This window comes from Variovorax paradoxus, assembly GCF_030811855.1.
GTDB classification, from domain to species: Bacteria; Pseudomonadota; Gammaproteobacteria; order Burkholderiales; family Burkholderiaceae_C; genus Variovorax; species Variovorax paradoxus_L.
In genome coordinates, this window is record NZ_JAUSRN010000017.1 from 1 (window position 1) to 112,541 (window position 112,541).

Here is a 112,541-nt window from a genome sequence, read left to right on the forward strand (position 1 = left end):
TACCGTTCCATGTCCTGCGGCATGTGCTCGACGTCTGAGCGCCGTCGACTCCGTCAACAAGTCGACGTCAAGAGGGCCTTGAGGCCGCGCTTACGTTTCTGGGCTTCGCTCGCGGTCAAGGAAAAGAAGATTGCCGCAACCCGCGCTTTTGCGATTTGGCGGCGGCCTCTCCACCTCACCTGCCCAGCCGGCCTCATGAGGGGGGCGTGGCAATTGGTCGATCTCAGCTCCCAAATTGATGCCGGCGCGATCAGGGGTCGATCGACGTGCAGAGGGTTGAACGGTCCGCCGCGAAGCGCGGCTTGACAACGCTCGGCGAGTTGTTCCTCTTCCAACGCGGAAGGCACTCGCGTACCGCACCAGATTCAGTTTGATTTCTGATAGGGCGCTTCTCCGTGATGCCTGGGCTGATTGACTGCCATGTGCTTGTGGTGGCCCCAACTTCAACCTCGGCGCATCTGCCAAGATGCCTAACGTCCTTGCGCCGCGCCGCAGGATGTGCGGCACATCGTGCTCACGCATCTGGACTTCGACCATGCAGGCGGGCTCGACGATATTCCGCAGGTCCAGGTGCACATGATGCAGCGCGAGCGTGAGGCCGCCGAGCCACAACGCACCTGGCTGGACCGGCAGCGCTTTCGCCCGCAGCAGTGGTCGAGCGGTCGAGCCACCCGCGTTGGCAGGTCTATGCGTCGCGCAAGGGCGGTGCCCCCTGGTAAGGTTTCGAGTGCGTGCGCGGCATGCGCGGACTCCCGCCCGAGATCCTCATGGTGCCGCTGCCGGGTCATACCTTCGGCCATGCAGGCGTGGCGCGCGGCGACAGCACCCAGACGGCGAGCGACTGCGACGCCGTCACGAGCCTGAACAGTGTCCCTGTCGACCGTAAAAGTCGTCTACAAAATGAATAGTTCGGCGAATGCAGCGTGATCAAACCGAGCATCCGGTGGCTACTTGACCATAGCCGGTAGCTGGCGCTTTCCTTGCTTATCGAGCCAACCAGGCTGGATCTGGGTCAGGCAACGGGATAGCTCCAATTAGAGCCTTTGTGTAGTCGTGCGAAGGCTGGGCAAAGATGTCGTCGGCGGGCGCAGATTCGACGACTTCGCCTGACCGCAGGATGAGCAGATCATCGCAAAGACTTCGCACCAAGGAGAGGTCGTGACTGATGAAGATCAAAGACAAGCCCGTCTCTTTACGCAGCGCCTCGAGAAGGCCAACTATCCTGGCTTGAGCGGACACGTCGAGCCCGGACGTTACTTCATCTGCGATCAGCACTTCTGGCTCAAGTGCAAGTGCGCGTGCGATGTTCACGCGTTGTCTTTGGCCACCCGACAATTCGTGCGGGTATCGACTTGAGAAGCTTGCAGGAAGACCCACTCGCTCAAGCAGGGCAGCGGCAACGCTCTCGGGGGTACGTTTGTTGAGCCGACCGAGGGCTTGCAGCGGTCGTGCGATGCTGACGCCTACGCGTTTGCGGGGATTGAGGGAGGACATCGGATCTTGGAAGACCAGTTGGACGCGTGACCGGTAAGCTGTCAAGGCCGGCCCGGTCAGCCGAGTAACTTCTTGGCCGTCAAAGATTATCCGTCCCTCTTGTGGAGGCATAAGTAACGTGAGAGCGCGTGCAAGCGTGCTTTTCCCGCTTCCCGACTCACCGATCACGCCCAACGAGCCGCCTCGTCCCAAGTTGAAGCCGACGTTGTTAAGAATGGTTCTTGGTGCAACCTTCGGCTTTCCGCGGCTGGTTGCCGGTACATCCAAGCGCAGGCCTTCAACTTGAAGTAGGGAGGTGTTCATCGCATGGCCTCCAGACGGTCAAGGTGTTCCGCTTCTGCCATCAGCTTCGCAATAAGCTCATCTGCCACAGGCTTCAGGGTATGTCCTGGACGGTCGAAACGAGGTGTCGCTGAAAGCAGAGCTCTTGTGTAGTCATGTTGAGGGTTTTTGTAAACGTTTTCAACGGTCCCCTCTTCAAGGATGCGGCCCGTATGGATAACGCTCATGCTGTGCGCCAGCTTGGCGACGACACCAAGATCATGAGTGACCAGCAGCACGCCTTGGCCTTCGCTCCCGAGTTCACGGATCAACTTGAGCACTTCCTTTTGGACGGTCACGTCCAGCGCGGTGGTGGGTTCGTCACACAGGATGAGCTGGGGCTTACATGCCCAGGCTATGGCGATTACCACTCTTTGGCGCATTCCTCCTGAGAGCTCATGAGGGTACTGATTGAGCACGCGTTCCGGGTCCCGCATGTGTACTCGCTCTAGCAGCGATAGCATCTCTCGCTTCAGTGCTTCTCCGCTCAGGCCGCTATGTCGTCGAAGCACGTCTGCGATTTGAGACTCAATGCGGCGCACGGGGTTCAATGCCGTGAGCGGGTCCTGAAGGACCATGCTGACAACCGTTCCACGCACGCTTCTCCATTGCCGCTCGCTCCAGTGCGTCACGTCTTGACCCGCCAACCGGATCCGACCCTTGACAATGCGAGCGCTTCGCGGGAGCAGGCCAGTCGCCGCCCGTGTCACCATGGACTTGCCTCCACCCGACTCACCCACGAGTGCGTGCACACTGCCTGATTCGACGGAGAGATTCACTCCGCGAAGCACACGGCTTGATTGGCCCGCGGTGCGAATCTCCACGTGCAGATCTTCGATTTCCAGAACCGCGCTCATGCGCGCACCACCGGGTCAAGTTCCTGACGCAGGCCGTCGCCGAGCGCATTGAGTCCAAGCACTACAAGCATTGTTGCCAAAACTGGAAGCAACATCAAAGACGGAGCCTGGTTAACGTACAGACGCCCTTCGCCCAACATTCCGCCCCAAGTTGACGCGCCAGAGGCAACAGATAGCCCAACAAAGCTGAGAATCGCCTCAACGACTACGGCGATCCCCATCTCCAAGGTGACCACGGTGATAAGCAATGGCGTGACATTGGGGAGTACCTCGGAAACCAGTATGCGAAGCGGAGACATACCGAGCATGCGCGCAGAAGTCACGTAGTCCAGGGCACGCTGCCCCTGGGTTTCGGCTCGAACAACACGAGCGAACCTGGTCCAATCCACAACCGCGATTGCAATCACCACTGACGTCAGCCCCGTGCCCAGTAGAGCGACTAGAACTACCGCCAACAAGACGGGGGGGAACGCCATCCAGACATCAACCAAGCGAGAGACGATGGCATCGATTCGCCCCCCAAAGTAGCCGGCTGCGGCACCCAGGGCGGTGCCAGCGAGCGCGGCCAGGAGCGTGGCCGCAAAGGAGACTATGAGCGCGGTGCGAGCACCCCAGATCAACCGCGACAGTACGTCCCGCCCGAGGTTATCGGTGCCAAGCCAGTACGGCGTCTTGCCGGCTTCGGCCGGCGGCGCGGCTTCTGACCAAACTGGAGGTTGCAGTTGCGCGAGGAAGTCCTGGTCTAAGGGATCGTGCGGGGATAGCCAAGGAGCAAACAGTGCGCACAAAAGCAGCAATGCCATGACGATCCCACCGATAACAACTCGGGGATTGCGTACGAGGCGAGCTGTCAGAGGAACGGTCGCGCGGCTCATCGTGGGGCTCCTCGAAGTCTGGGGTTGAGTGCGAGGGTGAGTGCATCCACGAATAGATTGATAGCGACAAATAACACGGCGAAGGTTAGTACCAAGCCTTGAATCAAGGGTAGATCTCGAGCAATGACCGCATTGATTGCCAAGCTACCAATACCTGGGTAGCTGAAGAGGCGTTCGATGAGGACAGTTCCACCAAGCAGGAAGGCGAACTGAACTCCAGTGATCTGAAGCGCAGGCGTGACGGCATTCGGAAGGGCTTCGGTCAACAGAACGCGGGACAAGGAGAGCCCTTTTAATCGTGCCAGCAGCACGTAGTCGGACGACAAGGCTTCGCGCATGGACGCCTTTAGCACTCGCGCGATGATGGCCGCTACAGGCAAGGCGAGCGCTAGTGAAGGGGCGATTGAATGCTGAAAAACCGAGGCCGTGACGTCCAGGCGCCCGCGAAGTAGGCTTTCAATAAAAATGAAGCCGGACCGAGAGTCAAACTGCAGTAGGGGGTCGACACGACCGGAAATTGGCAACCACATCCAGACTACACCGAAGAGCAATATGAATACGAGGCCCCACAGAAAGTCTGGGACCGCTTGAACCAAGGCCGCGACCCCATCGATGGCCGAAGAAAGCCAGCTGCCGTGAGTCGCAGCCGATACGACGCCGGCCAAGCCTCCAGCGACCACCGCAAAAAACAATGCGGTAAAGCCCAACTCCAGCGTGGTTGGAAGTCGCGAGCCGATCAGATAGAGGACGCCTTGTCGCTGACTTATGGAGGTCCCGAACTCTCCTTGAAGAGCCTGTACGATCCATAAACCATACTGCTCTGGGATAGAGCGGTCCAGCCCGTAGAAGGCTCTGAGTCGCTGAATGTCCTCAGGGCCTGCTCCTGGAGGGATCATCATTGCAACTGGGTCCCCAGGGACCACGCGCATCAGCACGAAAACAACGAGGCTTACACCCAGGAGCGTAAGCAGGATGTGGACAAAACGGCGCAATCCGATCCCCTATGCTGTCAGCGACGTGGCGCCCAGAGCTTAACCTTCGAGTTCTTCTCATAGGCCATGCCCTTGGGGTAACTTATCAGCTCGAGTTGCATCCCCCAGGGGGTGAAGATGTAGGTGATAGCTTGGCCAGCTGTCGGGCCCTCATTTATTGCAAATGGACCAAGAAGAGTCTTGACGCCTTGAGCGCGGGCCCTGTCGACAGCGGCCTTCAGATCAGTGACATAGAACGCAACGTGGTAGCCCGCATGATCGCTGTTTCTTGGGCGCTCGCTCTTCTGGTCAGGCGCGCTGTACTGGAAGAGTTCAATGTTCGAGCCCTCGCCGCAACGCATCAAGACGATCTCCTTGATCTCGGCACGGGGATGAACGTCGAGAAGGTCCTGCATCAAGTTGCCTTGTGGGTCAGCGATCGGCCCGAAGCTCGTGGCCTTTTGGCAACCCAGAACATCTTGGAAGAAGTTAACCGCTTGGACGATGTCTGGAACCGTGAAGCCGACGTGATCGAGTCCCCGAACACCTGGCAGTTTGTTCTGACTGGCTTGAACGGTGCCAGAAAGAAATGCAGTGGCTATTACAAGAGCGCCCACTAGGGTCTGAGTATTCATGGCAAATTCTCCTAGTTTCAGACGCGGCCGATGGTCTGTGGAAGCACGAAGCCGGCGCCGTGCGGCGCGAACTTCAAGCCCTTGCGGAAAACAACAGTCTGGCTGTACTGGAAGAGTGGGATGACCAAGGCTTGCTCTGCGATGTACTTGTCCACTGCCTTGTATCCCGCGAGACGCTTGGCTTCGTCCTTTTCTCCCCAGAGCGGTGCGATCTTTCCGTCCAAAGTCTTCGGGTCCTTCCAGGCTGAATGTGGCGAGTGACTGAACATGGCAAAGCCAGTGGAAGTCGACGGGTCACCAATCGAATTGCCCCAGTTGTAGAAAGCAGCTGGCGCGAGTTTGTGCTGAGCTCGCAACTCAAAGTGTTTGGCGACCTCGTACACCTCGAGCTCAACCTCGGCACCGATGGCCTTCCACATGCCTGCGATGGCTTGCATCACTTCAAAGTCCTTTGGCTTGAAGCCTCGCGTGGTTTGCACCTTGAACTTGAGCGGCTTGTCGCGGGTGTATCCAGCCTCAGCCATCAACGCCGCGGCTCGTTTGGGATCAAACGGCGCCTTGATGCTTGCGTCGTAGGCCGCATAGCTCTGGGCTTGCAAGGTGTCGATTGGCACGACATGCCCTTTCAGAAGGCGCTCTGCCAAAGCCTTTTTGTCGATGGCCAAAGCCAGAGCCTGACGAACTTTGTCGTTCGTCATGGGTTCGACGTTGGTAAGGAAAATCATTCCGATATCCGAGACGGGTGCAATGCTGGCAGTGAAGCCCTTGGCACGCAGACGTTCAGCTTCCTCATACGGAACCTCGAGGGTGAGGTCTGAACGCCCCGATTCCAGTTCGGCAACTCGTGCCGAAGGGTCAGTAGCGAACTTGATCACGACCGTCTCGAAGGAAGGCTTCGGACCGAAGTAGTCTTTGAAAGCGCGAAGGCGCATGTGAGAGCCTTGTACGAACTCCTCGACCTGGTATGGGCCGCAGCCAACCGGCTTTTTCTCGAAGCCTGACGCCCCGACCTTTTCGTAGTACGCACGCGGCAGCACGTAGCCTGTCAGGAATGCCATCCACTTAAAGAACGCCGGTTCAAACTCCTTCACATCGGCGATCACCTTGTCGCCTTGTACGCGGATGTTTCCAACCTTGCTCCAAACAAACTGGATAGGGTTGCCAGTTTTGGTATCGCCCGCACGACGCAATGACCACGCGACATCCTCGGGGGTCACGGCGCTACCGTCATGCCATTTGGCGCCACTTCTCACCGTCAGACTGATTTGCGTCTTGTCTGCATTCCAGCCCCACTCTGACAGCAGGTCCGGTTTGAGAGTGAGATCGGGGTTCTGGTCAATGAACTGCGAGAAGACTGCTTTGTAAAGCGACTGAATAGTCGGATTTACCGCGGAAGGCCCCACCGTTGGATCCCAGGAGGGGAGATCGACGTTGTAGGCAATCGTCAGCGAGCTCTGAGCTTGAGCGAGTACTTGCAGGGGCCCAGTGCTGCCAAGCGCAACCAGACTGACGCTGCCGTAACGCAGGAAGTTTCTACGGTCGATTCCAGACTCTACGAACATGCTCATCTCCAAGTGAAGAGGGATTGAATCAACAGACATTCGGCCTACCGTCTTTTATTCCGTAGACGGCGGCGCACCTAGGGGGCCAAGTGAGTAATTCCCACCTGGCAGCGAAACTGAAGAATTTGCTCAGTCGGCAGTGATGCCGCGGGCTTTCACGATCTCGGTGAACAACTTGGTTTCGGTTTGGACCATGGACTTGTAGTCTGCTCGTGAGACGGGAACTGCTTGAGCGCCGAGTTCGATGAAGCGTGCCTGGACAGCAGGGAGGGACAGGATCTTGTTGATCTCGCGGTTCATCCTCTCCACCGTAGCCGCGGGCATGCCTGCAGGTGCGTAGATTCCAAAGTAGGTATCTGCATAAACGCCATTGATGCCGAGCTCAGAAAAGGTCGGAACATCCGGAGCGCTGACGGTGCGTTTGCGGCTGGCCACGGCCAGAACTTTGAGCTTGCCCGCCTTGACGGTGGGGAACACGGTGCCCGGTGCAAACCCAAAATCAATCTGGCCAGCCATGACGTCTTGAATAACCGGCGCTGCACCTCGATAGGGCAGGTGGGTCGCGGTAATGCCGGCGCTCTGCTTGAGCAGTTCTCCCGCCAAATGAGGAGTGGTTCCATTGCCTGCAGAGCCGTAGCTCATCGTGTCCGGATGGGCCTTGGCGTAAGCCACAAAGTCTTTGAGATTGTTCGGTTGCAATGTGGTTCTGGTGATCAGAAACAACTGACTATTGGCAAGAAGAGCCACCGGCTGGAGATCTTTCTGCGGATCGAAAGGCATCCGTGCAAACATCATTGGATTGACCGACTCGGTGGTAGACACCGTGATCAGAAAGGTGTGGCCATCGTTGCCATTTCGCACCACTTCGGTGCCGGCAACGTTGCCGCCCGCACCTCCGCGGTTGTCGATAACTACCGGTTGACCGAGTGCTTCAGTCAGCTGAGGCTGGATGACTCGCGCCATAACATCTGCCAAGCCGCCGGCGGCGAAGGCGACCACGAGTCGCACTGGACGTGTGGGCCAACTGTTCGACTGCGCACTTGCACCGGACGCCGCGACCACGCTGCACAGTCCAAAGAGGGCCGCAAGGGCCGGGCGGTAAAGGGAAGAAGGAGTTCGGATCATGGGGAGGCTTCCAGGGCGGGGACGAGGATGAGCAGATCAACTTTTACGAGCCGTCATCGACGACGGCAGTCACTTCAATCTCCACGAGCGCCTCGTCGTGCATCAGGGATGCAACTCCGACCGCTGTCATAGGGGGAAATTGGCGACCAATTTTTTTGCAATATGTCATTGCGATGGCCGGCAGCTGCCGTTGGTATTCGCGTTTGTCTGTCACGAACCACGTCATGCGCGTGATGTGTTCTGGACCCGCATCAGAGTGAGAGAGAAGAGCAAGGATGTTGTCGAGCGCCTGACCTACCTGGTCAACTAAGGCATCCGATACGAAGTTGCCTTGCTCGTCCCAACCTACTTGGCCTGCCAGGAAGATGTGCCGCCCACGTGCGGTGATTCCACCAACGTGGCCGATTGGCCTGACCCAGCCGGGGACTTCGATCAGACGCTCGCGCTTCATGCGGTCAAACCCATTTTTTGGAGCTGTGTGCTAAGAGCAAGTCCCTCGGCATCACTAAGCGCTGCCTCTCGCAAGTGACTGAGCGCTTGTCCTGCATCGGGGCGACCAAAGAGTTCCCGTGACGCCCGCAGAAGACGGTCAAAGCGGCCAGATCCGCGGGCGTGCGTGTCGCTGTAGCCTTTAATAAGACGTCTGCAGCGAAGTAGTTCCAGTGCTAACGCTGGGTCTTGAGTTAGCACGCGATGTACCTCTGCAAGCCACATCTCCAGATGAGCTTTCTCCTCGGCATGACGGCGGCTTCCACGGCGCCACCGACGCAAGTTGGCCACAAATCGCAACTGGAGATGGCCGCGCAGAGTGTGCGTGTGGATTCGGCGACCATTGTCTAGCAGGTGGGCAAAATTCTTCTGAATCATCGATGATCCATCGATCCAATTCGCAATCCCACTGGGCAATAGGCCCATGATTTCTTCGAGCCTGGGGTGGAAATACTCTTCACTGCCGACGACATCGCCTTCCTTCGCACCGACCTCGCGACGCAGGCGCGCGGTACGTTCGCCCCGAGTCTTCAGATCTGCAACGCGGATCACGTCGTCGTAACTCATGGCTACTGCAATCCAGCGGGCCGCCTCGGTTGCCAAATCCTTGTCGGCTGGACCTTTGCAAGTTGCCAACACATGAGCCACGCGATCCAGATACTCATCTCCATACGCCACGTCCTGATAGTCAACGACGCGTGCTATCCCTTCGCCCAACCAGTTCCATATGACCTGTGGAAAATCACGACGTGCGCGGTCTAGTAAAGGTTGAAGTTTCGCGCTCGTAGCTCGCTCAGGAAGAGGCCGTGCCGCTGTGAGCATGGCGTCAGCCGGGGGAGGGGGCGGTTCGCTGCGTTGTGCGACGCCGACCGCAGCGCGAAGCGCGGCGATGCTTGGCTTCACACCCACGCCGCTGCGCTCAACCACCGCCTCGAAATCACTGACTGAGAAGGGAAGTGCGCTGCTGCCAGCTAGCGCACCGAATAGGCTGGCCGAGATCACACTTCCTTGACTCACGGCCAAGGCCTGCATGTCGTCGATAACAAGCTTGCGCGCTTGCTTTCTGACGATGTCGAGCACGGCTTCGCTGTTGGCGACACCATTGCCCGGCACCATTTTCTCTTCCACAGAGAAGGTGCGGTGGCTGCTGGTGATGACGGTAGTGCGATCCGGCGTGACGAAGCCTCTTTGTACCGCGCGACCTGCTTCCATGAGCTCTGCCGCGATTAGTATGTCGACGTCGCCCGGCACCGCCATCTGTGCAAGGACAGGCCGTAGGCCTGGCGTGGGTTCGACTATTTCTATGTAGTAGATGGTGGCGCCTGTGCGCTGCGCGACGCCGGCCACCGAGGTGGACTGCGCGGTCCAACCAGCGTGTTCTGCCAGGTCCACAATCCAGTCCACCAGGACACCGCCTCCTTGACCGCCGAGTGCCAGGATTGCAAGGTGGATAGTGCGAGGTTTTAGAGGGCTCAGTCGGGTCACTTCAAAGCCTCCATTGGGAAGAGGGCGCGCTCGGCGCGCGAACGCCATTGGCGACCCTGCAGCCAACCCACGGTGGCTTGACGCAGGCGGTCGCGCAAGCGCTCAACGCGTCCCGGGTTGTTGACTTTTGTGGCCTTGTAAAAGGAAGGGCAGAGCACAGCGGCATCTGCCACTTCACCGCAGTGACCGCATGCCACACAGTGTTCATCGACGCTCGCGACAGGATCCGGCTTGAGAGCATCTCCACTCGGTGCAAGCGTGAGACTTGGGCAGCCAGAAACGCGCATGCATGCGTGGTCGCCTGAGCACACGGCAGCGTCGACGCCGAATCGTTCCTTCAGAACACGCTCGCCGGCTTTGATTGCTTTGGCCTTTGCCGGCTTCTCTCGCCGCTGACGGTTGAGCATGCATTCGCTCTGCGCAATGATCACTTTTGGGCCCGGCGTGCCGGCGCTCAAGGCTTCTTTGAGAGCCGCACGCATCCCGTTTACATCGTAGGTATTTGTGAGGGTTCGCACCCAGTCCACACCCACACCGCGAACAGCGCGCTCAATGGCGTGCATGGTGCTGCGGTTGGGATTGATCGTGCGTGAGGACGGAATATCCTGCCCCCCCGTAGCCGCCGAGTAGTTGTTATCGACGATTACGAAAACGTTGCCCTGCTTGTTGAAGACGGCGTTTGCGATGCCTGATGTCAAGCCGTTGTGCCAGAAGCCTCCATCGCCCATGAAGGCGATCGCGCGCTTGGACGCCCCTAACTGAGCCCCTGCGGCAAATGCAGAGGCGCTGGAGCCACCAAGGCCGTAGCCCATCGTGGTTGCTCCCAAGTTGAAGGGCGGCATGATTGAGAACAGGTGGCAGCCGATGTCAGCCGAAACATGGTGCATTCCCATCTCGCGTTCGACCAACTTCAGCGATGAGAAAATTGGTCTTTCCGGGCAACCCACGCAGAGGCCTGGCGGGCGAGGCGGCAAGAGGGGCGTGAGAGCCAATGCTGCAGAAACTGGAGCGGCGACCGGCGCTTGGTCAGCCCCATCGAGCACGGTCGCTTTACGGCTCGACACCGTTGGCATGGCCATCGTCACTGGCTTGGCAAAGGCTGCGCGATGGTGTTGTTCCAAGAATCCGCGAATTCCCGTTTGCAGAGCTGTCACGGTGTAGTCGCCGCCCTGAGGAAGCAGATCCTTGCCATGCACTGCGGTGTTCGAACCGTGACGGCGCAGTATGGTATTGAGATTCTGTTCAAGGTAGTCGGGCTGACCTTCCTCAATCATCAAGACCGCGCGCTTGCCTTCACAGAAACGAATAACCTCTTCCTCCACTAGTGGGTAGGCCACGTTAAGGATGTATATCGGCACCCGAGTGTTTCCAAACAGGTCGGCCTGGTCCAAGTGTTTGAGTGCTCGCAACACGTTGTTGGTCAGGCCACCGAGCGAAATGATGCCGATGTGGTCGAGGTCCCCCTCGACAAATTCATTGAGCTGGCGCTCTTGGATGAACTTCACCGCCGCGGGCCAGCGCTGCTCGAGTTTCTCCTTCTCATGAAGGAAGGAGGCAGGCGGTAGTACGATTCTGTTGACGTCTCGGGTTGGATTCTCAAGGGCATCTTTGAGGGTAAAACCCGGGCGCTTGTTGTCTCTCGTAACGAAGCTACCGTGCAGATGGCAGGAGCGGATTCGCAATTCCAGCATCACTGGAGTGTTAGTGGCTTCAGACAGCGCGAATCCGTCGTGGACGGCTTGGACGATTGCGGGCAGGTTCGGTTTGGGATCGAGCAGCCACATCTGCGATTTCATTGCGAAGGCGTGGGTACGCTCTTGCATGATGGATGAGCCTTCGCCATAGTCCTCTCCCACAATGATGAGAGCCCCGCCCGTCACGCCCCCCGAGGCCAAGTTGGCCAGGGCGTCCGAGGCGACGTTGGTGCCAACGGTGGACTTCCATGTGACAGCGCCTCGCACGGGGTAGTTCACAGACGCCGAGAGTGCGGCTGCAGCCGCGGCTTCGCTGGCCGCAGGCTCAAAGTAGACGCCGAGTTCGCTGAGGATAGGCTGAGCTTCTGCCAGCACATCCATAAGGTGCGAAATTGGCGAGCCCTGGTAGCCAGTGACGTAACTTACTCCCGACTCGAGCAAGGCCTTTGTAACGGCGAGAATGCCCTCGCCACGAAATTCGGTGCCTGCGGGAACGAGCAGTTGCTGCACTTCCCTGGCAAATGAGCGTTCGGCCATGTGATGCTTGAAAGATCGCTCGGAAAGCCGCTTACTTGACCAGTGCCAGCACGCGCAGCGGACTACCCGATCCGCCCTTAATCTTGAGGGGTGCGGCCAGGATCAGTGCGCCAGTGGGCGGCAATTGGTCAAGGTTTTGAAGGCACTGCAGGCCATACTTGTTAGCGCCGTGCATGAAGGTGTGGCAGGGATAGGGCACTGACCAGGCATAGGACTGGCCGGCGTCGGTATTAATGGTCTCGACGCCGAAACCTCTCACGTCGCGCTCGTTGATGAGCCACTCCACGGCTTCCTGAGTCGGACCAGGCGTATGGGCGCCGTCTTCGCGCATATTCACGAACGTCTCTGGCTTGCTGATACGTTTCGCCCAGCCGGTACGAAACAGCAACCACGCGCCCGCAGGAATTCGGCCGTGCTTGTCCTCCCAAGCCTTAATAAAGTCCAAAGTGAGCAGCCAGTCGTCGTTCTTCGCCACCTCGTCACTTGCATCCACCACCACGGCGGGCCCGATGAACTGGCGTGGGTCGATCGTGTCGACCGCGTTCTGCGCGTGGTCCTTGCCGGTGATCCAGTGGGCAGGCGCGTCGAAGTGCGTGCCCGTGTGTTCGCCGCAAGAGAAGTTGTTCCAGTACCACCCGGGACCCGCGTCGTCGTACTGCGAAATGCGCTCACACTTGAACGCCCACACTTGGCCAAACTGCGGGGGCAGTTGAAGTGCAGGGAACTCATCCGAGAGGGTGTGTGTGAGGTCGATGACTCGCAGAGCGCCGGTGGCGATGTCTTGTGCGAATTGTTCAAGGGAAGCGGCCATGGAATTCTCCTGCGGTTTCGTGGGGGGAAAGTTGGAATGTTGGGTGAGAAATGCTTAGACGGCGCCCAACGCCTTGGCCAGCAGGAAGCCCGATCCGCCACTCAGCCCTGGGCCAGGGTGGGTAGACGCGCCGATGTGCCAGAGATGGCCGACATGCGTTGCGTGGTTCCGTGCGGCGCGCATGGGGCGCCAGAGAAATGACTGGTCCAGGCTGCAATCGCCACCGTAACCCTCGCCGCCAACCAAATTCATGTTCAAGGCCTCGATGTCTGCCGGCGAAAGAACCGCGCGCGCCAGAAGGCTGCTTTTGAGATTCGGAATTTGGCGAGAAAGTTGCTCGATGACGCGATCCGCATATGCCTCACGCAGGGCTGGAGTCCAACGTTTGCCGGGCGGCACTGCGATCACGCCCGCAGCATCGCCCACAGGCTCTCGTGGGCACTCGAGTAGCTGAATCCAGAGAATGTGCCGCCCCGGTGGCGCGCGGCTGGGATCCAGCGCGGTCGGCTGGGCCACGCAGATAGTCGGTTCGGCTGGAAGCAGGCTTCGGTCGGCTTCGTTGACTGCTTTAGAAATCGCGTTGACGCCGCTGGTAAGGTGCAAACAGCCAACCTCGCTCAAGGCCGAGTCAGGCCATTGCGGTGCTTCGGACAGAGCCAAATGGATCTGCATAATGCCTCTCCCATATCGCCATTGACGCGCCTGTTTTGCGATCTCTGCGGGAAGTAGCATCGGGTCAAGCAGGCGTTGATAGAGCTGCGTAGGAGTGACGTTGCAGACCACTTCCTTAGCCCGAAACTCTCGGCCGTCGACAAGACGAACGCCTACGGCCTTGCCGCTTTGTACGATCACGCGCGCCACGTCAGTGCTCGTATGAAGCTCACCCCCGGCCCGGCGAATCAGGCGCTCGAAGGCTCGGACGGTGTTGGCGTTTCCTCCCTTCACTATCGGCGCACCAACCGTCTCCAAAGAGAACGTAACGACCTTTGCCATCAAGGCAGAAAGTGGGGCGTCTGGGCCTAGCCCACAGTGCAATACCCAAGGTGCAAGCAGAGCGCCTGAGAGGTCAGACTGGAAGTTGCTTTCAAGCCATGCCCGTGCGGGTGTCAAGGACTGTCCAAAGAAGCCCGAAAGCGCAAATGGCCCTTGTTTCAAGGCTTCAGAGGCCAGAGTCTTGGCGGTCCCCAATCGCCAAAGCTCTTTGCCGAGCAGCGAAAAGATCAAGGGCGCTTGGGTCGCCACTTCGTCAAGAGCCGCGGCGTACGCCGCGCCATCGCCAGTATGTTCCGCTTCGAAGCGCTGGATGTTCGCGTCACGGGACCTGGCGAGAATCAAACTCCTGCCATCCGGTGTGAGAACGCCGGTAGGTGAGTCGGTGTTGCAGTACTGCAGTCCCTCCTCATGAAGGGCCTTGCCGAGGGCGGCATAGGCGGGGCCCATCAGAAACAGCGAATGAGTTGTAGAGAGGGTGTCGTGAAAGAACCCAGGTAGGGTGAGTTCGTCGGTGCGCATGCACCCGCCAAGGACGGCCTCTCGTTCAAGCACGCAAACCTTGCGTCCGTCCCGCGCAAGCAGTGCAGCACAGACCAAAGAGTTGATACCGCTGCCAACAAGCAGAACGTCATAGGGGCGTGACCCAGAGCTTTTCATGGCTCGGATCTTGCGGCTTTTGCCTTTATCGGGCTATCCGATTTCCGCTCAGCACAGTCCGAATCCCGAGAGAACGCAATACAGGGAAAGCCCTAGTCGGCATTTAAATACTTTAGCCCTAAATTAATGATAATGCATGGGTCAACGCGATGAAAACAGCCGGACATCCTCAACTGCTTGACACTTTCCCACTTGTGCGATCGCACAACTTGGAGGAGGCCAGCGACCGGATCGGTCGCGTCTTCTCGCCGCACCGGTTGGAACTGAAAGACCGTGGCGGCAAACTGGACGTAAGCCACAACCAGGTGCGTTTGCGCGATGTATCGCTCAACGTGCTCCACTATGGAGCGGGTGTATTGATCGATCCGGGGGAGCGTGGAGACTTTTACATGGTGCAACTGCCGCTGAGCGGTGGCGCGCAACTTTCCTGCGGCAAGGAAGAGGTATTTACTGACTCGAGCGTGCTGAGCGTCCTGCAGCCGCAAAGCAAAAGCCGAATGGTCTGGTCGGGCGACTGCAGCATGATCCTCGTCCAGGTCCCGCGCAAGGTTGTTCACGATCGGGCCGTGACGTGGGGGCTGAGCAAAACGCCAACGTTTGCTCTTGCGCGGTCCCGCCAGTCACCGGAGGTGGCAGCTTGGTGGCAGGCCGTTGTTGACCTCACCAAGAACATAGACTGCTTCGGCCAACAGTGGCTTCGACATCCGGCGGCATTTTCGGCCATGGAGGAATTTCTTCTGTCCGCCTTCACGGCACTTCTTTGTGAGCCAGCGGAAGAGCCACGCTTTTCGGATAGAGGTGGGGATCGTTGCCTTCGCCGCGCTAAGGAATATATCCATGCCAACTTGGAGCGGTCGTTGACTTCCGCTGAGATTGCTGCACACACCTGCGTGTCGCCCCGCACGCTTGAATCCGTGTTCAAGCGCTTCGGCGAGATCTCTCCTCTTGCATTTTCTCGACGGTGCCGTCTGCAGGCCGTGCACGAAACTCTGCGTGTGGCTCGTGTTGAGTGCAGGGCGATCAACGTGACAGAGGTTGCGCTTTCCTACGGCTTTATTCACATGGGCCGTTTTGCGGCGCAGTACCGAGAAGTGTACGGTTGCTGCCCCTCGAGCACGGCACGGCCACATTAACGTACTGATGACACACGACGCAATAGTTGTAGGCGCAGGCCATAACGGCTTGGCCTGTGCAGTTCACATGGCCACCAAAGGCTGGAAGGTTCTGGTTCTGGAGCAAGCGGGCACTCCTGGGGGCGCGGTTAAGACCGCTGAGGTCACCCTTCCTGGCTACAGGCACGATCTGTACGCCATGAATCTGAGCGCGTTTGCTGGTTCGCCCTTCCATGCTCAGCACGGCGCGCTTCTAGCCAAGCATGGGCTCGAATTCGTTGGCGCACCAAAGCCTTTTGCTTCTGTGTTTGCCCCAAACAGCAAGCCAGAATGGCTTGGCGTGGAGCAGGGGCTGGATGCAACCTTGGCGCACATTTCACGCGCGAGCACTCGAGATGTGGAGGCTTGGCGTTCCCTGAACCAACGCTTTGAGCGAGAGGCCCCCCATATTTTCTCCTTGCTAGGGTCGCCTGTGCCTTCTTGGGAGATGGTGAGGGTGATGTGGACCATGTGGAGAAAGCTCGGCACTCCAGGAGTGGCTGAAACTGCTCGACTCCTGCTGAGTTCCTCACGTGCTTGGCTTGAAGGTCAGTTCGAGAGTGACGCCGTGCGCTGCCTTCTCGCCACTTGGGGTTTGCACTTGGACTTCGGACCAGATGTCGCCGGCGGAGCTCTTTTTCCATATTTGGAGTCGATGCTCGGACAGCGATTCGGAATGATGCTAGGGCGCGGTGGCGCCGATACGATCGTACGCTCCATGGTTTCCGCGTTGCAAGGGGCCGGAGGGGAAGTTCGAACTGGGGCGCGCGTGAGACGCATCCAAGTATCAGCTGGTAAAGCGAACGGCGTGGAGCTAGAAGGAGGGGAGCGAATAACAGCGCGGCGCGCGGTAATTGCCAACGTTCATCCTCGAGCGTTGTATGGGGCCTTGCTCGGAAATGACGCGCCGGCGAACAGCGAAAGTGCGAGAGCCCTTCGACGTGGTCCCGCAACCATGATGATTCACTTGGCTCTGGACGCCCTGCCGGCATGGCGCGCGGGGCTTGAGTTGCAGTCTTTTGCCTATGTGCACTTGGCGCCGTCTATGGAGTACATGTCCAGGGCCTACGCCCAAGCCCTCGCTGGAGCGTTACCGGAAGAGCCTGTGTTGGTGGTTGGTCAACCCACAGTATTCGATCCTTCCCGTGCGCCAGCAGGCAAGCATGTCCTTTGGGTGCAGGTTCGGGTGTTGCCATCTCAGCCAAAATCTGACGCAGCCGGAAAACTGACCGTCGGGCCTTGGAGCAGCATAAAAGACGCCTATGCGGATCGTGTGCTGGACATTCTGGAGAGGTATGCGCCGGGTTTGCGCCAGTCAGTTTTGGGGCGCTGTGTGTTGTCGCCTGAAGACCTCGAGCGGGACAACCCGAATCTCGTGGGAGGCGACAGCCTATCTGGCAGCCATCATCTGGACCAGTTTTTTGCCTTTAGGCCATCCTTCGGGAGATCTCGATGGCGAACCGGCGTTGATGGCCTCTTCCACATTGGCGCTAGCACATGGCCCGGTGCGGGGACAGGTGCGGGCTCGGGATACATGCTCGCACGTGATCTGACATAGCTTTTCCTCCTTGCTATTTATTTGTTGACAAGTAAACTTTTGACAAAGAAGATAAGTGACGCGTGGTCGCTCTGGCCGACTACTTCGAGATCACACCTCAAGCGCTGTTTTACATGACACGGCCGAAGCTTGTAACTGGCAATTGAGGCAATTCAACGGGGCGACTCACGGGAGTCGCGCAACTCAGGCGCTGGCCCTGGTGGCGTGCGGTGCAAAGCGATCAGTTCAAGTAGAACCTTTTTAAGTTCTTTCGAACGATTGGCACCAAATGGCTCCAAGACTGAAGCTTCGTGAGCATGCGCTTTGCGGATCAGGCCGGCAATCATCTTGTCCCCTGATCGCGTCATGCGCACCAAGGTAAGGCGGCGATCTTTGACGGCGGGCAATCTTTCAACAAGGCCTTGCGCCTCCATGCGGTCTAGCAGACGAGTCACCGTAGGCTGCTTGCTGACACTTTTCTGAGCCAATTGCCCAATGGTGACCGGGCCGCTGTCCGCGAGCGTGGCTAGCACACGCCACTCGAGAACTGAGAGCCCGTTGGCTTGGACGATCTCATGGAATTCGGCCGAAATCAGTTGAGAGGCCTGCGCCAGGAGCGCGGGCAAGTAGGTATCTACAAAAGGCTGATTGTTGGACATGGTGTTCGCCACCATTGAGAATCAGGCAGCTGTGAGGGCAAGGGCGCATTGTAGTTTTAGCCTTACTTAAGCACCAGAAACTGTCCACCGTGACGGGGTAGGTGGACAGTCTCCTTTAGTTGAATTTTCCGGAGAGAAGTGATCCGAAGCCTGGGACGTTGGTGGAGAGGCCCAGTCGTTTGAGCATGAAGTAGGTGGTGGCGACGGAGGAGGAGAGGACGGGGATGCGCAGGCGGTCCTCGATGGGCTGAAGGGAGGGCAGAGAGGGCATCTGGACGCATGCGGAGGCGACGATGGCGTCGACGCCAGAGGTGTTGAGCTTGCGAGTGATCTCGATGGGAGCGCGGGGGTCCTGACGGCCCACTTCGAGGTTGTCTGGGATTTCCAGGGAGATGCTGTCGACGACCTCGATGCCCTCGTTCTCGATGTAGTCGATGACGAGTTGCGTCAGGGCTTCATGTAGGGGGTGAGGATGGAGACCTTCTTGGCCCCGATCGTGTGCAAGCCATCGACCAATGCACCAGCGCTGGTCACGACGGGGGCGGGGCCTGCGTTGTCGACGGTGAGTTGGTGCAGACGTTTCTCGGATTGGCGGTGGTAGCCCAGGCCCATGGCCATGATGGCGACGAGGCAGGCGTAGCCGAGCACGTCGACGCGGGCGTCGGAGAGCTCGAGCGCGCAGCGGTCGCTATCTTTGTCCATGGATGCCAGCTCGTCTTTTGTGACGTGCTTCATGCGCATGCGGCTGGAGTGGAAGGTGAACCGCTCGGGGTGGAGCGCTTCACGGGCGCGCAGGGCGGGGACCTCCGTCTCCATGGTGGTGTTGGAGGAGGGCACGATCTGGCCAATGCGGTAGCTGCGGGCAGCGCTCATGGCTGGGCTTCCTGGTTGGGTTCCGGGGAGGGTTCGAGGGCGATGGGTCCGAAGTCGCCCATGCGGACGCCTACGCCCATCCGCCACCGAGCAATGCCAAGTTCTGATATCTGGTCTCGTACTGGTGTTTTCCCGGGCAAAACAAAAGTGGTTTACTGGTAAAGTAAATTTTCAACCCGGTAGACGCTGAGGCGATGGGTTTGGCGTGAATCTTGCTCGACACGAAGCGAGCTCACGTTGCCTGATTGGGTGAAACAGTGAGGGCACTTTCGGTCACTGCTTCTCTCTGGGGGTGAATCGACATGCGCGCTCTACTCGTATTCAGTGTTCGCGAGACCTTGTAGGCCTTTTTTTGGGAATGTTTCATCGATCAAGCGGACCTGTTTGGTGACAGAGAGCTCCCGCAATGCTGGTAAACGAAGCATTGAATTTGGGAGCATTGCGTGTCGCCCGCTGTTCGTGCTTGCCCCTTTAGCCGAGGCGCGCACATCCTTCATGAATTTTGTCCTCCCGATCTTTAGCAATCGGAACGCTCCTAGGGTGACGTGCCCTCGCAAAAGCCTCGCACGTCATACGTCTACATCCAGCGCACGGGAACTTACTAATGGCCAGTCTTGTTCAGCCGCCTCCAAATGAAAACACAGTTCCCTGTCGTCCAGGGGACTTCGAGACGGTCAGTTCGGCTCATTTCCTAAATCAGGCTCCCTGGCAGGTGCCATATGAGTACGGGACGGTTTGCTACCGTGCCGCTGAAAGAGCAGAGGAGCGATTGCTGCTGGACCAGAACATCCTTGGTGTCGAGCTGACACCAGGGATCGTACGAGTTCAAGTCGATTCCGGGCGCAAATCAAGTAACACAGTGCTCGCGGGCGCGCTCTATTTTGTTCGTGCCGGGTCTGTGCTTCATGTCCAGAAAGAACAGCCGATCGACTTTGTATTCGCGACGATCGACACCGAGAATCTAAATCGGATCTGGGACGAGCTTGGAGGCAGTGGTTCAGTTCCCCATCTGGAGTTCAATATTGAGGACTCCTTGATCCAGGAACTGGCGTGGAAACTCAGAAAAGCATTTTGCTCGGACGTCGTTGACGTGGGGTTGGTGGCATCAGATTTTGTCCGGCAGGCAATCACCAGGCTCGTGCAGAAAGAGGATGGAGGACATCGCCGATTCAGGTACAAGTTGGCACCGTATCAGCTGCGATCGGCGCTTGAATTCATCAACGAGAACCTTGCTTCCTCGCTGAAGGTCGAGATGCTCGCCAACGACCTTGCCCGCTGCAGCGGCTTCTACTTCGCACATGCCTTCACGGAGATGTTGGGTTGTTCACCTCACCAGTACATACTGGATCGGAGACTGTGCTCCGCCCACGAGCTGATTCGGCTTTCTAAGTGCTCCTTGGCCGAAATCGCCTACACCGTCGGATTCTCTAGTCAAGCTCACATGACAACGACGTTCTGCAAGAGGTTCGGCGTTACGCCGGGCCGCCTGCGCCAGTCCGTGAGAACCACCACTCACTTGCACAAAGTCCGCGGTGTTCAACAAATCGTTTTCGACGCAGATGAGGACGATTTTTCTGGTGCTCTGACGATCTCCAGCCAGTCGAGTCGTGTAAGCATTCAGTAGTCGTGACTAGGGGTCAAACTGCCTGCCTCGCGTTTGAAGAAAAATCGAGACAACAGGGGACCTGGTGAACTGGGACTCGGACAGCTCGAGCGAAGAACCAGCACGGTTCAAATCAGATTGGTGCGATTTGGGTTGCCCATTTCAGACTTGATTGGCGGTCGCATGCGGAGAGTCAACGCGTGATACGAACTCTCAGTTGGATAGGTACGACGGCCCGGTCTTACGAGGGCTCAAATTCAACGTCGCGTTGTTCATGAATCGAAGTTTGGGCCGGGAGTGCCATTGTTTCGGCCCCTGTCGCTGGCGTACAGTCCCGGCAGCCCCTCCGGGCCACGTCGGCCAAGTTAGTCCGAAATCACGATAACCCTTCGTGCCCGACGTTTTCCAAAGCCCTGCGCGCATGCTGAAGGTTCATTGTCTTCCGAGAGCAGGAACTTGTCGGATGCCATGCGCCTCACCCAACCCGGCGCTCGGAACTGAGCCGTCATTCACAGTTGAAATCTCACCAGGTGCCTTTTTGGCTTCTGCTTTCAACGTAGGGCGAAGCAGGAAGTGAGCGAGTGCTGGCAACAGAATGAGCGCGCCCAGCATGTTCCACAGGAACATGAATGCGAGCAGGAGTCCCATATCCGCTTGAAACTTGATCGGGCTCGCAACCCAAGTGATAACCCCTGTGGCCAACGTTGCACCCGTGAGCATGACAACCTTGCCCGTAAAGAGAAGTGCACTGTGATAAGCCTCAGACAAAGTTGCACCCTGGCGCAGGCGGGTCAAGGTTACGGAGAGAATATACAAGGCGTAGTCGACGCCAATGCCGACCCCCAGGGCAATTACTGGCAGAGTCGCAACCTTGACGCCGATGCCCAGGGCCACCATGAGCGCCTCAGCTAGCATTGAAGTCAGCATCAGGGGGAGTACCGCTACCACCACCGCTCTCCATGAACGGAAGGTGATGAAGCACAGGGTCACCACTGCGGCATACACCACGAACAACATGAGCCACCAGGCATTTTTCACGACAATGTTTGTCGCGACCTCAATGCCGGCCGAGCCGGCCGCGAGCAAAAACTGAACGTCAGCACTGTCGTTGTTGCGAGCGAACTGCTCCACGTGAGAGACCACTCGTTCCAAAGTGGCGGCCTTGTGATCGCGAAGGTAGACATTGAGAGTTAACAGGCCGCAGCTTTCGCTATATAGCTCGCGCGGCGCGCCAGCGGCGATCGTGTTGATCATGTCCTGGTTGTGAAGAAACTCATACCACTTCGGATTTCCCTCATTCAAACCGGTGAGAACGCGCCGGCTCAGCAGTGCGAGGGAACTCGTGCTTTCGACACCATCCAGCTGGCGCAGCTCCCATTCCAAAGTGTCCACCTTATTCAGTGTCTCGTACCTGGAGCACTGGCCGTCGGGCGTCTTGACCATGACTGCTAGTACATCGCTCGATGCGCCGTACGCAGAGTTGATGAAGTTCACATCTCGGTTGTAGCGACTATCGGGACGAAGCTCTGGAGCGCCCGGGTCCAGGTCCCCGACCTTGAGCTGGGTGCTTGCTGCAATGCCGATAGCGGCCAGAATGGCAGAAAGCAATATCGCCCGGGAGGCCCACTTTCGTTGCGTGAAAAGATCAAGGAAGCGCCAGATAGGCTTGGTAGAGGTGTTCTGTTCTGCGCGAAGACTTCGCGCTGCAGCCTTGGCGCTCACCCCTGTGTAGCTCAGCAGAATCGGGAGCAAAATCAGATTGGTAAAAATTAGAACTGCCACACCAATTGAGGCTGCAATCGCTAGTTCTCGGATGACCTGGATGTCAATTACTAGCAAGACGGCAAAGCCCACAGCATCGGCCAGCAGGGCCGTGAGCCCGGCCACGAACAGGCGGCGGAAGGTGAACCTCGCCGCAACCAGCCTGTGGGTGCCGCGGCCTACATCCTGCATGATCCCGTTCATCTTCTGTGCTCCATGGCTCATCCCGATTGCGAACACGAGAAATGGCACGAGGATCGAGTAAGGGTCGATGGAGTAACCCAACGCAGGCAGTAACCCCAACTGCCAAATGACGGCGATTAAGGAAGCCAAAACCACGAGTGCCGTGGATCTTGCGCATCGTGTGTACCAGAAGACGGCAGCTGCAGCGACCAAAACTGCCACTCCGAAGAAAAGCAGAACGGCACGCACGCCATCCATCAGATCGCCAACAATTTTGGCGAATCCGGTGATGTGAATCGTGACTCCCTGGGCCTCATACTTGGCACGAAGTGCCTCAAGCTTCTTTGAAAGAACCGCATAGTCCAGTGTGTCGCCCTGTGCGTCTCTCGCCATCAGCGGTATGTAGATGACGCTCGACCTGCCGTCCAGGGCAACCAGTTGGCCAATCTCTCCTGAGCGAGCAATGTTGGCGCTCAACTCCCGCAGACTTTGATCGCTACCGTCGTATCCCTCCGGGATGACCGGGCCGCCATCAAGGCCTTCTTCAGTGACACCGACCCACCGAGTGCTTGGTGTCCACAAGGACTTCATCTGAACTCGGTTTACGCCTGGTGTGAGGAAGATTTCGTCGCTCAATTGCCGAAGCACTTCCAGATACTTGGCGTCGTAAATGCTTCCCGACGGGTTCGCCACTGCGACTCGTACGGCATTGCCTAGTCCGGTCAGGTCGTTCTGATAACGCAGGAAATTCTCGATGTAGGGATGATGGGTCGGGATCGTCTTTTCGAAGCTGGCATTCACATGCAGTCGTGTCGTCTGCCAGCCGAGCAAAATAGTCACCAAAAAGCAAAGCAGAACGACGATGCCGCGATGATTGAAGAGCGCCCGTTCGATTGCTGAGCCGGTGGTCGTGTCGAAGTCTTCCAGTCTGCGAGGAGGGGCATCTTGGTCGAGAAGGGAAGGAGTCATTTTTTGTTTTCCGAGTTGACCATTACTGCCCCGTGTCCACCGAGAAGTAGCACTTGCTCAGGGCTCACTGACAAGATGGAAAACAGGGGCGGGAGGCCAGCGCGCTCTACGGTCAAGATGTTTGGTGAACCAGTGGGAGCCGTGGTCAGGAGTTCACCGCCCATGGTCGCGAGCAGAACTTGCCCACTGCTGCGGACCGCTGAGGCAGTGACAGAAGAGGTCTGCGGAGCTACCAGTTGGCTCCAGTTGATACCGCCGTCGACAGAACGCCATACGTTGCCGCGCATGCCGCCAAGGAGGATGTCCTGAGTAGTTGCCAATTCCGCCGTAAAAAAACTGCCGTGATAGGGGGTGCTGATGCGTCTGAAGGTGGCACCTGAGTCATCGGAACGCAGTGCAAGACCCTGTTCTCCCGCCAGAAGAATTGTGCTGCCCTTGGCACGAACTGCATACCAATGCAGGGCCTTGGGGTTCGGAAGCCTTGTCATCCATGAACGCCATGTCTTGCCTCCATCCTCGGTGTAGAAGGCAAGGTTGTAGGCGCCCACGATCAGCACGCGCTGTGCGTCGAAAACGTGTAGATCAAGAAACGGCTTATCTGCACCGTCATTCACCAATCTTTGGGCTTCACGTAGCGCATTGGAGTCCTCGCTGGCTTCTGCCTCTTGGAGGACGAGGCGGGCCGCCTTCTTTCCGTCAAATCGGGGGAGCCAGCTATTGCCTCCGTCCTGGGTCGCGAGGACGACGCCCGAATGGCCCACCGCATAGCCATGATTCGCGTCCGCGAAGCGAACGGCGGTCAAGGTCACTGCCACAGGAGACTGCGCTTGCCGCCATGTCGCGCCGCGGTCATCTGAGAGAACAATGATGCCGCGTTCTCCAACTGCTACCAGGCGGTCGCCGGCCTTGGCTGCACTGAGAAGGGCCGACCGAGATGCATGCGGAGACGAGAGAGCTGGACGGTCAATCGCATCCACCGCAGGCGACGAAAAGGCGGGAGCCGCCAGTGCCCCAGCGAGAACCACCATCAGTCGGTGCCATCTCATATCAGCGGACGCCCTCACCTGCCATAGCGTCAGGCGTGAAGACGCTGTCGGCTAGCCTCTTCTGGATTTCGTACTGCGTGCCTTTTGCGTTCTGGAAGTTGGCGAAGTAGCCAACGCCAGATAGAAGATCGTAGTAGCCATAGCCCGCGGTCACCAGTCCTGGCAATTCGGGCGCCACGAAGTTGTTAACCCAAATGGCCTTCCAGAGCTGACCTTTTCCATCCCAGCGATCGACCAGCGCACACTGCCACGTGTCCTCGTCGCAGTAGTACCGGCTTTTCGTCGCTTGGTGGCGCTGGCCGGCCTTCAGAGTTGCGTCCACCACCCAAACTCGATGCAGTTCCCACCGCACATGATCTGGATTCACGAAGTTCGCTTTGAGCATTTCTTCATTGCTCTTCGGCTGCATCATCTTGTTGTTGTTGTAAGGAACATAAAGTTCCTTCTTGCCGACCAGCTTCCAGTCGAAGCGATGCAGGCTTCCGTACCAGCCGAAGACCTCGTCAAAACTCATCAAACCCGAGCTTGTGGGCGTGGGGGTATCACAGCATGGATTTGGCAGTTTTCGAACACGCCGTTGACCTGTCAGGTAGACCCAGCTCTGGTCTTTGCTGCTGTCGAGGCTGTTGCGGGCTACGATTGCCTCACCTGCGCGAATAGGCGGTCCGGAATTTTGAATCCGGATGGTGAAGAAGTCGCCCGTCTTGGCAAATTCTTCCGGCGAGCCATCCTCGAAGTAGTAGGGCATTTGCTGTTCAGCCGCGCTGTCCAAGCTCATTACGCTGCGCCCGTCAGCAGTGAACTGGTAGTGCGTGCCGGAGAACCTCCAGGTTTGGCCCTGCCACCGCAGCGTGTGGTTCCACATGACCTCTTCGCCATTCTTGGGAATTGGGAAGGGAATCCCCCCATAAACTCCTACTGGGATGCCATTGGCGTAGCTCCCTCGTGTCGCATTCTTGTAGGTGTTCTCGTAGACCCAGGCAGGCGCGGCCGCTGTGCGGTGAGTTGGGTACACATCGATGCGGTAAGTGTCGGGGTACCGCTGAAGCATCGCTAGGGTTCCGTCAGCCAGCTTCTCGGCGTACTGCTGGGCATTTTTCGCGGTGATCGAGAACAGCGGTTTTTCGTCTTTGAAAGGGTCGCCGCGTTTGCCGTTGGGCTTGTCACCCGGAATCGGTTTGGTGTACCCACCGGTCCAGGCCGGAATTGTGCCGTCCTTGCTGCCTGCTTTCTCGCCTCCAAAGGGCGTCAGGTCAGACTTCAGTTTCGAGGCTTCTTCGGAAGTGACGCCTGCGTAATTTTGAGTTGCGATTAATAGTGTGGCCAGTGCAATGGCCAACTTGCGGGGGATGGGGTGCATGTAGACTTCCTCGAAGGATGAATGGTTTAGAACGTGCGTCGCACCGAAAGCGAGACATATTTGCGATCGGCAAGAGAGTTGCCCCAGCCATAGTTGGGATTGGTGCCGACGGCCGGTGAGTAGTCGATGTACGGGACTGACTTACCGATGTAGTGCGTGTAGTTCAGAGATACCTGCCAAACGTTGAGGTACATGGCATCAATTCCGATAGTGGCACTACCAGTCCCCTTTGCGTCCCAGCTGGTGACGGAAGAACGTCCCGCGAGGATGTAGCGCAAGCCGATAGGTATGCTGATGTCGAGCCCTGGCATAACCTGTCGATATGTAGGCGTGTAGACAAGCTGAATTGCCGCCGCGTCGCGGGTTCGACCCGAGTCAATGGTGTGGTCCGGATCTTTCATGGAAAGCACCCGGTTCCACGCAATCTCCCCAATCAGTCCAGACTCATTGGCAATGAAGTTCGGGCCGAAGTTTGCAAGCCACGACAGGTTTACATGCGCGGTTCTACCGATGGGGCGACGCAGCTCTTCTTGCCCGGGGAAGAACCCATAGAGGTTCTGGCCGCCTCGCAGCGGCATGTTGTCGCGCACAGAGGCCTCAAGAGAGACATTGGTGTCGCCAAACGAGCGCGAAACGCTCGCTCCAACGACCTTTACGTCCTCTCCAAAACGGTAGTACCAATTTCCAGGGAGATATCCGTTGGCATTTGGCGCGCCAAGGGGATTTAGCTGGCCATAGAGCTGACCCCCCTTGTCGTGGTACTGGGCGTAGTAGAAACCGAGGTCGGTCTCATTGACGCGCCATTTAAGTTGAAGCCCGAACTGTCCGGAGTCCTTGGGCTTTCGGTCGGCGCCTGCCGCCAAGTCATAGCTGCCACCAGGACCCAAGTTCAAGAGCTGCGGATAGGGCGAGCCGCCCCAGACTAGATTGGACGAAGAGAAGTAGCTACCAGCCGGCGGAAGACGGTCCTCTTTCCAGCGGAATTGATAGTAGGCGCCGACCGAAACGTCGGACGACAGCTGCAGCTGGGCTGAGATCTGGGGAACCGGGCGGATGATTTCCTTGAACTGAGCGTTTGGCGAAGCAAGCAACTTGTAGATGTCGATAGGCCCCTGTGCGCGTGAGATGGCGTTGTCACCAAAGAAGAGGCTTTCACCCCATTGGAGAGAGTGCTGCCCAAGGCGAGCTGTCAGCCTTTTTCCATCCCCAAAGTCCCAGCCTCCGAAGACGAAGGCGTCAAGAACTTCTGCCTTGCGGCCTGCTCCGCGTTTGGTGTAATCGGTAAATACGTTGTATGGCGACTGTCCATTCATGGGGTCGGTGGCATCGCTGCGCCCTCGAACTGAGTGGTCATACCATGCCGCGAGACCGACTCTCACGCCAAAGTTTCGCTTGTATACAGCGTCGAGCTCAGTCAAGAGGTCTACGCGTTGCGAGACGAACCCTTTCTTGCGAAAGTTGTCGTCGCCCGCATTGAAGGAAAGGCCGGTGGGAGCACCACCCGAGAAGGAGTCCGCCAAGCCAGGATCGGCGTTGCGGAGGCGATAGATGGTCCCGATCTTGACTGTGTTGTCGAAGCGGACCGACAAATCAGGATCGCCTGTATCGAGTTCTATCGCTTGGGCGATAGTCGAACTCAGCAGACAGCAGGCCATCACAACTCCAGGCGGGGCTCGCATTCTTTGTTTCTTCATTTCGGCTTCTCTCCTAAATTTGACAAATCTTTCGGGTCATCATCCTGATACGCAGACCATTTCAACCCGGAGATGAGATGGTCTCGTTCATGGCTATCGCTCTGCAGGCCATCGCTGGCGTCGAAGCAGAAGTTTGTGGCGAAGAGCCAAAAGTTCTCTTTCAGGAAGCTGCTAAATCATGCGAGCGATGTCTCGGTGTCAAAGAGAGCCGGCCCGCGATGCACGTTCAACGCCATCGCGCCGCGGCGAATCTCAAGGTGGATGTCGCTCGCGACGGCGAGGTCAGGAGCCAGCGTGAGCGAGACGAACTCCGCCAGCTGATTGCCGCTCTTCGGGTCGACGCCTCTCCCGTCGACCGAACGGCGCTACTTGTGAACCAGGTTGTTATTCAAGCCGTGAGATTCCGCGCATGCTCCCAGCACTTGCCGCTTCGGTTCATCCGCGTGGCGGCGCCGGCTCAGGCGCTTGGAGTCTTCCATAGGTGTCCACCTAAATCCTTGGGGACACCATCGTCGTAGTCACTCGGGTCAAGCTCAAGACGGGATCACCGCGCGCTGGCCGAGCTCCGCGTTCCTGCGCAATGGGTGGTAGAGGCCGCCCTATGTAGACGAGCACGTGGGACCTGGCTTCTTGCCTTGTTCGGTAGACCTTGCGCTGGGCTGTTCGGTCTTCATGCCTAAGAAGAAGCTCTCTATTGCAGCGCTGCTTCCAACCGGCGCGAATGAATCTAGGGGACGGTCCTCTGTCGACTGAAGGCTTCGGATGCGCCCATGTCGATCGGAACGAGGGGACAGCAGGTTCTTGAAATATTTGCCCCAAGCTGATGGGTAACCTTCGCACGTCGGTAAATCTCCGATCTAAAGAGTGTGAAGGGCTTGCGGCTTCGGCTGAAAAGAGGATCCATGACAACAACCATATCTACCAACAACCCCATGCTGACGAGCGCGAACAAGCTCAAGCTCGCGGTCTTCGGCTTCAATGGTGGCGCCGCCTTTACGAACCACCCGGATCGCTATGTCCCGACATGGGAGAGCAACGTGCGCATCGCCCAGATGGCTGACCGACTTGGCATCGAGGGTGCGATCTCAGCTTCGCGTTGGAAGGCGTTCGGCCGTGATGGTCACTATTCCGGCGATCTTTTCGAGACGTTCACTTGGGCAGCCGGAATCGCGGCTTCGACGAAACGCCTTTGTGTGATGAGTACCGTCCACCTCTCGGTGATCCATCCCATCATTGCGGCCCGAGCATCCGCCACGGTCGACCTCATTTCCAAAGGCCGCCATGGCCTGAACCTGGTTTGTGGCTGGTACCCGGATGAGATGGGGATGTTCGGGTCTGAAATGGGCGATCACGAAGACCGATATGCATTGGCGGAGGAGTGGGTGCCGCTGTTCGATCGACTGTGGAAAGAGGAGCAGAGCTTTGACTTCTCGGGAAAGTTCTACAACCTGAAGAAGGCAATCATCCAGCCGAAGTCTCCCTTCCCTCGCCCGGTTCTGATGAACGCGGGTGGGTCGGAGCGCGGGCGAGAGTTCGCTGCAAACAACGTGGACGTCGCATTTATCGTTCCGCAGGATCCGAGGCCGGAGGCGCTCAAAAAGCAGGTGGACTTTTACCGGACCTTCGCTCGCGAGAAGTACGGCAAGGAGATCAAGGTCTGGATGTCCTGCTACGTCGTACAGCGCAACAGCGTTCAGGAGGCGCGTGACTACGTGCAAGACTATGTTGTCAATCATGGCGATGAAGAGGGCCTTGACTCCTTCATCTCCAACAACATTGGCAACGCCAAGAACGTGCCTGAGGGTGCGATGCAGCAAATGCGATTCGCAATCGCTGCGGGCTATGGCGGCTATCCGTTGCTGGGAACCGCCGAGGACATTTCTTCAACGCTCTCGTCCATTTCCGACGCCGGCGTGGAGGGGGTCTTGCTGACTTGGCTTGACTATGAAGGTGGTCTCAAGAATTTCGGCGACACCGTGCTTCCATTGCTTGAGCAGGCCGGTCTTCGTGTGCCTGCTGAACCGTTACCGGTGTGACCTGGCGATATGGGTCGGATCCGAGCTTTTAGATCGTGACCACGAGGCGATGGCGGGATATCCGACGCGGTGCCCGCATATCGCCTTTTCAGCACTGGGTGTGATTTTTATTTCAAGCACGGTAGCGTTGAGAGCAAGGCGCCGCCACCGAAAGGCATGAGTATGAGCAACGGTGAAAAGACGCAAGTTGACCTCCTTGTCACTGCGGGATGCATCGTGACCGTGGACCGCGATCGTCGCATTTTGCGAGACGGCGCAATCGCCATCAATGGGAGTGACATCGTCGCGGTTGGGCCACGAGATGTGCTGGTAAACCAGTATGTAGGACGCAGGAGAATAGACGCTCCTCAGGGACTCGTTACCCCTGGATTGATAGATGCCCACAACCACCCCGTCGATTACTTGATCAAGGGTGCCGTAGACGACACACCACAGATGGTTCGGTTGCGGGACCGCGTTGTTCCCTACGAGGATCAACTTTCCGAGGATGAAGCCTATGCCTCCAGTGCGGCGACGTTCATAGAGATGATTCGCCAGGGGACGACCTGCTTCGCCGATGGTGCTGGCCCACACCCTGGCGCGGTGGCCCGGGCCGCATTGGACCTAGGGATCCGTGGCATCGTGGCACGCAAGCTGGCCGATGTGGCTGGTCCTTTCGGGGGGCGGCTGCAGGACACCGATGAAGCTATTGCACTGGCCAACGACACAGTGGACAGGTTCCACGGCGCTGGCAATGGCCGGCTGCGGGCGTGGTACGACATCGATGCTCCCTCGGTCGTCAGCGCGCGGCTGGCAGAGATGGTGCGTGATGAGTCTCGCAGACGCGGCGTTGGCGTTATCTCACATCTGGTTGGTCGCCGTGCAGCGCCTGGGCAGCCCGAGGTGACCGCCAATGCGGAGATCGACCACCTAGAGCGCGCCGGTCTTCTCGGGCCGAGCACTCTCTTGGCGCATATTGGATGGATTCCTCCGGGAGACGTGGAGCGGTTGCTTCGAACAAAGACTTCCATAGTGCACTGTCCCGGTTCGAGTCTGGTGGGTGGCAATGGATGGGTCGCCCATGGCGTGATACCAGAGTTGATGGCGGGCGGCGCCACTATGGCGCTTGGCACCGACGCCTCCATCATCAGCCGCTATCTCGACATGGTTCGAATCATGTATGTGACGGCGGGAGCCCACAAGGATGCGCGCCGGGACCCGCTGCTGATGAACCCATACCGTGTTTTCGAGATGGCAACTCTTGAGGGGGCGAGGGCTATTTGCTGGGACGAGCGCATAGGGTCGCTTGAGGTGGGTAAAGCCGCGGACCTGGTTGTTTTTGATACCAGCTCGCCGCACTGGTGGCCCGAACCATTCGCGAACCCCGTGCCCGACCTCGTTTACGGTGGAAGCGGTCGAGATGCACGCACTGTTGTGATCGACGGCAAGATCGTGATGGAGGATGGAGAGCTTCTCGGAATCGATGTCAACGCAATTGGCGAATCTGTGCGTAAGGCTTCGCATGCGTGCTTTGACCGGCTCGGGACCAGGCCTTCAGGCAGATGGCCGGGATGAATCAAGCCTATTGCTTGTCGTCCACGGCACCTGCGCCAAGTGCACAGAATCAACTTCCCGAATCGTTCAGGAAAAGCGTCATGGAACTAGAAACTCTGAACAACGAATTCAAGCTGGCCATGCGAAGGCTCGCTTCGACGGTTGCAATCGTGACGTCAGGAGGTGAGGAGGGCTGGACGGGAATGGTTGCCACCGCCGTCACTTCGGTCGCGGTGAATCCGCCGACGGTCCTCGTGGTGGTCAACCGCAACGCTAGCCTGTCACCCGTCCTGATGCGAGAGGGTCGATTTTGCGTGAACTTACTTTCACAGCGACATGCGCGAATCGTTGGTGCATTCAGCGGACAGAAGAAAGGCCGTGAAAGGTTCGAGGAGGGGCCTTGGACTTCCTCAGAGGGGGGGATTCCAGTTCTGACTGACGCCGTCGCCAGTCTCATCTGCAAAACCGTCAACACCCTGGAAATGGCAACTCATACGATCTTCGTCGGCGAGGTGACTGACGTTCACTGCCACGATCAGATTGACCCCCTGATCTGGGTAGATGGTCACTTGGCACGAGCGGAATCGGTCGCTGCCTGAGAGCTGGGGCCCCAGAAAATCCCGTACACAGCAGTTCCTACTATGAAGGGCGATCAACCTCACTGGGTGGGAATTCAGTTTGTTTGACCATACATTTTATGAAAAACCGAGTTGCAAATCACCCTGTCCTGCCTTTGATTCTGGAGCGCTGGTCGACGCGAGCCTTCGATCCGAGCAGGCCTGTAGAGCGCGCGGAGCTTGGGGTCATCTTTGAAGCGGCCCGCTGGGCACCCTCTGCTTTCAATGTGCAACCCTGGCGATTTGTCTTCGCTCTTCGCGGGGAAACGGGATGGGATGCCATGAAAGACGTTCTGATCCCATTCAACCAGTCATGGGCAGGATCGGCGGGGGCACTAATTTGCGTGGTGTCGCAGGCCGACGCTCCTGGAAATAGTCCAGGGGAGCGCTTTCCTTCTTACAGCCACAGCTTCGATGCTGGTGCAGCTTGGGCGCTGTTAGCCCTTCAAGCTCACAGTCTCGGCCTCAGCACACATGCTATGACTGGATTCGATGTGGAGCGCTGCAAAACAGTTCTGAAATTGCCAATCAACATGCGGCCAGAGGCTATCGTGGCGGTCGGCCGTGCTGGGTCAGCCGATCATCTCCCAGAGGGTTTGCGCGAACGGGACGCGCCTAGTGGCAGACAGGCGATCGAGGAACTTGTCTACGAAGGAACGTTTGGTGCTCCTATCGATGCCAGCAGTCCCCGCAGAGGAGACGTAAATGGCGTTTGATCGCATTGAAGACGCGTTGCGCGCCATGGCCCAAGGCCATATGGTCATCGTGGTGGATGATGAAGACCGAGAGAATGAGGGCGACCTTATCCTCGCCGCGGAATTTGCGACGCCTGAGGCGATTGCTTTCATGGTTCGGCATACCAGCGGAATGCTGTGTGTCGGGTTGCCAGGTGAGCGGCTTGATGCGCTAGACCTCCCGTTGATGGTCGAACGCAACACCGACTCCATGAAGACGGCTTACACAGTCACGGTCGATTACCGCCATGGAACGAGCACCGGAATTTCTGCAGAAGACCGCGCTGCAACCATTCGGGCGCTAGTGAATCCAGAGGCTATGGCGTCAGATTTCAATCGTCCCGGCCACGTCTTTCCCTTACGCGCGGCACCAGGTGGAGTACTCAGACGTGTTGGTCACACTGAAGCCGCAGTAGACCTGACTCGCTTGGCCGGTCTTTGTGCAGGAGGCGTACTGGCCGAGATTGTAAACGAGGACGGTTCTATGGCTCGACGTCCGCAACTAGAGTCCTTTGCCGAAGTACATGGGCTGGCAATGATCACGATCGCAGATCTTGTTGCGTACAGACGTAAGCACGCACAAGTGCGCCGCGAATCTGAGGCGCGCCTGCCGACACGCCATGGGGTATTTACTGCTTGTGTCTACAAGTCTCCTGACGCTTCGCACGAGCACCTCGCAATGGTCATGGGAGATCTGGTGGGCGCTGAGAACGTGATTGTTCGCGTCCATTCGGAGTGCCTGACGGGGGACACCTTCGGCTCCCTGCGCTGTGACTGCCGCTCACAGTTGGAGGACTCGCTTGCAGCGGTGGGGCGAGCGGGGCGTGGTGTGGTGCTCTATCTTCGCGGACACGAAGGCCGGGGCATTGGGTTGACACACAAGCTGCGTGCTTACGCGCTCCAGGACGCGGGTCTGGACACCGTCGATGCCAACCTGGAGTTGGGACTGTCGGTTGATTCCCGCGACTACACCGTGGGCGCAAAAATTCTTCAGGACTTGGGCATTACCAGCATGCGTCTGCTTACAAACAACCCGGCCAAGTATCGCGGCATCGCAGAGTACGGGTTGAAGATCACAGAGCGAGTGCCGCTCTGCACCTCACCGACGCCGGAGAACGTGGCCTATTTGACGACCAAGCAGAGGCGCTTAGGGCATGAATTGGGTGTTCCCTCGAATGGATAATCTTCCAAGGCTGATCATCAACAGAGGCAGAGCTTGAGCGGCGTGCTTGCGAACTTGGCGATCGAGGATGGGCCACCCATTCGGCATGCGTTGATAACGGGTGGCGGACGTGGCATAGGTGCAGCAGTTGCGCAATTGCTTGTGAACCGCGGACTACACGTAACTGTGCTGGGGCGCCGGCTCGAAGTGGTGCAAGCCTTCACTGCTCAAGTTCCTGACCGGCTGCATGCCGTCTCTGCCGATGTCACTATTGCTCGGCAGGTGTCCGCGGCGTTAGCCGATGCGAAGGCGCGCTTCGGCCGGGTGGACGTTCTTGTCAACAACGCAGGCCAGGCCGAAAGTGCGCCGTTCCTGAAAATGGACTTGACTTTGTGGCAGCGCATGCTGGAGGTCAACCTAACTGGAACGATGATTTGCACTCAGGCGGTGCTGCCCGGCATGCTGGAGTCCGGTTGGGGCCGCATCATCAATGTGGCCAGCACCGCTGGACAAGTAGGCTATGCATATGCGTCAGCCTACTGCGCGGCTAAACACGGCGTTTTGGGCTTAACGCGCTCGTTGGCGCTCGAACTGGCCACCAAGGGAGTCACTGTCAACGCTGTCTGTCCCGGCTACACAGACACCGAACTAATGCGCGAGAGCATTGAACGGGTTGTAACCAAGACCGGGCGAAGCGCGGAGGCAGCACGTGCTGAGTTCGTAAAAGCCAATCCGCAAGGCCGATTGGTGCAGCCGGAGGAGGTCGCCGATGCGGTGGCTTGGCTATGTGGCGAAGGGTCCGGGGCCATAACTGGGCAGGCGATTTCGGTCTCGGGCGGGGAAGTTCCGTAAACCCGCGGGAGCTTGGCAGATGACGCGCAATATCAGAAGAGAACTTGCCTTGTTTCAGTCCCGGGGCGGACGATGGTCGCGGTGCGGTTCGCAACGGACGCTTCCGCCTGAGCTCTGGCGATGGGTGCAGAGGCAAAAAGGAAACAACCGGTGGCAAACAGAGCCATGCGGCGACGCGATGTGCCAGGACGAACAGAAGTTTCCAGGGCCGTGCGGTGCGGCATGGCTGGCCCTTTGCAGTACATGGATCTCTCCTGACCGCTAAAAGTGAGGGGACTTCAGGCGGAGAGGTATCGCGCTGGCACTTCGCCATCTCGGCGAAGCTGTTCGGAACTCCCGGTCCAGGCTGGAGTGCCCTTCTCGACGATGCACAAGGCATCCGCGAGGCGCAGCAGGGGGCCCAGGTTCTTGTCGACGACCAGCAGGGCCATGCCCTCCGACTTGATGTGACCGAGTGCCGCCCAGATGTCCTGCCGCACGAGGGGCGACAGGCCTTCTGTCGCCTCATCGAGGATCAACAGTTCCGGGTTGGTCATGAGCGCGCGTCCGATCGCCAGCATCTGCTGTTCGCCTCCGGACAGCTGGTTGCCCAGGTTGCGGCTGCGTTCCGCAAGACGTGGGAACAGCCGGTGGACGCGGTCGATCGTCCACGGCGAGGACCGGCTGCGCGACGCGGCAGTCGCCACCAGGTTCTCCCGGACTGACAGGTTCGGGAAGATCTGCCGCCCTTCCGGCACCAGCCCGATTCCCAGCCGAGCCACCGCGTGCGGAGGCAGCCCTGTGACCGCCTTGCCCTTCCAACGCACCTGCCCGCCACCGGAGGCCAGCAGCCCCATGATGCACTTGATGGTCGTCGTCTTGCCCATGCCATTGCGTCCCAGCAAGCCGACGCATTCGCCCGCGCCCACGTTCAGGGACATGCCGAACAGCACTTGGCTGCTGGCGTAACCGGCGTCAAGCTGCTCCACGGCGAGGAGCGGTAGGGCAAGACTCACTACAGGATCTCCTCGTCGCCCAGGTAGGCCTCGCGCACCTCCGGGCTGCGTCGCACCTCCTGCGGGTCGCCCTGGAAAATGGTCTTGCCATAGACCAGGACACTGCAGGTGGTGGCCAGCGCAAACACTGCGTCCATGTCATGTTCCACCAAAAGGACACCGTACTGGGGCGCTACCTTGCCGAGCAGCCGAACCATGTCGCTGGTCTCTGTTCGACCGAGGCCGGCCATGGGCTCGTCGAGCAACAGTACTTGTGGCCCGGTTGCCAGCGTCATGGCGAGTTCCAGCTGGCGTTGCTGGCCATAGGACAGCGTCCCCGCACGCTGGCCGGAGCATCCGATCAAGCCGATCTGCTCCAAGCCCTCGGAAGCCGCCTCGATCAGCTTTCGATTGCGGGTGACTGGCTGCCAGAACCTGAAGTTGTGGCCCTCGCCGGCCTGCAGCGCCAGCAGCATGTTCTCGAGGACGCTGAACTCCGGAACCACCGAAGTGATCTGGTAGGAGCGTCCGAGCCCGAGGTTGGCGCGGGCGTGTACCGGCCAGTCCGTGACGTCCTGGCCCATGAGTTCGATGCGGCCGGCGTCGCTCGAAACGTCGCCAGCGACTTGGTTGATCAGGGTCGTCTTGCCCGCCCCGTTCGGTCCGATCACGGCGTGGACTTCTCCCTTGGCGATCGTGAGATTCACGTGGTCGGTCACAAGCAGGCCGCCATACCGCTTCACCAATCCCTTGACCGACAGCAGCGGTGTGATCGTTTGCGGGCTCATCGGGCGTCACCGCCTTCGCGGCCGGCCACCAGGCCCCACAGGCCCCGTCGCAGCAACAGCGCCATCAACACGATCAGCGGCCCGAGGATGACCAGCCAGTGTTCCGTGAGAGCCTTGAGGCCTTCTTCCACCAGCAGGAATGAGAGCGCCCCCACAAGCGGGCCCATGACTGTGCCCAGGCCGCCAAGAACCACCATCACGATCAACTCGCCGGACACCGTCCAGGCCAGGGACGCAGGCGAAACGAACCCGGTGAGGTTGGCCAGGAAAAAGCCTGCGATCGCGCAGACCAGGGCCGACAACACGTAGGCAAGCAACTGGTAGGGTAGTGGATTGGTGCCCAGCGCTCCCACCCGGCGTTCGTTGATCCTCGCTGCCTGCAGCACCAGTCCGAAGCGTGACCGCTTCAACCTGTCAGAGGCGGCGATCACGACGATCAGCGTGGCCAGCAAAGCGTAGTACAGGCCTGTCTTGCCACTGCCCTGGACGCCGAAGTCACTGAGTTGCTGGAGTGAGATTCCCTCGTCGCCCCCATAGCGCTTGAAGCTGACGCACAGGAAGAAGAACATCTGGGCGAAGGCCAGCGTGATCATGATGAAGGCGATGCCGCGCGTCCGCAGCGAGATCGCCCCCACCACGCCGGCGATCGGCCCCACCGCCAGCACCAGCAGGAGCAGTTGCAACCAGCCGTTCGTAACGCCCAGGTCGGCTGCCACCGGGACGATGTAGGCGCCGAGCCCGAGGTACATCGCGTGGCCCATGCTGATCATGCCGCCGAAGCCGAGGCAGAGATTGAGGCCGACAGCGGCAAGCGCATAGACCAGGATCCGGCTCATGATGGCCACGAGGTAGCTGTCACCGGTCATGCCTGCGTACAAGGGGACGGATACTCCCGCAATCACCAGTGCTGTGACCAGGTAAGGCGCGGCATGCCAGCGCCGCAGAGCAGGCAGCGCACCGCCCGAGGTCGGCAGCGCGCTCATGTGTACCGCACCGGAAAGAGACCGTCTGGCTTGAACGCAAGCACGGCCGCCATGAGCACGTACACGCCGGCTGAGGCAAGCGCGGGACCGACGGCTCCGGCGATCGACGGATCCAGCAGCGCATTGAGGATGGTGGGCATCACGCCGCGGCCGAGGGTGTCGATGACGCCGACCGTGAGGGCGCCGAAGAACGCCCCGCGCACCGAGCCGATGCCGCCGATGACGATCACCACCAAGGTGAGGATCAGTACCGGCTCACCCATGCCCGCCTGCACCGACAGGATCGGGCCGGCGATGGCGCCGGCCAGTCCCGCCAGTGCAGCGCCCAGCGCGAAGATGAAGCTATTGAGCCAGCCGATGTTCACGCCGAGCGCGGACACCATCTTCCGGTTGCTGGCGCCGGCCCGGATCAACATGCCAGCCCGGGTCCGATCGATCAGCAGGTGCAACGCGAGCGCCACCAGCAAACCCGCCGCGATGATCATGAGCCGGTAGGCAGAGTAGTTAAAGCCAAGAATGCTGACGGGTTGTGACAGGGCTGCCGGCGCATCCAGGTAGACCGGCGCATTGCCGAACACCATCCGGACGGCTTCGTTGGCGAAGATCACCACGCCGAAAGTGGCCAGGACCTGCTGCAGGTGGTCGCGCTGCTGGAGCGCGGCGAAGGCCAGTCGATCCAGGACCAGTGCGAGCACAAAGAGACCCGCGACGCTGGCTACCACTGCGAGCGAGAAAGACTCCGTGTGAACGTACGTCGTCGCAGCGACGTACGCACCCACCATGTACAGCGAACCGTGCGCCAGGTTGATGAAGCTCATGATGCCGAAAACCAGCGTGAGGCCCGCGGCCATCAGGAACAGCAGCAGCCCGAACTGTATTCCGTTCAGGAGCTGGGTGAGCAGGAAGTCAGGGCTCATGGCGTTTCCTGCGGGCGCGAGGTGTCTGGAGGTCTTTCATGGGGCACTGCTTTGCGCATCCAGCATGCGTTGAAGTGCCCGTCGCATCTGCATGCGGGCTGAGTCGGACGCGATGTTGACGAGGTCGCTGGTGCCGGTTTCCTGCATGATCTCCTGCTGCGCTTCCACGATGCCCTTGTCCTCCGAGAAGGCGGTGTCGATTTCCTTGAAAAGGTCCGTGGTGGCAGTCGGGTCGTCCTGGCGGTAGCCGTTCGCCGCAGACCAGAAGTAAAAGGAAGTGCTCTCTGTCTCCGGGGTGAGGCAGTGCAGGATCCGCAGCGAGAAGCCGCCAGACTGGTTGCGGTTCTCCATGGCGTTGCGCCCGACCGGAAGTCCGCCGGTCCATTGAACGACCACGCCCGGCGCCGTGTATTCGAACTCCATCCAACGGTCGATCGGCCCGTGCAGGCCGGCGGCCTTCTGGTAGGAGGGCGGCGGCATGGATCCGGGGAGCCAGCGGATGAAGTGCAGCCCCTGGTCCTTCGGCGTCACGGTCATCTTCGCCTCCACGTGCGCCTTCGGGTTGCCGCCGATGGTGCTCTTGTGGACGTAGGCCAGGTGGGTGAGATCCATGAGGTTCTCCACCAGCAGCATGTAGTTGGCCTTGACGTGGTAATGCTGTGTCTTGTGCGGCCAGTTCTTTGTGTCGTCGTGAAACGGGTAGTCGAGGATCTTGGCGCTGTCGGCCCTGGCCGGGTCACCGGGCCAGACCCAGAGGATGCCGTCCTTCTCGACCAGCGGATATGCGCGGACCATGGCCTTGGGCGGCACCCTCTCCTGGCCCGGAACATGCACGCAACGTCCAGTGCAGTCGAACACCAGCCCGTGGTAGCCGCACTGCAGCCCTTGGTCGACCACCGTGCCGAAGCGCAGCGGAGCGGCCCGGTGGCAGCAACGGTCTTCCAGGGCCGCGACCGTGCCGTCCCGGCTGCGAAAGAAGACCATTGGCAGGCCGCAGATCCTTCGTGCGAACGGGACGTCGACCACTTCGTGGTGCCACGCCGCCATGTACCACGCGTCCATCAGGAACGACATTTCACTCTCCTTAGAAGTTCTTTTGCAAGCTAGCGCAGCGGGCACTCGGCCACGTAGGCGTCCGCATGGGCCTTGAGCGGTGAGGCGATGGTCTTCAGGGAGGTCCGGCCCTTGTCGTCCTTTGCCACCTGGAAGACGTACATGTCCTGAACGGGAAACCCGTTCTTGCTGAAGCTGAAAGGCCCCCGGACCGACTCGAACTTGGCCTGCCGCAGCGCATCTCGCAGCGCGGCCTTGTTGGCCGCCGAACCGCCCGTCTTGCTCAATGCACTGTCGATCAACATGGCGGCGTCGAAGCTCTGGGCTGCGTACTGCGACGGGATGCGCTTGTACTTGGCTTCGAACGCGGCCACGAAAGCCTTGTTGGCGGGATTCGTGAAGTCCGGTCCCCAGTGGGCACCCATCAACACGCCCTCGGCCGATTCCTTCAGGGCCGGCAACGTCGTCCCGTCTGCCGCTGCGACGGTGAGCAGAGGGATCTTGCTCAGCAGCCCTGCCTGTTTCATCTGCTTGATGAAGTTGATCCCCATGCCTCCTGGGAAGAATGCGTAGACTGCATCCGGCGCCAGTGCCTCAACCTGGGCGAGTTCCGCTGCGTAGTCCGGTTGGTTCAACTGGGTGTAGATCTCGCCGACTACTGTTCCCTTGAAATAGCGTTTGAAGCCGGTGATGGAGTCTTTGCCGGCTTGGTAGTTGGGGGCGAGCATCACCACCTTCCTGTAGCCCTTCTCGTTGGCGTATTTGCCGAGTACTTCGGCCAGGGCGTCGTTTTGCCAGGACGTGAAGAAGAAGTTGGCGTTGCACTGGGAGCCGGCGAGTGCGGCGGGCCCCGCATTCGAGCCGACGAAGATCTGGTTCCCTGCGGCCAGTGGTTTGGCGGTGGCCATCATCACGTTTGAAAATGTGATGCCGGTGATCAAGTCGACCTTTTCCTTTTCGACCAGCTTCTGCACCAACTGGACGCCGAGCTCGGGCTTGAGCTGGTCGTCTTCCTTGATGACATTGACCGGGCTGCCTCCGAGCTTGCCGCCCTTTTGCTCAACCGCCAGCATGAAGCCATCGAACTGGTCCTGTCCCAAAGCTGCTCCCGGACCGGAGAAGGTCCCGATGAACCCGACCCGTGTCTGCGCGGCCGCCGCACACCCGAGGAGGGTGAAGGTGCAGAGTGCCGCAATTCGTATCATTGTCCTGGTCATGTCTGTCTCCGCTAAGTGTTGGGACTGCGTAGGAAAGGACGGGTGCCTTGGCTCGGTTCGGGGCTAGCAAGAGCGAAGCCAAGGGCCCGCTTCATCCGATGCATTGAGGGGAGCTGCAGCTTCAACGGCGCAAGCGTTGGACAGCTCCTGCTCGAAGCGGGCGAAGAACTGCCCGGTGATTTTCTGGCTGGCAGCATCGATGAGGCGCGAGCCCAGTTGGGCGATCTTGCCGCCGATCTGGGCCTCCGCCACATAGGCCAGTTTGGTCGTCCCATCTGCGTTTTCGGCCAGCTGCACCTCGGCGGTGCCCTTGCTGAAGCCGGCGATCCCACCATTTCCCTCAAAGACCATGCGGTAGCCTTTGAGCGGTTGGATGTCCTCGAACCGCACCGTGCCGTTGAAGCGCGCCTTGACCGGGCCGATTGCCAGCACGACCACAGCCTTCAGCACATCGGGTTCCGCCCGCTGCAAGGACTCGCAGCCGGGGATGCAACGATGCAGGATGGCGTCGTCGTTGAGCGCCGCCCAGGCGGTGGTTACGCTGACGGGCAGTTCGCGTTCGTTCTGGAATTTCATCGCGCATCCTTTGCGTCCGTGGGCAGCGCCACCTCGGGGTGCTGCGCCGCAAGCGTGGCATGCCACCGCTGCCAGTCGCGGCCCGGATGGATCGCCCCGCAATTCGAACAGGTACGTTCCGCTTCGCTGGTCTCGTAGAACTGCTGGAACACCTTCGGGAGGTCGGACACGATGCTCTGGAGCTGGATTTCCTTGCGAAGCACCAGGTGTCCGCAGACGGCGCAAGACCATTCGAACGCATCCTTGACTCCATCGGGGCGTGAGCGTTCGATCACCGTGCACAGACTGCCCGCTTGCGGTCGCTGGGGTGAGTGCCGCACATGAGCCGGCAGCAAGAAAGTGTCACCTTCGTTGAGGGTGACGCGCTCATATTGGCCACGGTCCCACAGGAGCACGTAGGCTGTGCCTCGAAACTGGTGAAAATACTCTTCGAACGGATCGTCGTGGAAGTCAGAGCGCTGATTGGGGCCGCCCACCACCGTGCAGACCAGGTCCGAGTCGGCCCAGATCTGCTTGTTGCCAACGGGCGGCGCGAAGCTGGTGGAATTCGTCGCCAGCCACTGGTCGAAGTTGAGGGGGTATCCGTACTTGAGCATCGAACTCTCCTGAATCAATGAAAGAACACTCTTCCAACAGCGCGGGCGAACCCCCGTCGGCTGCGGTGCCGGCGCGTGCTGACACGCGCAACATCTCGCTGAAGCAGATGCGCGCTTTCGTGGCGGTGGCGCGAGCCGGAAGCTTCACGCGCGCAGCAGCGCAGCTGTTCATTACCCAGTCGGCGCTGTCGTCCCTGATACGCAACCTCGAGGGCGAGTTGGAATTGCGGCTTCTCGACCGCACGACGCGTCGCCTGGAACTCACCGAAGGAGGCCGGGAACTGCTGGTGTCCCTGGAGCAACTCCTGGCGGACCTGGATCGAATCACGTCGGACCTGCGGGAGGTCAAAGAAATCCGCAGGGGGCGCGTCCGGATCGGTGCAACGCCGCTGCTGGCCGCGAGCGTTCTGCCGGTGGCGATCCAGGCTTTCGGCCTGCGCTATCCCGGAATCACGGTGCGGGCCCTGGACGCGTCGGCCCCCGAGCTGATCGAGTCCCTGCGCGCTGGCGAGCTCGACCTCATGCTTGCGACGCTGGATGGCGAGCATCCGGAATTGCGGGCACAGGTGCTGCTCAGCGACACCATGGTGCTCGTCTGTCCCTGCAGCCACCGCTTCGCGCAACAGCCGGAAGTCGCCTGGTCCGAGGCGCTCGCGGAGCCCATGATTGCCATGCGCAAGGGCAGTGGCCTGCGCGCCATCGTCGATCACGCACTGGTCGACCTGGGCGGGACAGCCCGGCCCGTCCAGGAGGTGAATCACGTCGCCACCGCGATCGCGATGGTGGGCGCGGGCCTGGGGGTCGCCATCCTGCCCGCTTACGCGGTCCGCTTCAACACCGTCGGCGAAGTATGCGGCGTTCCGCTTGCCGCGCCCACCTTGTCGCGCCATGTCTCCCTCGCAACGCTGCGCCAGCGAACGCCGGCGGCTGCCGCCCTGGCCATGCAGGAGCATTTGATGGAGTTCGTCAAGGGCCTGCATTCGATGTGACTCAGCAAAGGCCTTGGCCCAGTCGGGCCGCCACCACCTCGAGCAGGCTGAACGCTGTGATCCGCGAAGTTTTTGGGTTGCCCGCCATCGGCTCGTTCCGCACGCCCAAGTGAATGCTGCCTGCAGCGCCTTCGGCTTGCACTTCATGGCTGTTGTGCGTTGCGCGGGGATCCGCCACCAACTCCACCGACACGCTTTTCGGATCGTCCACCGCCAGGGCCAGCGCGGCGACCACGTTCGCGTTCTGAGGAAACAGGGTGGCCGCTTCGGTGGCTGCGCCGCGGAAGAACGTCGCGGCCTCTGTGACCTTGTCCAGATCGACCATGCCTTCGGCAGCCGTTCCCCTCCATGCTTTGACCGGCTTGCGCCCGACATAGCTCACGTTGACCGGACCGAGCCGACGCGCAGCGCGCAGGTAGTCCAGACCTCCGAGCGCACCCGAGGGCACCACCAGCCGACTGCGGCCCTGTCGCGCCGCCTCCAGGAGCCTGTGGCGCAGGGGCTCATCCATCAGGGCGCCTACCGAGGCGACCACCAGGTCGTGGCCCGCCAGGAGACAGCGGGTCGCATGAATGGACAAGGCGGCGTGGCCTGCCGCCTCGATCACAAGGTCAGGTTCGCTGTCGAGCAGTTCGTCCATCGTCTCCCAGGCGCACGCGAGTCCTTCATGGGCGTGCCCCGGCAGAACCAGGGCGCCCGCAAGGACGACCCCCGCAAGCCTGTCAGCGGAAAGTTCGGCCGCTATCGCCTGCCCGAGGGCGCCGAACCCGATCAGGGCTACCCGGCGGGGACTGTCCGGAATCTGCTGCTTCAAGGTGCGTCTCCTTCGTTCATCTTGCAGACGACCCGCTTGCACAGCACGGTGGCCAGGTGAGCGCGATAGTCGGCGCCCGCGTGAATGTCGGTCGGCATGAGGTCAGCCGGCAGCGCGGCATTTGCAAGGGCTTCGGCGTCGAAGCGGGTCTGCAACGCTTGCTCGAACTGTGGAACGCGCACCGCACCCTCGAAGGTCCCGTTGACGGCAACCCGGACGTGATCGCCGAAGTCGGCCACCGCAACGCCAACCATCGCGAACCGGGATGCAGACTGTTCGTGTTTCAGGTACGCGAAGCGCCGGGGCCGACGGAAGCGGACCTTGGTCAACACCTCGTCGGGCTCGAGGGCGGTGCCGAACAGGCCGGTGAAGAAGTCGTCGATGTGCAGCGTCCGGCGTGACGTCGTTATCTCGGCGTCGAGCGCCAGCGCGCCGGCAGCCCAGCACGCGGATGGATCGGCATTGGCAAGCGAGCCGCCGATCGTGCCCATGTTGCGGACCTGGCTGTCGGCAATGTCGCCGGCCAGAGCTGCCAGTCCCGGCGAGAACTCGCGTACCGCGCCATCCGTGGCAATTGCGCCATGGGTCCGCATGGCGCCGAGCTCCAGGGAGGCGCCGGGTAGAAGCTGGCAGCTGTGGAGCTCCGCCACGTCCTGCAGGTCCACCAGCATCTCGGTGGTCAGCAGCCCCATCCGCATCGAAGCCAGCAGGCTCTGCCCGCCTGCGAGCAGCTTGGCCGAAGGATGCTCGCGCAGGAGGGCGCTTGCATCGCTGGCCGTGCGCACCCGGCAGTATTCAAAGGCCTGCACAAACATCCCCTTGTTTTTGCATCTCGCGCATGCCATCGGCGATCGCCAGTACGATGCCCTCGTACCCGGTGCAGCGACAGAGGTTGCCGCAGAGGCCGCTACGGATTCGTTCCGGGTCCGGCGGGGTGCCTTCGCAAGCCATCGAGATTCCGCGCATGACCATGCCGGGTGTGCAGAACCCGCATTGCAGGGCGTGCCGTGCAGAGAAGGCCTGCTGCATGGGATGGAGCGTCTCGCCGTCGGCCACGCCTTCGATCGTGCGCACCCGCTTTCCGTCGACCTGCACCACCAGCACATTGCAGGACTTGATCGCCTTGCCATCTACCAGGACCGTGCAGGCACCGCACTGCGCGGTGTCACAGCCCACGTGCGTGCCCGTCAGCCCCATCTGCTCGCGCAGGAAGTTCACCAGCGTGACCGAGTTGTCGGCGATCGTGTGCATGACGCGGGCGCCGTTGACCTCGAGCGCGATTTGACGCATGGAATGTTCCACTTTTCAGGGCAGGCGCAGGCCGCTTTCCGCGAAAGCCTTGCGCGCGTGCGCCTTCTCCGCCTCGGTCAGGCCCAGCAGCGGCCGGCGCACCGGCCCGCCAGCTTGGCCCAGCAACTCGAGCCAGTACTTGGTGTGCGCCTGTGGTGTTCCGCTGGGTCGGCTGTTGCGGAACGCCTGCCTGGCCGGGTTCAGGCTGTCGCGTACGGCGCGCGCCTCTTCATGGCGGCCCTGGAAGGCGAGTTGCGTGTAGTCGTGGATGCGGGTGTCGCTCGCCGTTTGCAGCAGCAGGGGCGGGGTCGAACAAAGGTACAGGCGCCAACCGAGCTCGATGATGTTGTCCAGCCACTCCTCCTCGGATGCGGTGCTCACCTGGATCTTGTCCCCCACCAGGCGGGTCAACTCCGCATACTGTTCGCGCGGCACGCTGTACTTGATGGCGACGATGTTGGGTAGCGCGGCGATGCGGGCGCACAGCTGCGGCGACATGATGTAACCGCAGTCGGGGTGGTTCCACATGGCGATGCCGATGTCCAGCACTTCGCACAGGTGGCGGTAGTACTCATACACCGTTTCCTCCGGGTCGTTGCAGAAGTGAAGCACGGGGCTGTGCACGATCACCCAGTCGGCTCCCACGGCCTGGGCGTGGCGGGCAAGATCCAACACGGTGTCGAGCTGGGTGTCGGAGCAGGACATCACGGTACGGGCGCGACCCTCGCAAACCTGCGCCGCGATCTCGAAGCTGCGCTTGCGTTCCTCGAGCGTCATGGAAAACGCCTCGCCCTGCTTGCCGGTCACGAAAAGCCCGGCCACCTTCAGCGGCCCGATCCAATGAGCGATGTTGCTGCGGAAGCCCTCTTCGTCGAACGATCCGTCCGGCCTGAAAGGCGTGACCGAAGCGGCCCAGACGCCGGTGAAGTGCTGCTTGGCGTACTGTTGCGCGTTGGCTTTCGTGTATTTCATGGTTGGTTCAGTCAAAGTTCAGTTCTGTGCCTGGATGGCGCGCCAGAGGCGCTCGGGCGTGAGGGGGAACTGCAGGTCCCGGCCTGGTACGTTGCCCAGCGCGTCGTGGGCGGCGTTGAGCAGCGCCGCAGGGACGCCGATGCAGCCGGCCTCGCCCACGCCCTTGGCGCCCAGCGGATTCGCGCTACTGCGCGTAGGGCGGCTTTCCAGATGGATCGCGCGGGGCATGTCGTCGGCACGCGGCATCGCATAGTCCATGAAGGACCCTGTCAGTAGCTGGCCGTTTTCGTCGTACACCACCCGTTCGAGGAGCGCCTGCCCGATACCCTGGGCCATGCCGCCCAGCATCTGCCCGCGAACCAGGACCGGGTCGATCACCTGGCCCGCATCGTCGACCCAGGTCAGGTGTTCGATCGTGAGCGTGCCGGTGTCCCGATCGACGGCCACCTGGCAGATGACGCAGCCGGAGGCCCATGTCTCGCTCGCGGCGTGATGAACCTCTTCCACGACATGGGGCAGCGCTGCACCCGCTTCGAGTTCGTTCTTCAGCCGCGTCGCCGCAACCAGCACCGCCGATCCTCCGATTGGGGTGCTGCGGCTGGCCAGTGCGCCAATGCCGGGGGGGCAGCTGGCCGTGTCTCCGTGCAGAACCGTCACCTTGGACGGATCGCAGCCAAGCGCAGCGGCGGCGATGGCGCTGAAGGCAGTCTCGCGCCCCTGACCTTGCGCGGTCGTTCCAGTCGCCACGGTGTAGTGGCCGGGTGCGGTACAAGTCACGCGTGCGCTTTCCCAGCCCTGGCCGCAGGGCTCGACATAGAGGCCGATGCCGATGCCGACAAGTTCGCCGGCTCTTTGTCGCTGCGCCTGTTCCTGGCGCCGGCCGTTGTAGTCGAAGGCCTCGGAGGCCTGCCGCAAGAGGCCCGCCAGGTCGCTCTTGTCGAGCGTTTCTCCATTGGGAAGGCTGACGGGCAGTTCCTCGGCGGGCCACACCGAACGCAGCCTTAGTTCCAGCGGTTCGATCCCCGCGGCGCAGGCCGCAGCGTCCACCAGCCGCTCCATCAGCACTGCCGCTTCCGGGCGTCCGGCGCCGCGGTAGATGTTCACGGCCGCCGTATTCGAGAGCCTTGCCGTGGCGCGCGACTGCTGACCAGCCATGCGATAGGGCCCGGGGAAGATCCGCTGCGCATTGCGCATCGGGGCCAGCGCGCTGTAGGGCAGCCAATGCCCCAGCGAGAATTCGAACGAAGCCTGCGCCGCAACGATAGAGCCGGCGGTATCGAGCCAGATTGCGCCGCATGAATGCGAGCCGCGCCCGTGGGTGGCGTACTGAAGGTCTTCCGACCGGGTGGACTGCCATCGAACGGGGCATGCGAGGAGGCGGGCCGCGAAGGCGACCATCAGGTCCTCGGGAAAAATCGAAGCCTTGCCACCGAATGCGCCGCCGACGTCCGGGGCAATCACCCGCACGGAAGCCAGAGGAATGCCAAGGCACCCGGCGATGTCTGCACGTGCGCGGCTCGGCGTCTGTGTGGACAGCCAGGCAGTCATGGTGCCGGCGGTCGCGTCCCATGCCGCCAGGCAGGCTCGCGGCTCCAGTGGGGCAGGGGACACCCGCGGCATCTCCACTGAAACGGTGGCGGTCGGCGCCTCGTCGCGCAAGGCCCCCGACGCGAACGCAATCTCGGCGACGAGTGGGTCCCCGGATCCGCCCCAGGTAGTCCCGGGTTCGGCAAACGGCAGAACGGGTGCGAGCTCTTCGTACTCGATGTCCACCATGCCGACGGCTGCTTCAGCTTGCGCAATGCTCTGCGCGACAACCAGGGCAACCGGCTCTCCGATCGAACGGACATGGGTGACGGCCAGCAAGTCGCCCTCCGGAGCGCGCATCCCGGGCAGCAATGCGTTGATCTCGGCACGCGGAACACCGGCGAGGTCGGCGGCGGTCAGGACGGCGGCGACGCCGTCGCACGCTGCCGCGGCGTGCGTCGCGACCTTCAGCACGCGTGCGTGCGCGTAAGGGCTGCGGATGAACAGCGCGTGGAGCATGCCCGGCAGCGAGATGTCTCCGACGTAGCGGCCGGCGCCGCGCAGCAGCGCCGCGTCTTCTCGCCGGCTCGGGCGGGAGATGGCGTGCTCTGGCGATGGAATGAATGCTGCGGTCACGAGCAGCATTACAGGACCAAGCCCGCGCTGCAACAATCGGCAAATATTTGTCGATTCAGAAGCCCGCTTACTGAATTCCTCCCATTCGGTCGCAGCATCCCCTGCTGGGGTGGATACCCCGCGGCACGGCGGCTGCGCAGGAACCGCACAGCTTTGGAACCTGCAGCGCGTGCGGCCACAGCGCGCAGATCCGGTCCGCGAAGTTGCCGACGGGTGACCAGCGCACAAGCACCCGCGACAAATTTCTGAGCGCAGCAGGGAATGGGCGGAAGCTTCGGAACCGAGCGCGATGGCGAACCTCCGGCGGCGGCATCGTGTACCTCGCTTTGGATGCGTCGGCGGGTCTGAGATCAGCGGCGAGCCAGTTGCACCAATGCGGCCGCCCTATCGGAAGGAGAGCTTGGGGCCGGTCCCGGTCAGTGCGCGCGTGTTCGCCTTCAAGGCCGCAGTAGCCCGCGGCATCGAAGTCGGATGGCGGGCATCAAGAAGCCGATGCATAGCAATGCATTCCGGTCCGCGGCCATGAATGGCGTGAATCCATGCGATTGCCGCCGGGCATTGACGCGCCGGCACTGACACGTAGAGTCGGCGTCCTGTGCTCGGCGCGCTCTGGCCGGCGTCCCAGCCGCGTGTCATGCACGCGATCACGCCAAGGCTCCATATGACTGTGGGTTCAGCTCCCACGCACTTTGCCGTTGCCACCTGCCGCCGGCTAGCAGGCACCAAAGAGCCGTGTCACACCCTTGGTGTAACGGCGCTACACAGCAAGCTGCGTATCTTCCTACTTGGCTCAAGTTGCGGGTAGCGGGCGCGTACTCTGCTCAGTCGAATTTTCCGGAGAGGAGTGATCCGAAGCCTGGGACGTTGGTGGAGAGGCCCAGTCGTTTGAGCATGAAGTAGGTGGTGGCGACGGAGGAGGAGAGGACGGGGATGCGCAGGCGGTCCTCGATGGGCTGAAGGGAGGGCAGAGAGGGCATCTGGACGCATGCGGAGGCGACGATGGCGTCGACGCCAGAGGTGTTGAGCTTGCGAGTGATCTCGATGGGAGCGCGGGGGTCCTGACGGCCCACTTCGAGGTTGTCTGGGATTTCCAGGGAGATGCTGTCGACGACCTCGATGCCCTCGTTCTCGATGTAGTCGATGACGAGTTGCGTCAGGGGCTTCATGTAGGGGGTGAGGATGGAGACCTTCTTGGCGCCGATCGTGTGCAAGCCATCGACCAATGCACCAGCACTGGTCACGACGGGGGCGGGGCCTGCGTTGTCGACGGTGAGTTGGTGCAGACGTTTCTCGGATTGGCGGTGGTAGCCCAGGCCCATGGCCATGATGGCGACGAGGCAGGCGTAGCCGAGCACGTCGACGCGGGCGTCGGAGAGTTCGAGCGCGCAGCGGTCGCTATCTTTGTCCATGGATGCCAGCTCGTCTTTTGTGACGTGCTTCATGCGCATGCGGCTGGAGTGGAAGGTGAACCGCTCGGGGTGGAGCGCTTCACGGGCGCGCAGGATGGCTGGGATCTCCGTCTCCATGGTGGTGTTGGAGGAGGGCACGATCTGGCCAATGCGGTAGCTGCGGGCGGCGCTCATGGCTGGGCTTCCTGGGTGGGTTCCGGGGAGGGTTCGAGGGCGATGGGTTCGAAGTCGTCGTCAAAGCGGGCGGCCTGCAGGGGCCGGCGGTTGACGCGCAGGTCGAAGACGTCAAAGCGGTTGTAGTGGCCGGTGATGTCGTGCATTTGGCGCGGCTGGATGCAGCGCGAGAGGTCGATATCGGCGTAGTAGATGCCTTCCTCGTCGATGAGGGGTTGGCCGATGACGCGGCCATCTGGGCCGATGGCGCCGGAGAATGCGCTGTTGCGGCGCGTGAGCAGCTTGCGGGCCTGAGGGAAGTCGGCTTCCAGGCAGGAGATGATCTCTTCGGAGACGGTCGAGCAGGAGACGATGGTAAAGAGCTTGCCCTCGAAGCTGTGCGCGGCAGCGCGCACTTTGATGGCCTCGGCCATGTCGTAGTCCGGCGGGGCCACGGGCAGGGAGATATAGCTGGCCACGTGCACGAGTTCGCCCTGGGCGAGCAGTGCAAAGCGTGCGAGCGTATTGGTGTTCTCTCCGCAGGCCAGAGAGCCGAGAGGCCCGATGCTGGTCTGGTGCACGCGCAGGGCGGAGGCGTCACCCGGAGTCCAGGTAAGTTTTTCGGCCCATGTGGGCACGAGCTTGCGATGGCGTCCGAGGATGCGGCCGTCTTCGCCGATGGTGACCAGCGTGTTGTAGATGGTGCCGATGCCGTAGCGGCTGCGCTCGTTGACGCCGATGATGACGTTGATTTTGCGGCGCGCGGCGGCCTGTGCGATCTTGGTGATTTCGGGGCCTGGGATCTCGATGGCTGAGCGTGCGAGCTTTTCGAACCAGGGGCTGCCCTCGATGGGGTTGCCGATCCAGCTCCAGTAGGGGTAGCCGCAGACGAAGACTTCGGGGAAGGCGACGAGCTGGGCGCCGTTGTCGGCGGCTTCGTTGATGAGGCGCACGACCTTCTCGACGGTGGCATCGGTGTCGAGGAAGACTGGTGCCGTCTGCACCGCGGCCGCCTTGAAGTGAGGCAAGTTCAGCATGTAGTTGTCCTATGGTCTCAGGAGTTAAGCGGTTTCCGGTTGTTTGCGAGGGTGGTTGCCGACGGCGACGATGGGGTTGCGCAGGGTGCCGATGTTCTGGACGGTGGCTTCAACGACGTCGCCGGGCCACATCCATTCCTGAGGGGACCGACCGGCGCCCACGCCCTCTGGGGTGCCTGTGGCGATGATGTCGCCGGGCTCCAGGGTGATGCCGCAGCTGATGTCGGAGATGAGGTGATTGATGTTGAAGAGCAGATGACGGGTATTGGAGTTCTGCTTCACAACGCCGTTGACTGTGAGGCTGAGGTTGAGGTTGTGTGGATCGGGGATTTCGTCAGCGGTGACGATGACAGGGCCGAAAGGGGCGTAGGTGTCCTGGCCTTTGGAGTAGATCCACTGGCCGGCGCGGCGGTTGTCGCGAGCGCTGATGTCGTTGAGCACGGAGTAGCCGAAGACGTGGTCGAGTGCGTTGGCTTGGTCCACGCCCTTGGCGCGTTGGCCGATGATCACGGCAAGCTCGACCTCCCAGTCCATCTGCTGGGTGATGGACGCGTTGTGTTCGATGGCATCGCCCGGGCCGATGACGGTGGTGGGGGGTTTGGAGAAGATCACGGGCTGCTTGGGCAGCTCCTTGGAGGTGTCGAGCGTGCGGCTGGACTCGGCCACGTGCTCCACGTAGTTCAGGCCGATGCCGAAGATGTTCTTGCGAGGGCGCGGGATGGGAGCGAGCAGCTTGACGTTGGCCAGAGGCAAGGTGACGCCCAGAGGCCACTGGTCTTGGTACTTCTTCAGAAGTGCAGTGGTGGTGACCACGGCATGCGGGCCGAGCTCGATGAAGGCCAGCATGTCATCGGGGATGGCTTGAGCGGCGTGAGCGCCCAGGCGCTGCAGGTCGATCACAAGGTCATCGACGATGGCGCCCAGGCGGGCGGCGGCGTTCACGTTGGCACGGTAGGTGACGAGGCGCATGTTTTTACTCCGGGGGGTACGTCAGAAGGCGGTGAGGGGTTGACAGGTGCAGAGGTGTCAGGTGGACGCAGGCAGCACGGGCTGGTGGCCGCTGTTGTCGGCGAGGGCTTCCTCGCGATAAAGGGCCAGCTTCTCCATGACGGGGAGGTCGTGGAAGCTGAAGAGGCAGGCATCGTCAGTTTGGGAGGCGTTGACGTGCTCGTGCCAGGCCCAGGAGGGCACGCAGAAGATGTCGCGCTCTTGCCAGTCAAAGCGCTGGCCATTGATGATGGAGTAGCCCTTGCCCTTGGCCACCTGGTAAAGGAAGCTGCCGGTGTGGCGGTGAGCCTTGCCAACGAAGCCGGGGCGCAGCAGCTGCATGCTCGCGCCGATGGTGGCCATGACGTGGCCGCCGGTGACGGGATTGGTGTAGTGCATGAGGGCACCGTCGAAAGGGTTGTCCTCGCGCGAAGCAGCGTAGCGGCTCAGGGCTTCGTAGGTGGGGGCCCACTGGTACTTGAACAGCGGTGAGTAGGGCTTGGTCCAACCCAGGTTCTGCGGGCGCAGGCCGGCTGCGCCCCAGAGGTGCACCGAGTCATCGACGGGATGCCCCACGGCTTGGTGCAGGTCGGGGTGCACGACATAAAAGCCAGCTTCCATGGCGTTGACCAGCGGGATGTCCAGGCCGTCCTGCCAGATGCAAGTCAGGCCATCGGCCTCCACGCCATGCTCGTGCCAGGTGCCGTTGGGGGTGAGCACGAAGTCGTTGGCTTCGAGCGTCATCTTGTGGCCGTCAACAATGGTGTAGGCGCCGCGGCCTTCCATGATGAAGCGCAGCGCGGAGGGGGAGTGTGCGTGGGCCGAGGCTGACTCGCCTGGGCGCATGACCTGCAGGCCGGAGTAGAGCCAGCCCACGGCGGCGGCGACTTCGCGGCGCCCCGGGTTGTCCAGGTAGATCACGCGTCGGCCGGCCTTCTCGGGGGTGACGAGCTCGACCGAGCGCAGCACATGCTCGCGCAGATCGCGGTAGCGCCAGATGACGGGTAAGGACTCTGACTTGGGCTGCCAGGGCTCGATCTTGTTGGCCACCGTCCACAGGGCGGCGGTGTTCAGGCGTTCGAGCTCTCTGTAGTACGCCACCAGCTCTGGCGTGTCCTCTACGTCGGCTCTCCCAGCTACAGATTCACGGTGTGTGTCGAAACTCTGGTTCATGGCGGGACCTCGTGACAGGATCAAAGTTTGGGTTGTGAACGGGTAAAGTTGCGATCGAGAAGCTCTTTGCCATGGCTGTAGGCTTCTGGCCAGGCGATGTCTTGATACCCCAATTTGGCTGTCTCTCGGAGCAGCCAAGATGCATCGGCAAGCAGTGGGCGGGCCAGGGCGCAAAGGTCAGCACGTCCTGAGGCAATGATTCCGTTGATTTGGTCGGCCTCGGTGATCGTCCCGACGGCAATAGTGGGCACGTTAGCTTCGTTGCGAATGCGGTCTGCCATGGGTGTCTGATACATACGCCCATACACCGGGGTCTGCTCCGGCGTCACTTCCCCGGACGAGCAGTCCATGAGGTCAGCACCAGCATCCCGGAAGTGACGGGCAATCTCCACAGCCTCGTCCACGGTGGTTCCACCCGACGCCCAATCCGTGGCCGAGATGCGAACCGACATGGGGAGCGATGCTGGCCAAGCCCCGCGCATGGCAGTGAAAACCTCGAGCGGAAAGCGCAGTCGGTTCTCCAAGGAGCCACCGTATTCATCGTCGCGCTGATTGGTGAGAGGTGAGATGAAACAAGACAGCAAGAAGCCATGACCCGCTTGCAGTTGAACCCAATCGAAGCCAGCTGAGGAGGCGCGACGAGTGGCTGCAACGAAGTCGTCACGAACGCGTTCCATGTCTTCACGCCTCATCGCGCGGGGAGTCTGGGAAACTCCCGGCGAGTAAGGCATTGCTGAAGCAGAAATCAAGGGCCAGTTGCCATTCTCCAGCGGATGATCTGGTTTTTTCCAGCCGAGTTGGCTCGAGCCGCGGCGGCCTGCATGACCAATTTGCACGCCGATACGCGCGTCTGTGTTTTCATGCACAAACGTGGTGACCGCGGAAAAAGCTTGGACTTGCTGGTCGTTCCAGAGACCCGGACATGCAGGCGTAATGCGCGCATCAGGCGAGACAGCCGTCATTTCCACCATCACCAGGCTGGCCCCGCCCAAGGCACGGTTGCCGAGGTGAACCAGGTGGAATTGACCGGGTACGCCGTTTTCGCAGGCATAGAGAAGCGTAGGCGAGGCGACCACACGATTCTTGAGCGTTATCCCGCGGGCAGTGTAGGGCGTAAGCATGGGCAGAAGCGGACGACCCGGTGCCTTCGCCTGCGTGCCGGAGCGCTGAGCAATCCAGCGCTCGTAACCTTCGAGCCAAGTCTTGTCTCGCACTCGCAGGTTTTCATGGGAGATGCGCTGCGAGCGTGTCAGAAGTGAGTACGCAAACTGTTCGGGCGCGAGGCCTTCGTAGCGCTCGACGTTCTCGAACCACTCGGTGGAGTTGCGAGCCGCGTTTTGGATCTTGAGAACTTCCACACCCCGGACCAGCTCGTAGTGAGCGAGTCCTTCGCGGAGCTTTCCGCCATTGGTCTTGAGGCTTAGAGCGAGTTCGATCGCGTCTTCCAATGCGAGCTTGGTACCCGAACCGATAGAGAAGTGCGCAGTGTGTGCGGCGTCTCCCATCAGCACAACCGGTACTTCGCGCTGAGACTTGCCGTGTGGGTGAGTCCATTGCACCCACTGCTTGCAGATCACCCGCGGGAAGCGAATCCAGATCGCTGAGCCGCGCAGGTGAGTGGCATTTGAGATAAGCGATTCACCATCGAGATAAGGCGCAAACAGCTTCTCGCAGTAGGCAATGCCTTCTTCTTGAGACATCTTGTCGATGCCGGCCTTTTGCCAAGCTTCGTCGGTAGTCTCGACAATGAATGTCGAGAGTCCATCCTCGAATTGGTACGCATGAGCCTGAAACCAACCGTGCTCCGTCGGCACGAAGATGAAGGTGAACGCGTCGAAGACTTTCCGCGTGCCTAGCCAGACAAAACGGCAGCTTCGCAGATCGATATCCGGCTTAAATGTTTCAGCGTAACGCGTGCGCACCGCGCTGTTGATGCCATCGGAGGCGATAAGCAGGTCCGCGTCGTATTTTCGGGCTATCTCTTGCTCGTCCTCGACAAACGTCTCAAACACGAGCTTCACGGCAAGCTCTTCGCAGCGCGCCTGCAGGATGTTGAGAAGCTTCTTTCGACCGATGCCGATGAATCCGTGTCCACCGCTGCTTACGCACTGACCTTTGAAATGGGTGTCAATGTTGTCCCAGCGGCTGAATTCACCCGCGATGGTGTCAGCTGAAACAGAATCTGCTTTGCGGAGATTTTCAAGTGTGGCGTCGGAGAAAACCACGCCCCAGCCGAAAGTATCGTAGGGGCGATTTCGCTCGACCACGATAACTTCGTTCTCCGGGTTTTGCAGCTTCATCAGCAGGCCGAAATAGAGGCCGGAGGGGCCGCCTCCTAGGCAGACGATTTTCACTATGGGTCTCCTGATCAGGGAATCTGGTTCGGTTGTTGGGGTTACGCGGCGTTAAGCGCTTGGCGCAGTTGGTCGGGGATGGGGACGGCCGCGTGGGTGTCCAAAGAGGTGGTCACCACCGTCTGTTTAACGCTCATTCGCAGCACGCCGTCCGTTCCCGTGCAGGCGAGTGACAGGTTCATTGACTTGTTGCCCAAGCGCTGAAGTTCGAGCGAGAGAACCACGTCGTCACCCATGCGGCTGATGGCCCTGAAATCCGCCTCGAGGTGAACGGTGGGCAAGCCGCAACGCTTCTGGCTGATGTAACCAGTGAAACCATCGGGTATCAGGGAATCTATCCAGGCTTCCATAAGATCGTTGAACAATACGAAGTAGCTCGGATAGAACACGATGCCTGCTGGGTCGCATTCCGAGAACCGAATGCGATGCTTCAATTCAAAACGACGGCTCGTCATGGGTTTTTCCGGTTCTAGAGCGTCAACGCATGGCGTTGAAGGCACTCTTTGAGCTTGTGACCGTGCTCGTCCGCGAGGGCTGCATCACGCAGTTCACGCAGCGTGACTGGCGCCAGAGAGCGCTGATGGCGGTCGACCACCGACATCAAGGTTTCGTAGTTGCGCAAGCCGCGCGCATGGGTGTCGCTGTACCCCTTTACGAGGCGTTGGCATTGGGCGGCTTCGAGGGCCAGTTGAGGGTTGAGTGAGGCAATGAGGCGCAGGCGTTGAAGCCAAGTCTCTATGCGCGCGTTCTCAAGCGAAAAGCGCAGGGTCACGCGTCGCCAGCGACCCCAGCGTGCAAGGGTGTACAGCATGAGAAAACCGCCGAGCGAACTGGTGCGAATAACGCGACCTTGCCGAGTAAAGCGGCCGACAAGGCGGTTCGCCCAGTTGGGTTTAGAGAGCCAAAGGCCCAGGTCCTTGGGTAATGTCTCGCAGATCTCCTCCAGGCGCGGATGCATGAATTCCTCGATTTCCAGTACCTGGTCGTCTCGGCTGCGGACTTCGTCGCGCACGCGTTCGAAGCGGCTTCCTCGGGTCTTGAGGTCCGCCACTCGCATGGTGTCTTCGTAGGACATCCACAAGGCAAGGTATCGCGCCGTTTCGCGCAGTAGAGCGGAATCCCGTCCACCCGGAGCGGTAGCGAGCGTTTCGAGACGGTCAACGTAAGTCCGAGCGTACAAGGGGTCCTGGTAGTCAGCCAGGCGCCGAATCCCCTCGAGCGCGATCTCTGGTACTCCCGTGGGGAGGGCGTTTGCGCGTTCAACCAGTGGGGCGAGCGCGGGGTGGTAGGACAGCGCTTGCCGCGGGGACGAGTGTGTTGCCGCCTTGGGCTTGTTTCCCACCTGAGCATCCAGGGCCTCGCTGAAGCCCGCTGAGAACGCCCTCAAGCTGGGCTTGACTCCCACACCTCCGCGTTCAATGGTGTGTTCGAATTGCTCGCGGCTGAAGGGCAGCACGCCAGTTCCGCTGAGCGCGCCGAAAAGCACAGCGCTAATCACGCTGCCGGCCCGCTCGGCGACCTCGGCCATATCGAAGCTCACAAAGCGTTTGGCAGCGCGGCGCGCTTGTCGCAGAAGCGCATCGCTATCCACGCGGCCATCGCCCATGGCCGATTTCTCTGCAATCGAATAAACACGGTGAGTCGAACTCAGCAGCGTGGTGTTGTCTTGCGTGACGAAACCACGTTGGACCGCTCGGCCCGCTTCCATGAGCTCGGAAGCAAGCACGATGTCAAGGTCACCCGGTAGCGGAGCCTGCGAGAGCACGGGCGCGCGAGCACCGGGCTCATCAGCACCGGGGAACAACTCCACGTAGTACACAGTGGCCCCTGTCCGCTGGGCAACCCCAGGAACCGATGTGGTTTGTGCGAACCAGCCATTGTGTTCGCCGAGATCGACAATCCAGTCGGCAAGCACACCTCCACCTTCTCCACCCATGGCGAGGATGGCAATTTTGATGGGTTCATGCTGCATGCGATGCACCCGCTTGAAGGGAGGTCGAGGCAACGGGCGCGTAAACAGCACGACGCTTTGCTTCGCGGCTCTGCAGCCAGCCGATAACGGCGCTGCGTACTCGCTGGCGCAACTTGTCGCGGCGTGTCGGATTACTCACGATGTTGGCACGATAGAAGGAGGGACAGAGAACAGCGGCGTGTGAGACCTCTCCGCAATTGCCGCAGCCTACGCAGCTGTCGAGAACCACCGCGACTGGGTCCTCGCGCAATGGATCAGGGTTGTCCCCGATCGACAGAGATGGGCAACCGGAAAGGCGTATGCAGGAGTGATCACCGGTACATGTATCGGGGTCGACGCCAAAGCGTTCACGTACGACTCGCTGACCATCTGCGATGGCCTTGCGCACCTGCTTCTTCTCACGGCGCTGGAGGTTAAGCATGCATTCGCTTTGCGCGATAAGCACCTTGGGCCCCACTTCGCGCGCAGTCAGTGCTTCTCGCAGCGCAGAAGTCATGGCTTTGAGGTCATACGTGCGCTTGATGGTGCGCACCCAATCTACCCCTACGCCTTTGACAGCCTTTTCTATCTCGTGCCCTGTGCTCCTGGTGGGGTTGTGGGCACGAGAGGACAGCAGGTCCTGGCCTCCGGTTGCTGAGCTGTAGTTGTTGTCGACGATGACCGTAAGGTTGTCGCTGCGGTTAAAGACCGCGTTTGCAATTCCACTGGTGAGGCCGTTATGCCAGAAGCCGCCGTCACCCATGAGTGAGATCGCTCGTTTGGTGGCGGGCTCGCTGCCCGGAGCGACTGTAAAGGCAGCCGCACTCGCGCTGCCAAGACCGTAGCCCATGGTGGTGCTACCCAAATTGAAAGGGGGCAAGATGGAGAAAAGGTGACAACCAATGTCTGCACTGATGTGATGCTCTCCGAGCTCTCGCTCAACCAGCTTGATTGCGGTGAAGATTGGCCGCTCGGGGCAACCTGTACACAGACCGGGGGGACGTGCGTGCACCGTCTGGTCTAGTGGAGGCAATACATCCAGATCGTCGGAAAGCGTGTGAATCTCGGGCCTCGCTGCACCGAGGAGGCTTTCGTCGTTGCCATTTGAGTCAAGGACTTCCTCATCGCCGCCGAGCAGCGCCATGGCGGGTTTGGGCGCAGTAGCCGGCTGCGCTGCCACCACCGGAATGGAGATGGGGCGACGCTTGGGTACTGCAGGGGCCTCAGACGCAACGAGCCCATACAATTCCAGGAAACCGCGCAAGCCCTTGAGCACCGTGGCTGTGTTGTAGTCACCTGCTAGTGGCAGGAAGTCCTTGCCATGCAGCCTGGTACTAAGACCAGATTGGTGGAGGATCGAAGCGACGTTTTGTTCGACGAAGTTCGGCTGACCCTCTTCGATAACCAAAATGGCGCGCTTGTTCTTGCAGAATCGGTCGAACTCCGCGTCCACCAGAGGGTAGGCTACGTTCATCACGTAGAGTGGAATCTTCGTATCACCGTAGACGTTCGCAAGCCCTAGTTTCTGCAGGGCGCGAATGACGCTGTTGTAGTTGCCGCCCTGAAGCGCAATGCCTGCGTCAGCCGCATCTTCAGCAAAGAACTCGTTGAGCTGTCGTTCTTGAATAAAGCGAATAGCTGCGGGCCAGCGTTCCTGCACCTTCTCTCGTTCGTGCAGAAAACTTGCGGGAGGCAACACGATGCGATTCACGTCGCGTCGCGGGTTCTCCATCGCGTCCTTCACCGTGAAGGCGGGGCGGCAATTCTCGCCAGCGATGAACTGACCATGCAGATGGCAGGAGCGGATACGCATCTGCAGCATGACTGGCGTGCTGGTGGCTTCAGAAAGGTCAAAACCGTCTTTGACTGACTGGACGATGCTGGGAAGGTTTGGGCGAGGATCGAGAAGCCAAATCTGCGACTTCATTGCGAACGCGTGGCTGCGCTCTTGCATGATTGACGAGCCTTCGCCGTAGTCCTCGCCAACGATGATGAGGGCGCCTCCGAGCACCCCGCCTGAAGCGAGGTTGGCCAGAGCGTCGGACGCGACGTTGGTGCCGACAGTTGCCTTAAAGGTAATCGCGCCTCGCAGCGGATAGTTGACCGAGGCTGCAAGCGTGGCGGCTGCGGTGGCTTCGCTGGCGCTGTTCTCAAAGCGAATGCCGTGGTCTGCCAGGATGTCCTGCGCATCTGCCAAAACATCCATGAGGTGGGAGATAGGTGCTCCCTGATACCCCGCCACGTAGGCCACCCCCGACTCCAGGAGCGCCTTGGTTACAGCCAGGATTCCCTCGCCACTGAAGACTTCGCCCTTGCTCAGGCGGAGCTTTTTGACTTCCTCTATGAACGACCGCTCTGCCACCTTGTTCTCCTGTCATATGCACGTGTTGGTGCTACAGGGGAGGTACTTTCCCAGAAGATAGTTTAGAAGTCAAGCTATGATTCGTAATGTATATTTACTCGGTAGGGTTTGGACCCGCGCGGGGTGATGGTCTCCAAGTACTGGCGCTTGACGAGATGGATCTATGAGCTGTGCCAGAACTGCTTTTGGGCGGCCGTAGACATCGGGTCTGGTGGCGACGGCCACAGGCGGGCAATCCTGCGTTTAGAGCAGGGGCGTGGCCGTGGGGCGACTGACAGGTGAGTAGTGGAGGCAGCAGCTGCCGAGCTACCTGGTGCACTGGGAAGTACACCCGCAATTTGACGGTTCCCGAAATCAACCAACGTGCGCGGCCTATGTCACCTTGGCGCGTCGGCGAGGGGTGGCTTTCTCTTGGTCGGTACGTTTGGCGTCGAGGGCAGCGTCGTTCAATGTTTGTGCCAGGTGCGTGCGGAGCCGCCCCAGAAGATCATTGAGGACGTTTCGTTCATCCGCCTCGAGGCCGAGAAAAATCTCCACGATCCAACTCTCATGTGTCGAAGCCACCTTCTCGAACGATTTCCTGCCAAGAGGCGTGAGGCGAACAACAAAGGAGCGACGATCGCGGGCTGCGACTTCCCTCACAACCATTCCCTCGTTCTCCAGTTCGTCGGTGAGACCTGTGATGTCGTTCGAGGGATTCGCTGCGGCCTGAAAGGCGCCGGGCGTCCGACACAACTCCACCGGGCCGTACCGGCCTCAAACCAATGGCAAGGCCAAGCGGTTCATCCAGTCGGCATTGCGTGAGTGGGCCTATGGCTGGACGTACCAGCACTCAGCCCAGCGAACCGAGGCCTTGGCGAGCCGACAATACCACTACAACTGGCGTCAACCCCACCGCCCCATCGGATGCATCGCTCCGATGCACAGGCTCAAATCTGCAAATGACCTCTTGACGGTTCACAACTGACCGGGTGGCCAGACGCCACGCTATCATCGACAACCAAGGACGTGGCGCTGAAGGAAGTCGAGCACCACTGAGTTAAAGACAGCCGGATTGTCCCGGTGGACGCCGTGTCCGCTGTCCGGTACTTGCAGCAGTTGTGCCTGAGGCATCAACCGGGACAAGGCCATGGTCGTGGCGCGATGCACTTCCAGCGTGCGCTCGCCGTATAGCAGAAGTGTCGGCGCATCAAAGTGCCGCAGCGCCTCCTCGTCGAGTGAGGGAAATGGTTCCGAGGAAATCAAGAGCGCGCGCATCGCCTCGGCATTGCGCAGCCGCCGCTCGCGTCCTGCAGGGGTGCTGGATTCGCCCGGGCCTGAGCCATTGATGCCTTCGGTGAGCAGGCGTACTGCCGATTCACGTTCGCCCGCCGCGAAAGCATCGGCGGCCGGGTCCATTACCTCTCGCTGGAAACGCAGCCTCGCATCGCGGCCTCCGTCACTGCGGTCAGCAAACGGCAGGACGGGGGGCTCGGTCAGCGCGAGGGCACGGACCTTACCTGGATGCGCCAAAGCGAGCTGGAGAGCTGTAAATGCGCCGTAGGAGGTGCCGATCAAAACGGCCGGCGTGGCTTGCCAGCGCTCAAGGAGAGCTGATAGGTCTTCCGCTTCGGCGAGCACGGAATGGCTCCGGCTGTCGATCGTATTTCGGTTCGGGCTGCTGTAGCGTCGGCTGTAAGTGATGCAGCGAAAATGCGGTGTAAAGGCCGCCCATTGCGGCGCCCAAGACGACCAGTCGCCCATCCCGCCGTGCACGAAAACGAGCGTCGATCCTGAGCCCTCCTCGGCATAGTGGATGTCTATACCGCCGGCAATCACGACGCGTTGTAGCGGCCGCTGTTCGAGAGCGCTCATCATTCGACTTTCAGATTTGCCAACAAGGGGCTCAGGCGTAACTCCTCGCGCTGCAGATACTGCTGGAAGGCTTTCGGATCGCCGGGTTCTGAAGCGATGCTGCCGGCCTTGAACTCACCCTCTTGGTACGTCGGGTCTGCCAGCACTTCCCTCATTGCTGCCGCCAGCCGCGCGACTACGGGAGCGGGGAGGTTTGCGGGACCGAATAAGCCCGTCCAGAGATCTGCCTCGGCGCCCCTGACCGTCTTACTCTCATTAACCGTCGGAATTTCGGGCGCGGTTGGATCCCGTCGTGCCGAAATGATGCCGAGAGCCTTGAGCTTGCCGGCTCGGATCATCGGCAAGGCTCCCGTCAATGCCATAGTGCCAACTTGAACCTGGCCGCCGATCAGGTCGTTGAGCAGCGGAGCGCCTCCCTTATAGACGACCGGGCTGACCTTGAATCCTGCGGCGTCCGCAACGATCGTACCGCCTATGGTCTGAATCATCGCTGCCCCGGTGGCGCCTAACAGCAACGGCTCCTTGGCCCGCACGACCATGGCCGTTAGCTCGTCGACGTTGCTGGCAGCGAGCCCGGAGTGGGCGACCAACACCGTGCTGTTAGTCGAAAGTTTCGCGATGGGCGTAAAGTTTCGAACTGAGTAGCCCGACTTAAGCGCCGCAGGCCCGACTATCAAGTCATTGACCGATCCCAACAGCAACGTATAACCATCAGCCGGCGCCCGCTGCACCTTCTTGGCGCCAATGGTGCCTGAGGCCCCAGCAACGTTCTCAACCACTACGGAGCTGTGGAGGCGCTTGCCAAGCTCGACTGCCAACGTGCGACCGATGCGATCCACCGAGGCGCCGGCGGGATATGGAACGACCAGTGTGATCGGCTTGTCAGGGTAAGCCTGTGCCCGGGCTAGCGGGGCAGCGGCGGCGACCGTGATGGCGATCAGCAGCGATCGGCGATTGAGGTTGCGCTTCATGCAGTCTCCAGGCGCCGGTGATAGCCGGCAAGATTTGATTGGCGAAAGATCTCGGCTCAAGTGGCGGGGCCACTGGGTGGGCTGCTGATCCTGCGTGCGGTTCAGTGCGGTGCCAGCCAGTGTCGAAGCTTCTGGGATAGCCGTCTAATCAAAAATTCCACAAAGGTATAGGAGAATCCAATACCATGGTTTAGACGACCTTCCGCTCATTGCAGTCATGCGTACCTCCGCCAGCACCCTTCGCAACCGCCTTCTGAGCAGTGCTCGATTACGCCACCTGCACGTCTTCGTCACAGTGGCCGAGCTGCAGACGGTCAAACGCGCCGCCGAGGCCGTGGGCATCAGCCAGCCGTCCGCCACGCAGGCGCTCGCCGAACTGGAGCGTTTGCTTGAATGCACGCTGTTCTTGAGACATGCGCGAGGCATGGCCCTGACGCCAGCGGGCTCACAGTTGCTGCCACTTGCCCGCCGAACGCTCGGGATCATGGATGACGCTGCCACGCAAGCCGCTGCGCTGGCGCAAAGCGCCAACGAGGTGGTCCGGGTTGCCGCTATTTCGGCCGCCATCGAAAGTCACCTGGGCAAGACGATTCATGATTTCACCCAATTGCATCCGAGAGTGCTTGTGCACCTGCAGGAGGCCGACGCATCACGTCAAGCCTCACTGGTAGCAGACGGCGACGTGGACTGCGCGTTCTGCCGTGCACCTCCTGTCTTGCCCAATGGATGGTCCTTCACACCTCTATGGCCGGACCGGTTTGCCATCGTCGCTGGTCATGCCCATCCGCTCGCTCGCAAGCGCCGCGTGACAATGTCGGACCTCGTGGCCGCCACCTGGCTCGTAACACCGACATCAATGGCCGCACGGGAAGCATTCGATACGTTCTTCGCGCACGCCCCAACTCCGATAAAGATGCATGGTGTCGTCACCAACTCAGCCACCATGCTCTCGAGCCTGCTCTCGCAACAGCATCTGCTGACCTTCGTTCCCGCCAGCATCGTGCGACGTGGTGTGGAATCCGGCCTGCTCGCAGAAATCTCGTGGGCCCAGCGTTTTCCTTTCTCGCCGATCGGCCTTCTTGTTCCGCACCACGGCCGGGGTCCGGCGCTCGGTAGCTTCACGAGCTATATGCAGAAGACGGCTAGGGATGTTCTGCAAGACTGGCACGAGCCCTGCGTGAGCTGAAGCCATGATTGCCAAACGAGTGACTACTGCACCGAATCAACTCGATCTCGGGCTGAACCTGTCGACCTTCGCGCGGCGCTGGAAGTCCTCCATCGCGAGCGCAGGCACCAAACCCGCGCCCGTGGCGCCATAGCTCACCTTGCCGGGATTCTTCTTCGTGTAGCCACCCGCGCACGGTTGCGCAAAACCGGGAGGCCGAGTTCGTCAGCGCCTAGAACGAGGATCAGTTGGGGGAATGCTGGGTCACTTGGGTCATAACTTTTGCTTCTGATTAAGGTTTGCGAGCCAATTCCAGGAAGCTGCGGTTCAAAGACGCTTCAGCTCCGATCAAACGGGAGCGTCGTGCCTGTACCCAAGCCTGATCGCGCGCCAGCGCGGCGCTGGATGCAGCGAGCATGCGTCGCACCTCGGCTGGCTGTGGTCCACCCGTCCCGGTGCGGGTGCGGACCATGTTTGCGGGCGACAGCGTTGCCCTGAAAGTAGCCTCGTCCAAAGGCAGGACTGCCTGCTCCAACTGGTACTTCTTGCCGGCCTCTGCATAAATGCGCTGGGCCTGCTCGTATGGAAACTCCTTGGGGCGCAAGTTCTGGCTCCGTGCATACAGCACAATCTCGGAGGCGAAATGATGACCGACGCGAAACGGCACGCCGTGCGCGCGCTGCAGCGTTTCTGCCAGCTCCATCGATGTGATCCAGTCAGAGTCCAGCTCCTCCAGCGCGCGCGCAGGGTCGATCTGCAATGCAGCCAGGACGCCATCAAGCTGCTGGAGCATTTCCACCCCGAGCACGAAGGTCTTCACGCCAGAGGCGCTTGCCGTGTTTTTGTAGTCGATCATTCCCGGCGTCACGTTGTGCGCACGCAGCGTCACCGCCTGGACGGACGCCACGACATCGGTGGCCTTCGCCCGTGTGTTCTGGATCACACCGGGATTGGCTTTCTGCGGCATGGCGCTGCTGGTGTAGGTATTGCTGGCGCCCAGCAGCAGCCAGGGCCGCGTCTGGTGGTACTGCACATGCACGTCCTGCATCAGGGCACCAACCCGGATTGCGGTAGAGCTGGCAATGGAAGCAGCTTCGAGTGGAACGTCGTAGGTGCTGATCTGCCCCGCATCCAGCGAGTTAACGATCAGACCGTCAAAACCCAGCAAGGCAGCCAGCCGTTCGCGGTTCACCGACCAGCTGGAATTGGCCAGGACCGCAGTGCCCATGGGGCTCAGGTTCAGGCGCGCATAGGCCTCGCGGATGCGCGTAGCATCGCGCTCGAATGAATCTGCGAAGGCCAGCAGGTAGTGGGCATAGCTGATGGGCATGGCTTGGACGCCATTGGTGTAGGCCGGAACGTAGGTGTCCACATTTTTGCCGGCCAGCTCGATCAGGCGCTTGCGCACCATGACCAGCGCATCAGCAAAATCCAGTACCTCGAGGCGCAGTTGTGCGGCATTCAATGTTGAATGAATGTCTTGGCGGCTTCGACCCGTGTGGATGAGCGTCCCCTCGGGACCGACCTGATCTGTGATGATTTTCTCGACCTGAAGCACGTCTGTCGGCCGCTTGCCACCGGGCTGCGCAGCCTGATCGATGGAATGGCTGACGCCTCGCGCAATGCGCCCGGCAAGCGGCGCGGGAATGATGCCCTGCTCTGCATGCACCACCGTCGATGCCATGTTGATGCGACCGAACCAGTAGAAGACGTCTTGTTGCTTGGCGAGCGCGCTGGTGGCATCTCCGTTGACGGTGCCTTGGAGGCGAGCGACCTGTGCTTGGCATTCCGCGGTTGTGCGGCATGCGGTGTCCAGTGTGTCGGCGGCACCTGCGGTACCCATGGATCCAAGAAGTCCGGCGCTGAGCATGAATGTGGCGGGCACGCGCAGTACGTGCGCTCGGCGGGTGATCCGGTTGGAAGTTTTCATTGAATTTGTCTCAGCTAGTGTGAATTCGCGGTTGTCCCCGTCGCGGTGCTTCATTCATTTATCAGATGAATTCTTGCGCACTGGTCGACTGATCACGTGATTTTTAGGGCGTGAAGCTTCCGGGTCAAATTCATTTACGCTGATGCCCATTGGATAAATGAATGGCTTGCCGTGCTGGCTGATCAACTCTTTTCGCGTCTCGTTGGCCGGACACGGCTCAAGCACTTGCAACTGGTGGTGGACATTGCCGAACTGCAAAGCCTCCAGAAAGCGGCATTGGCCGTCGGCTTAAGCCAGCCGGCTGCGACCCAGGCCTTGGCCGAGTTCGAATCCGTTCTGGGTGCGCCGCTGTTCGAGCGCCATGCGCGTGGCATGCGCCCTTCGGAACTTGGCATTGCACTGTTGCCCATGATGCGTATGGCGCTTCAACAGATGCAAGTCTGCGCAAATACGGTGATCGCGCTGCAAGGCGGTACGCGCGTTCTGGTACGCATCGCCGCCATCAGCGCAGCGGTTTCAGGGTGGCTGACCGTTGCCTTACCGCCGTTCGTGACCGCGCATCCGGACATCGCGCTCGACATCCAAGAGGTCACGGCCGACGACATCCTGCGCCTGGTTGAGCACGACATCGCCGACCTTCTTCTGTGCCGGGAGCCCACGTCGCTGCCAACCAGTCATGGCTTCACGCCCGTGCTCGAGGATCGCTTCGTCGTCGTCGCACGTGTGGACCACCCACTGGCTGCACTTGACGGCGTGTCCGACCTATTGCTGGCCGCGCAGACCTGGATCACGCCGCCGTTGACTGGCATCACACCACGCGAGTTCGCGGAACTATTTGCGCGGCTGGGCGGTACACCGACAACCTGTCAGATGTCCACCCGCTCGGTCATGCTGGCCAACGCGTTGCTGAGCCAGAGCGACATGCTCGCGCTCACGCCCTACAACCTGATCCGGCCGTTGCTTGAAGAAGGGCGCATCGCCGTGCTGCGCACCCGTGACATCGTGCTGGCGCCGCTCGGCTATGTGGTGCGCCATGGGGTCGAAGCGCAAACGTCGTCTGCGCTTGCGCGAACAATCCGAGGGCTTCAGGAATGGGCTCCGTCTTGAACCACCGGTCGTTCATCGGGGAAAACTGAGCGCGCGCAGACGTTTCGTGACTGCGCTCTGTGTCCTTGCCACGCGACGAGTCGGTCCGGCGGGTGCGCAACTGCCTTTTGCCGCTTGACGCGGAATGAATGTCGCCGCGGCCTGCGACCCCCAAAAGGGCTCGGGTCATTGCGGGCCGGCCCAGCGACATGGCGAAGATGCCGGAAGGCCGAGGCAAGGTCAGAGCGCGCAAGCAAGAACACCACAAGGCCAGCATCCGTGCAAAGGCGGAGCACCCGTTCCGGGTGATCAAGCGGCAGTTCGGCCTGGCGCAGCGGCTCTGCTCAGCGAGGCCGATGCGGCCCGCTTCGCGGGTCGTCCTCCGACGCTTCCGTGGGCGCAGGAAGCAAGGGGGCAACGACCTCGGCGATCCGCTGTGCATTGTTGGCGCTGATCCCGCGCATCGGCCTAGATAGCCGGTCGTCGTCCGCGGCCGCGATCCAGAAGGCGTGCGCTCCTTCGAACGCCTGTTCCCAAACATCCGGTCTGGCGCCCAGCGACTGGAAAGATGGCGCAACCGGCCGCAATGGCGGCTCGATGCCGCCGCCAACGGGCGCATACATCATGGGGAGCATGTCGTAGGCGGGAGACACTTCTGTAGGCCTCCCTCGCTCGTCGGTCATGAGCGAAAGGTTCTCGAAGTGCCGGTCGCCATTGCCGATCAACTCCGAAAAAGCGGTCAGCACAAAGACCCGCCGCGCGGAGTCGGGGCCGATCATGCCTGCTTCCTCGCAGCGCTGCGCGAACGCCGGCCAGTTGTCCCGCATCCCGAACAGCTCGTCATCGATCGCGCCCGCGGAGATCATCCCCCGGCGGCCGAAGCGGCCGATGCGGTCAAATCGCTCAACCTCGAGGAAGCCATACCCTTGGCTCTCGAAATAGCGTGCAGGTGCCGCCGGCATTCCAGATTCGCCAAGGGCGCGCAACTCCAGTTCCTCCAAGATGAGCATCTCTGAGGAGCGGGTCCCGACGCGTGCAAACTTCACTATGAGGTGGCCATTCGCCTCTGTCTCGCAGGTGAACTTGGGCTGGTCGCCGCCTGCACTGCTGCCCGCGCCCGTCTGGCTTGTGGCGTCCGCCAGGCCCTGATAGACCCGGCGACACCGATGCGGACGAGCATTCGCAAGAACGGCTATTGCCTGGCGCCCTTTGGTATCCCCACGGCCCGCGTTGACCTGCCTGCTGAATCGGTTGCGTACCTCGCCGATACGCCACAGACCGCGCTGTAAGAGACGAGCTTTCGTCGCGAAGCACGAAGCTGTTCGTGGGATCGGTTGCAGAAGCGATCGCTGGTCGCGTTCGAGACGCGCGCGGGGCTCAAGCTCGTTGTCCTTCGCGGGCACGAAGAGCAGTATCCCGTGCTGCAGTCTGAGCGGTACGAGTCGACGCAACGATGCCGGCGTTTCGCACGCCACAGCCCGGGCGTGGCCTTTTTGGCAGCTTGTTCGAGAACCTGGTGATCATGGAAGCGCTCAAGACCCGATTCAACCAGGGCGAGTCGGCGGAGATGTACTTCTTCCGCGATGCGGCAGGCAACGAGGTCGATCTGCTGATTCCCTCTGGACGCTGCGCGCCGTGGATATCAAAGCTGGCGCGACAGTCAACCCCGATTACTTTCGCGGCCTTCGCAGTTTCGCGGCGGCCTTCCCCGATGCGTTGGACGGCGGCAGCGTCGTCTATGGCGGCGACACTGACCAGGCACGAAGCGACTGGCCGGTGATCGGCTGGCAACGCCTGCAGCACCCTCCGGCGCGGTGATCTTGACGCTTGGCGCTTGCGGATGACTTTGTCTCACCAACGGTGAGACCCTTGCCGGCGTCAGGACCGCACGCTCGAACTCACGCTTGCTCCACTGCTCACGCGCGATCCAACATACCCAGCTCCCGTTCGGTTGGTTGGGGAAGAGCTGAGGAGCATTCTTTAGCTGCACCGACCAACCTAGCCGCAGGGTCGGCTGGACCTAAGCCCAGACATGAAGTAGGGCTCGCCCGGACTACGAACGAGCCCGCCCTCCCAAGCGGTGAAGGCCTACAAGCGGGCCGCACGACCGACGCTATTGTTGGTAGGTATTGCCCCGCCGGTCATGAAGACCGCGCGACGAGTTCCATCGAAGGAGTTTGCGATGCCCGAGCAGAACAAGACAGTCCTCCTCAAAGCCAACGCCGCCATCTCGAAGCTGGACTTCGAGGGCTTCCTCAAGTTCTGCACCGACGACGTCAAGTGGACGATGGTCGGCGAGCAGACCATCGACGGGAAGGAAGCCGTCCGCAGTTGGATGAAGGAAACGTATGTCGAGGCGCCTGACTTCGATGCCAAGACACTGATCGCGGAAGGAGACTGGCTTGCGGCGCTCGGCGAGATCTCCATCAAGGACCAGGATGGCAGTGTCACCCGCTCTTCCTATTGCGACATATGGCGTTTCCGGGACGGGAAGATGGCCGAGTTGAAGGCCTACGTCGTCGAGGCGAAACCGTAGAGGTTGCGCGAGCGGCGCACCCAAGGAGACTCTCGTGACCCAGCCCTTTCAAAAGTGGACCATTTTGCCGCACGGCAAGCTGGTGCAGATCGATGAGAACATCTTGACTGTGGTGGGCGAGATCCACATGCCGCTCATGGATCTGCCGCGGCGCATGACAGTGGTGCGCTTGAGAGACGCAAGCCTGGTGATCTTCAGCGCAATCGCACTCGACGAGGATGAGATGTCCGCGCTCGAGGCCTACGGTCGCCCTGCGTACTTGATCGTGCCCAGTGACAAGCATCGGCTTGACGCGAAGACCTGGAAAGATCGTTACCCCGAGATCCAGGTCGTTGCACCCGAGGGTGCGCGAGCGAAGGTCAGCGAAGCGGTACCGGTCGACACGGTGACGCCGCGCTTCGATGACCAGAGCCTGCAATTCGTGACTGTCCCAGGAACGCGTGGCCGGGAAGCGGCGCTTGTCGTTCGCACGCCGAACGGCACGACGCTCGTGCTGAACGATGTGGTCGGCAATATTCGCGACGCGGCCGGCTTTGGCGGCTGGCTGCTGCACCTGGCGGGCTTTGCCGGCGAGGAAGCGCAGATTCCCGCGGTCGTGAAGATGGCGGTGATCGAGGACAAGAAGGCCTTGCGCACACAACTGTTGCAATGGGCCGAGATCGACGCGCTGGTCCGCGTCCTGGTGTCGCACGGGTCGCCGATCGAAGAGAACCCTCGCCAAGTGCTGCGTGAGCTGGCGGAGTCGCTTACATGAGCGTCACGGGTAGCTGCCACTGCGGCAAGACGGCCTTCCGCATGGATGCCGAGATCCCTGCCCAACTGACGCGCTGCACCTGTTCGTTCTGCGCCAAGCGAGGCGCGCTGCTGGCGTACTGCACTCCAGATCAATTTCATCTGACGGCGCTCCCGGCCGAGGACGCGGTCTACCGTTGGCAAACGAGACAGGTGGCTCACCACTTCTGCGTCGAGTGCGGCTGCGCCACGTTCAGCGACAGCCCGGCCTTCGAGCCCGATGGAACCTGGGACGGCAGCACCCGCCGGATCGGTGTCAATGCCCGGCTTTTCGACGACTTCGATGCGGCGCTCGCCTCGATTGTCGTCATCGACGGCAAGCACCTCTGGTAGTTCTGGCACTGACTGATCAGGAGCGGAACATGAATGCACAGCTGACACCCGCGACCGAACTGGCCACAAAGGCCAAGACCCCATTTCCGGGGGCGTCGCCCGAATACGAGGTCGCCCGAAAAACCTTGCTTGCCGACGAGATCGAGTTCCGCCGCCACATGACCAGGCTGGGCGAGCAGCGCCGTGCCTTGCCGCCGGGGCCTGTGATCACCAAGGACTTTCGTTTCAAGGATGAGCAGGGGTCCGAGGTCGGGTTGAAGGATGGGTTGACAAGGGCGTCGCACCGGACAGGGTTGACCTTGTGAACGCTACTCGGAGCATGCCGATATGCGTGTATCCGAAGAAAATTACATACGTGAGCGGAAACCCGTTTGCGGGGTCTAGCTATTCGTGCCCCTAGTACGGTGGGGTTAGCTGGCAGCCGAATTGCGGCGCAACCTTTGTCCGCTGCGGTATGAGACCGCTTCCCGACCGATGTATTCGGTCGGGAAGCTGGTCGGCGAACGTCCGTCCCTCGACATGACGTTCAGATTTCTTAGGGATGACCGGCCCCTGCGTTCGAGCAACGAGCGCCGGCCCGAAGGACATGTGCGTGAATCAGGACGATCGTGGGCGAGATCAGTAAGATGACTTCACGTCCATTGAAAGCAGTTCTCTTGCCATTTCTATTGCCTGCTCTCGCGAAGGAGCAAGAAGTAGAGGGTAGCCCCAGAATTTTGAAAAAACGACCGCAAATGCCTTGAAGCCAAGACGTTTTGCCGGGTTGGATTCGACCAAGATCAATGCCAGAACCAGTCTTCTCAATTCAACCTTGTGTTTTTTCATCCAGAGCGCGGTGCGTTTCTTTTCTTCCGGCGAATGCTCATGCTCTTCAGCAGGTGCGGTATCGGTCAAGATTACGAAAGGCACCCTGCGCAGCAGATTTTCTTCGAATTCGTCGAAGTCCTTCTGGTGATCATGTCCGTGTTCTTGCGTAAGATTCATCCAGACCAGAGGGAAGTCAGAACTATTCATCGACATCACCATTTCCCTTGCGTTTTGATGCGGCGCCAGGTGGCTGCAATGGCGAGCACCCCGGGCAACGTAATGAAGAACACTGCCGAAAAGGCAATGTGCCAACCGTCGCGCAACCCGTCGGAGATCCCCCCAAGGGTATTCAGCACGACAAGCAGGCTGCCGAAGACCAGGGCAACCCACTGGGCCTTACGGGTTCCGATCAGTGCGAGGAGCACCGTGACGATCCAACAACCATAGAACGCGGAAAACATCCACAGTACGTCGGGCTCAAACGTAATTGCAGGCGTCGCTCCGTGTGCTCTCACAAAGTCGTTTACGTAGAAAAATAACTGGAAGGCGACAAAAAGTACGGCGCCAGCGGCTGTCGTCAACCAGAACAGGGCGACCGTGTTGGGGTTGTTCATGGCTAGGTCTTGGGCGGGGCGTAATTGGGATTTAAGGGGCATGAGAGCTTTCTCTATAATTAATGGGGGGTATCTCTGCGAATTCCAACGAATGAATCGTTCGCATGCGAAAGAATCAATATCTATAGTTCAGCGTCACCATCACGTTGCGTGGTGCGCCATAACCCACGGTGTCGAAATCGCCCTTCTGTAGCGCGTACTTCTTGTCGAACACGTTGTTGAGGTTGACGGCTACGTTGATCTTTTTTGTGAAGGCGTAACGCGCCACGAGCGACACCAGGGCATATGAATGCTGTTCCCCACCCAACGAACTGGTGCCTGTGTTGGGCGCCTGGTAGAAGCGGCTTTGCCATTTGACACCGCCGCCCAGCGTCAACCGGTTCCACTCTCCGGGTAACTGGTAGGTGGTGAAGAGCTGGGCCGTGGTGCGCGGTATTTGCGAATTCAAGCGGGCGCCACCGCCAGCTTGCGCAGTGAAGTGGGCGATCCCTGCGTAGATGTTCCAGCCACGCGCCAGTTCGCCCTGCAAGTCCAGCTCGATCCCGCGCGACTTCGTCCCGTCCGCGCCTTTGTAGGCTTGGGCACCACCTGGCGTGTAGGTTCCTGCGATCATCTGTGCAGCGTTGTCCAACTCGGTATCGAACAAGGCAATGGACGCATTCAGACGCCCGTCCATGTAAGCGCCTTTAAGGCCGATTTCCTTGGTTTTCCCCTTCGACGGTGTGAGTACGTTGCCCCTGCTGTCGCGATAGTCGGTTTGCGGATTGAATATGCCCGTGTAGCTGACGTAGGCCGAATAGGTCTTGTCGATGTCGTAGACCAATCCGGCATACGGGGTGAATTCACTGCTCTTTTTGTAGTGCAACGACGTGCCACTGACGTTGTCGTCGATTTCGTAGTTGCTGAAGCGGCCGCCGAGGATGAGCTTCAGAGGTTCGGCCAGCGAAAACCTCGCTGCGCTATAGACACCGCTCTGCTTGATTCGGGTGCGGGTCGGTATCGAAGCCATGGCATCGAAGTCAGGGCGGGGATAGGCCGGGCTCAGGTCATAGACATTGACCGGCGCAAAGCCTGCATAGAACGGTGCGATATCCTCCTGGCTGGCGGTGCGGCGCGAACCCGTGGCCCCCACCACCAGGTCATGCTGGCGACCCAGCAGTTCGAAGGGGCCGCTTGCCATCACGTCGAAGGTGTTCTGGCGGCTGCGACCTTCGGCCGCCAGTGCTACCGTATACGCCCCGTAGGGAAAGGAGCCCAGTCCCGTGGCGCGATCGGGGCGGCCGATCAGGCCGAGCAGTTCGGCATCGTATTCCGTGCGGTACTGGTTAGCGACGGCCCGGATGTTCCAGCCGTTGTCGAAGCGGTGCTCGATCCCGGCAAACGCAGTCTTAAGGGTGTTGTTCCAATGGCTCCAGTCCTGCGCGTAGTTCTTGGAGCGTGGATACTTCGCCTGCGTGCTGTCGCTGAACCATAGAGGCAAACCACCCCAGGTGGAGCCCTTCGGCGTGATGTCCTGGTAGTCATAGCCCAGGCTCACCGTCGTGTCCGGGGTCAGATCCGCCTCGACGATGCCGTAGAAGCTCTTCCTCTGCGGCTTGTAGTTATCGATGTACGAGTGTCCGTCCTGGTACGTCCCCACTATGCGCGCGCGAATGCGGCCATCCTCGGTCAACGGAGTCGATACGTCGGCCATTTCCCGATGGGTATCCCAGCTCCCCGCACCCAGCGAGGCGGACGCCGAGAATTCACGGGTCGGTCGTTTCCGCACCAGGTTGATGGCGGCCGAGGGATTGCCGGTGCCGGTGAGCAAGCCGGAGGCGCCGCGCACGACTTCGACACGATCATAGAACGCGGTATCGAGAGAGCCGATGCCACTCCCATTGACGATGTTGCCGACGACGGTGGGGATGCCGTCGTACTGAACGTTGTTGATCAATAAACCACGCGAATAGAAACTCGTCCGCTCGCTGTCGGACTGGTAGCCCGCGACGCCCGTGGTGTTCTCCAGCACGCCCTGCACCGAATTCAATTGCTGGTCGTCCATGCGCTGGCGCGTGATCACCGTCACCGACTGCGGTGTTTCCTGCAGCGACATAGGCAGGCGTGTGGCCGCCGCCGTCTCGTCTGTGGTGTAGGAGCCCGTACCCTCGGTGGTCAACTTATCCACACGGCCCGTCACGGTGACGGCTGGCAAGGTCGTCTCCTGCGGTGCCGTTTTCGCCTCGGTGTCGCCTTGCGGCTGCGCTGGCTCGGCGGCGCGTGCGCCCTGCGCGCTGACGAAAATAGCCGCGGCGACCGCTGGACCCAGCACGCTTCGGGGAGCGTTCATGATGGCGCCGATGCTCGGCGTACGCCGTCAAAGAAGCACATACCCATTTGCCGCTGGAACTCTCCAGCATGCGTGAAATTTCCCATCAAATAAAACTCATTTGCATTTAGATGATGCATTTAACGACGGAGGCAGGCTGTCTGCATTGTGAAATGTGGCCAGATTGTTGTTCATTCAGGCCAATCACCTAGCTTGAGCAGAGGTGCGCCGCTGGCATCTATGGTCAGGGGATCGACCTGCGAGCGCGGTCGCGAGTCTTTTGTGGAATCAGCGCTGTCTCGACGCGGTCCTGGTGCTGACCCAATAGCTCGCACCGTCGTCAGCGACTTGGTGGACCCACCATCGCGCCTTGGCGAGACCAGCCAGATGCATCGAATCCCTCAGCAGGCAGGTCGACACCTGGCGCCGGATCAACCAACCGGGCGCTGGATGATTTATGGATTGCTGGGTTCCGGGTCCGCGCGGAAGGCGCACCTAGGCGCGCGTTCTATGCCATCAAGGCGGACGTGCTAAACGCCTGTTAAGACCTGCAATGTCACTGCCGCGCGTGCTGGCCTTCACTGATAACGCGCTGATTAATCATCCGCAGTCGCTGGCCTTCGAGGAGGGCTTTGCGTCGGCCGAGCCGGTCGTTCCCATCACCACGACATGGCAAAAACGTCGGCATCTCTGCAGAAAAGACAGTAGGTGGGTGAAAGCTGGCGGTCGCGAGTCAAGACAGCTTGGACCAATCAGGGCGATATCTCATCGGGGAGCATGATTCCGGGTGCGCAAGCAAGCTCGGCGCTGTTGGTGCGATCCGAGAGGTATCGGGCTGGGGGCTTGCCCGTCGCCTTGCGGAACATGGTGACGAATCCGCTCGCGTTTTCGTACCCCAGCTCAAATGCCACCGTCTGCACGCTTTCACCCTTGGTCAAGCGTTGAAGCGCAAGGATCACGTGCAATTGCCGACGCCAGCGGCCGAAACTCATTCCAATGTCGCGCAGCAGGAGACGGCTCATGCTTCGCTCGCTCATGCCAATGCGAAGGGCCCAGTCGGCCTTCGAGGTCTTGTCCGCGGGGTCGGCTAGCATCATTTCCGCAAGGCGGCGCAATCGCGGATTGCGCGGCATGGGCAGATGCAGGTCTTCCACAGACGCCTCCGCCAACTCGTCGAGCAATGCGGCAACCAGCCGGTCTTCCCGCCCTCCCAGCGCGTATAAAACAGGAAAACTGGCTACCTTCAGCAGCAGCTCGCGTAGCAGCGGCGATACCGAAATCGTGCAACAGGTTTTCGGCAGATCCGGTGCAGCATCAGGCTCGAAGAACAGGCAATAGCATTCCGTTTCACCCGACCCCCGCGCCGAGTGGGGCAAATCTCCAGGTATCCATATGGCACACTGGGGCGGCACGATCCAGACCCCATCTTCGATTTCGCAGTTAAGGATACCGCGAACGGAGTAAATCAGCTGTGCCTTGTGGTGCTGATGCCTCGCGTTTTCCCAATCCTTCGTTACCGATTTGGCACCGAGGGCAACAACGGACCGGGGGACACTGTCGACGTCCCTGGGCAAAGTCAAATCAGTGATGGCGCCAGTAGACATGGTGCGTGTTGACGCGTCTTTAAAATGGGTTGAGGTCCTATTTGAACAATATTCGCACGGGCATCCTCGGCGTAGACGACGACATAGGATCGCACGACCATTTCACGCGTGCCAGCGACGCGACCAGAACGGTAAAGCCTGGGATGCTCGGGCAGCTTCGCTGCCTTGACCTCTATTTCGTACCTTAGGCGTTGTGCTGCATCCGGGTTGTCGTTGGGGATGTAGTCGACGATCGATAGAAGATCCGCTCGCGCCAACACTCGCCACTCAAGAGCGGGCACGGCGCTTCCTGTCGATGATCGCTTGCGCATCGGCCCTCACCTGTTGATGGGGCACTGCCGGACGCGTATCGTCTAACGCCTCTTGCACTTTCGCGCGGAACCATGCGTCATGTGCATCCGCATCTGCGGTCAAGCCGGCCGGCAATCCACCTTCTTTGGTGACGCGGGTAAGCAGGATGCGAACTGCATCGGAAACGGTCAGTCCGAAGTTGGCAAGCGTTTCTGCAGCTTCAGCCTTGAGTTTGTCGTCCACGCGAACGTGCAGCATCGAGGTATGAGACATCGTCGTTCCTTACAAGTGAAATGACTGTATCTCAAATGAGAGACGACGAGGTCTAATCGCAAACGCTTGGGACAGCGGTGCCCTGGCTGCAAGGCAGTCGGACAAAGACAGGATATCAACACGTTCTGAGGGCAAAAGATTGGGTCAAAGAGCATCTGAAGGTTCACCAAAAGCATCGGTGATCCGGGGGGGTTGATTGACCCGCAGAGTTCTCTTCCTAGACTCGTAGACCCTACGAAGGAGGGCTTGAATGACCTACTTCACCGGAATCGATGTGTCTCTGAGATCCGTCTCGATCTGCATCGTGGACGACCGCGGCGAGGTCTGTCGGGAGGCCAAAATTGACGCGCATGTCGACGTGATCGTCGACTGGCTGCACGCCTTCAGTCCTGAGTTGAAGTCCGTTGGCTTCGAGGCCGGAGCACTGAGCCAGTACCTCACCTACGGACTGCAAGCTGCTGGCTTCGAGGTCATATGCCTGGAAGCCCGGAGGTCAAGAACACCCTGGACGCCATGCGCAACAAGACCGACCGCGACGACGCGCGCGGCATCGCGCAGATCCTGCGCACCGGCTGGTACAGCCGCGTGCACATCAAGAGCCTGCACAGCCACCGCGTGCGCGCGCTGCTCGCCAGCCGCAAAGCGATCCTGGCGAAGTGCGTCGACCTCGAGAACGAACTGAGGGGACTATTGCGTGTTTTCGGCATCCGCCTGGCCCCGCGTGTGGGCCACGGATCCTTCGACGCCCAGGTGCGCCAGACCTTCGCCGATGACGAGATGCTGTCCTGCGCGCTCGTGCCACTGCTGGACGCGCGGACCGTGCTCTACAAGACCTACCCGAAGCTGGACAACGCGGTCAAGGCGCTGACCAAAGCGGACCCGCTGTGCGTACGTCTCATGTCCATCCCGGGCGTCGGTCCTGTGACCGCGCTGACCTTCAAGTCCGCCGTGGATGATCCCGCCCGGTTCAAGTCGTCGCGCACTGTGGCGGCCCACTTCGGATTGACACCCAAACGCTACCAGTCCGGCGAGATGGACAACCCTGGTCACATCTCGCGAGCTGGCGATGCCGATGTGCGCTCGGCGCTCTATGTGGCGGCGCACTCGCTGCTCACGCGCAACGCGCAGTGGTCGTCGCTGAAAGGCTGGGGAATGCGACTTGCCAAGACGAGAGGCCATCGACGCGCGGTGATTGCCGTGGCGCGCAAGCTGGCCGTCATCCTGCACCGCATGTGGGTGGATGGCTCCGAGTTCCGATGGGGTGCTCAGGAGCACTGTGGCCGTGAAAGGGTGACCGTGCGCGGGTTCGTGCACTGACTGACAGAATTGAAAGGAATCGAGGATTGAGCGTTCAGGTGTAGACGCGATTCCGACCCGAAGGTCGGCGCTGCACGCATTGGTCTCGGAGCGGTCCACGTAGCGGCCGCACAGGAAGGTCTCTCACTCCGGCTGGGCGGCCGTGGCCTGCAATGCGAAGAAGCTGCTCTCCACCGCAGCGGCATCGCCGTGCAGCTCGATCAGCACGTTTGTGATCCGGTGGTCCGGCGTCCGCCCTGCCGGCATATATTCCGAGCGCCGAAATCGGGTCAATCAAAGAGCACCTGAAAAACAGCTATTGCGATAACTCTTCTTATCACAATAGCAAGTTCATCCGGCTAAACTGGCGGGCATGAAAGTAGGCATCGAGAGTGGAGCAGGGGCCGGAAGAGGCGATTTCCCCAGCGCTTCGCAGCTGGCGGCGCTGCGCGCCTGGTACGCGGGCCTGCCGGCGCGCGCCGCCGTCATGCAGTACCTCGGGGAGAGCAAGGCCACAGGACAGTCCTCTCGCGCCATGCTGAGCGATATCCGTCGCCAGCTGGCGACCTACGCGCGGCTGCGGCACCGCGACGACCTGGCCTCGCTGATCGTGCATCCTGCGGCCGAGCGCGAGCAACGCGCCCGAGCAGTCAGGGATGCCATCGAGAAGTTGCAGGGTTTGCCCCTGCCTGCGCCGATGGTGACGGACACCGTTGAGCGCTGGCTGCCGACGCGCGCCGCGCGTGCCCTGCAAAACGCCGGCATCCGGACGCTCGCCGATCTGACGGTGCGAGTGCCGCGTCGGCGCCGCTGGTGGGCCGCCGTGCCCGGCCTGGGGGCACGCAGCGCGCGCCAGATCGAAGAGTTCTTTGCCGCCCACCCGGCGTTGACCGAACGGGCGAGGGCGCTGGTGGTCGTGCCGAGGACCGAGACCGCGCCGTGGGAGCATCTTGTCGTGCCGCAAGAGGTCGATGGCTCACGGGGCACCTTCCGGGCGCCGCAGGCCACCTGCACCCTGTCGGCGAGCAATGACTACGAGGCCGTCCAGGCCTGGCTGGGTCTGCAGGACGCCGCGGCGACCCAGCGTGCCTACCGCAAGGAAGCCGAGCGGCTCATGCTGTGGGCCATCCTCGAGCGCGGCAAGGCGCTGTCATCGCTGACAACCGAGGATGCAGTGGCCTACCGCGCCTTCTTGCGGCGCCCATCGCCGCGAGAGCGCTGGGTCGGCCCCGCGCGGCCGCGCACATCCGCGGAATGGCGCCCCTTCCAGGGATCACTGGCGCCGCGCTCCGTCGCCTATGCACTGTCCGTGATCGGCGCGCTGTATCGCTGGTTGATCGAGCAGCGCTATGTGCTGGCCAATCCGTTTGCCGGCGTGAAGGTCAAGGGAACAAACCGTGGCGGCGCCCTTGATGCATCCCGGGTGTTCACAGAGCACGAATGGACACTGATTCGCTCCACCGCCGACGGCATCGAGTGGATCGGTGGATGGAGCGAGGAGGGCGCCCAGCGCCTGCGCTTCGTGCTGGATTTCTGGTACGCGACGGGCCTGCGGCCCCGCGAGATGGTCGATGCCCGGCTGGGCAGCATCGAGCAAGATGCGCAAGGTGATGACTGGCTGCATGTGGTCGGCAAGGGGACCAAGCACGGCAAGGTCGCCTTGCCACTGCTGGCACGGGGTGCACTCGACCAGTATCTGGCGCAAAGGGGTCTGCCCGTGACACGGTCGCGCTGGAATCCGAAAACCGCGTTAATCCCGGGCCTGGCAGAAGAGGAGACCGGCATCAGCGCATCGCGCTTGTGGTCGGTCATGCGCCGCTTCTTCCTCCGCGCCGCGCAAGCCTTGGAAAGCGTGAGTCCGTCCACCGTGGACAAGCTCAAGCGCGCCACGCCACACTGGATGCGACACACCCATGCGACCCACGCGGTCGCGCGCGGCGTCGAGCTGACGACCGTGCGGGACAACCTTCGGCATGCCTCCGTGGCGACGACCTCGGTCTATCTCCATACCGACGAAGTCAAGCGAGCGCGGCAGATCGGGGATGCTTTTCCGGCGCGGTCCTCCTCGAGAGTGGCGTAGTCTGAGGCGCTCGGCTATGTGAGGAGGGGAAAAACGGCATTGTGGTGGATGTTCATTCGAGGAGCTCTGAAGGAAGTTGGCCGGCTGGGGAACCTCCATTTCTCTTCACCTCGGCCAAGTGCCAATATTCAAAGAGGATCGAGAATCGCGTGGGCAAGTACCAAGCATTCCCAGAAGGACATTCGAAAGGAGCGGGCGTCGATCTGGTCGAACTCGGTCTCTGCTATTTCTGCTCGAGTGTCCAATCTCTGAAGGAAAGCGGCCGCGTGCCGCCTCATGAAGGGCTGCGCGACCTCAATCGCCTCCGGCTCAAGAGTGGCCACTGTGCAGAGGTCGAACAGGTCGCGCGCTTTGGCCTGGTCGCCGCGATGCCACATCTTCTTAGCGATGATTTCGGCGGACGTTTCCACGCGTATTGGGCGCCCCTCATACGCGACGATCTCAAAGTTCGGCAAAGTCAGCGGAGCCCCGACGACAACGTCGATCTCTCCCGCGGGCAACTGAAGTTTGATGAACTCAGCGTTCTCCTCGTACTCGCTTGTGAGCTCCTCGGCTGGCCCACCGAGACGCGGATTCACGTGGCCCAAGTACTGGAGATCGGAGACGAAAAGATCGATATCCTTGCTGAATCGGTGATCGAAACGAAGCATGAGCACAGTGCCTCCACCGAAGGTCCATTGAGGATCGACGGTGACCTTTTCCAGGTGCGACATCAAACCCAGCGCCTTGGGCCACAGGCTGCGCCACGGTCCTTCGCGGTTGAAATCGACCTTCGTCACTGCCAGAGAAGCCTGTAGCACTGCAACCCATGCGCCAGGGTGCGCATCTGCTTCCAGACCTGGGCCCTTGATATGGCCTTTTCGGCATGAATTTCATCCACCACCTTCGCGAGCAGCGACACCGGCGCTTCGTCCAACATGACCTGAAGATGTGGCTTGATCCGTTGGGGAGCCTGTCCAGTGAGAAGCGCCATTTCGAGCTGCTTGGCAGTCATCGCCTGTCCATAGCTAACGCTGGCCGTGGCTGCGGCGCGCTCCAACGCTGATCTGCTCGGGGGCGCGCTTCGGCGCAAAGGCGACGTCTCAGAACTGTTCACTGTCACGTTCATTGACAGGCCGATGGACTCCAGCAAAGCCACAGCCCTTGCTATGCTCAGATTGCCAATGGACTGTTTCTCCACAGCGTTGACTGTCGAACGCGAGAGCCCACTGATGCGGGCTAGAAGATCTTGGGTCAGGCCCATCTCCGTTCGGCGAACGCGGACGGCACTGCCAATTTCGTGAAGCGTAGACATGCCCGATATCTTGCCATCGATGCAGATCAATGTGCAATATATTCGACATGAAGTGCACGAGGTTGTTCACAAGATTCCGGTTCGGCCAGTTTGCGCGGAGTTCCATCTTCAATAGCGAGAAGACGCAACGTGACGGTTATCGCTGATGGCGTCAACGCCGCTGGCGCCGCCGTGAGCGGCAGTCGGAGGAAGCTGCGCTTCAGCAGGCGAGTAGCTGGGGCTCGCGGGGATGCGACATTTCTATTTGGCTAAATCTTGAAAAGCACCGGTTGTAACGCCGAGGAATGTGATGCGCCGAGTTTCCTCTCGTGCCTTGCAAATTAATACTTGCGCAGCAGCGGCACAGGCATTTGCTTTGCCGCCTTGGTGAAACTGTCCTCACAACAGGACAGGAAGTATCGAATTACTGCCAAACTGGGTTCGCAGTTGCCGGCCGGGGCGGCTTGCGCGTATCTTCGATTGCGCCCAGGCCACTGACTGCGCCTCGCAACATCCTTGTTGCTCAGAGGCAGCGGCCAAGAGTCGCGGTGAGAAAAATTCGATCTGCCGCGGGATCTCGTCGAGAGCCCAGAGGAATTATTAGACACGTGTCGATGTGGTTCTAATAATTTATTTGACAAAGGCTGAGGCCGCTCCCTCGAGCGGCGGAGCAGAATCAAAAGCGGCGGACAACACTTTCCTTTGACGCCTTCCAACAAAAGTACTTGTCGATCGTAATTCCAATCGGATACGTTTGACGAACAATGCAGGGATCGGCTGAGGCTGCATTGACCACCCAAAGCGCTTGGAGATGCATTCGGCCGAGTGCTCGACGCGAGCGCTCCTCACAAGCACCGCGACTCTCGTGAACTGAGGGCTATTCAGTTTGATCCGTGGGTCCTGGACGATCGCTTTTCATCAGATCAGGCATCTCACGACCGAGGGCGTGATCACCCTGGTAGTAATAGCGAGCGAATTGGTTGAAGTCTCTATAGCCCGACAGATCCATAGCGGCGTTCAGCCCGATGTTGCGCCGCCCTGCGTTGGCGAGAAAGCCTGACCGCAAAGAGTGGGCGGAGTAATCGGCCGCCGGCAGTCCGGCTTGCCTGCAGCGGCTCTTGACGATCTTGCTTATTGTCTCTGGGAAGAGCCGCCCGTCCGAAACTTTCCGGCTTTTTCGGATCGAGCAGAACAGTGGCCCTTTCGCAAGACCTCGGACCTCCAGCCAAGCGTCCATGGCAATTGCCGTCTCCCCAGTCAAGGGCTTTGCACCGGGTGGCTGCCGCGTCGTTTTCGATCTGGGAAGTACATAGACATAGTGTTGCGGGCCCAAGCGGCGCAAGTTCTCAAGCGTGGCGGAAACCACTTCCGAGCGCCGCCGCCCGCCGCCCTCCCAGGCAAAAAGCAACAGAGCGCGGTCGCGCCGACCGATCGGGGAGTCGTCGCATGTTGCCAGAATCGCGTCCAATGACTGTTGTGTGAACGGCTTCGGACTGCGTCCCGCAACTCCGCGCTTGGCATATTCCTTGCGCACTTTGGCTATCAGCGTTCGCACCCGAATGTGACTGCACGGGTTTTTGAGATCCAGCGACTCGTGCGTACTGGAGAGTGCTGAAAGACGAGCGGCAAGCGTTCCGAGGGAGGAGGGGCCGTGCTTGCTTTTGAAGCCGCCATCAACCAAGAACTCGTCGATGTCGGGAGGAAGCGGCCCCTCGGCCTGTCGTGCGTCGACGTTGCACTCGTTCCAGCGGGCGTCGTCGCTGCGAGAAAACATGGCGCGGCGCGCGGGGCCGCTCAGTGCCGCGTGATCTGCAATGAATTGCGCGACGACCACCTCGCTAACGGGAAACTGCATCGCTTCGCCGAAGCGCACCTGGTGCCAGGCGAACCAGTAACGCAATGCCGCGCGATAGGAGTTGACCGTGTTGCCAGAATGAATTTTGGAGAACCTGTCGCCCATGATGTTGCTGGCGAGTTGATCTATTTGTTCCTTCTCACAGACTGGAGCACTAGACGAGACAGCCATGGGGATTCTCCATCGACTTTTTCTTGCTCGATTTTAAGACCGGAGCAAATGAGTACGCAGACTCCCACCCCATCCTTATCGTTTGATTGGTTTTTTGCTTGGATGCGATTGATTTGACACGCTGGTTACGTGATGAGCGGCGGTGCTGACAAATTCGCAGATTTGCAAACTTGGCGCGTCGCGGAGAACCCGGGAAAATGAATCCGTGGATCTGCGGCCTAGGTGCCTGGATCCGCGCCGCGGGTTCACTTCGATTTATTGATCTTGGATATTCTGAAGTAAGGGAGAGTGTCCGATCTTGCCGGCGGGCAAGTTTGCAGGTACGAGGCATGCCATGGAAAGTTCGACCATTCGGACGGCGCGAGGCAGACAACCGCTGAAGGCCTCGCGGGCTGTACGAAGTGCTATCAAGGCACGAGGCAAGCAGCCGGGGAACATCGTATTCGGCTACGGTGCGAAGACCGACAGGGAATGGGTTTTGAGGTCCACGATCGAGTTCGCGGCCATGCTTTGGGCGGATGCTTCTCAGGAGGTCGCCAGCTACAACTGCGACGTGGACATGATCTGGACGGCCCTGTCGTCAGAAGGCTATTCGGGCTCCAAGCCCGATATTGCGTTTCAGCGTTACAAGGGCCGGCGAGGACTGCTCGAGGTGAAGTACGAGCGGGACAGCAGGGAGGATCCTCGGGCCCAAAAGCAAGCGCAGATCCAGATGCAACGCGCCGGCGAGCTCGGCTACACATGGGACTGGTATACCGAAAAGGATGCGCTGCGCCAGCGTGTCCTCCTCATGAATTGGTTGAGCATCAGCGCGGCACTTCAGGAATTCAGGCACCTGGAAACATCGAATCTGCAACTCGAGATCTCCGACTTCGTGCGCGCTCGAGAAGGTCTTCAACTGGGGGACATCTACAGCGAATTTTCGGTTCCCAGGGAGCAGGTGTTCGTTGCGACCATGCGCTCACATCTGCAGCGCAAGCTCACCCTTGAACTGGAGGCGCGGCCATTCACGCTGCGCACCATCGCCAGACCCTGGGGGGGCGCATGAGAAGAACTGCGACGCGCTCCATCCGGCTGGAGGAGTTGGATCTGGCCAACGCACCGAAGCCCCATACGGTGCCGAAGGACAAGCAGCCAAAGTACCACCGCATCAAGGCCGCGCTCGAGCAGTATTGGAACGGGATGAAGCCGCGGGAGATCCTGCGCCTGTATGGCGTGAGCAGGCAGCTATTGTCCTACCACGAAGATCGCTTCTTCAGCGTCCATGAGGACGGACGCATCTGCGGCTTCCGGGCGATTGCCATGAATGCCCACATCAAGCCCTACGCACGCACATCCGGCTCCAGCATCGCAACCATTCAGGACGGTTTCGGCGCGGCGGGGAGTTTCGAGCAATGCTTGCGCGAGCACCCCTCCGCGCGGTCGGCCATTGATGCGGAGATCAACCAGCCGCCCGGAGCTCGGTTTTCGCATGCGCTCTCGATCACCGAGGTTCACCAGAAATTCCTTGGAGCATTGCGCGCGGCCGGCGTACCCGGTACGGACTATCCGTTCTGCACGAAGACAATGGGCTACGAGTCGCTGCGCAAATACGTGCTGGAAAAGGTACGCGAGAAAAAGAAAAGCGGCAGTCGCACGGCCCTGTTTGGCCACCAAGCCTTGGATGGCCTGGACGGACGGGGCGACGAGCACAGCTGGCTGTCGCCGCTGCTTCCCTGTGACATTGCCTGCTATGACGAGCAGCAGTTGCCGGCCATCGGCTCGGTCATCTTGGAACATGAGGGGCAAAGGCTCGTGCTTCCCATGGAGCGCATGTCCTTGTGCATGCTGGTCTCAGTGAGCCCGAAATGCGTCCTTGCCTACCATCTTTCCCATCGCAGCCGCGTGAGTTCGGCGGACTTTCTCGAGACGTTTTCCAATCTGTTGACGCCATGGACGCCCTGGACGTTCGAAGCGATTCCAACCCTTGCCTACAAGCCACAAGCCGGCCTGCCCAGTGGCGTCGTCCCAGGCTTTCTGGATGGGCTGCGTCTGGGCTTGGTGAGGATCGACAATGACTTGACACACTACGCCGACGCGGTTCTGGTGTATCTCAAGCACCTGCTGGGCCTGAACATCGAGTTCGGACAGGTGCGACGCTGGATCACCCGCTACGCGGTAGAGCAAGTCTTCGGCGAGTTGCAAAGGCTTCTGTCACAGCTGCCCTCGACCACGGGGAGCGGTCCTGGCGATCGCCATGTGATGAACGCCGCTCCCAGTGCGGTCAAGTGGGAGATCACGCTCGCGCAGCTGCGGGAGCTGATCGAAGTGATTGTGGCGAACTTCAACGCCATGCCGCGTACCGAACTCTACGGGGCGGCTCCGCTCGAGGTCGTCGCCCGCGAGTTCGCAGGACGCACCGCTCAGGGCTCAGCCATTCCCGGCTACTCACATGCCCGCTTGGAAGGCCTGCCGCTGCCCGTGGGCATCTGCAAGGTCACCATCCGCGGGAGCGAGAAGAAGGGCGATCCGCCCTACATCGAGATGGACCATGCGAGGTACAGCAGTCCGCTGCTGCGCGACGCGTGGCATCTGATAGGAACGCCTTGCATCGCCCTGCTGCAGAAGGACCATCGTGTCATCAAATTGGTCCGCGAGGACGGGAGTGAACTGGGCGCGGTGCAGGTCACCGGTCACTGGTCGGACAGCTTCCACGATCAGGCGACACGCAAAGAGATCATCCGCCTGCGCGACAAGGGCATGTTGAACTTCCGCCGGACCGACGACCCGGTGCAGGCGTTCAAGGCATTCAAGCTGGAGGAAATGGCCGCGCACGCCAGGAAGCACCCAGGGAAGGTCAAACGGGGCACCAATCGTTACCTGGACACCCTCATCAATGCACCGCCGCCCGATGAGGCTGCAATGACACCAAGGCGAATCCCTTCCACGAAGCTGCCCGACGCTTCCGGAGGTCGATGGACGGCCGACCGCCAGAGCGCCAAGGAGAGGAAAAAATGATCGAAGATCTTGCTTATCGCGTAGCGATGCAAGCCCGGCATCCCACCGTCCTGCGATTTGGCTATGTGCTTCGGACTGAGACCATCAAGCGGGCCGATGACTTTCTGAAAAACTGGGTCGAGCTTGGCAAGGGCGGCCTCGTTTTCTCCGCGCCTTCGCGCATGGGAAAGACCTATGCGGTTCGCCAGCTTTGCGCCTCCATTGAAGAGGAGTTTCCGCACGTGGTCTGCGTGTCGATCTCTGCCGAAACGCAATCTCGCACGGACCGTTTCGAGCGTACCTACACCACCTTCCTGCAGCAGTTGAGAAAGGACGATGCCAACCGCCAACGCAGCAAGAGTTGCGACGTCTTTGCCAACCACCTGCTGTCGCTGTGCCGCGATGCCAGCGCCGTCCATTGCGTGGTGTTCCTGGACGAGGCGCAGAAGTTCAGCGAACTCCAGTGGAACGCGCTGTACATCGCGTTGAACAGACTCGAGCGCAATGAGTGCGGAATGCTTGTCTACTCGTTCGGCAACGAGGAACTGCGAAACCGCGGCGAACTCTTCATGCACGCGGGCAGCCAGGGGATCGAAGGACGCTTTTTCGTCAAGCTGCTGGATTTCGACGGTGTTTGCACCAGGCAGGAGCTCAGGGATCTCTTGAAGCAGTACGACGGCGAACTGCAGTTCCCGGATCATCTTTGGCCGTTCACACGCTACTTCGCACGGTCCGCCTATGACGGCGGGTGGCGGCTCGAGCAGGAAGCGGATGCATTCTGGAGTGCCTTGTGCGACTACGCGGGCGTTCCTGAAACGCCATTGAAGCGGGGCTTTCGCATGCAGTGGATCACCGATTCGATCCATTTCGTTTTCAAGGACTGTCTGAGGGCTGAGAAAGAGGCACGCGGTGTGGCGCCCGAGTGGGCAATGGCGATCGAGCGAACATGTCCGATGAAGATCGTCTGATCGATTCCCCGTGGATCTGGCCCCGCTCCTATTGGCGCGAAGCGGAGAGCGCCTGGATGTGCGCGCACAAATTCGGCTTCCTCAATGCGTTGAACGGCAAGGCGTTGCGCGGGGCGCTTGCCGATCGTCCTGTGGCTGCGCCCGGGCGGACGCCAAGGCGCGGCGGGGTCAAGTTGTTCGTCGCGATCGCCGAGGAGCGCGCAAGGGGCCTGCGCCCCGGCGCCCGGACAGATATTTTGCGGGCCTATACCATCGGCGAGCTGTTCTTCGAGCACGCGCAGCGGGCGGCGGTCGGATCGCTTCGCTACTGCCCTGAATGTTTGCGGCACTGGTTTCATGCGAGTGTCTTTCAGCTTGCGGGACTCGAGGTCTGCCCCGTCCACGGCGTTGCGTTGCTCACCAACTGCCCGCATTGCGGTGCGTCGGTCGATGTCGAGTTTGCGGCCGATGATTTCAAGAATCCGCTCCATTGCGCACGATGCGCGGAACCCTTCGCGGGAAGGCCGCCGGAGTTCATGGAGGTTTTCGGCAGGGGGGCTGCCGACGACTACGGGCCCGCGCTCGAGATAGCGGCACTGCAGCGTGCCATCACCAGCGTGTGCAGTGCTACGCGCTTCGAGGGTGATTGGGCCGCAGAATTTCCTTTCCCCCGGCGGACCTATCTGGCGGGTCTGTTGGCCGGCCAGGAGGATGCCGCCCTGCACGGCGAAGCCGCACGGACGAATTGCCCGAGGATCGTGGCCATCCCATGCGCTTTGGCGGACGAATCGGACCAAGAATCGCTCGACCAGACGCGCCGAACGATCAAGGCGATCGGGCGGTACCTCAGGAAGCTGGTGCGGCGTCATTGCGGCCATCGCGCTGCGCCGAAGATGGACATCGAAGTCCAGCAGACTTCCTTTGACCCCGAGGCTCCCTGCTGGCTGGTGCCGGCGAGCGGGGGTGCGTTCGCATGGCACGGGGGGGTATGCGCGTGCTGCTTTGTGCTGGCGAGATGGCGTGTCTTGTTTGCCGAGGTATTCGCGGCTCCAAGCTACCATCGGCGTATCTATCCCGCGAACTATGCGGACATCGACCATGATGTTTGGCGCTTCGCGCCGCAAGCTGTTTATGCGCTGTTTTCTCATTGCGCCGTGCAGGTCGCGCACGGCGTCGGGTTCGATGTGTCCGCGCCGGGCAGTCATGATTGGATCGAGGAAACCGACGCAGATGCAGCGTATCGCAAGGTGTGGCCGATCAGGTTCAACCACGTGCGGCAACATCGAGGATCGAGTTCTGCGATCGGCTATTCGGCGTCGGTGGTGAGCGATGCGCTGACGCGGCTGGCGGGCATCTCCATGTTGCCAGTCAGCAAGCACACTGCTTTTCCCCGTGCCGATACCGATCGTGCGATCTGGGGCCAATCGCTCGCCGAACTGAAATCCGGCCGGTGGCACGTCCGCAATATGGAACGCGATGAACCGGAGCGGCGGCACTGGCTCCATCACGCGTAAACCGATGCGCAGCGCCTTCACAGTGCGTTGTCTCGCGAGCGGCCGGGCAGGTGACGGAGACTGGCCATGCGTGAGCGGGCGAAGAGGGCGGCCCATGAGATTGCTGGAGAGCGGCATCTCCCGCGGGCCTGTCGGGGCACACCACTGGCCGTCGAACTCATATCGACTTTGCGCGCAACTCCTTCCTGTAGCGCTTCATCAGTGAGTGCATCAGTTCCGGTGGCTCTACGCCAAGTCCCTTGCACAGCGACACCAAGCTGCTCAGGGACGGACTCGTCGTTGCCGTCTCCAGTTTGGCCACGAAGGTGCGGTTGACGCCGGCGGCGAATGCCAAGTCTTCCTGGTTGAAGCCCAGGATGGCCCGGCGAGCCTTCAGCTCGGCAGCAAAGGCCCTTAGCAAAGCAGGATCCTGGGTCGACCGCATGCAACGACTCTCGTTGCATGGATTACTTTATGCACCCGCTTGTATGGTACAAAATGGAGGGCCAGATTGGAATCCACTAGGAGGCTTCGATGTTCCCCGTTCTTGCCCAAGGCGGCGTATGGCCGCCAATGGGTCTGCGGTCCTCGGTTCACGCCCCGGAAGGGCAGCCATGACGTTGCTCATTCTGCTGGCCCTCGGCGCTGCCCTGCCGCTTTTCTATTGGGTATGGATCTGGACTCCGAAGAGGACGCGGGCAAGACGCGAGGCCTTGCTCCAGGTACAAGGCCGCGCATCGGGGGCGACCTTCTTTCCCGTCGATCCGCGCCAGGCATTGGGGTCCTGGGACGAAACGTGCATCCTTTTCGACCCAGATGCCCGCAAGGCCTGCATCGTCGTTGCGGACAAGGCCGCCCGGACTGTCGACTTCGAATACTTCAGGACCTGGCAGCTCTTGTGGACCGAATATCCCGGAAATCCAGTGTTTCGCTTTCAGCACTTGCACTTCGTCTTCGAGACCGGTGATTTCGACCGTCCGACGATCCGCGCCGCCGTGCCCTCCAGGTCCGATGGCGAGGCATGGAACGCCAAGCTCTCGATCCTGATGCCCTGGATGCGCCGCTGAAGAAATGGGCCTGTCGACATGAAGCTGCTCATCCTTTCGGACCTGCACCTCGAGTTCGGGACCTTTCTCGTCCCGAAGGTCGACTATGACGCAGTGATCCTTGCTGGGGACATCTTCGTCCCTGGCTCCAAGGCCATGCGCTGGGCCCGGCGGCCGGGGAACTTTGGGGAGACAGCCCCCATCGTGTTCGTGCCCGGCAACCATGAGTTCTACGAAGGTGTCCTCCAGACTTCGCTCAAGGAAATGGCGCTCACCGCGAGGTCGTGCAACGTGCATCTCCTGGCACCCGGCGAGGCCGTGATCGCCGGCGTCCGGTTTCTGGGCTGCACGCTGTGGACAGACTTCGAACTGCCGATCCAGACCAAGACAGGGTCGCTGGTAGACACCGAACGGGCCACGAAGGCAGCCAAGGTCCGTCTCAACGACTACTCATCGATCCGGTGGGCCGAGGCGCAGGAATCCTCCGACGCACCCGTGGTAGCAGCCAAGTCAAGAAAGCGCCGCCTGGTACCCGAGGACACACTGACGCTCCACCAGAGTGACCGTGCCTGGCTGGCCCAGAAGCTGATCGAGCCCTTCGACGGGCCAACCGTGGTTGTGACCCACCACGCCCCGCATCGAAACTCTCTCGCGCGGCACTATCAGTCCGACTGGCTGTCCGCATCTTTTGTGAGCGAGCTCCCAAGTTCCTTCTTCGAAGTGCCGTCACTCTGGGTGCATGGCCACATCCACGAGAGCTTTGACTATCAAGTGGGCAACTGCCGGGTGGTGTGCAATCCCCGTGGGTATTTGCGGCATGATCGCGGCCTGGAGAACAAGCAGTTCAACCCCGAGTTCGTGGTCGAGCTATGAGCGACATCCAGTCATCTATCCGTCCGATCCAACAAGTGCTGGCTGTCGCGACTGCGGTCTCAGGTGGGGACCTCGAGGCGGCCATCCTCTGGTACAGGAACGAGCCGCTCGCGCTGTTTGATTGCTGGACCGCCGAGCCGCTGGTAGCTGAAGGGCGAGCTACCGACGTGCTCAGTCTCCTGGAGCCCTTCCAGGCCGGGTTTATCAGATGACGAGGCCCTGCACTTGCCGTCTACCCATGGCAGAAGCGACGCGGGCCGATGGTGCCACCGGCCGTACGAGCGATTCCAGCAATCTGCTGTTCCTGGATGTCGATGGCGTCCTTCATCCTGTCGGCGTGGACTATTCGTTCAGCAGCCGCTTTTTCAGTCATTTTCCGCTTCTGGAAGAGCTCTTTCGCGAGTTCCAGTCTGTCGACGTCATCATCTCGTCGGATTGGCGGCGCGCCGAAAACATTGAGCAACTGCAGCGGTATTTCAGCGCCGACATCCGGCATCGGATCATCGGCGCGACGCCGCAGATTGACCCGAAGCTGGCCGTCCGCCACCGACGCCAGCTGGAGATCCAAGCCTGGCTCGATGGAAATGGCCGCAGCGACGCAGAGTGGGTCGCACTTGACGATTGGCCACTGAGCTTTGAAGCGGGTTTCGAACGGGTCGTGCTCACCGATCCCCAGCGGGCGTTCGATCAAGACAGTTGCCAGGAACTGCGCTCGCATTTCCTGCGGTTCGCAGCTGGCCGCTGTACGCGTTCGAGCGTCATCGCTACTTCGCGAGGCACATCATGAACCCTCTTGTCCCGTCAGACCTCCACGCGCGATCCGAACACCAGCAGTCGGCGGCAACGCTGATGTTCTTCGGCGATCCGCACGGTGACTTCAAGCCGATGATCGCCGCGGTGGAGCGCTTGCGGCCCGAGGCGATCGTGCTGCTGGGCGATCTCCAGGCGCGCCGGCCTCTGCACATCGAACTGGGTCCGATCTTGGATCACACCGAGGTCTGGCTGATCCACGGCAACCACGACACCGACACGGACACCGACTTCGAGAACCTGTGGAGATCGGAGCTCGCAGAGCGCAACCTGCACGGACGTGTCGTTGAGATCGCCGGGTACAAGGTCGCGGGCCTGGGTGGCATCTTCCGCAGCAAGATCTGGGATCCCCGGCGGCCGGTCGAGGAGGCCGCGTTCTTCTCGGCCGATGCGCTGCGCCGGTCCATGCGCCCCGAAGAGAGATGGAGAGACGGCATTGCCCGCCGGCACCACTCCACCATCTTCCCGGAGGACTACCAGCGGCTGCTGCGGAGCCCGCCCGCCGACATCCTGGTGACGCACGAGGCGCCAGCGGCTCACCCGCATGGCTGGCAGGCGATCGACGAGCTCGCCGAGACGCTCGGCGTCCAGTTGGTGGTCCATGGCCATCATCACCAAAACATCGACTACCTCGCCGAGGGCCTCATGCCCGCCGCGGCACCGTTCCGTGCCTTCGGCGTCGACATGGGCTCGCACCTGGCGTGGCCGCGAGATGCGCAGAGGGAGACTGGATCAGAACGCCCTCCGCAAGACTTGCTCGATCTCGCCGCCAAAGTCTTCGGCTCAGAGGCTCAAGTCTGGTTGGACACGCCGCACACATGGCTCGATGGACAAACGCCGGCCGCGTTCGCTGCCGCAGGCGGTGCGGACAAGGTGCGATCGATGCTCAACGCAATTCAACACGGTGGCGTCGTATGAGACGAACACCGGCCCAGGCGCGGATCGCCTCCTCGACTTGCCGAGCTTCGCGCGGGCTTTGAAGGAGTGTCCCGCTGAAAGTGCTGATTCTTTCCGATCTCCATCTCGAGTTCGCGCCTTTCGAACCGGTGCCTGATCTCGAATTCGATGTCGTCATTCTCGCCGGCGACATCCATTCGCCGGCCAAGCGTGCCGTCCAGTGGGCGGCCGATCGCTTTCGCGGCAAGCCCGTGGTCTATCTGCTGGGCAACCACGAGTACTACGATGGGCGATTGGATACGACACTGGCCGAAGCGCGCAGCGAAGCCGAAGGAGGCAATGTCCATCTGCTCGACGGTGACGAGTTGGTGGTGGACGGCGTGCGCTTCCTCGGCGCGACGCTCTGGACCGATTTCGAGCTCACCATCGACACACCTGAAGGTCCGGTGAGCGATGTCGGGCGGGCCATGAAGATGGCGACCAATCTGTTGAACGACTACACGCTGATCCGTACGGTCGACGAGACGGCCGAACCCGATACCTGGCGCGACAAGCAAGGCCGAAAGCTCCAGGCGGCCGACACGCTCCGGATTCACCAGGCGCAGCGTGCGTGGTTGCGCGGCAAGCTTGCCGAACCGTTCGCCGGACCGACGGTGGTCGTGACGCACCACGCGCCTCATCGAGGTTCGCTCTCAGCCCGCTATGCCGATGATTGGGCCTCAGGCGCCTTTGTCACCGAGCTTCCGGAGGCCTTCTTCGATGTACCCGTGCTCTGGGTGCATGGTCATACGCATCAGCAATTCGACTATCGAGTCCGCTCCTGCCGGATCGTGTGCAATCCGCGGGGCTACGTAAACTGGAGCGGCAGGATCGAGAACAAGGCGTTCGATCCTTGGTTGGTCATCGACGTCCCTGCTATCGCAGGAGGCAACGGCTTGTGAAGTTGCTCATCCTCAGGTTGCGACTGCGGACACCGACAATACCGCGCCGTCGGCAAATTGCATCTGCTGCCGTGGTACGTCGGCCCCGCGTTCTTTTAGCGCTGCCTGAACGAGACGTTCGCATTCCTCAAATTTGGTGATGGCCTCTGTGCATCGCTCTACACGTTCCTCGCTGATGCGCTGGTTAAAGGGAATCGTTTCATTCTTTTCCTGGAGCCTGCCCACCAGATACGAGAACATCGACATAGCTTGCCCCACAGCAACAGTGGCGCGCCAATCTGGGATTTCCAGTGCGGATATGGACCGAAGCATCTTCACCGGCTGACCAAGCAGTTCAATTTCGCGGTCAATAGTGGACTTGTATGGGCAGTACCGCTTGAGCGATTCGGTTTCGGCGCGGCAGTGGAATATGCAGCTTGCAATCGCCGAAAGCTTCCGCACTTCATCGGCATCGTCTGTCGCTTTGTCGGCGGATAGTGCGTGAGAGTGATTCACTGCCCAGCCAGTGGCAGCGATGGCAAAAATAGACCCCAATGCCTGAACCCATGACGCCCACTCTGAAGCATTGAGTTTGAGCACCAAGCCCAGGGCGATCAAAGCTGTCGCGCACAAAGCAGCACCCAAGACCAGTCGCTTCTTATCGCTCATTTCCGCCTCCATTGTTTGGAGCCGCGAGTATGGCTGCTGGCGCCAGTCGTCCCGGACGAACTACATCTGCTTGGCAAGGCGGATGTGCAGCGCTACCTTGATCCTGGTAGAGCCATCGACCTATTGGCGGTCAATCGTTCGAACAGCCTCCAGGGCTGCCAGCACCTGGGCGAGGCTCGGCGTAGATTCTATTTGAGGCCAGGCGTGCGGAGCGCGTTGGGCTGGGATGGTCAAGGCTTTCTCTGCGGCCACACGCGCAAGACTGTACATATCGGCCGCGACGGCACCGCATGCGTACATCAGGTTGGAGGCCTCCCACTCATCGAGCTCTCGTTCGTCGCCTTCAACGGCGGTCAGAATGACTTCTATGAAGTCCTCGGCAACCTTGCGTTGCTGCGGACGATGCATCGATTGGAAAGTGTCCCATACGGGCAGTGCTTTCAGAAGTGCGTCTCGGTCCATACGTTCCTTGAAAATAAACAGCGGAGTATCCAGGTTGCCCGATGGTGCGCGCGATGCCAACTGCACGCAAGCCAGGTTCATTAGCACTCAATATCGGCGGTGTACAGAGCGAAAGCCAAGCTACGTTTGCATCTTGAGAACAGCCTTGATCTGCTCCCATTCCTTCGACAACTCGTCGTTCATTTCACCGAAGAGCTTTGACGACAGTGTTACGGCTGCATTGGACTTGGCGGACTCGTACATCGACAAGGTGTCGAGGGTGATGGCACTGAATTGCGCTTTCGCAGGCTTGCTTTGGAACAGGTTGTACATCGTTTCGTATGTGGTCTCGAAGCGCGTCCTCAACCATTCCAAGCGGATGAGTTTGGACACGACTTGCTCGCTGAAAACGGCCTGCGATGCTGCCACCACAATGCCGATGTCCATTCGACGGTAGATGAGACAAGCCAACCACAAGGCTGCATAGACACCAAACTTGATGCGCTCGGTCCTTGCCATGCGTCGGGCAATCGCCTTGCTGAAGTGGCTGTTCTCGAACACCTGCGCCGCCATGCGCTTGATCGGATCGGTGAACTCATTGTTGTAATAGCCGTCGGTCTGCTGATGACTGAGGTTGACACCGCACGCACTGCCGAAGAAATCCCTCCGCCGCCCGTCTTCCGCGCGCGGCGTGAGATAGAGACGTACAGCTAAACCGACCCCAAACAGACCTAGGACTGTTATCGCGAAGACTGTAAGAACAACGTCGTAGAGGACCGGCGTGCTCTTGTCAACGAACAGCGAAATGATTGACAACGCAGCAGCGACGTAGAACAGCCGATCGGCGACACGCTCGGTTTTCTCGAGTGCATCGAAGTAGTTGACTCGAATGGGATCGGAGCGCGACATGGAGGTTAGCCGTAGTTAGGGAATTTTTCGCCAAAGATCTGTTTCCAGCTCTCCATGGCAGCTTTGTGGTTGTTGTTCGAGCCGTAGGTGTGATACCAGGCCAGCGTAGATTTCTGCATGGCTGTGTCGAATCTCCTCGTGACTTCGGCTCGATCATTGAGGTTCAGGTATTCGTCCGCGAATCCGGTGTCGTACCAGAGATTGGCTCGCAGCAATTCCTTCGCATGCTTGAAGAACTGCAAGATCTGCCAAGGGAGATCGTCGAGGTTCGAATTGAATATCTTGAGCGCGAGCACCTCGATGTGATAGCTGGTCAGATAGTCGCTATGACCTCTATTCCAAACCTTGACCATCTTGATGATGCGTCGAAAATTGGGACCGCACGTCATCGATCTTTGCTCTAGCGCTGCCGCGAGCTCCTTGGGCCGAGATCTGATCCACCCATCGGTGTTTGAATCGGGTACGTTGTAGTGGGTCACTCTTCCTTGCGCATCTATCGCGCGGCTGACCGGCACGATGTCGACGTCCGGAAAAGAGTTGTAGTGCAACGTGATGGCTTGACCGTTGCGGCGCGTGCCTGTCTTCCACGCAGCCAAGGAGTTGCGCACCGCTTGTAGCACCTGCGTGGGGGTTCTGTCCTTGATGTGCTTTGTGAAATGCAGGGCGACCATGACATCCAGGTCGGCCGAACCTTTCAGCGCCGTGTACTTGGGGATAGATCCGGTGCTGAACGATTCGATGATTTCGAAGTCCTTGCTCAGCTTCTTGATGATGTCATCGCGACGGGTATTCGCCATCGCGCGATAGTCGCCATTGAGATTGATGTTCTCGTAGAACTGGTTGAAAGCGGCTGCGACGCTGATGGGCATGCTTCAACTCCGATCCTGCGCGGACCAACGTGAACGCTGCGACGGGCGGGCGTCTTCCGCAGCTCGCTGACGCGACCAGCGTTTCGCACGCATGTCCGGATGAGCGCCCCCGCCGGCCCAATCGCCCGTAAAGAGCCAATCCTCAAAATAAAAAAGCCACTCGGCGGTCCATGGAATGTAGGTGTCCGCGAATTTCATCTGCGGAATCCAATCACGCCCCTTAGGCCACCACAAGCACAGCTTGCTACCTTTCCCCACGTGGGGGTAGGTGTGAGGGAGCTTCTTTCCCCCAGCGAGTACGTGCAGATCCGGACCCAGCACGATCAAGTCGGGGCGCCTTGCATCGGGCGTCACGACCAGGACACATTGGTACAGTCGACCGAAGTTGCCGGGCGCGATCTGGAAGTGATAGCGCAGCGTCTTGCCGCCCTGAAATGTCAGGTGGACGCCCGGTAGGTCGAGCCCGTTCAATTCCAGTGCGCGCTGGGCCAGCGTCGGGAGAGGCGCCGGACGGACTGTCATTGGCCGAAGAAGGTATGACTGCGGGCCGGCATTGACACGGTGGTCGCCGCTGCCGTGCTGGCCACCACAATTTTCCGCGCTACGTTGGGCACCGGCCGCGGCTCTTCGAGCTCGCGCACCGCCTGTGCCGCGCGCGCGCCGAAGGCGTCGTCAACGACACGCAGCAGAGGATCGAGGCCGCGCCCTTCGATGCACTGAAGAAGTTGCTGCAGGTGGCCCGTGAGGCGTTTGTGCCAATTCGCGAACGCGGCTTGGTGACGAAGCGTATTCATGCCGCTGGCGAGGTTATCGCCCGGGGCGGTCAGGTTCGGCATGCTCCAGAACTCCGCCCCGGACGCGAGCAGTTGCCGTTCGAAGCACAACGGCATGGTGTCGACGATGTCCAGCAGCAGGTCCAACGGATCGTCATGAGGGATCGGCGCCCGCAGCGCGTAAGCGGCCGCCGCGAGCGAGGTAATGAATACCGACTTCGGGGCGAAGTCCTTCCCTGCAACGGGAGCGCCAAACGCAACGTTTCGATGGAGCTTGAGGATCTGTACCAGGCGACTGAGCAGGCGATCGAGGACTTCGTCGGCGTCCGGCAGAGGCACCAATTCGGCGCGCTGGACCGACTCCATGGCGCTGTCAAGTGCGAACGAGTGAGTGAACACCGGGCTTATGCGAGCGGCCTTGTTGAAACTGTTCGCCAAACCCATGGGATTGCTTGGCTCGTACAGGCGCAGCGCGCGGTCGGGGACCCGGGCATGCGTGTCGCCATATGGGGTGCTGAACAGAGGCTCTTCGATGATCGGCGTGATGTCCGCGCACATGCCGTCTGTGTATTCGAGCGTAACGCACCGCTCCCACTTCGTAATGGCCAGGCCATGCCTGTCGGCGTAGCGCTTGAGGACGATGAACAGGTCATTGATCAGCCGCCCGGGGCCTTGGTCGCCGCCATATTTTTGGAGAGCGGCCCGGCGAAGCCGGACGACCAGATCAATATCGAAACCATCTGGTCGCAAATGGTGCAGGGGCCGGATGATGGTGCCGATCTCCCGTGACCCTTGTGCATGGACCGTCATCACGAGGTCGCGGAACTCGTCACACGCCATCAGGTACTCGCCGGTGGCGCCGTAGGAGCTTTCGAGGGCGCCCAATTGCGTCTTCGTGGGTTCGTGATGCTTGGCGACTGCATCGACCAAGTAGAAGAACTTCGATGACGAACGCTGGGACAGTGGCCGTTTTTGCGGCACCAAGTGGGACTCGCGAAGCATGCCGGGAACTCCTTTCACTCCTTCACGGAGCGTTGGTCGGACTCAAGTTCCCAATCGGCCCGACCACGCCAGCTGGAAATGGTCTGCGCCAATGGCATTCCTCTTGCCATGGCCGACCGAAAATGCCATATTCGCTGCCTGTGCAAGCAACGGCACCAAAGACATTCGGGCTCGAAATATAGCCCCTAAATTTCCGATGTGTTGCCTGCTCAGGCAACAGTGTACGCTTTTTGACTCAAAAGGAAACTACTTCATGGCGCAATCCGGTTTGGGGTTGCTTTTGCGCGCGTTGCGGGAGGCTCGGGGGCTGTCGTCGCGCGAACTAGGACAACTCGCCGATATCGACCACACTTACGTCTACCGCCTTGAGACCGGAGAGAAGCAATCGCCGTCAGAGGATTTGCTTGCGCGACTGCTTCGCGTGTTGAAAGCCGACGGGCGGGAAATCGAAATGGCTCAGTGGCTCGTCGCGAATGACGCCAATCCCGACTGGGTCGCCCACACGCTGGCCACGCCAGATCTGACGGCCGAAATGTTCGAGATGGGTGCCAGCATGCGACACCGAGGCGGCGCGCGCCCGGACATGCAAACGATCGAAGCGCGCGTGCGCAAGGCGTTTGAGGACTGATCGATGGATGAGGTCACTGTTCAAAGCAAGGCGCGCCAGTTCATGGCTGGCTTGGACTTGTCCATGATCAGCACTGACCTCTCGGTCTATATCAACAAGGTCAAGGCGCGACTTAAGACCGAGGAGCTTGGTGAGGGCGAGTCAGGCTACACGCTCACCAAGCGCGACGGAACCTCGACCATCATCGTGAACGAGTTGGAGCGCATACAGAGGCAACGATTCTCGACTTGCCACGAGATTGGCCACCTGGTCCTTGAGCTGGGATCGAACCACGAGGAAACCCCGTCATGGTCCTACGTCAAGCGACACGAGAACGAGATCTGGTGTGATGTGTTTGCTGCCGAACTCTTGATGCCCTACGACAGCTTCAAGAGGGACGTCGACAACGAAGAACCCTCGTTCGACCTGGTGGAGAGGCTGAGCAGGAAATACAGAACTTCCTTTGCCGCGACCGCGTCTCGTGTGACCGCGTTGTCCGACTACCCCTGTGCGTTCATCACTATGGATTCAAGCGTCATTCGTCACGCATCTCGCTCTGTGCCTTTGCGCAAATTGAATGCTTGGGTCGCACCGAGGACTCCGATCCCTCCTGGGTCGGTAGCCTATGACTTGATAAAGAATGATGAGCGGTCTGCCGAATCCTCGACGATTCCTCAAGACGTATGGTTTTCTGATTGGCTTCAAGGCTACGACTTGGTCGAACTGTCCAAGCATTACCCCGAATACAACGAAACATTCTCGCTAATTTGGTTTGAGGTCGATGACGGACCGGATGAACCCGTGAATACCTTTCGCCGGGAGTCGCAAATGGATGGCGAGTTATTGAAGGAAATCGACGGCGTGCTGCCTTGGCCTGGAAAGAGAAAGCGACGGTAGTTGGATGCGCTCCAGAACACCGAACGGCCAGTCAATCGAGGCCAGTACTCGACTTATCGAGGTGCGCGGCATCAATCGGTGGGAAACCAGGAAGGCGGTGTACGAGATTGCGCTCGAATCGGGCGAGAGTGCTTTCATGCGGATTGATGGTACGAGCTGCCTTAACGCGGAGCGCATGGTCGTTCTTGTTGATGCGCAGCGCTTTCTGCTTCATTGGCGGGCCGATCGAAATGGGCTGCATGCAAACGAGGCCAATGGCAACCCGGACACATGGGTCCATGACTACAAATTCGATCTTGCAGCCAAAGGATTTGCCCACGGCGCCGAGAACCCCGTTCCGCTTGCCGAGGTCGGGTGCTGGCTCAAACCCGACGTGCATTTGCCGGCAGCTCGGTTCTCGGCCAAGGGCGCCCGTTTGCCGTCTGCTTCGCCCGTCGTGACCTTCACAAACGGCATCACACGCACCTTGTGGCTGTTGGCACACGGTGCCGCTAGCTTCCCTGTTGAGTGCTCGCGCAATGAATCGACGTTGCTTTCGCACTGCTGTGGAATACCCGGCATGGCCCCCCAGAGTGTTTTTGAGATCACTCATGCGATGGATCGCTCGGATTGACTGGTAACCGGACCGGCTTGGGTTTGCTCCCCCTCGGGTGTTGAGTTCCGCTGATCGCTGACCGTCAGGGGAACCGGCACCGTGCTGGACGCGCGGCCGGTCCATCCTTCGACCGGTGCGTCATGAAGAGGACGCTCGGAACTTGCGGCTTGGATTTGCTCTGAAGGACCACGGTGCCCTGGCGACGGATCCAGCATCGCGAGCGAAAGCATCGATTGCTCCAGCGGTCAGAGCGAATTCGAATCGGCCTTCGGAATCCAATTGGATCTACGAAGCGCCGCCGTCGCCGGAAATGTGGTAACTGCCAGCCGGCGCGGCACCTGCGGGGTTGCAGTGTATGCGTCCGCCCAACACATATTGAATCCCCCAGGCGGCTGGGCCAGCATGGTGTCCACCAGACCCTGAGCTGACCCCTAGAAGTTGGACGAACTTCAAGGGGTTGCATGAAGAAATACAAAATGGAGTTCAAGCTCGAGGTCGTCCAGAGCTTCTTGGCGGGCGAAGGTGGCGCAGAACTGCTGGCTCGGCTTGGCGATGTCGGTACCCGAGGAGAAGATCCGCACCTGGGTAAGAGCCACTATCGCCTCCATAGCATTGACGTGTTGCGCCCCAAGCGCAGCACGTACAGTGCGCAGTTCAGGCTGCAGGTGCTGGCCCATCAGGACCGTGAACAGCTTTCGAGCCGTCAGGTGGCGGCGGTCTATGAAATCCCTCAGGACTTCAGCCGGCGGTCGAACTCCGCTTGGGCGAAAAACGCGCTCGCCAGCTTCAGGATCTCGTTGGCCCGGCGCAGCTCATTGACCTCTCGCTCGAGCTCCTTCATCCGCTGCGCCTCGCCGGTCGTCACGCCTCCTCGAACGCCGTTGTCGATCTCGTCGCGCTTGATCCATTCGTTCAGCGTCTGCGGTACGCAGTCGATCTTCGGTGCGATCGATTCGATCGCAGCCCATAACGACGGGTACTCCCCGCGGTGCTCAGATGCTCATTCGCTGGAAGTTGGCGAACTCCAGGCTAGCTCCTCCGGAGATCTCGATCCTTCACACTCGGAAAGGAGTTCTTTCCATCACGCCAGCGCTTCAGGCTTGCCTTGTTGGTCATGGCCTCATACACGGCACCTGTGAGTTCGTATCTCGCGTCGTCCACCTTCAGTTGATGCTGAGCTGCGTAAGCGGCACGCATAAAGGCCTCAGCCATGCTTGTCAGATCTGCACGCTTGCTGATTTGCATAGTCGACGACGGATCATGGAACGTCACCTGGCACGGGGCTACGTCTACTGCGTGGTGTCTGCGGCAAGCGCCAGGCCTGACCTCATATGCCAGACAGGTGCCCGAATCTGACAAGAAAGCGCACCGAACATTTATGTTGATGTGCTCCGCCACCGTGAGCTCCTTCGTGATTTCGATGTTGCCCGCCATTCTTGCCACCACAGCCTTGCGGTCCAGTTCACTCATTCTCGTCCTGGTGTACTCTGCGAGGGCGAATGCCTCAGGAGCAGTCACATAGACGTGATAGTGACAGCAGTATGAACACCCGGAATTGCACGCAAGACCTCCGGTGTAGGGGGCCATCGCCACCTCCATACGTTGGTAGAACTGGATGACGACGGGCAGAGAGGACACGCGACCGGCGGCCATTTGCGTGAAGCCGCGCAGAACCTGTTGAACCTCGCGATTGATTTCCGTGGGATTGAGCATTGCTGTCCTGTTCAGTTGGCGGTGGGCTCGGAGTCGTCATCTTTTCACGCAGAAGACATCTCAGCGTCTTGCGTCGCGGCGTTTGAGCCATCGATGAAATCGCCTTTCGCCACGGCCGCGACGCGAAATCGATCAATGAAAAAAGGGACCAGCCGTTCGTTTATGAGTCGAGTCATGACAAAGCCATTTACAGCTTTTTCTCGCAGAATGGTCCCGCCTCAGTCATAGCCCGGACCCACTTGCGCGTCTCGAACTTCACGGGAACGAGCGGACCCGAGGGTGAATTCGGAGACGACGCTTCCGCGAGCCGATATCCACAGGCACCATCGATGTATTTCATGGTGAACGTGTACGCGCGACCTTCTTCCGGTACGAACTCCAAGGTTGCCGAGCACCCTTTGATGAACGCCGGACCAGCCAGTGCACCAACGATCCCTAATGCGAACAGCACTTGGCTGCCTGGCGCGTCGATGCCCGTCGTGAACACCAGGCTTTGACCTGCTTGAACTTTTAGTTTGCGAGATGATTTTGGCTGGACCAAACCCGGATTCACTCGATCCGTACACTCCTTCGAATCTCCATGAAGATGTACCGACATTGGTCCTGGTGCGTCGTCGACAAACTCGATCGATGCAACCGCTTTTCCGGTAGGTTCTTGATAGGGAGTTGCACAACCAAGAAGCACGAGTGGTGCCGTGAGAAGCAGCGAGGAAAGGAGTCCGTTGGTCGATTTGAACTGGTTGTTTCGTGCGTGCATATGCGATTTCATGGGCATCACGGGTTGAATGCCTAGTAGTGGCCGGCTGCCCAAGTTTCCCTACGGGCATGTGGTTCAAATGAGTCTATTTCGCCGGTCGCCTCACGCATCATTTGCCCGATGTTGATGAGTAGGGAACATACGGTTTTCCGGTGATCTCTTCAACTTTCTTGCGAGCCGCTTTCTCGGCCGCTCGGCTTTCCTCTGGGGACAGTTCGACCGAGTTTCCCGGAGCTTGCGCGGGTGTCGGCCGAACGATCATCCAGGCGGAAACAGACAGAACAGTCACCAAAACAAGTTTGGCCAACCCCAGCACCAAACGGTGACCGCGCAGCAGATCCCGATTGCCGTGCGCGGAATCATGAACCCAAGTCGCGCCATGTCCTGCAATCAACAAACTCGCGCAGCACATGGGAACACCCAGCAAGGGAATCGCAGCGCCAGCCCAGGGATCGAGGGCAAACATCATGGCAACAAGCAGCAGCCAAAGGACGGCCGGCACAAGGCCGAGCAAGATCAGCATGTTCTTTGCGTATCGCAATGCACGGGCAGACATCTGGGATTGAATTTCGAGGGCGATGAGCAGCATGGTCGCCGCGACCCGATAACAGATCGAGTCTTCGCAACGGATGTCAATCGGTCTTTCAACGCTCCTAGTTCATGAGCAATCGTCGAGGCATCGATCTCCATGACCAGATCCGCCGAGGCATGCCAAAGGCACGATTCTGATTGGGCTGGGTCGCCCCAGCACGGAACTAAGTCACGCCTTCGCTCGAATTTGACAACTGTTCCCCTGATTGCCCGTCAGTTCGCTCAGCGCCCTTGGAGGACAGCAACGGAGACGTGCGGAGATCTCCCCAACCGTCTGTGCATCCATGCTGCTGGGGCGCTGAAGCGGAGCCTGGCGCGGCGTCGGCGCCGATGACGCGCGCTCCACGGACATGACGGGCAGCGCGCTGGAATTCGTCCCTGTCGAGCAGGCGATGCAAATGCGTCCTGACGATCTTCAGCACCTGGCCGCTTTGTCTAGCAAAAAGCGACATTTGAGGATGCGTGCGGAGGCAGGGCAAAAGGCAAGATGAGGGGAGCAGCAACTTCCGAGCACGTCCGGGTCCTAGCTTCAGTCCGCCGAGTTGCTCTTGGCTTCCAACTCCTTGCGGCACCCATCGACCGCGCGAAGCGATGCCAGTTCGAAGCACCGGGCTATTGCCGCGCGCGTGCCGTCTGCTCAGTGCGGCGCTGCGCCGCCGCCGTGACCTGGAACTCCAGCAGCCACTCCATGAGCAGCACTATCACGATCAGAAGCCCCACCAACGCACCGACGAGCGTGGCCTGCCGGGTGCTGCGGCGGCCATGGCGGATCTGCGATGCCGTGGAGCTTGTGCTCGCCGTTCCCGTCGCGGTTTCCACCAGATAGCGTGGCGAAGTATGAATGTCGCCGCCGTGGATCCGGCGTCTCGGCTGCGGCTGTGCGGCGGCGATTGGTGACGGCCCGCGGGTCATCGCGGTCTCGTGGTCCGGGACCATTGGCGGATTTCATCGATTGTTCGTAAGCGCACGGCGATGGCATCGCGATGTAGATGCCTGAAGACAATTGGTCGGGGCGCAGCCTGTTGGCCGCACCATGACGTGCGAATCGATTGCTCCAACGAATTCGATTGATCGAGTTCGGACAGCCAAGTCCACTGGATGGTTGCGGGCCCAGTGTGCGCACTTTTCCACACATCGCCCGCACCAATTCTGAACAAATGTCACACGAAGGTTTTGAAGAAGGAGGGCGCTCCCTACATTGACTACTCGGATGCCTGTGCTTTTCGCGAATGCAAACCGCGCGATGCAGGGCTCCTGTCAATGTTTTCCAACCCTCATCTCATGACCACGCCGCATCGATCAGTCTGGAGTGAATTGCTCGGTGCATGGGAGCCCGTCACCGACGCAATCAAGGGGGTCAACCCCGTCGAGCGAAGCGCCGGCAACACGCAGGTGACTTTGAGGGCGGCGAGTTGGATGCGGCATGGCGCCCGGCGTGCGGTTGCCAGCATGGACAAGGGTTTACTGCGCAGCACGACGGTGCTGGGAAGCGTCGCGCTGTTGGGTTGCGCCATGCTTGCGGCATGCCAGATGCCGGCGAAAGAGCATGCCTCGCCGATCACAGGCAACATAGAGCCGCCTCCCATGTTCATGGATGCAATCAAGACCTGCCGAGCGACGCATGCCAAGTTCCTCCTGGCGCGTACCGTCACCCGCGAATTGCTCGTCGATGCGCAACTGCGAACCGGGGCGCAAAGGGCTCGAACCGTGATGCCCGGAGATGCCACTCCGCTGCTCTCGGATGAGAATCGACTCCTGGTCGATACGGACAACAATGGACGGGCGGTCGTCGTCCGTTGCGGGTAAAAGAAGCCGTGCGTCATGAGGAGGAGACTTTGTATATCGCTGACGACCGTGAGGTGCTGTGCCTGTTGCTTGTGCAAAGACCTTCGTCCTGCCCTCGAGAAGGATGCCTTCGTCAACAGACGTGCGAACCCAAGGCAAATTAACCGCATGCGCGACCTAATTGAACCAAACAGGGATCCATGTTCGACCGCCTTATCAACTTATTTCGTCACGAGCCCGGGCTTCACGAGGAGCAAGCACCCGCCGGGCGGCGCATTGCGAGCGAATCACCGGCGGCGCCCGAAATCGGACAGGCGGCTAGCGGGACCAAATGCGCGTTGGAACGGTTCATGTGCTTGGTGACCGCTCACCTGGATGTCACGGAAGGCCGTCGCCTCACTGACGCAGTCCTCACCGGCTTCGATTCGCACGGTGACGCCGCCACTGCGTTCGAGGAAGGCATCCTCGGAGATCAGGGGCAGCAGCGCGGCCAATGGCTCGTCATCCAATGTGATTGGGACGCCCACGACGAGCTGGAATGGCAGGTCGCCGAGGTCGCCGCCACGTTCGGCATCCAAGGGCAATGGCGTTGGCCCTCGCGCGAACCGGAGACCAGAACCGTGCCTGCCGGCCTTAGCAATGTTGCGAACTGGATTGCACCGCTTGGCTATGAACTGCTGCATATTGACCTTGGCGGCGACGCTTACTACGCCCTCATGGTCAGGCGTGGCGACGCAGAGAATGCGCGCCAGGCGGCGGGCACTTCCGGACTGGACGTGCTCCGCACAACTGAGTTCGCGAGGGCGAATGCCAGTTGAGCAAACCATTCGGTGCAGCTGCCGTCGAGAGTGGTCTTTAGCCAACTGCGGACATTCAAACCATCTACCCAACTTGAAGGAAGACGATGGGATACGCCCTGAGTTTGTCCACTTGAAGCGATGAGCAACTGGACTGTCAGACATGAAGTGTGGAGGACGACGCCCAAAGCGTTCGACCACGCGCTAGGGGCGCCATGAACCGCGGCCTAGCTCTGCCGGAACTCAGCCCGACGCTTGGCCCTCTCGGCCGACGCCTCAGGTTCTTTGGTGCATTCGTCACCGTCGTCATCTGCGTATGGGTTCTTGTTCGCCCTCAGCCCTATTGGGCGGCAATCTTGGCGGCGTATGCGGCCGTCTTCAGCATCACTGTTGCACCACTTGCGGCGAACGACTATTTTCGATTACGGGAGCCTCGCGGCAACCCGCCGGATAGGACGAGAATCAACATCGCAGCGCCCTTGAGCTGTCTTTCAGCGGTACTCCTTATCCGCGCGGTCATGGACATGGACACGGTCGAGCTTGCCGAAGCAATATTCTTTGGGCTTCTGGCGGGTTCGATGTACGCACTGCTGCTGTGGGTCATTGTTCGGCGTGCATCCTTCGGTATCGCCGCTTTGGTTGGTGTGTTTCTTGGGCCAGCCGCTTTGCTTCACACGAACGCCGCAACGCTTTCGGCCCAGGGTTATATGGAACGAGGTGTCGTTTCCAACAAGTACGCGAGTTCGAAGCCGCGTCGCCACGTTGTTGTGGCATCAATGGGCTCGAACAAAGTGGAATTGACCGTTCCGCAAGAGTCGTTTTCAAGCTATGCAGCAGGCCAAGAAATATGCATAGAAGTGCGCTCTGGTGCATTCGGCATACATGTTCGTTTCATTCGGGCTTGCTGATGGCCTACACACCCTTGCTCAGATGTCACGACAGGCTGCAGACGACCAATAGCCGTTGCCGGCGGCGGATTCAACCGGTCGATGCAACACACTTCGGACCCGAACCTTCTACACGGCCCCGCAGATGAATTTCAGTGATCTTGCCCGCAAGGCCGCCAAGGGCTCCGGCCCGCTGTCCTACGGCGCCGCGGTTCATCCGGAAGACTTGATTCGGTTCTCACTCGCGTACGGCGCGGACGGTGCTGATGAGATTGAGCGGCTCTGCAAGCAGCATGGATGGCACGAAGACGGCCTGCTGGCAGACGGAACAAGGGTAGCGCCGCTCGCGCGCTGGGCTGCAGCCTGCATTGCCTACGGCCGCGGCGGCGCTGCCTCATTGAGGCATTTGCTCGCCGATCGGACGATCGCGACGTTTGCCATTGCAGTTCTAAGCGAAGTTCGAACTGAATCTAGCGTAACGGTGTTGCTGGACTACTGCACGTCGACCACCGCTCTATCAGATGAGCCGGATGATCCGTTTTGGCGAGCACTGGGCGCGTTGAACGGATTGATGAGCTTCGATGACGGGTTGGTGCCATCGCAAGAACAGCAGAAGAAGCTGCAATATCTGGTGATCAGAACTTTCTCCAACGCCAGGACGGCATATCAGCAGACGCTTTGCCTGTGTGCGTTGAGAGGGGCGCCCATCGAAGGTTCATTGGAGTGGGCAAAAGCCCAGGCGGTGACTGATCCCGGTGCGATGCGCGCAAAATCTGCCGCGATAAAGTCCCTCCGACATCGCCTTTCCGAGGCTTACATGCCGCCCAGTGCTGAGGAGAAGCGTCAGATCCGCAGGCAACGAGCGCTCAATGCTTAGCGCGTTAGACCAGACTTTTCGCACCCAATCTAACGCCCGTCCATGAACAACTGCGTCCTTGCTCTCGATCTCGAAGGTACCCTGGTTAGACGTGCCGGGCGCATTCCGGCAACGTATTAATCACTAGTTGAATTCGCCAATCTGGACAAGAGGGCCGCGGAATGCTTCACTGAGATCGTGCACGAATTGCGTGGCGGGCAGAAGATGAACGTTTCGCGCAAAGCCCGGGAGGTCCTTGCCGAAATCAATCACCAGAGCCCCCCGCCAAAAACCATTGCATTTGGCCCAGCCAACGTTTTTTTGCGCGAATTCTGCGACATGCGCCCTCAACGTTGGCGGCGATGAGATGTCTGTCCCTGGGAAGGTGTCAGCGTAGAGATCGGATGAAAACTCACCATCGATAGGTTCAAGGCGATTTCCTCTTCCATCGAGCGGCGGCTCCATCACCTCGAAGTAGATGCTGCTGTCCGAGGTTGTATGGATTCGATAGTCGTCCCCAACGAGCAAGGTTGTTCGCATGATGTAGCGGTCTGCGGGGCGAATTTCTGGATAGTAGGAAGGACCAGCCAGCTTCTCAACAGCGGCACCATCAACTTCACCGTAGACCACTGTGATCCCTCTGCCTGGTGCGGAGACGGTGGCAGGTTCCGTCGAGAGTTGCTCACCTCGCACCAGGTCAATGACTTTGTCTGGCCGGTCGCCCAACGACCACGCGCGAAGCACCTGTTCGACTCTTGATGCGGTATCCGCCTGCGGTCGCCACCGTGCATCGTCCACCACAAAAAAGTGTCGGTATTCAATTCCCATTGCGCCGCCGGATGCTGCGCGGATCAATCGTCCACGCCGTTGTTGATGACATCAAAAAATATACACAAAGGTCCGAGCTCTCGTCTTAACGCCTCGGGCTTCAGGTGTCACTGGGTCGTCGAACGATGGCTGTGGACGACCCAGTCATACCACTGTCGGCAGCTTGTCATCGCGCAACAGGCCATCGAGTTCGGACCAGAGTTCATCACAGAGGCCGTGCCTGAGTGCGGATGCCTTGAAGACGGCGTGTTCGCCGTGATAGAGGCTCCAAAGGTCGCGATTGCCGTCGATCACGCAGGCCCGTACGTTGGAGAGTCGGTCAGCCACCTTGACAACCAACGCTAGCTCCTGCGACCCTGTCACTTTGGCCAGCTTTGCGTATGTCTTCGACTTGCGTTCTTTCCTGTTCGTCCCTGGTTCGTCTGTGAGGAGTTCCACGCACGCCGCGACTTTGTCGCCGAAGCGTGAACGCACCTCGACGACCGTGGCGCCGGTGTCTTCAACAACATCGTGCAAGTACCCGATGACCTGAGCCTCTGGTCCGTACGGCGCGAGCGTCGCCGCGTCCGCGTCCAGATGGTGTGAATAGGGGTGCGCTCCATACATCTGCGCCCCGTGCATGCTCAGGGCATAGGTGCGGGCAGCGGAGATTTCGGAGGTTGCCATGGTGGGATTCTGGCCGAGGACGCCGAGGCCGTTGGATGGTTGCGGACCCAGCGTGCGCACTTTTCCACACATCGCCCGCACCAATTCTCGACAAATGTCACACGGAGGTTTTGAAGGAGGAGGGCGCTTCCTACATTGATTACTCGGATGCTTGTGCATTTCGCGAATGAAAACCGCGCGACGCAGGGCCTTGTCAATGTTTTCCAACCTTTATCTCATGGCCGCGCCGCATCGATCAGTCTGGAGTGAATTGCTCGGTGCATGGGAGCCCGGCGCTGCTGCGGTCAACGTCGACCCCGCCCGCCAAAGGGCCGGCAGGGGTCTGCCGCTTCATCGCGGCCATGGCCGAGGTGGTATCGGACGCAGCCGGCGAATGAGGTACGGAGCGGCCGCGCTGGCGCTGCTGAAAATGGACTTCCTGAAGCACACACAGGTGGTCGAACTTTCCAACGAAGAGGCCCTGCAGGAATGCCTGCGCGTCCAGATCCCACCCTTCTGGCCGATGCCTGTCGCTGATTTATCCGTTCGCACGGTCAGCCTAGCCGACCGCGGCGGAACGCCCTTCACCGTGGATAGGCGCGAGGTGAGTCGTGAAGAAACACTTGACTGGGATTCCTGGCCTGGTTGCCGCCTGGTTGGCGCTGGCCCTTGGCTTGTCCGGCTTCTTTCTCGTTGACGCAGAGAGCCGAACGCTGGCGGCCATGGCCTGCGCTGCCATGAGCAGCGGGATCCTGTGGGCCACGGCGATCTGCGGAGTGGTCTATTTTTCGGTCGGCACCGTCAGTTTGTTGATGGTGTTCAGCGGCGGCAAGCCGGGCATGGCGATGGACCCGACACTCACCACCAACGACTACTTCTGTGAATTCTCGGACGAGTACCTGACCAACGATGCGAGATCGGCGCGCGAGCGCGTGTTCAAGTACGGCGTAGGGTTCCTTGCGATCCTGTTTTTGGGCGCCTTCTCGGGCTCACTTGTTGGATATCTTTCGTTGGGAATGGCCTGAACAAACATGAACAAATGAACAAGAGATTTTGCCTATCGCTGGCTGCCATTGCGTGCTGTGCATGTGCCTCTGCAGAGACCTTCGTGTTGCCCATCGAGGAGGATGCAGGCTTCGTGGTGGAAACGGATTGGCGAGGTCACACATCGCTCGCCGAGACCCGCTTGAGTACCGGTGAGCGAAGCGCTGCGTTCCAGTCTCAGGGGCGCGTTGAAGCGCTCGACATGCGGCAAGCTGGAGATCGAGAGATTTTGGAAGCGATCTTTTCGGATGCCGGAGGTCGAGCAGAATGTCAGGCGCTCGCGCTCCTGGTTCTTTGCAGAAAAACGAGAGGCTTGGCCATCAAGGTGCGCTCGAGTTCAGAGGCTTTCGTTTCCAAAACGGGTTTCCTCTGGTGCATCGATGGCCTGGCCGGACGCGGCGGCTGCAAGGAGACCGCACCGGAGTCATCGGCCAGGGTCCGGCCCTAGCTAAGCAGCCGTTCGTACTCTTGCTATGCCGTGGAGCGAGCCGATGAAGCGGACCGGCTGCATTTGTAATCCCCAATGAGGTGAGCTCCACCTATCAGTCGTACATCAATGGGCCCCCGTGCACTTCACATCAATTCTTCCTCGTCCAAAAGATTCCGCTATGTCTCCCTGGCTCGGCCGCCATATCGTTCGGCAGGCACTGCTCGCTATCTCGATCTACCAAAGCCCACTGTGCGCTCATGCGATGCATGAATCCGACCACCACAATGCGGCAGATCCCCTGACGACTTGCATCCTCTCAACACTCGACTTGAGCAAGGCGGAGGAGCTCGGAGGGTTGGTGGCTGCAGGCGGCAAGTACTGGGTGACGTCGCCCAGCGGCGGGGTTCTGGACCCCTACATTCTGAAGAACCTTGATCGTAACGATCCCGTCCAGCGTGAGTCGTTCATCGCCGCAAATAGCGCAGAGAGCTTGATCTCTGCTGCGCAGATTGCAGCCGCAGACAAATGCGGCATCGATGAAGACGAGTTCGAACTCGTGGGAGGCGCCTCGCTCGCACTTGAGTGGGGCAATGCCCCTCCTGACTTTGGAAAAGGATTTACCAGTCGAGAGCAAAAGGCCATCGTCGCGTTCAAGACAATTCGATCAACCTTGCTGAGCTCGCAAGAGTTTCTACAAGGCTATCAGCGCGCCACGTCCGAACGCGAGCGGCTCAAGAAGAAAGCCGGAAATTATTCAGCAGACCCGACCAGTCGAACGACTCTACAGCAATGAAATCTTCCCTGATCCTCTTGGTTGTCGCCTGCTGCACCGGCTGCGCAACTCGACCCTCCGCAGTTGAGGAGCGCGTGTCCATCCCACCAGGTGCCGAGGTGCTCCTCGAGAAAGCCTATCGAATTGTGGATGCCTACCAGCGTGACGACGCAACAGCATGGTCAGAGCTCGTCTGCAGCAAGGACGGCCTCTCGAAGGTGAAGTTTCTTGGGACATTCACTTCGCCACGTCTGGTGTCTGTTGCTGCGGTCTCGGCGGCCGGCAACGCGAACCGGGAATATCGGTGGCCGGTGGTTGCCATCGAAGTGAAAGCCGAGCGCTACCCGGTCGGCAATCTGCTGCTTCGATTCGTGGAAATCGCCGAAGAGAGGTGCGTTGCCTTTCTCTTCTAGCCCGGTGCGCGGCTTCGATGGCTCGACGAGCCTGATGGGCGAGTGCGGCAGGCCGGTTCGGAACGACCTCGGGCGGGCCATGGGGCCGAGCGGTGCGGTTTTCCAGAGCCACCCTTCCATTGGGCAACGGCAGCATTGGGCGGCCGGGAGCGGTCGATCGGCCCTGCTGCATGCGAGCTAGCGGCAGCAGTTCATCGCCGTTCGCTGGCCGGGAAGAACACGTCAATGCCGAGATGTCGATGCGATAGGAGAGGGTGTCGATCGCGGATAGTCGGGGCCGAAGTATTTCCGGCATCAATCGAAGAAAAGATCATGGTGAAGTTCCTCGAGGGCGGGGGTAATGCCGATCCGGGCGAGGTCCGTGAAATCGTGCCGCATTCGGCCGCTCGTTTGCGCCCTCGAGGTCTCCGTGCGGGCCGAGTGCGGATAGCCTGCCTTCGGACCCAGTTGGATCCGCAGCTCGCGCGGTCTCGCCGCACCGGCTGAAGTGAACTATTTCTTGAACGGGAGATTTCAGATGACAGGTCGATTCGAACTGAGCAAGAGTCCCAATGGCCAATATCGCTTCGTCCTCAAGGCGGCGAATGCACTCACCATTCTGACCAGCGAGCAGTATGAAACCAAGCGCGCGGCGCAGAACGGCATTGCGTCGGTGCAAAGCAACTGCGGATCCGATGATCGGTACGAGAGGAAAGTCGCGGCCGACAAAAGGGTCTACTTCAACTTGAGAGCTGCCAATAATCATGTCATCGGCACCAGCCAGATGTACACGACAGAGCAGGCCCGTGAGGTGGGGATTGCGTCGGTCAAGACCAACGGTTCGACGGAGGACATCGACGACAACACTTGATCCGCACCTGAGCAAGCGGCATTTCTTCAAATATTTGATATTTCGCATGCGAGCATAGTCCGCGAATTACAAGAGCAGATCGAAGGGACCAAAGTGCATGCGCAAGAGTTCAGTTCCGATTGGCCCGCCGCACTGGACGACATGCTCGAATTCATTTCGCTGACGCAACTGTCGCTCGGCCAAGGTCGAGCGGCGCGGGTCAAGGTCAGCGTGTCGCGCGAGCGTGTGGCCGCCGACGTGCTTCAGCCACACATTGGTCGCTTCCGCGATCGACTCCTGCAACAGTTGCCGGGCGTGCGACTCGAATTCACGGCCGGTCATCACGCGGCGCATCGCGTCGAAGTTCACTTCGGAAGCTGAACGCCAATGTCCCTCTTCGACACGTTCGCCCAGTGGCTCGGGCTCAGCGATCCGGCACCTGCCAAAACAAGCGCTGAGATTGCCGGGGTCGGGGCGCCGTTTCCGGCGGCGACCGCGCAGGGCTCCAACAGTGCCTATGCGGAACTCTGGCAATCGGTGGACCGTCACCTCGCCCAGTTCATGGTCCACAGCGTGTTGCCGCACCGGCAGTTCGAGCCGGAGGACGTGTTCAAGCTGGTGCGGATTCAAGTCACCGGCACAACGCCCGCGGCGCAAAGGGCGATCGAACGCTTTCTCGCCGAGTTCCGGCCCGAGAGCCGGCGCAAGGTTGTACTGGCCGCCGTGATGCGCAATTGCGCGCAAGGCGTGTCCACCGAAGGCTTCGTCGATTTCAACCGCGACTTCGATCGCGCGGAACTGGACGAGAGCGACCCCTACGACGCGCAACTGGCGGATGCCCATCAGGGCGGCTATCAGCTCACGCTCTACGGCGAATGGGAACTCCAGCGCGCGGTGCCAGCCAGCATGCCGCCTTCGGTTGCCGCTGTGCCGAACGCTGCAGCCCTCGTTGCGCCGCTGGAAATCGACGTTCACGACGCGGCCGGCCGACACCAGGTCCGGATCTCGGCACTGCCGTTCGTGCTGGGCCGCGCTGCCGCGTTGGCGCAGGACCGTATCGTCGGCACCTTCGTCTCGCGCCGGCACGGCCTGCTGGAGCGCGACGAGCAGGGACGCGTCTGGTACCGCGAGACCTCGGTCAACGGCAGCAGCCTCGATGGCAGCCCGATCGCACCGGGCGAACGTCGGCAACTTCGC

109 protein-coding genes and 5 pseudogenes (1 of these 114 running past the window's edge) are annotated in these 112,541 nt (G+C 60.3%); 46 read left to right on the top strand and 68 right to left on the bottom strand.

Annotated elements, in window-relative coordinates; genetic code table 11:
* Nucleotides 1-489: 489 nt before the first annotated feature.
* A pseudogene (locus J2X92_RS24975) lies at nt 490-812 on the top strand (MBL fold metallo-hydrolase); the annotation flags it as partial.
* Nucleotides 813-984: 172 nt separating this feature from the next.
* Here J2X92_RS24975 and J2X92_RS24980 read toward each other — a convergent pair.
* From J2X92_RS24980 to J2X92_RS25035, 12 genes are all read right to left on the bottom strand, one after another.
* Nucleotides 985-1,797 carry an ABC transporter ATP-binding protein gene (locus tag J2X92_RS24980; RefSeq protein WP_307579789.1) on the bottom strand — a complete coding sequence of 271 codons (813 nt, stop codon included), beginning with the start codon at nt 1,795-1,797 and terminating at the stop codon, nt 985-987.
* Nucleotides 1,794-2,672 (bottom strand): ABC transporter ATP-binding protein, encoded by an 879-nt coding sequence (locus J2X92_RS24985; RefSeq protein WP_307579791.1) that lies wholly within the window; start codon nt 2,670-2,672, stop codon nt 1,794-1,796. The genes J2X92_RS24980 and J2X92_RS24985 overlap by 4 nt, the downstream gene beginning before the upstream one ends.
* Nucleotides 2,669-3,547 (bottom strand): ABC transporter permease, encoded by an 879-nt coding sequence (locus J2X92_RS24990; protein WP_307579793.1) that lies wholly within the window; start codon nt 3,545-3,547, stop codon nt 2,669-2,671. The genes J2X92_RS24985 and J2X92_RS24990 overlap by 4 nt, the downstream gene beginning before the upstream one ends.
* Nucleotides 3,544-4,539, bottom strand: coding sequence for an ABC transporter permease (locus J2X92_RS24995; protein WP_307579795.1), 996 nt, complete (start codon nt 4,537-4,539; stop codon nt 3,544-3,546). The genes J2X92_RS24990 and J2X92_RS24995 overlap by 4 nt, the downstream gene beginning before the upstream one ends.
* Before the next feature lie 17 nt (nt 4,540-4,556).
* Entirely contained in the window at nt 4,557-5,153 is a 597-nt protein-coding gene (locus tag J2X92_RS25000) for a VOC family protein (protein WP_307579797.1), read from the bottom strand.
* 17 nt (nt 5,154-5,170) lie between these two features.
* On the bottom strand, nt 5,171-6,715 hold the full coding sequence (locus J2X92_RS25005) for an ABC transporter substrate-binding protein (protein ID WP_307579799.1): 1,545 nt from the start codon (nt 6,713-6,715) through the stop codon (nt 5,171-5,173).
* Nucleotides 6,716-6,844: 129 nt separating this feature from the next.
* Entirely contained in the window at nt 6,845-7,840 is a 996-nt protein-coding gene (locus tag J2X92_RS25010) for a Bug family tripartite tricarboxylate transporter substrate binding protein (protein WP_307579801.1), read from the bottom strand.
* A 43-nt stretch (nt 7,841-7,883) separates the two neighbouring features.
* On the bottom strand, nt 7,884-8,291 hold the full coding sequence (locus J2X92_RS25015; RefSeq protein ID WP_307579803.1) for a RidA family protein: 408 nt from the start codon (nt 8,289-8,291) through the stop codon (nt 7,884-7,886).
* The gene (locus tag J2X92_RS25020) at nt 8,288-9,814 is read right to left on the bottom strand and encodes an indolepyruvate oxidoreductase subunit beta family protein (protein WP_307579805.1); all 1,527 of its coding nucleotides are present in this window, start codon (nt 9,812-9,814) and stop codon (nt 8,288-8,290) included. The genes J2X92_RS25015 and J2X92_RS25020 overlap by 4 nt, the downstream gene beginning before the upstream one ends.
* Nucleotides 9,811-12,045: an indolepyruvate ferredoxin oxidoreductase subunit alpha gene (locus J2X92_RS25025; protein ID WP_307579807.1), complete on the bottom strand. Its 2,235-nt coding sequence runs from the start codon at nt 12,043-12,045 to the stop codon at nt 9,811-9,813. The genes J2X92_RS25020 and J2X92_RS25025 overlap by 4 nt, the downstream gene beginning before the upstream one ends.
* A 31-nt stretch (nt 12,046-12,076) precedes the next feature.
* On the bottom strand, nt 12,077-12,856 hold the full coding sequence (locus J2X92_RS25030) for a cyclase family protein (protein WP_307579809.1): 780 nt from the start codon (nt 12,854-12,856) through the stop codon (nt 12,077-12,079).
* 54 nt (nt 12,857-12,910) lie between these two features.
* On the bottom strand, nt 12,911-14,506 hold the full coding sequence (locus J2X92_RS25035) for a phytoene desaturase family protein (protein ID WP_307579811.1): 1,596 nt from the start codon (nt 14,504-14,506) through the stop codon (nt 12,911-12,913).
* 149 nt (nt 14,507-14,655) lie between these two features.
* Here J2X92_RS25035 and J2X92_RS25040 point away from each other — a divergent pair, with 149 nt between their 5' ends.
* Nucleotides 14,656-15,639, top strand: a complete 984-nt coding sequence (locus J2X92_RS25040) for an AraC family transcriptional regulator (RefSeq protein WP_307579813.1) — start codon at nt 14,656-14,658, stop codon at nt 15,637-15,639.
* A 7-nt stretch (nt 15,640-15,646) separates the two neighbouring features.
* A complete protein-coding gene (locus tag J2X92_RS25045; RefSeq protein WP_307579815.1) occupies nt 15,647-17,215 on the top strand; it encodes a phytoene desaturase family protein in 1,569 nt (522 codons plus the stop codon).
* 152 nt (nt 17,216-17,367) lie between these two features.
* On the opposite strand, the gene J2X92_RS25050 is transcribed toward J2X92_RS25045, so the two are convergent.
* Entirely contained in the window at nt 17,368-17,853 is a 486-nt protein-coding gene (locus J2X92_RS25050; protein ID WP_307579817.1) for a MarR family winged helix-turn-helix transcriptional regulator, read from the bottom strand.
* Nucleotides 17,854-17,968: 115 nt separating this feature from the next.
* Nucleotides 17,969-18,726 (bottom strand): annotated as a pseudogene (locus tag J2X92_RS25055) (maleate cis-trans isomerase family protein).
* Nucleotides 18,727-19,330: 604 nt separating this feature from the next.
* Here J2X92_RS25055 and J2X92_RS25060 point away from each other — a divergent pair.
* The gene (locus J2X92_RS25060) at nt 19,331-20,350 is read left to right on the top strand and encodes a helix-turn-helix transcriptional regulator (RefSeq protein ID WP_307579819.1); all 1,020 of its coding nucleotides are present in this window, start codon (nt 19,331-19,333) and stop codon (nt 20,348-20,350) included.
* A 411-nt stretch (nt 20,351-20,761) separates the two neighbouring features.
* Here the strand turns inward: J2X92_RS25060 and J2X92_RS25065 are convergent, their stop codons facing one another.
* From J2X92_RS25065 to J2X92_RS25080, 4 genes are read right to left on the bottom strand one after another with little or no spacing between them, the layout of a single operon-like run.
* A complete protein-coding gene (locus tag J2X92_RS25065; RefSeq protein WP_307579821.1) occupies nt 20,762-23,242 on the bottom strand; it encodes an efflux RND transporter permease subunit in 2,481 nt (826 codons plus the stop codon).
* Nucleotides 23,239-24,288: a WD40/YVTN/BNR-like repeat-containing protein gene (locus J2X92_RS25070; RefSeq protein ID WP_307579823.1), complete on the bottom strand. Its 1,050-nt coding sequence runs from the start codon at nt 24,286-24,288 to the stop codon at nt 23,239-23,241. Before J2X92_RS25070 ends, J2X92_RS25065 begins: the two co-directional genes overlap by 4 nt.
* A 1-nt stretch (nt 24,289) precedes the next feature.
* On the bottom strand, nt 24,290-25,648 hold the full coding sequence (locus tag J2X92_RS25075) for a DUF1329 domain-containing protein (RefSeq protein WP_307579825.1): 1,359 nt from the start codon (nt 25,646-25,648) through the stop codon (nt 24,290-24,292).
* A 26-nt stretch (nt 25,649-25,674) separates the two neighbouring features.
* On the bottom strand, nt 25,675-27,342 hold the full coding sequence (locus tag J2X92_RS25080; protein ID WP_307579827.1) for a DUF1302 domain-containing protein: 1,668 nt from the start codon (nt 27,340-27,342) through the stop codon (nt 25,675-25,677).
* A gap of 902 nt (nt 27,343-28,244) precedes the next feature.
* Here J2X92_RS25080 and J2X92_RS25085 point away from each other — a divergent pair.
* The 6 genes from J2X92_RS25085 (at nt 28,245) to J2X92_RS25110 (ending at nt 34,276) form a co-directional block, all read left to right on the top strand.
* Entirely contained in the window at nt 28,245-29,378 is a 1,134-nt protein-coding gene (locus J2X92_RS25085; RefSeq protein WP_307579829.1) for an LLM class flavin-dependent oxidoreductase, read from the top strand.
* 69 nt (nt 29,379-29,447) lie between these two features.
* Nucleotides 29,448-30,932, top strand: coding sequence for an amidohydrolase family protein (locus J2X92_RS25090; RefSeq protein WP_307579832.1), 1,485 nt, complete (start codon nt 29,448-29,450; stop codon nt 30,930-30,932).
* 80 nt (nt 30,933-31,012) lie between these two features.
* Nucleotides 31,013-31,510 (top strand): flavin reductase family protein, encoded by a 498-nt coding sequence (locus tag J2X92_RS25095; protein WP_307579834.1) that lies wholly within the window; start codon nt 31,013-31,015, stop codon nt 31,508-31,510.
* 98 nt (nt 31,511-31,608) lie between these two features.
* A complete protein-coding gene (locus J2X92_RS25100) occupies nt 31,609-32,244 on the top strand; it encodes a nitroreductase family protein (RefSeq protein WP_307579836.1) in 636 nt (211 codons plus the stop codon).
* Nucleotides 32,234-33,445: a bifunctional 3,4-dihydroxy-2-butanone-4-phosphate synthase/GTP cyclohydrolase II gene (locus J2X92_RS25105; protein ID WP_307579838.1), complete on the top strand. Its 1,212-nt coding sequence runs from the start codon at nt 32,234-32,236 to the stop codon at nt 33,443-33,445. Before J2X92_RS25100 ends, J2X92_RS25105 begins: the two co-directional genes overlap by 11 nt.
* Before the next feature lie 33 nt (nt 33,446-33,478).
* Entirely contained in the window at nt 33,479-34,276 is a 798-nt protein-coding gene (locus tag J2X92_RS25110; RefSeq protein ID WP_307579839.1) for an SDR family NAD(P)-dependent oxidoreductase, read from the top strand.
* A 278-nt stretch (nt 34,277-34,554) separates the two neighbouring features.
* Here the strand turns inward: J2X92_RS25110 and J2X92_RS25115 are convergent, their stop codons facing one another.
* From J2X92_RS25115 to J2X92_RS25150, 8 genes are all read right to left on the bottom strand, one after another.
* Complete coding sequence (locus tag J2X92_RS25115) at nt 34,555-35,196, bottom strand: ABC transporter ATP-binding protein (protein ID WP_307580028.1); 642 nt, start codon at nt 35,194-35,196, stop codon at nt 34,555-34,557.
* 74 nt (nt 35,197-35,270) lie between these two features.
* A complete protein-coding gene (locus tag J2X92_RS25120; RefSeq protein WP_307579841.1) occupies nt 35,271-36,038 on the bottom strand; it encodes an ABC transporter ATP-binding protein in 768 nt (255 codons plus the stop codon).
* The gene (locus tag J2X92_RS25125) at nt 36,035-37,021 is read right to left on the bottom strand and encodes a branched-chain amino acid ABC transporter permease (RefSeq protein WP_307579843.1); all 987 of its coding nucleotides are present in this window, start codon (nt 37,019-37,021) and stop codon (nt 36,035-36,037) included. Before J2X92_RS25125 ends, J2X92_RS25120 begins: the two co-directional genes overlap by 4 nt.
* Nucleotides 37,018-37,938, bottom strand: coding sequence for a branched-chain amino acid ABC transporter permease (locus J2X92_RS25130; RefSeq protein WP_307579845.1), 921 nt, complete (start codon nt 37,936-37,938; stop codon nt 37,018-37,020). Before J2X92_RS25130 ends, J2X92_RS25125 begins: the two co-directional genes overlap by 4 nt.
* A gap of 36 nt (nt 37,939-37,974) precedes the next feature.
* The gene (locus J2X92_RS25135; RefSeq protein WP_307579846.1) at nt 37,975-39,012 is read right to left on the bottom strand and encodes an aromatic ring-hydroxylating dioxygenase subunit alpha; all 1,038 of its coding nucleotides are present in this window, start codon (nt 39,010-39,012) and stop codon (nt 37,975-37,977) included.
* 29 nt (nt 39,013-39,041) lie between these two features.
* Nucleotides 39,042-40,208, bottom strand: coding sequence for an ABC transporter substrate-binding protein (locus tag J2X92_RS25140; RefSeq protein ID WP_307579848.1), 1,167 nt, complete (start codon nt 40,206-40,208; stop codon nt 39,042-39,044).
* A 63-nt stretch (nt 40,209-40,271) separates the two neighbouring features.
* Nucleotides 40,272-40,784, bottom strand: a complete 513-nt coding sequence (locus J2X92_RS25145) for a CoxG family protein (protein ID WP_307579850.1) — start codon at nt 40,782-40,784, stop codon at nt 40,272-40,274.
* Nucleotides 40,781-41,380, bottom strand: a complete 600-nt coding sequence (locus J2X92_RS25150; protein WP_307579852.1) for a 3-hydroxyanthranilate 3,4-dioxygenase — start codon at nt 41,378-41,380, stop codon at nt 40,781-40,783. Before J2X92_RS25150 ends, J2X92_RS25145 begins: the two co-directional genes overlap by 4 nt.
* Before the next feature lie 65 nt (nt 41,381-41,445).
* On the opposite strand from J2X92_RS25150, the gene J2X92_RS25155 reads away from it, so the two are divergent.
* Nucleotides 41,446-42,369, top strand: coding sequence for a LysR family transcriptional regulator (locus tag J2X92_RS25155; protein WP_307579854.1), 924 nt, complete (start codon nt 41,446-41,448; stop codon nt 42,367-42,369).
* Between the two features lies 1 nt (nt 42,370).
* On the opposite strand, the gene J2X92_RS25160 is transcribed toward J2X92_RS25155, so the two are convergent.
* The 13 genes from J2X92_RS25160 to J2X92_RS25220 all read right to left on the bottom strand — a co-directional run bounded on the left by J2X92_RS25160 (nt 42,371) and on the right by J2X92_RS25220 (nt 59,034).
* Complete coding sequence (locus J2X92_RS25160) at nt 42,371-43,183, bottom strand: aspartate dehydrogenase (RefSeq protein ID WP_307579856.1); 813 nt, start codon at nt 43,181-43,183, stop codon at nt 42,371-42,373.
* Nucleotides 43,180-43,998, bottom strand: coding sequence for an FAD binding domain-containing protein (locus tag J2X92_RS25165; protein ID WP_307579858.1), 819 nt, complete (start codon nt 43,996-43,998; stop codon nt 43,180-43,182). The genes J2X92_RS25160 and J2X92_RS25165 overlap by 4 nt, the downstream gene beginning before the upstream one ends.
* The gene (locus tag J2X92_RS25170; RefSeq protein WP_307579859.1) at nt 43,979-44,473 is read right to left on the bottom strand and encodes a (2Fe-2S)-binding protein; all 495 of its coding nucleotides are present in this window, start codon (nt 44,471-44,473) and stop codon (nt 43,979-43,981) included. Before J2X92_RS25170 ends, J2X92_RS25165 begins: the two co-directional genes overlap by 20 nt.
* Nucleotides 44,474-44,488: 15 nt before the next feature.
* Nucleotides 44,489-45,445 carry a dihydrodipicolinate synthase family protein gene (locus J2X92_RS25175; RefSeq protein WP_307579861.1) on the bottom strand — a complete coding sequence of 319 codons (957 nt, stop codon included), beginning with the start codon at nt 45,443-45,445 and terminating at the stop codon, nt 44,489-44,491.
* A gap of 18 nt (nt 45,446-45,463) precedes the next feature.
* Entirely contained in the window at nt 45,464-47,617 is a 2,154-nt protein-coding gene (locus tag J2X92_RS25180) for a xanthine dehydrogenase family protein molybdopterin-binding subunit (protein ID WP_307579863.1), read from the bottom strand.
* Nucleotides 47,618-48,429: 812 nt separating this feature from the next.
* Nucleotides 48,430-49,191: a maleate cis-trans isomerase family protein gene (locus J2X92_RS25185; RefSeq protein ID WP_307579865.1), complete on the bottom strand. Its 762-nt coding sequence runs from the start codon at nt 49,189-49,191 to the stop codon at nt 48,430-48,432.
* Nucleotides 49,188-50,207 carry a carbon-nitrogen hydrolase family protein gene (locus tag J2X92_RS25190; protein WP_307579867.1) on the bottom strand — a complete coding sequence of 340 codons (1,020 nt, stop codon included), beginning with the start codon at nt 50,205-50,207 and terminating at the stop codon, nt 49,188-49,190. Before J2X92_RS25190 ends, J2X92_RS25185 begins: the two co-directional genes overlap by 4 nt.
* Nucleotides 50,208-50,231: 24 nt before the next feature.
* Nucleotides 50,232-51,176: a fumarylacetoacetate hydrolase family protein gene (locus J2X92_RS25195; protein ID WP_307579869.1), complete on the bottom strand. Its 945-nt coding sequence runs from the start codon at nt 51,174-51,176 to the stop codon at nt 50,232-50,234.
* A gap of 57 nt (nt 51,177-51,233) precedes the next feature.
* Entirely contained in the window at nt 51,234-52,367 is a 1,134-nt protein-coding gene (locus J2X92_RS25200; protein ID WP_307579871.1) for a cupin domain-containing protein, read from the bottom strand.
* 20 nt (nt 52,368-52,387) lie between these two features.
* The gene (locus J2X92_RS25205) at nt 52,388-54,721 is read right to left on the bottom strand and encodes a bifunctional salicylyl-CoA 5-hydroxylase/oxidoreductase (RefSeq protein WP_307579873.1); all 2,334 of its coding nucleotides are present in this window, start codon (nt 54,719-54,721) and stop codon (nt 52,388-52,390) included.
* Nucleotides 54,722-54,762: 41 nt separating this feature from the next.
* Nucleotides 54,763-55,176, bottom strand: a complete 414-nt coding sequence (locus J2X92_RS25210; protein WP_307579875.1) for an acyl-CoA thioesterase — start codon at nt 55,174-55,176, stop codon at nt 54,763-54,765.
* 14 nt (nt 55,177-55,190) lie between these two features.
* Nucleotides 55,191-56,693 carry an indolepyruvate oxidoreductase subunit beta family protein gene (locus J2X92_RS25215; protein WP_307579876.1) on the bottom strand — a complete coding sequence of 501 codons (1,503 nt, stop codon included), beginning with the start codon at nt 56,691-56,693 and terminating at the stop codon, nt 55,191-55,193.
* The gene (locus J2X92_RS25220) at nt 56,683-59,034 is read right to left on the bottom strand and encodes an indolepyruvate ferredoxin oxidoreductase subunit alpha (protein ID WP_307579878.1); all 2,352 of its coding nucleotides are present in this window, start codon (nt 59,032-59,034) and stop codon (nt 56,683-56,685) included. Before J2X92_RS25220 ends, J2X92_RS25215 begins: the two co-directional genes overlap by 11 nt.
* Nucleotides 59,035-59,755: 721 nt before the next feature.
* Here J2X92_RS25220 and J2X92_RS25225 point away from each other — a divergent pair.
* Nucleotides 59,756-60,001 (top strand): annotated as a pseudogene (locus tag J2X92_RS25225) (integrase core domain-containing protein); the annotation flags it as partial.
* A 23-nt stretch (nt 60,002-60,024) separates the two neighbouring features.
* On the opposite strand, the gene J2X92_RS25230 reads toward J2X92_RS25225, so the two are convergent.
* Both J2X92_RS25230 and J2X92_RS25235 read right to left on the bottom strand, forming a co-directional pair.
* Nucleotides 60,025-60,888, bottom strand: coding sequence for an alpha/beta fold hydrolase (locus J2X92_RS25230; RefSeq protein ID WP_307579879.1), 864 nt, complete (start codon nt 60,886-60,888; stop codon nt 60,025-60,027).
* Complete coding sequence (locus J2X92_RS25235; RefSeq protein WP_307579881.1) at nt 60,888-61,859, bottom strand: tripartite tricarboxylate transporter substrate binding protein; 972 nt, start codon at nt 61,857-61,859, stop codon at nt 60,888-60,890. Before J2X92_RS25235 ends, J2X92_RS25230 begins: the two co-directional genes overlap by 1 nt.
* Nucleotides 61,860-62,076: 217 nt before the next feature.
* Between J2X92_RS25235 and J2X92_RS25240 the strand changes: the two genes are divergently transcribed.
* Together J2X92_RS25240 and J2X92_RS25245 are read left to right on the top strand one after the other, a co-directional pair.
* Entirely contained in the window at nt 62,077-63,045 is a 969-nt protein-coding gene (locus J2X92_RS25240; protein WP_307579883.1) for a LysR family transcriptional regulator, read from the top strand.
* A 4-nt stretch (nt 63,046-63,049) separates the two neighbouring features.
* Nucleotides 63,050-63,178: a hypothetical protein gene (locus J2X92_RS25245; RefSeq protein ID WP_307579885.1), complete on the top strand. Its 129-nt coding sequence runs from the start codon at nt 63,050-63,052 to the stop codon at nt 63,176-63,178.
* A gap of 138 nt (nt 63,179-63,316) precedes the next feature.
* On the opposite strand, the gene J2X92_RS25250 is transcribed toward J2X92_RS25245, so the two are convergent.
* On the bottom strand, nt 63,317-64,954 hold the full coding sequence (locus J2X92_RS25250) for an argininosuccinate lyase (protein WP_307579887.1): 1,638 nt from the start codon (nt 64,952-64,954) through the stop codon (nt 63,317-63,319).
* A 171-nt stretch (nt 64,955-65,125) separates the two neighbouring features.
* On the opposite strand from J2X92_RS25250, the gene J2X92_RS25255 reads away from it, so the two are divergent.
* Nucleotides 65,126-66,061, top strand: coding sequence for a LysR family transcriptional regulator (locus tag J2X92_RS25255; RefSeq protein ID WP_307579889.1), 936 nt, complete (start codon nt 65,126-65,128; stop codon nt 66,059-66,061).
* A gap of 323 nt (nt 66,062-66,384) precedes the next feature.
* On the opposite strand, the gene J2X92_RS25260 is transcribed toward J2X92_RS25255, so the two are convergent.
* Entirely contained in the window at nt 66,385-67,443 is a 1,059-nt protein-coding gene (locus J2X92_RS25260) for a HipA domain-containing protein (protein WP_307579891.1), read from the bottom strand.
* Between the two features lie 232 nt (nt 67,444-67,675).
* On the opposite strand from J2X92_RS25260, the gene J2X92_RS25265 reads away from it, so the two are divergent.
* The 5 genes from J2X92_RS25265 to J2X92_RS25285 all read left to right on the top strand — a co-directional run bounded on the left by J2X92_RS25265 (nt 67,676) and on the right by J2X92_RS25285 (nt 70,006).
* On the top strand, nt 67,676-67,858 hold the full coding sequence (locus J2X92_RS25265; protein WP_307579893.1) for a hypothetical protein: 183 nt from the start codon (nt 67,676-67,678) through the stop codon (nt 67,856-67,858).
* A gap of 262 nt (nt 67,859-68,120) precedes the next feature.
* The gene (locus J2X92_RS25270) at nt 68,121-68,576 is read left to right on the top strand and encodes a nuclear transport factor 2 family protein (protein ID WP_307579895.1); all 456 of its coding nucleotides are present in this window, start codon (nt 68,121-68,123) and stop codon (nt 68,574-68,576) included.
* A gap of 34 nt (nt 68,577-68,610) precedes the next feature.
* Entirely contained in the window at nt 68,611-69,330 is a 720-nt protein-coding gene (locus tag J2X92_RS25275) for a hypothetical protein (protein ID WP_307579897.1), read from the top strand.
* Complete coding sequence (locus tag J2X92_RS25280) at nt 69,327-69,701, top strand: GFA family protein (protein ID WP_444875721.1); 375 nt, start codon at nt 69,327-69,329, stop codon at nt 69,699-69,701. Before J2X92_RS25275 ends, J2X92_RS25280 begins: the two co-directional genes overlap by 4 nt.
* Before the next feature lie 29 nt (nt 69,702-69,730).
* A complete protein-coding gene (locus J2X92_RS25285) occupies nt 69,731-70,006 on the top strand; it encodes a DUF899 family protein (RefSeq protein ID WP_307579899.1) in 276 nt (91 codons plus the stop codon).
* Nucleotides 70,007-70,319: 313 nt separating this feature from the next.
* Here J2X92_RS25285 and J2X92_RS25290 read toward each other — a convergent pair whose 3' ends face one another.
* The 6 genes from J2X92_RS25290 to J2X92_RS25315 all read right to left on the bottom strand — a co-directional run bounded on the left by J2X92_RS25290 (nt 70,320) and on the right by J2X92_RS25315 (nt 75,598).
* Complete coding sequence (locus tag J2X92_RS25290; protein ID WP_307579901.1) at nt 70,320-70,715, bottom strand: hypothetical protein; 396 nt, start codon at nt 70,713-70,715, stop codon at nt 70,320-70,322.
* 5 nt (nt 70,716-70,720) lie between these two features.
* Nucleotides 70,721-71,122 carry a hypothetical protein gene (locus J2X92_RS25295; RefSeq protein ID WP_307579903.1) on the bottom strand — a complete coding sequence of 134 codons (402 nt, stop codon included), beginning with the start codon at nt 71,120-71,122 and terminating at the stop codon, nt 70,721-70,723.
* A gap of 115 nt (nt 71,123-71,237) precedes the next feature.
* Nucleotides 71,238-73,451, bottom strand: a complete 2,214-nt coding sequence (locus J2X92_RS25300) for a TonB-dependent siderophore receptor (protein WP_307579905.1) — start codon at nt 73,449-73,451, stop codon at nt 71,238-71,240.
* A 731-nt stretch (nt 73,452-74,182) separates the two neighbouring features.
* On the bottom strand, nt 74,183-75,034 hold the full coding sequence (locus tag J2X92_RS25305; protein WP_307579907.1) for an AraC family transcriptional regulator: 852 nt from the start codon (nt 75,032-75,034) through the stop codon (nt 74,183-74,185).
* Entirely contained in the window at nt 75,007-75,345 is a 339-nt protein-coding gene (locus tag J2X92_RS25310) for a type II toxin-antitoxin system RelE/ParE family toxin (RefSeq protein ID WP_444875722.1), read from the bottom strand. Before J2X92_RS25310 ends, J2X92_RS25305 begins: the two co-directional genes overlap by 28 nt.
* A complete protein-coding gene (locus tag J2X92_RS25315) occupies nt 75,302-75,598 on the bottom strand; it encodes a type II toxin-antitoxin system RelB/DinJ family antitoxin (protein WP_307579911.1) in 297 nt (98 codons plus the stop codon). The genes J2X92_RS25310 and J2X92_RS25315 overlap by 44 nt, the downstream gene beginning before the upstream one ends.
* A 250-nt stretch (nt 75,599-75,848) precedes the next feature.
* Here J2X92_RS25315 and J2X92_RS25320 point away from each other — a divergent pair.
* Nucleotides 75,849-76,915 (top strand): annotated as a pseudogene (locus tag J2X92_RS25320) (IS110 family transposase).
* A gap of 123 nt (nt 76,916-77,038) precedes the next feature.
* Here J2X92_RS25320 and J2X92_RS25325 read toward each other — a convergent pair.
* Nucleotides 77,039-77,161, bottom strand: coding sequence for a hypothetical protein (locus J2X92_RS25325; RefSeq protein ID WP_307579913.1), 123 nt, complete (start codon nt 77,159-77,161; stop codon nt 77,039-77,041).
* Nucleotides 77,162-77,267: 106 nt separating this feature from the next.
* On the opposite strand from J2X92_RS25325, the gene J2X92_RS25330 reads away from it, so the two are divergent.
* Entirely contained in the window at nt 77,268-78,974 is a 1,707-nt protein-coding gene (locus tag J2X92_RS25330; RefSeq protein WP_307579915.1) for a phage integrase family protein, read from the top strand.
* Between the two features lie 128 nt (nt 78,975-79,102).
* Here J2X92_RS25330 and J2X92_RS25335 read toward each other — a convergent pair whose 3' ends face one another.
* The 3 genes from J2X92_RS25335 to J2X92_RS25345 form a co-directional block, all read right to left on the bottom strand.
* Nucleotides 79,103-79,753 carry a nucleotidyl transferase AbiEii/AbiGii toxin family protein gene (locus J2X92_RS25335; RefSeq protein ID WP_307579917.1) on the bottom strand — a complete coding sequence of 217 codons (651 nt, stop codon included), beginning with the start codon at nt 79,751-79,753 and terminating at the stop codon, nt 79,103-79,105.
* Nucleotides 79,750-80,268, bottom strand: coding sequence for a helix-turn-helix domain-containing protein (locus J2X92_RS25340; RefSeq protein WP_307579919.1), 519 nt, complete (start codon nt 80,266-80,268; stop codon nt 79,750-79,752). Before J2X92_RS25340 ends, J2X92_RS25335 begins: the two co-directional genes overlap by 4 nt.
* A gap of 856 nt (nt 80,269-81,124) precedes the next feature.
* The gene (locus J2X92_RS25345; RefSeq protein WP_307579921.1) at nt 81,125-82,273 is read right to left on the bottom strand and encodes a tyrosine-type recombinase/integrase; all 1,149 of its coding nucleotides are present in this window, start codon (nt 82,271-82,273) and stop codon (nt 81,125-81,127) included.
* A 334-nt stretch (nt 82,274-82,607) separates the two neighbouring features.
* Between J2X92_RS25345 and J2X92_RS25350 the strand changes: the two genes are divergently transcribed.
* From J2X92_RS25350 to J2X92_RS25365, 4 genes are read left to right on the top strand one after another with little or no spacing between them, the layout of a single operon-like run.
* On the top strand, nt 82,608-83,321 hold the full coding sequence (locus J2X92_RS25350; RefSeq protein ID WP_307579923.1) for a hypothetical protein: 714 nt from the start codon (nt 82,608-82,610) through the stop codon (nt 83,319-83,321).
* Between the two features lie 35 nt (nt 83,322-83,356).
* Nucleotides 83,357-85,270, top strand: coding sequence for a hypothetical protein (locus tag J2X92_RS25355; protein WP_307579926.1), 1,914 nt, complete (start codon nt 83,357-83,359; stop codon nt 85,268-85,270).
* The gene (locus tag J2X92_RS25360) at nt 85,228-86,217 is read left to right on the top strand and encodes an AAA family ATPase (protein ID WP_307579928.1); all 990 of its coding nucleotides are present in this window, start codon (nt 85,228-85,230) and stop codon (nt 86,215-86,217) included. The genes J2X92_RS25355 and J2X92_RS25360 overlap by 43 nt, the downstream gene beginning before the upstream one ends.
* Nucleotides 86,196-87,710, top strand: coding sequence for a hypothetical protein (locus J2X92_RS25365; protein ID WP_307579930.1), 1,515 nt, complete (start codon nt 86,196-86,198; stop codon nt 87,708-87,710). Before J2X92_RS25360 ends, J2X92_RS25365 begins: the two co-directional genes overlap by 22 nt.
* A 157-nt stretch (nt 87,711-87,867) precedes the next feature.
* Here the strand turns inward: J2X92_RS25365 and J2X92_RS25370 are convergent, their stop codons facing one another.
* Nucleotides 87,868-88,134: a helix-turn-helix domain-containing protein gene (locus J2X92_RS25370; RefSeq protein WP_307579931.1), complete on the bottom strand. Its 267-nt coding sequence runs from the start codon at nt 88,132-88,134 to the stop codon at nt 87,868-87,870.
* A gap of 169 nt (nt 88,135-88,303) precedes the next feature.
* On the opposite strand from J2X92_RS25370, the gene J2X92_RS25375 reads away from it, so the two are divergent.
* The 6 genes from J2X92_RS25375 (at nt 88,304) to J2X92_RS25400 (ending at nt 92,256) form a co-directional block, all read left to right on the top strand.
* Entirely contained in the window at nt 88,304-88,756 is a 453-nt protein-coding gene (locus J2X92_RS25375; protein ID WP_307579934.1) for a hypothetical protein, read from the top strand.
* Nucleotides 88,757-88,774: 18 nt separating this feature from the next.
* Nucleotides 88,775-89,608, top strand: coding sequence for a metallophosphoesterase (locus J2X92_RS25380; RefSeq protein WP_307579936.1), 834 nt, complete (start codon nt 88,775-88,777; stop codon nt 89,606-89,608).
* The gene (locus J2X92_RS25385) at nt 89,605-89,820 is read left to right on the top strand and encodes a hypothetical protein (protein ID WP_307579938.1); all 216 of its coding nucleotides are present in this window, start codon (nt 89,605-89,607) and stop codon (nt 89,818-89,820) included. The genes J2X92_RS25380 and J2X92_RS25385 overlap by 4 nt, the downstream gene beginning before the upstream one ends.
* Before the next feature lie 26 nt (nt 89,821-89,846).
* The gene (locus tag J2X92_RS25390) at nt 89,847-90,395 is read left to right on the top strand and encodes an HAD domain-containing protein (protein ID WP_307579940.1); all 549 of its coding nucleotides are present in this window, start codon (nt 89,847-89,849) and stop codon (nt 90,393-90,395) included.
* Nucleotides 90,392-91,336, top strand: a complete 945-nt coding sequence (locus J2X92_RS25395; protein WP_307579942.1) for a metallophosphoesterase — start codon at nt 90,392-90,394, stop codon at nt 91,334-91,336. Before J2X92_RS25390 ends, J2X92_RS25395 begins: the two co-directional genes overlap by 4 nt.
* 74 nt (nt 91,337-91,410) lie before the next feature.
* Nucleotides 91,411-92,256, top strand: coding sequence for a metallophosphoesterase (locus J2X92_RS25400; RefSeq protein WP_307580030.1), 846 nt, complete (start codon nt 91,411-91,413; stop codon nt 92,254-92,256).
* A gap of 12 nt (nt 92,257-92,268) precedes the next feature.
* On the opposite strand, the gene J2X92_RS25405 is transcribed toward J2X92_RS25400, so the two are convergent.
* The 6 genes from J2X92_RS25405 to J2X92_RS25430 all read right to left on the bottom strand — a co-directional run bounded on the left by J2X92_RS25405 (nt 92,269) and on the right by J2X92_RS25430 (nt 96,898).
* Nucleotides 92,269-92,904, bottom strand: a complete 636-nt coding sequence (locus tag J2X92_RS25405; protein WP_307579944.1) for a hypothetical protein — start codon at nt 92,902-92,904, stop codon at nt 92,269-92,271.
* Nucleotides 92,905-93,024: 120 nt separating this feature from the next.
* On the bottom strand, nt 93,025-93,447 hold the full coding sequence (locus tag J2X92_RS25410; RefSeq protein ID WP_307579946.1) for a hypothetical protein: 423 nt from the start codon (nt 93,445-93,447) through the stop codon (nt 93,025-93,027).
* Nucleotides 93,448-93,486: 39 nt separating this feature from the next.
* Complete coding sequence (locus J2X92_RS25415; RefSeq protein ID WP_307579948.1) at nt 93,487-94,254, bottom strand: hypothetical protein; 768 nt, start codon at nt 94,252-94,254, stop codon at nt 93,487-93,489.
* Nucleotides 94,255-94,259: 5 nt separating this feature from the next.
* Complete coding sequence (locus tag J2X92_RS25420; RefSeq protein WP_307579950.1) at nt 94,260-95,123, bottom strand: SMODS domain-containing nucleotidyltransferase; 864 nt, start codon at nt 95,121-95,123, stop codon at nt 94,260-94,262.
* 3 nt (nt 95,124-95,126) lie between these two features.
* Nucleotides 95,127-95,645 (bottom strand): hypothetical protein, encoded by a 519-nt coding sequence (locus J2X92_RS25425; RefSeq protein ID WP_307579952.1) that lies wholly within the window; start codon nt 95,643-95,645, stop codon nt 95,127-95,129.
* The gene (locus J2X92_RS25430; RefSeq protein ID WP_307579954.1) at nt 95,642-96,898 is read right to left on the bottom strand and encodes a nucleotidyltransferase domain-containing protein; all 1,257 of its coding nucleotides are present in this window, start codon (nt 96,896-96,898) and stop codon (nt 95,642-95,644) included. The genes J2X92_RS25425 and J2X92_RS25430 overlap by 4 nt, the downstream gene beginning before the upstream one ends.
* Before the next feature lie 253 nt (nt 96,899-97,151).
* Here J2X92_RS25430 and J2X92_RS25435 point away from each other — a divergent pair, with 253 nt between their 5' ends.
* From J2X92_RS25435 to J2X92_RS25445, 3 genes are read left to right on the top strand one after another with little or no spacing between them, the layout of a single operon-like run.
* Nucleotides 97,152-97,526: a helix-turn-helix domain-containing protein gene (locus J2X92_RS25435; RefSeq protein WP_307579956.1), complete on the top strand. Its 375-nt coding sequence runs from the start codon at nt 97,152-97,154 to the stop codon at nt 97,524-97,526.
* A 3-nt stretch (nt 97,527-97,529) separates the two neighbouring features.
* Nucleotides 97,530-98,402: an ImmA/IrrE family metallo-endopeptidase gene (locus J2X92_RS25440; protein WP_307579958.1), complete on the top strand. Its 873-nt coding sequence runs from the start codon at nt 97,530-97,532 to the stop codon at nt 98,400-98,402.
* Nucleotides 98,403-98,406: 4 nt separating this feature from the next.
* A complete protein-coding gene (locus J2X92_RS25445) occupies nt 98,407-99,015 on the top strand; it encodes a plasmid fertility inhibition factor family protein (protein ID WP_307579960.1) in 609 nt (202 codons plus the stop codon).
* A gap of 431 nt (nt 99,016-99,446) precedes the next feature.
* Here the strand turns inward: J2X92_RS25445 and J2X92_RS25450 are convergent, their stop codons facing one another.
* The 6 genes and pseudogenes from J2X92_RS25450 to J2X92_RS25475 form a co-directional block, all read right to left on the bottom strand.
* The gene (locus J2X92_RS25450) at nt 99,447-99,674 is read right to left on the bottom strand and encodes a hypothetical protein (protein WP_307580032.1); all 228 of its coding nucleotides are present in this window, start codon (nt 99,672-99,674) and stop codon (nt 99,447-99,449) included.
* Between the two features lie 36 nt (nt 99,675-99,710).
* Nucleotides 99,711-99,991, bottom strand: a pseudogene (locus J2X92_RS25455) (transposase); the annotation flags it as partial.
* A gap of 35 nt (nt 99,992-100,026) precedes the next feature.
* Nucleotides 100,027-100,710: a YkgJ family cysteine cluster protein gene (locus J2X92_RS25460; protein ID WP_307579961.1), complete on the bottom strand. Its 684-nt coding sequence runs from the start codon at nt 100,708-100,710 to the stop codon at nt 100,027-100,029.
* 187 nt (nt 100,711-100,897) lie between these two features.
* Nucleotides 100,898-101,479 carry a hypothetical protein gene (locus J2X92_RS25465; RefSeq protein ID WP_307579963.1) on the bottom strand — a complete coding sequence of 194 codons (582 nt, stop codon included), beginning with the start codon at nt 101,477-101,479 and terminating at the stop codon, nt 100,898-100,900.
* A 97-nt stretch (nt 101,480-101,576) separates the two neighbouring features.
* Nucleotides 101,577-102,056, bottom strand: coding sequence for a hypothetical protein (locus J2X92_RS25470; protein ID WP_307579965.1), 480 nt, complete (start codon nt 102,054-102,056; stop codon nt 101,577-101,579).
* Between the two features lie 614 nt (nt 102,057-102,670).
* The gene (locus tag J2X92_RS25475) at nt 102,671-102,994 is read right to left on the bottom strand and encodes a hypothetical protein (protein WP_307579966.1); all 324 of its coding nucleotides are present in this window, start codon (nt 102,992-102,994) and stop codon (nt 102,671-102,673) included.
* A 324-nt stretch (nt 102,995-103,318) separates the two neighbouring features.
* On the opposite strand from J2X92_RS25475, the gene J2X92_RS25480 reads away from it, so the two are divergent.
* The 4 genes from J2X92_RS25480 (at nt 103,319) to J2X92_RS25495 (ending at nt 106,404) form a co-directional block, all read left to right on the top strand.
* Nucleotides 103,319-103,864, top strand: coding sequence for an I78 family peptidase inhibitor (locus J2X92_RS25480; protein WP_307579969.1), 546 nt, complete (start codon nt 103,319-103,321; stop codon nt 103,862-103,864).
* A 179-nt stretch (nt 103,865-104,043) separates the two neighbouring features.
* Nucleotides 104,044-104,661 (top strand): DUF6630 family protein, encoded by a 618-nt coding sequence (locus tag J2X92_RS25485; protein WP_307579971.1) that lies wholly within the window; start codon nt 104,044-104,046, stop codon nt 104,659-104,661.
* Between the two features lie 194 nt (nt 104,662-104,855).
* Nucleotides 104,856-105,548 (top strand): hypothetical protein, encoded by a 693-nt coding sequence (locus J2X92_RS25490; protein ID WP_307579974.1) that lies wholly within the window; start codon nt 104,856-104,858, stop codon nt 105,546-105,548.
* 124 nt (nt 105,549-105,672) lie between these two features.
* Nucleotides 105,673-106,404 (top strand): hypothetical protein, encoded by a 732-nt coding sequence (locus J2X92_RS25495; RefSeq protein ID WP_307579976.1) that lies wholly within the window; start codon nt 105,673-105,675, stop codon nt 106,402-106,404.
* 123 nt (nt 106,405-106,527) lie between these two features.
* Here the strand turns inward: J2X92_RS25495 and J2X92_RS25500 are convergent, their stop codons facing one another.
* A complete protein-coding gene (locus J2X92_RS25500; RefSeq protein WP_307579978.1) occupies nt 106,528-107,238 on the bottom strand; it encodes a hypothetical protein in 711 nt (236 codons plus the stop codon).
* Between the two features lie 117 nt (nt 107,239-107,355).
* Nucleotides 107,356-107,877 carry an HD domain-containing protein gene (locus J2X92_RS25505; protein WP_307579979.1) on the bottom strand — a complete coding sequence of 174 codons (522 nt, stop codon included), beginning with the start codon at nt 107,875-107,877 and terminating at the stop codon, nt 107,356-107,358.
* A 590-nt stretch (nt 107,878-108,467) separates the two neighbouring features.
* On the opposite strand from J2X92_RS25505, the gene J2X92_RS25510 reads away from it, so the two are divergent.
* From J2X92_RS25510 to J2X92_RS25540, 7 genes are all read left to right on the top strand, one after another.
* Nucleotides 108,468-108,881 (top strand): hypothetical protein, encoded by a 414-nt coding sequence (locus J2X92_RS25510; protein WP_307579981.1) that lies wholly within the window; start codon nt 108,468-108,470, stop codon nt 108,879-108,881.
* Between the two features lie 14 nt (nt 108,882-108,895).
* A complete protein-coding gene (locus tag J2X92_RS25515; RefSeq protein ID WP_307579983.1) occupies nt 108,896-109,348 on the top strand; it encodes a hypothetical protein in 453 nt (150 codons plus the stop codon).
* A gap of 160 nt (nt 109,349-109,508) precedes the next feature.
* Entirely contained in the window at nt 109,509-110,123 is a 615-nt protein-coding gene (locus J2X92_RS25520) for a hypothetical protein (protein ID WP_307579985.1), read from the top strand.
* Complete coding sequence (locus J2X92_RS25525) at nt 110,120-110,515, top strand: hypothetical protein (protein WP_307579986.1); 396 nt, start codon at nt 110,120-110,122, stop codon at nt 110,513-110,515. Before J2X92_RS25520 ends, J2X92_RS25525 begins: the two co-directional genes overlap by 4 nt.
* A 517-nt stretch (nt 110,516-111,032) precedes the next feature.
* Nucleotides 111,033-111,365 carry a YegP family protein gene (locus J2X92_RS25530; RefSeq protein ID WP_307579988.1) on the top strand — a complete coding sequence of 111 codons (333 nt, stop codon included), beginning with the start codon at nt 111,033-111,035 and terminating at the stop codon, nt 111,363-111,365.
* 141 nt (nt 111,366-111,506) lie between these two features.
* Complete coding sequence (locus J2X92_RS25535; protein WP_307579989.1) at nt 111,507-111,725, top strand: hypothetical protein; 219 nt, start codon at nt 111,507-111,509, stop codon at nt 111,723-111,725.
* 6 nt (nt 111,726-111,731) lie between these two features.
* Nucleotides 111,732-112,541: the 5' portion of an FHA domain-containing protein gene (locus J2X92_RS25540; protein WP_307579991.1), read on the top strand. The gene runs 543 nt beyond the window's last position; the window shows 810 of its 1,353 coding nt (coding positions 1-810); its start codon is at nt 111,732-111,734; its stop codon lies beyond the right edge, outside the window.

What these genes read in the sequence shown, in the direction of transcription:
- J2X92_RS24980 (WP_307579789.1), bottom strand. Translation starts at nt 1,797, where the DNA reads ATGAACACCTCCCTACTTCAAGTTGAAGGCCTGCGCTTGGATGTACCG.
- J2X92_RS24985 (WP_307579791.1), bottom strand. Translation starts at nt 2,672, where the DNA reads ATGAGCGCGGTTCTGGAAATCGAAGATCTGCACGTGGAGATTCGCACC.
- J2X92_RS24990 (WP_307579793.1), bottom strand. Translation starts at nt 3,547, where the DNA reads ATGAGCCGCGCGACCGTTCCTCTGACAGCTCGCCTCGTACGCAATCCC.
- J2X92_RS25000 (WP_307579797.1), bottom strand. Translation starts at nt 5,153, where the DNA reads ATGAATACTCAGACCCTAGTGGGCGCTCTTGTAATAGCCACTGCATTT.
- J2X92_RS25005 (WP_307579799.1), bottom strand. Translation starts at nt 6,715, where the DNA reads ATGTTCGTAGAGTCTGGAATCGACCGTAGAAACTTCCTGCGTTACGGC.
- J2X92_RS25010 (WP_307579801.1), bottom strand. Translation starts at nt 7,840, where the DNA reads ATGATCCGAACTCCTTCTTCCCTTTACCGCCCGGCCCTTGCGGCCCTC.
- J2X92_RS25015 (WP_307579803.1), bottom strand. Translation starts at nt 8,291, where the DNA reads ATGAAGCGCGAGCGTCTGATCGAAGTCCCCGGCTGGGTCAGGCCAATC.
- J2X92_RS25025 (WP_307579807.1), bottom strand. Translation starts at nt 12,045, where the DNA reads ATGGCCGAACGCTCATTTGCCAGGGAAGTGCAGCAACTGCTCGTTCCC.
- J2X92_RS25030 (WP_307579809.1), bottom strand. Translation starts at nt 12,856, where the DNA reads ATGGCCGCTTCCCTTGAACAATTCGCACAAGACATCGCCACCGGCGCT.
- J2X92_RS25035 (WP_307579811.1), bottom strand. Translation starts at nt 14,506, where the DNA reads ATGAAAAGCTCTGGGTCACGCCCCTATGACGTTCTGCTTGTTGGCAGC.
- J2X92_RS25040 (WP_307579813.1), top strand. Translation starts at nt 14,656, where the DNA reads ATGAAAACAGCCGGACATCCTCAACTGCTTGACACTTTCCCACTTGTG.
- J2X92_RS25045 (WP_307579815.1), top strand. Translation starts at nt 15,647, where the DNA reads ATGACACACGACGCAATAGTTGTAGGCGCAGGCCATAACGGCTTGGCC.
- J2X92_RS25050 (WP_307579817.1), bottom strand. Translation starts at nt 17,853, where the DNA reads ATGTCCAACAATCAGCCTTTTGTAGATACCTACTTGCCCGCGCTCCTG.
- J2X92_RS25060 (WP_307579819.1), top strand. Translation starts at nt 19,331, where the DNA reads ATGGCCAGTCTTGTTCAGCCGCCTCCAAATGAAAACACAGTTCCCTGT.
- J2X92_RS25065 (WP_307579821.1), bottom strand. Translation starts at nt 23,242, where the DNA reads ATGACTCCTTCCCTTCTCGACCAAGATGCCCCTCCTCGCAGACTGGAA.
- J2X92_RS25070 (WP_307579823.1), bottom strand. Translation starts at nt 24,288, where the DNA reads ATGAGATGGCACCGACTGATGGTGGTTCTCGCTGGGGCACTGGCGGCT.
- J2X92_RS25075 (WP_307579825.1), bottom strand. Translation starts at nt 25,648, where the DNA reads ATGCACCCCATCCCCCGCAAGTTGGCCATTGCACTGGCCACACTATTA.
- J2X92_RS25080 (WP_307579827.1), bottom strand. Translation starts at nt 27,342, where the DNA reads ATGAAGAAACAAAGAATGCGAGCCCCGCCTGGAGTTGTGATGGCCTGC.
- J2X92_RS25085 (WP_307579829.1), top strand. Translation starts at nt 28,245, where the DNA reads ATGACAACAACCATATCTACCAACAACCCCATGCTGACGAGCGCGAAC.
- J2X92_RS25095 (WP_307579834.1), top strand. Translation starts at nt 31,013, where the DNA reads ATGGAACTAGAAACTCTGAACAACGAATTCAAGCTGGCCATGCGAAGG.
- J2X92_RS25100 (WP_307579836.1), top strand. Translation starts at nt 31,609, where the DNA reads ATGAAAAACCGAGTTGCAAATCACCCTGTCCTGCCTTTGATTCTGGAG.
- J2X92_RS25105 (WP_307579838.1), top strand. Translation starts at nt 32,234, where the DNA reads ATGGCGTTTGATCGCATTGAAGACGCGTTGCGCGCCATGGCCCAAGGC.
- J2X92_RS25115 (WP_307580028.1), bottom strand. Translation starts at nt 35,196, where the DNA reads ATGTCCCTGAACGTGGGCGCGGGCGAATGCGTCGGCTTGCTGGGACGC.
- J2X92_RS25120 (WP_307579841.1), bottom strand. Translation starts at nt 36,038, where the DNA reads ATGAGCCCGCAAACGATCACACCGCTGCTGTCGGTCAAGGGATTGGTG.
- J2X92_RS25125 (WP_307579843.1), bottom strand. Translation starts at nt 37,021, where the DNA reads ATGAGCGCGCTGCCGACCTCGGGCGGTGCGCTGCCTGCTCTGCGGCGC.
- J2X92_RS25130 (WP_307579845.1), bottom strand. Translation starts at nt 37,938, where the DNA reads ATGAGCCCTGACTTCCTGCTCACCCAGCTCCTGAACGGAATACAGTTC.
- J2X92_RS25135 (WP_307579846.1), bottom strand. Translation starts at nt 39,012, where the DNA reads ATGTCGTTCCTGATGGACGCGTGGTACATGGCGGCGTGGCACCACGAA.
- J2X92_RS25140 (WP_307579848.1), bottom strand. Translation starts at nt 40,208, where the DNA reads ATGACCAGGACAATGATACGAATTGCGGCACTCTGCACCTTCACCCTC.
- J2X92_RS25145 (WP_307579850.1), bottom strand. Translation starts at nt 40,784, where the DNA reads ATGAAATTCCAGAACGAACGCGAACTGCCCGTCAGCGTAACCACCGCC.
- J2X92_RS25150 (WP_307579852.1), bottom strand. Translation starts at nt 41,380, where the DNA reads ATGCTCAAGTACGGATACCCCCTCAACTTCGACCAGTGGCTGGCGACG.
- J2X92_RS25165 (WP_307579858.1), bottom strand. Translation starts at nt 43,998, where the DNA reads ATGTTTGTGCAGGCCTTTGAATACTGCCGGGTGCGCACGGCCAGCGAT.
- J2X92_RS25170 (WP_307579859.1), bottom strand. Translation starts at nt 44,473, where the DNA reads ATGCGTCAAATCGCGCTCGAGGTCAACGGCGCCCGCGTCATGCACACG.
- J2X92_RS25175 (WP_307579861.1), bottom strand. Translation starts at nt 45,445, where the DNA reads ATGAAATACACGAAAGCCAACGCGCAACAGTACGCCAAGCAGCACTTC.
- J2X92_RS25180 (WP_307579863.1), bottom strand. Translation starts at nt 47,617, where the DNA reads ATGCTGCTCGTGACCGCAGCATTCATTCCATCGCCAGAGCACGCCATC.
- J2X92_RS25185 (WP_307579865.1), bottom strand. Translation starts at nt 49,191, where the DNA reads ATGAGCGCCGCCCGCAGCTACCGCATTGGCCAGATCGTGCCCTCCTCC.
- J2X92_RS25190 (WP_307579867.1), bottom strand. Translation starts at nt 50,207, where the DNA reads ATGCTGAACTTGCCTCACTTCAAGGCGGCCGCGGTGCAGACGGCACCA.
- J2X92_RS25195 (WP_307579869.1), bottom strand. Translation starts at nt 51,176, where the DNA reads ATGCGCCTCGTCACCTACCGTGCCAACGTGAACGCCGCCGCCCGCCTG.
- J2X92_RS25200 (WP_307579871.1), bottom strand. Translation starts at nt 52,367, where the DNA reads ATGAACCAGAGTTTCGACACACACCGTGAATCTGTAGCTGGGAGAGCC.
- J2X92_RS25210 (WP_307579875.1), bottom strand. Translation starts at nt 55,176, where the DNA reads ATGACGAGCCGTCGTTTTGAATTGAAGCATCGCATTCGGTTCTCGGAA.
- J2X92_RS25215 (WP_307579876.1), bottom strand. Translation starts at nt 56,693, where the DNA reads ATGCAGCATGAACCCATCAAAATTGCCATCCTCGCCATGGGTGGAGAA.
- J2X92_RS25230 (WP_307579879.1), bottom strand. Translation starts at nt 60,888, where the DNA reads ATGAGCGCTCTCGAACAGCGGCCGCTACAACGCGTCGTGATTGCCGGC.
- J2X92_RS25235 (WP_307579881.1), bottom strand. Translation starts at nt 61,859, where the DNA reads ATGAAGCGCAACCTCAATCGCCGATCGCTGCTGATCGCCATCACGGTC.
- J2X92_RS25240 (WP_307579883.1), top strand. Translation starts at nt 62,077, where the DNA reads ATGCGTACCTCCGCCAGCACCCTTCGCAACCGCCTTCTGAGCAGTGCT.
- J2X92_RS25245 (WP_307579885.1), top strand. Translation starts at nt 63,050, where the DNA reads ATGATTGCCAAACGAGTGACTACTGCACCGAATCAACTCGATCTCGGG.
- J2X92_RS25250 (WP_307579887.1), bottom strand. Translation starts at nt 64,954, where the DNA reads ATGAAAACTTCCAACCGGATCACCCGCCGAGCGCACGTACTGCGCGTG.
- J2X92_RS25280 (WP_444875721.1), top strand. Translation starts at nt 69,327, where the DNA reads ATGAGCGTCACGGGTAGCTGCCACTGCGGCAAGACGGCCTTCCGCATG.
- J2X92_RS25285 (WP_307579899.1), top strand. Translation starts at nt 69,731, where the DNA reads ATGAATGCACAGCTGACACCCGCGACCGAACTGGCCACAAAGGCCAAG.
- J2X92_RS25290 (WP_307579901.1), bottom strand. Translation starts at nt 70,715, where the DNA reads ATGAATAGTTCTGACTTCCCTCTGGTCTGGATGAATCTTACGCAAGAA.
- J2X92_RS25295 (WP_307579903.1), bottom strand. Translation starts at nt 71,122, where the DNA reads ATGAACAACCCCAACACGGTCGCCCTGTTCTGGTTGACGACAGCCGCT.
- J2X92_RS25300 (WP_307579905.1), bottom strand. Translation starts at nt 73,451, where the DNA reads ATGAACGCTCCCCGAAGCGTGCTGGGTCCAGCGGTCGCCGCGGCTATT.
- J2X92_RS25305 (WP_307579907.1), bottom strand. Translation starts at nt 75,034, where the DNA reads ATGTCTACTGGCGCCATCACTGATTTGACTTTGCCCAGGGACGTCGAC.
- J2X92_RS25310 (WP_444875722.1), bottom strand. Translation starts at nt 75,345, where the DNA reads ATGCGCAAGCGATCATCGACAGGAAGCGCCGTGCCCGCTCTTGAGTGG.
- J2X92_RS25315 (WP_307579911.1), bottom strand. Translation starts at nt 75,598, where the DNA reads ATGTCTCATACCTCGATGCTGCACGTTCGCGTGGACGACAAACTCAAG.
- J2X92_RS25325 (WP_307579913.1), bottom strand. Translation starts at nt 77,161, where the DNA reads ATGCCGGCAGGGCGGACGCCGGACCACCGGATCACAAACGTGCTGATC.
- J2X92_RS25330 (WP_307579915.1), top strand. Translation starts at nt 77,268, where the DNA reads ATGAAAGTAGGCATCGAGAGTGGAGCAGGGGCCGGAAGAGGCGATTTC.
- J2X92_RS25340 (WP_307579919.1), bottom strand. Translation starts at nt 80,268, where the DNA reads ATGTCTACGCTTCACGAAATTGGCAGTGCCGTCCGCGTTCGCCGAACG.
- J2X92_RS25345 (WP_307579921.1), bottom strand. Translation starts at nt 82,273, where the DNA reads ATGGCTGTCTCGTCTAGTGCTCCAGTCTGTGAGAAGGAACAAATAGAT.
- J2X92_RS25350 (WP_307579923.1), top strand. Translation starts at nt 82,608, where the DNA reads ATGGAAAGTTCGACCATTCGGACGGCGCGAGGCAGACAACCGCTGAAG.
- J2X92_RS25360 (WP_307579928.1), top strand. Translation starts at nt 85,228, where the DNA reads ATGGACGGCCGACCGCCAGAGCGCCAAGGAGAGGAAAAAATGATCGAA.
- J2X92_RS25365 (WP_307579930.1), top strand. Translation starts at nt 86,196, where the DNA reads ATGTCCGATGAAGATCGTCTGATCGATTCCCCGTGGATCTGGCCCCGC.
- J2X92_RS25370 (WP_307579931.1), bottom strand. Translation starts at nt 88,134, where the DNA reads ATGCGGTCGACCCAGGATCCTGCTTTGCTAAGGGCCTTTGCTGCCGAG.
- J2X92_RS25375 (WP_307579934.1), top strand. Translation starts at nt 88,304, where the DNA reads ATGACGTTGCTCATTCTGCTGGCCCTCGGCGCTGCCCTGCCGCTTTTC.
- J2X92_RS25380 (WP_307579936.1), top strand. Translation starts at nt 88,775, where the DNA reads ATGAAGCTGCTCATCCTTTCGGACCTGCACCTCGAGTTCGGGACCTTT.
- J2X92_RS25385 (WP_307579938.1), top strand. Translation starts at nt 89,605, where the DNA reads ATGAGCGACATCCAGTCATCTATCCGTCCGATCCAACAAGTGCTGGCT.
- J2X92_RS25390 (WP_307579940.1), top strand. Translation starts at nt 89,847, where the DNA reads ATGGCAGAAGCGACGCGGGCCGATGGTGCCACCGGCCGTACGAGCGAT.
- J2X92_RS25395 (WP_307579942.1), top strand. Translation starts at nt 90,392, where the DNA reads ATGAACCCTCTTGTCCCGTCAGACCTCCACGCGCGATCCGAACACCAG.
- J2X92_RS25405 (WP_307579944.1), bottom strand. Translation starts at nt 92,904, where the DNA reads ATGAGCGATAAGAAGCGACTGGTCTTGGGTGCTGCTTTGTGCGCGACA.
- J2X92_RS25410 (WP_307579946.1), bottom strand. Translation starts at nt 93,447, where the DNA reads ATGAACCTGGCTTGCGTGCAGTTGGCATCGCGCGCACCATCGGGCAAC.
- J2X92_RS25415 (WP_307579948.1), bottom strand. Translation starts at nt 94,254, where the DNA reads ATGTCGCGCTCCGATCCCATTCGAGTCAACTACTTCGATGCACTCGAG.
- J2X92_RS25420 (WP_307579950.1), bottom strand. Translation starts at nt 95,123, where the DNA reads ATGCCCATCAGCGTCGCAGCCGCTTTCAACCAGTTCTACGAGAACATC.
- J2X92_RS25425 (WP_307579952.1), bottom strand. Translation starts at nt 95,645, where the DNA reads ATGACAGTCCGTCCGGCGCCTCTCCCGACGCTGGCCCAGCGCGCACTG.
- J2X92_RS25430 (WP_307579954.1), bottom strand. Translation starts at nt 96,898, where the DNA reads ATGCTTCGCGAGTCCCACTTGGTGCCGCAAAAACGGCCACTGTCCCAG.
- J2X92_RS25435 (WP_307579956.1), top strand. Translation starts at nt 97,152, where the DNA reads ATGGCGCAATCCGGTTTGGGGTTGCTTTTGCGCGCGTTGCGGGAGGCT.
- J2X92_RS25440 (WP_307579958.1), top strand. Translation starts at nt 97,530, where the DNA reads ATGGATGAGGTCACTGTTCAAAGCAAGGCGCGCCAGTTCATGGCTGGC.
- J2X92_RS25445 (WP_307579960.1), top strand. Translation starts at nt 98,407, where the DNA reads ATGCGCTCCAGAACACCGAACGGCCAGTCAATCGAGGCCAGTACTCGA.
- J2X92_RS25450 (WP_307580032.1), bottom strand. Translation starts at nt 99,674, where the DNA reads ATGGGCCAGCACCTGCAGCCTGAACTGCGCACTGTACGTGCTGCGCTT.
- J2X92_RS25460 (WP_307579961.1), bottom strand. Translation starts at nt 100,710, where the DNA reads ATGCTCAATCCCACGGAAATCAATCGCGAGGTTCAACAGGTTCTGCGC.
- J2X92_RS25465 (WP_307579963.1), bottom strand. Translation starts at nt 101,479, where the DNA reads ATGAAATCGCATATGCACGCACGAAACAACCAGTTCAAATCGACCAAC.
- J2X92_RS25470 (WP_307579965.1), bottom strand. Translation starts at nt 102,056, where the DNA reads ATGCTGCTCATCGCCCTCGAAATTCAATCCCAGATGTCTGCCCGTGCA.
- J2X92_RS25475 (WP_307579966.1), bottom strand. Translation starts at nt 102,994, where the DNA reads ATGGTCCCGGACCACGAGACCGCGATGACCCGCGGGCCGTCACCAATC.
- J2X92_RS25480 (WP_307579969.1), top strand. Translation starts at nt 103,319, where the DNA reads ATGTTTTCCAACCCTCATCTCATGACCACGCCGCATCGATCAGTCTGG.
- J2X92_RS25485 (WP_307579971.1), top strand. Translation starts at nt 104,044, where the DNA reads ATGTTCGACCGCCTTATCAACTTATTTCGTCACGAGCCCGGGCTTCAC.
- J2X92_RS25490 (WP_307579974.1), top strand. Translation starts at nt 104,856, where the DNA reads ATGAACCGCGGCCTAGCTCTGCCGGAACTCAGCCCGACGCTTGGCCCT.
- J2X92_RS25495 (WP_307579976.1), top strand. Translation starts at nt 105,673, where the DNA reads ATGAATTTCAGTGATCTTGCCCGCAAGGCCGCCAAGGGCTCCGGCCCG.
- J2X92_RS25505 (WP_307579979.1), bottom strand. Translation starts at nt 107,877, where the DNA reads ATGGCAACCTCCGAAATCTCCGCTGCCCGCACCTATGCCCTGAGCATG.
- J2X92_RS25515 (WP_307579983.1), top strand. Translation starts at nt 108,896, where the DNA reads ATGAACAAGAGATTTTGCCTATCGCTGGCTGCCATTGCGTGCTGTGCA.
- J2X92_RS25520 (WP_307579985.1), top strand. Translation starts at nt 109,509, where the DNA reads ATGTCTCCCTGGCTCGGCCGCCATATCGTTCGGCAGGCACTGCTCGCT.
- J2X92_RS25525 (WP_307579986.1), top strand. Translation starts at nt 110,120, where the DNA reads ATGAAATCTTCCCTGATCCTCTTGGTTGTCGCCTGCTGCACCGGCTGC.
- J2X92_RS25530 (WP_307579988.1), top strand. Translation starts at nt 111,033, where the DNA reads ATGACAGGTCGATTCGAACTGAGCAAGAGTCCCAATGGCCAATATCGC.
- J2X92_RS25535 (WP_307579989.1), top strand. Translation starts at nt 111,507, where the DNA reads ATGCTCGAATTCATTTCGCTGACGCAACTGTCGCTCGGCCAAGGTCGA.